Annotated in this window: 101 protein-coding genes, 1 tRNA gene and 4 pseudogenes (2 of these 106 cut by a window edge); 53 read left to right on the top strand and 53 right to left on the bottom strand. The window is 71.7% G+C overall.

Annotated elements, in window-relative coordinates; translation table 11 throughout:
• Positions 1–919: the 5' portion of an S-methyl-5-thioribose-1-phosphate isomerase gene (gene mtnA, locus OG622_RS39450; RefSeq protein WP_371581414.1), read on the bottom strand. Its footprint begins 113 nt before the window's first position; 919 of the gene's 1032 nt are visible here — the first part of the coding sequence; the start codon lies at positions 917–919; its stop codon lies beyond the left edge, outside the window.
• A gap of 358 nt (positions 920–1277) precedes the next feature.
• On the opposite strand from mtnA, the gene OG622_RS39445 reads away from it, so the two are divergent.
• From OG622_RS39445 to OG622_RS39410, 8 genes are all read left to right on the top strand, one after another.
• Complete coding sequence (locus OG622_RS39445) at positions 1278–2381, top strand: BMP family ABC transporter substrate-binding protein (RefSeq protein ID WP_371581413.1); 1104 nt, start codon at positions 1278–1280, stop codon at positions 2379–2381.
• Positions 2382–2400: 19 nt separating this feature from the next.
• The gene (locus OG622_RS39440; protein ID WP_371581412.1) at positions 2401–4020 is read left to right on the top strand and encodes an ABC transporter ATP-binding protein; all 1620 of its coding nucleotides are present in this window, start codon (positions 2401–2403) and stop codon (positions 4018–4020) included.
• A gap of 1 nt (position 4021) precedes the next feature.
• The gene (locus tag OG622_RS39435) at positions 4022–5119 is read left to right on the top strand and encodes an ABC transporter permease (RefSeq protein WP_371581411.1); all 1098 of its coding nucleotides are present in this window, start codon (positions 4022–4024) and stop codon (positions 5117–5119) included.
• Positions 5119–6018: an ABC transporter permease gene (locus OG622_RS39430; protein WP_371581410.1), complete on the top strand. Its 900-nt coding sequence runs from the start codon at positions 5119–5121 to the stop codon at positions 6016–6018. The genes OG622_RS39435 and OG622_RS39430 overlap by 1 nt, the downstream gene beginning before the upstream one ends.
• Positions 6015–6827, top strand: coding sequence for a nucleoside phosphorylase (locus tag OG622_RS39425; protein ID WP_371581409.1), 813 nt, complete (start codon positions 6015–6017; stop codon positions 6825–6827). Before OG622_RS39430 ends, OG622_RS39425 begins: the two co-directional genes overlap by 4 nt.
• Positions 6824–8122: an amidohydrolase gene (locus OG622_RS39420; RefSeq protein ID WP_371581408.1), complete on the top strand. Its 1299-nt coding sequence runs from the start codon at positions 6824–6826 to the stop codon at positions 8120–8122. The genes OG622_RS39425 and OG622_RS39420 overlap by 4 nt, the downstream gene beginning before the upstream one ends.
• 67 nt (positions 8123–8189) lie before the next feature.
• Positions 8190–8861: a FadR/GntR family transcriptional regulator gene (locus tag OG622_RS39415; RefSeq protein WP_371581407.1), complete on the top strand. Its 672-nt coding sequence runs from the start codon at positions 8190–8192 to the stop codon at positions 8859–8861.
• A gap of 159 nt (positions 8862–9020) precedes the next feature.
• Positions 9021–10058, top strand: a complete 1038-nt coding sequence (locus tag OG622_RS39410) for a PAC2 family protein (protein WP_371581406.1) — start codon at positions 9021–9023, stop codon at positions 10056–10058.
• Between the two features lie 193 nt (positions 10059–10251).
• Here OG622_RS39410 and OG622_RS39405 read toward each other — a convergent pair whose 3' ends face one another.
• On the bottom strand, positions 10252–11247 hold the full coding sequence (locus tag OG622_RS39405; protein ID WP_371581405.1) for an SMP-30/gluconolactonase/LRE family protein: 996 nt from the start codon (positions 11245–11247) through the stop codon (positions 10252–10254).
• A gap of 254 nt (positions 11248–11501) precedes the next feature.
• Here OG622_RS39405 and OG622_RS39400 point away from each other — a divergent pair, with 254 nt between their 5' ends.
• Positions 11502–13316, top strand: coding sequence for a S8 family peptidase (locus OG622_RS39400; protein WP_371581404.1), 1815 nt, complete (start codon positions 11502–11504; stop codon positions 13314–13316).
• Between the two features lie 157 nt (positions 13317–13473).
• Here OG622_RS39400 and mshC read toward each other — a convergent pair whose 3' ends face one another.
• From mshC to OG622_RS39380, 4 genes are all read right to left on the bottom strand, one after another.
• Complete coding sequence (gene mshC / locus OG622_RS39395) at positions 13474–14703, bottom strand: cysteine--1-D-myo-inosityl 2-amino-2-deoxy-alpha-D-glucopyranoside ligase (protein ID WP_371581403.1); 1230 nt, start codon at positions 14701–14703, stop codon at positions 13474–13476.
• A gap of 218 nt (positions 14704–14921) precedes the next feature.
• Entirely contained in the window at positions 14922–15812 is an 891-nt protein-coding gene (locus OG622_RS39390; RefSeq protein WP_371581402.1) for an SCO1664 family protein, read from the bottom strand.
• Entirely contained in the window at positions 15776–16366 is a 591-nt protein-coding gene (locus OG622_RS39385; RefSeq protein WP_371581401.1) for a DUF3090 domain-containing protein, read from the bottom strand. Before OG622_RS39385 ends, OG622_RS39390 begins: the two co-directional genes overlap by 37 nt.
• 97 nt (positions 16367–16463) lie before the next feature.
• Entirely contained in the window at positions 16464–17150 is a 687-nt protein-coding gene (locus OG622_RS39380) for a histidine phosphatase family protein (protein WP_371581400.1), read from the bottom strand.
• Between the two features lie 119 nt (positions 17151–17269).
• Between OG622_RS39380 and corA the strand changes: the two genes are divergently transcribed.
• The gene (corA, locus tag OG622_RS39375; protein ID WP_371581399.1) at positions 17270–18265 is read left to right on the top strand and encodes a magnesium/cobalt transporter CorA; all 996 of its coding nucleotides are present in this window, start codon (positions 17270–17272) and stop codon (positions 18263–18265) included.
• A 132-nt stretch (positions 18266–18397) separates the two neighbouring features.
• Here the strand turns inward: corA and OG622_RS39370 are convergent, their stop codons facing one another.
• Both OG622_RS39370 and OG622_RS39365 read right to left on the bottom strand, forming a co-directional pair.
• Positions 18398–19186: a ferritin-like domain-containing protein gene (locus tag OG622_RS39370; RefSeq protein WP_371581398.1), complete on the bottom strand. Its 789-nt coding sequence runs from the start codon at positions 19184–19186 to the stop codon at positions 18398–18400.
• Between the two features lie 280 nt (positions 19187–19466).
• The gene (locus OG622_RS39365; RefSeq protein WP_371581397.1) at positions 19467–20522 is read right to left on the bottom strand and encodes an LLM class F420-dependent oxidoreductase; all 1056 of its coding nucleotides are present in this window, start codon (positions 20520–20522) and stop codon (positions 19467–19469) included.
• 183 nt (positions 20523–20705) lie between these two features.
• Here OG622_RS39365 and OG622_RS39360 point away from each other — a divergent pair, with 183 nt between their 5' ends.
• Together OG622_RS39360 and OG622_RS39355 are read left to right on the top strand one after the other, a co-directional pair.
• On the top strand, positions 20706–21689 hold the full coding sequence (locus OG622_RS39360) for an aldo/keto reductase (protein ID WP_371581396.1): 984 nt from the start codon (positions 20706–20708) through the stop codon (positions 21687–21689).
• Positions 21686–24079 carry a helix-hairpin-helix domain-containing protein gene (locus OG622_RS39355; RefSeq protein ID WP_371581395.1) on the top strand — a complete coding sequence of 798 codons (2394 nt, stop codon included), beginning with the start codon at positions 21686–21688 and terminating at the stop codon, positions 24077–24079. Before OG622_RS39360 ends, OG622_RS39355 begins: the two co-directional genes overlap by 4 nt.
• Positions 24080–24300: 221 nt before the next feature.
• On the opposite strand, the gene OG622_RS39350 is transcribed toward OG622_RS39355, so the two are convergent.
• Complete coding sequence (locus OG622_RS39350) at positions 24301–24978, bottom strand: hypothetical protein (RefSeq protein WP_371581394.1); 678 nt, start codon at positions 24976–24978, stop codon at positions 24301–24303.
• 48 nt (positions 24979–25026) lie between these two features.
• Here OG622_RS39350 and OG622_RS39345 point away from each other — a divergent pair, with 48 nt between their 5' ends.
• The gene (locus tag OG622_RS39345; protein WP_005485166.1) at positions 25027–25215 is read left to right on the top strand and encodes a DUF5703 family protein; all 189 of its coding nucleotides are present in this window, start codon (positions 25027–25029) and stop codon (positions 25213–25215) included.
• Between the two features lie 69 nt (positions 25216–25284).
• On the opposite strand, the gene OG622_RS39340 is transcribed toward OG622_RS39345, so the two are convergent.
• From OG622_RS39340 to OG622_RS39330, 3 genes are all read right to left on the bottom strand, one after another.
• Positions 25285–26277: a chaplin gene (locus tag OG622_RS39340; RefSeq protein ID WP_371581393.1), complete on the bottom strand. Its 993-nt coding sequence runs from the start codon at positions 26275–26277 to the stop codon at positions 25285–25287.
• Positions 26278–26407: 130 nt separating this feature from the next.
• On the bottom strand, positions 26408–26641 hold the full coding sequence (chpH, locus tag OG622_RS39335; RefSeq protein WP_371581392.1) for a chaplin ChpH: 234 nt from the start codon (positions 26639–26641) through the stop codon (positions 26408–26410).
• A gap of 218 nt (positions 26642–26859) precedes the next feature.
• Positions 26860–28185: a M20/M25/M40 family metallo-hydrolase gene (locus OG622_RS39330; protein ID WP_371581391.1), complete on the bottom strand. Its 1326-nt coding sequence runs from the start codon at positions 28183–28185 to the stop codon at positions 26860–26862.
• 197 nt (positions 28186–28382) lie between these two features.
• Between OG622_RS39330 and OG622_RS39325 the strand changes: the two genes are divergently transcribed.
• From OG622_RS39325 to OG622_RS39310, 4 genes are all read left to right on the top strand, one after another.
• Positions 28383–28467 (top strand) — tRNA-Leu (locus tag OG622_RS39325).
• A 282-nt stretch (positions 28468–28749) separates the two neighbouring features.
• Complete coding sequence (locus tag OG622_RS39320) at positions 28750–32625, top strand: Pls/PosA family non-ribosomal peptide synthetase (protein WP_371581390.1); 3876 nt, start codon at positions 28750–28752, stop codon at positions 32623–32625.
• 77 nt (positions 32626–32702) lie between these two features.
• Entirely contained in the window at positions 32703–34085 is a 1383-nt protein-coding gene (locus OG622_RS39315; protein WP_371581389.1) for a M1 family metallopeptidase, read from the top strand.
• A 24-nt stretch (positions 34086–34109) separates the two neighbouring features.
• A complete protein-coding gene (locus OG622_RS39310) occupies positions 34110–34556 on the top strand; it encodes a YchJ family protein (protein ID WP_371581388.1) in 447 nt (148 codons plus the stop codon).
• Positions 34557–34566: 10 nt separating this feature from the next.
• Here the strand turns inward: OG622_RS39310 and OG622_RS39305 are convergent, their stop codons facing one another.
• Positions 34567–35292, bottom strand: coding sequence for a FadR/GntR family transcriptional regulator (locus tag OG622_RS39305; protein WP_371581387.1), 726 nt, complete (start codon positions 35290–35292; stop codon positions 34567–34569).
• 143 nt (positions 35293–35435) lie between these two features.
• On the opposite strand from OG622_RS39305, the gene OG622_RS39300 reads away from it, so the two are divergent.
• Positions 35436–35954 carry a gluconokinase gene (locus OG622_RS39300; protein WP_371581386.1) on the top strand — a complete coding sequence of 173 codons (519 nt, stop codon included), beginning with the start codon at positions 35436–35438 and terminating at the stop codon, positions 35952–35954.
• Between the two features lie 79 nt (positions 35955–36033).
• Positions 36034–37431: a GntP family permease gene (locus tag OG622_RS39295; RefSeq protein WP_371581385.1), complete on the top strand. Its 1398-nt coding sequence runs from the start codon at positions 36034–36036 to the stop codon at positions 37429–37431.
• A gap of 64 nt (positions 37432–37495) precedes the next feature.
• Here the strand turns inward: OG622_RS39295 and OG622_RS39290 are convergent, their stop codons facing one another.
• The 3 genes from OG622_RS39290 to OG622_RS39280 all read right to left on the bottom strand — a co-directional run bounded on the left by OG622_RS39290 (position 37496) and on the right by OG622_RS39280 (position 40628).
• Positions 37496–38119, bottom strand: a complete 624-nt coding sequence (locus tag OG622_RS39290) for a cytochrome b/b6 domain-containing protein (protein ID WP_371581384.1) — start codon at positions 38117–38119, stop codon at positions 37496–37498.
• Positions 38103–38888, bottom strand: a complete 786-nt coding sequence (locus OG622_RS39285) for a molybdopterin-dependent oxidoreductase (protein ID WP_371581383.1) — start codon at positions 38886–38888, stop codon at positions 38103–38105. The genes OG622_RS39290 and OG622_RS39285 overlap by 17 nt, the downstream gene beginning before the upstream one ends.
• An 84-nt stretch (positions 38889–38972) precedes the next feature.
• Entirely contained in the window at positions 38973–40628 is a 1656-nt protein-coding gene (locus OG622_RS39280; RefSeq protein ID WP_371581382.1) for an FAD-binding dehydrogenase, read from the bottom strand.
• Between the two features lie 307 nt (positions 40629–40935).
• Between OG622_RS39280 and OG622_RS39275 the strand changes: the two genes are divergently transcribed.
• The 8 genes from OG622_RS39275 to OG622_RS39240 all read left to right on the top strand — a co-directional run bounded on the left by OG622_RS39275 (position 40936) and on the right by OG622_RS39240 (position 47215).
• On the top strand, positions 40936–41832 hold the full coding sequence (locus OG622_RS39275; RefSeq protein ID WP_371581381.1) for a DMT family transporter: 897 nt from the start codon (positions 40936–40938) through the stop codon (positions 41830–41832).
• Between the two features lie 130 nt (positions 41833–41962).
• Positions 41963–42478, top strand: a complete 516-nt coding sequence (locus OG622_RS39270; protein ID WP_371581380.1) for an NUDIX hydrolase — start codon at positions 41963–41965, stop codon at positions 42476–42478.
• Positions 42479–42529: 51 nt separating this feature from the next.
• The gene (locus OG622_RS39265) at positions 42530–42922 is read left to right on the top strand and encodes a YidH family protein (RefSeq protein WP_371581379.1); all 393 of its coding nucleotides are present in this window, start codon (positions 42530–42532) and stop codon (positions 42920–42922) included.
• A complete protein-coding gene (locus OG622_RS39260) occupies positions 42919–43251 on the top strand; it encodes a DUF202 domain-containing protein (RefSeq protein WP_371581378.1) in 333 nt (110 codons plus the stop codon). Before OG622_RS39265 ends, OG622_RS39260 begins: the two co-directional genes overlap by 4 nt.
• Before the next feature lie 192 nt (positions 43252–43443).
• Entirely contained in the window at positions 43444–43740 is a 297-nt protein-coding gene (locus OG622_RS39255) for a hypothetical protein (protein ID WP_371581377.1), read from the top strand.
• 148 nt (positions 43741–43888) lie between these two features.
• Positions 43889–44800, top strand: coding sequence for an MBL fold metallo-hydrolase (locus OG622_RS39250; protein ID WP_371581376.1), 912 nt, complete (start codon positions 43889–43891; stop codon positions 44798–44800).
• 159 nt (positions 44801–44959) lie between these two features.
• Positions 44960–45994: a phosphotransferase family protein gene (locus OG622_RS39245; RefSeq protein WP_371581375.1), complete on the top strand. Its 1035-nt coding sequence runs from the start codon at positions 44960–44962 to the stop codon at positions 45992–45994.
• Positions 45995–46000: 6 nt separating this feature from the next.
• Positions 46001–47215, top strand: a complete 1215-nt coding sequence (locus OG622_RS39240; RefSeq protein WP_371581374.1) for an acyl-CoA dehydrogenase family protein — start codon at positions 46001–46003, stop codon at positions 47213–47215.
• A 207-nt stretch (positions 47216–47422) separates the two neighbouring features.
• Here the strand turns inward: OG622_RS39240 and OG622_RS39235 are convergent, their stop codons facing one another.
• Complete coding sequence (locus OG622_RS39235; protein WP_371581373.1) at positions 47423–48016, bottom strand: TetR/AcrR family transcriptional regulator; 594 nt, start codon at positions 48014–48016, stop codon at positions 47423–47425.
• Positions 48017–48159: 143 nt separating this feature from the next.
• Entirely contained in the window at positions 48160–48924 is a 765-nt protein-coding gene (locus tag OG622_RS39230) for an SDR family oxidoreductase (protein WP_371584361.1), read from the bottom strand.
• A 233-nt stretch (positions 48925–49157) separates the two neighbouring features.
• Between OG622_RS39230 and OG622_RS39225 the strand changes: the two genes are divergently transcribed.
• On the top strand, positions 49158–50411 hold the full coding sequence (locus tag OG622_RS39225; protein ID WP_371584360.1) for an exo-beta-N-acetylmuramidase NamZ domain-containing protein: 1254 nt from the start codon (positions 49158–49160) through the stop codon (positions 50409–50411).
• Between the two features lie 125 nt (positions 50412–50536).
• The gene (locus OG622_RS39220) at positions 50537–51856 is read left to right on the top strand and encodes a serine-threonine protein kinase (RefSeq protein WP_371581372.1); all 1320 of its coding nucleotides are present in this window, start codon (positions 50537–50539) and stop codon (positions 51854–51856) included.
• An 87-nt stretch (positions 51857–51943) separates the two neighbouring features.
• On the opposite strand, the gene OG622_RS39215 is transcribed toward OG622_RS39220, so the two are convergent.
• Positions 51944–54748, bottom strand: coding sequence for a penicillin acylase family protein (locus tag OG622_RS39215; protein ID WP_371581371.1), 2805 nt, complete (start codon positions 54746–54748; stop codon positions 51944–51946).
• A gap of 336 nt (positions 54749–55084) precedes the next feature.
• Between OG622_RS39215 and OG622_RS39210 the strand changes: the two genes are divergently transcribed.
• Entirely contained in the window at positions 55085–55687 is a 603-nt protein-coding gene (locus OG622_RS39210; protein ID WP_371581370.1) for a hypothetical protein, read from the top strand.
• Between the two features lie 115 nt (positions 55688–55802).
• Here the strand turns inward: OG622_RS39210 and OG622_RS39205 are convergent, their stop codons facing one another.
• Both OG622_RS39205 and OG622_RS39200 read right to left on the bottom strand, forming a co-directional pair.
• Positions 55803–56324, bottom strand: a complete 522-nt coding sequence (locus tag OG622_RS39205) for a hypothetical protein (protein WP_371581369.1) — start codon at positions 56322–56324, stop codon at positions 55803–55805.
• Positions 56325–56454: 130 nt separating this feature from the next.
• A complete protein-coding gene (locus OG622_RS39200; RefSeq protein WP_371581368.1) occupies positions 56455–57165 on the bottom strand; it encodes a hypothetical protein in 711 nt (236 codons plus the stop codon).
• Positions 57166–57335: 170 nt separating this feature from the next.
• On the opposite strand from OG622_RS39200, the gene OG622_RS39195 reads away from it, so the two are divergent.
• A complete protein-coding gene (locus OG622_RS39195; RefSeq protein ID WP_371581367.1) occupies positions 57336–58412 on the top strand; it encodes an RNA ligase (ATP) in 1077 nt (358 codons plus the stop codon).
• Positions 58413–58612: 200 nt separating this feature from the next.
• On the opposite strand, the gene soxR is transcribed toward OG622_RS39195, so the two are convergent.
• The gene (soxR, locus tag OG622_RS39190) at positions 58613–59056 is read right to left on the bottom strand and encodes a redox-sensitive transcriptional activator SoxR (protein WP_371581366.1); all 444 of its coding nucleotides are present in this window, start codon (positions 59054–59056) and stop codon (positions 58613–58615) included.
• 108 nt (positions 59057–59164) lie between these two features.
• Here soxR and OG622_RS39185 point away from each other — a divergent pair, with 108 nt between their 5' ends.
• Positions 59165–59626, top strand: coding sequence for a MaoC family dehydratase (locus tag OG622_RS39185; protein ID WP_371581365.1), 462 nt, complete (start codon positions 59165–59167; stop codon positions 59624–59626).
• A 104-nt stretch (positions 59627–59730) separates the two neighbouring features.
• Here OG622_RS39185 and OG622_RS39180 read toward each other — a convergent pair whose 3' ends face one another.
• The 5 genes from OG622_RS39180 to OG622_RS39160 all read right to left on the bottom strand — a co-directional run bounded on the left by OG622_RS39180 (position 59731) and on the right by OG622_RS39160 (position 63670).
• Positions 59731–60435, bottom strand: coding sequence for a polysaccharide deacetylase family protein (locus OG622_RS39180; RefSeq protein WP_371581364.1), 705 nt, complete (start codon positions 60433–60435; stop codon positions 59731–59733).
• Complete coding sequence (locus OG622_RS39175) at positions 60432–61142, bottom strand: glycoside hydrolase family 11 protein (protein ID WP_371581363.1); 711 nt, start codon at positions 61140–61142, stop codon at positions 60432–60434. Before OG622_RS39175 ends, OG622_RS39180 begins: the two co-directional genes overlap by 4 nt.
• Positions 61143–61377: 235 nt before the next feature.
• Positions 61378–62004 (bottom strand): TetR/AcrR family transcriptional regulator, encoded by a 627-nt coding sequence (locus tag OG622_RS39170; protein WP_371581362.1) that lies wholly within the window; start codon positions 62002–62004, stop codon positions 61378–61380.
• 136 nt (positions 62005–62140) lie between these two features.
• A complete protein-coding gene (locus OG622_RS39165; RefSeq protein ID WP_371581361.1) occupies positions 62141–62428 on the bottom strand; it encodes a YiaA/YiaB family inner membrane protein in 288 nt (95 codons plus the stop codon).
• A gap of 90 nt (positions 62429–62518) precedes the next feature.
• A complete protein-coding gene (locus OG622_RS39160) occupies positions 62519–63670 on the bottom strand; it encodes an acyl-CoA dehydrogenase family protein (RefSeq protein WP_371581360.1) in 1152 nt (383 codons plus the stop codon).
• Between the two features lie 95 nt (positions 63671–63765).
• Here OG622_RS39160 and OG622_RS39155 point away from each other — a divergent pair, with 95 nt between their 5' ends.
• Together OG622_RS39155 and OG622_RS39150 are read left to right on the top strand one after the other, a co-directional pair.
• Entirely contained in the window at positions 63766–64452 is a 687-nt protein-coding gene (locus OG622_RS39155) for a TetR/AcrR family transcriptional regulator (RefSeq protein ID WP_371581359.1), read from the top strand.
• 75 nt (positions 64453–64527) lie between these two features.
• A pseudogene (locus OG622_RS39150) lies at positions 64528–65536 on the top strand (DMT family transporter).
• Here OG622_RS39150 and OG622_RS39145 read toward each other — a convergent pair.
• From OG622_RS39145 to OG622_RS39105, 9 genes are all read right to left on the bottom strand, one after another.
• Positions 65533–66876: an MFS transporter gene (locus OG622_RS39145; protein WP_371581358.1), complete on the bottom strand. Its 1344-nt coding sequence runs from the start codon at positions 66874–66876 to the stop codon at positions 65533–65535. The pseudogene OG622_RS39150 and the gene OG622_RS39145 overlap by 4 nt on opposite strands.
• Before the next feature lie 275 nt (positions 66877–67151).
• The gene (locus tag OG622_RS39140) at positions 67152–68237 is read right to left on the bottom strand and encodes a Zn-dependent alcohol dehydrogenase (RefSeq protein WP_371581357.1); all 1086 of its coding nucleotides are present in this window, start codon (positions 68235–68237) and stop codon (positions 67152–67154) included.
• A 168-nt stretch (positions 68238–68405) separates the two neighbouring features.
• Entirely contained in the window at positions 68406–69794 is a 1389-nt protein-coding gene (locus tag OG622_RS39135; protein ID WP_371581356.1) for an aldehyde dehydrogenase family protein, read from the bottom strand.
• A gap of 664 nt (positions 69795–70458) precedes the next feature.
• Positions 70459–71367, bottom strand: coding sequence for a class F sortase (locus tag OG622_RS39130; protein ID WP_371581355.1), 909 nt, complete (start codon positions 71365–71367; stop codon positions 70459–70461).
• Positions 71368–71425: 58 nt separating this feature from the next.
• Entirely contained in the window at positions 71426–72157 is a 732-nt protein-coding gene (locus tag OG622_RS39125; protein WP_371581354.1) for a hypothetical protein, read from the bottom strand.
• A gap of 111 nt (positions 72158–72268) precedes the next feature.
• A complete protein-coding gene (locus OG622_RS39120; RefSeq protein WP_371581353.1) occupies positions 72269–73570 on the bottom strand; it encodes an MFS transporter in 1302 nt (433 codons plus the stop codon).
• A gap of 98 nt (positions 73571–73668) precedes the next feature.
• Entirely contained in the window at positions 73669–75126 is a 1458-nt protein-coding gene (locus tag OG622_RS39115; RefSeq protein ID WP_371581352.1) for a CitMHS family transporter, read from the bottom strand.
• Between the two features lie 121 nt (positions 75127–75247).
• Positions 75248–77503: a molybdopterin oxidoreductase family protein gene (locus tag OG622_RS39110; RefSeq protein ID WP_371581351.1), complete on the bottom strand. Its 2256-nt coding sequence runs from the start codon at positions 77501–77503 to the stop codon at positions 75248–75250.
• Between the two features lie 239 nt (positions 77504–77742).
• Entirely contained in the window at positions 77743–78360 is a 618-nt protein-coding gene (locus OG622_RS39105) for a TetR family transcriptional regulator (RefSeq protein ID WP_371581350.1), read from the bottom strand.
• Between the two features lie 296 nt (positions 78361–78656).
• Between OG622_RS39105 and hmgA the strand changes: the two genes are divergently transcribed.
• The 3 genes from hmgA to OG622_RS39090 are packed head-to-tail and all read left to right on the top strand — an operon-like array spanning position 78657 to position 81968.
• On the top strand, positions 78657–79982 hold the full coding sequence (gene hmgA / locus OG622_RS39100; RefSeq protein ID WP_371581349.1) for a homogentisate 1,2-dioxygenase: 1326 nt from the start codon (positions 78657–78659) through the stop codon (positions 79980–79982).
• A 27-nt stretch (positions 79983–80009) separates the two neighbouring features.
• Positions 80010–80759: a GntR family transcriptional regulator gene (locus tag OG622_RS39095; protein ID WP_371581348.1), complete on the top strand. Its 750-nt coding sequence runs from the start codon at positions 80010–80012 to the stop codon at positions 80757–80759.
• Positions 80760–80771: 12 nt separating this feature from the next.
• Positions 80772–81968 (top strand): type ISP restriction/modification enzyme, encoded by a 1197-nt coding sequence (locus tag OG622_RS39090; protein WP_371581347.1) that lies wholly within the window; start codon positions 80772–80774, stop codon positions 81966–81968.
• A 36-nt stretch (positions 81969–82004) separates the two neighbouring features.
• Here the strand turns inward: OG622_RS39090 and OG622_RS39085 are convergent, their stop codons facing one another.
• Positions 82005–82712: a TetR/AcrR family transcriptional regulator gene (locus OG622_RS39085; RefSeq protein ID WP_371581346.1), complete on the bottom strand. Its 708-nt coding sequence runs from the start codon at positions 82710–82712 to the stop codon at positions 82005–82007.
• Positions 82713–82776: 64 nt separating this feature from the next.
• Here OG622_RS39085 and OG622_RS39080 point away from each other — a divergent pair, with 64 nt between their 5' ends.
• From OG622_RS39080 to OG622_RS39070, 3 genes are all read left to right on the top strand, one after another.
• Positions 82777–83745, top strand: a complete 969-nt coding sequence (locus OG622_RS39080) for an ATP-binding cassette domain-containing protein (RefSeq protein WP_371581345.1) — start codon at positions 82777–82779, stop codon at positions 83743–83745.
• Complete coding sequence (locus tag OG622_RS39075; protein WP_371581344.1) at positions 83742–84524, top strand: ABC transporter permease; 783 nt, start codon at positions 83742–83744, stop codon at positions 84522–84524. Before OG622_RS39080 ends, OG622_RS39075 begins: the two co-directional genes overlap by 4 nt.
• A 120-nt stretch (positions 84525–84644) precedes the next feature.
• Positions 84645–85868 carry a CaiB/BaiF CoA transferase family protein gene (locus OG622_RS39070; protein ID WP_371581343.1) on the top strand — a complete coding sequence of 408 codons (1224 nt, stop codon included), beginning with the start codon at positions 84645–84647 and terminating at the stop codon, positions 85866–85868.
• A 39-nt stretch (positions 85869–85907) separates the two neighbouring features.
• Here the strand turns inward: OG622_RS39070 and OG622_RS39065 are convergent, their stop codons facing one another.
• The 3 genes from OG622_RS39065 to OG622_RS39055 all read right to left on the bottom strand — a co-directional run bounded on the left by OG622_RS39065 (position 85908) and on the right by OG622_RS39055 (position 87727).
• Positions 85908–86174 carry a hypothetical protein gene (locus tag OG622_RS39065; protein ID WP_371581342.1) on the bottom strand — a complete coding sequence of 89 codons (267 nt, stop codon included), beginning with the start codon at positions 86172–86174 and terminating at the stop codon, positions 85908–85910.
• Between the two features lie 115 nt (positions 86175–86289).
• On the bottom strand, positions 86290–87102 hold the full coding sequence (locus OG622_RS39060) for an anti-sigma factor domain-containing protein (protein WP_371581341.1): 813 nt from the start codon (positions 87100–87102) through the stop codon (positions 86290–86292).
• Between the two features lie 82 nt (positions 87103–87184).
• Positions 87185–87727 carry a sigma-70 family RNA polymerase sigma factor gene (locus tag OG622_RS39055; protein ID WP_371581340.1) on the bottom strand — a complete coding sequence of 181 codons (543 nt, stop codon included), beginning with the start codon at positions 87725–87727 and terminating at the stop codon, positions 87185–87187.
• A 265-nt stretch (positions 87728–87992) separates the two neighbouring features.
• Between OG622_RS39055 and OG622_RS39050 the strand changes: the two genes are divergently transcribed.
• From OG622_RS39050 to OG622_RS39035, 4 genes are all read left to right on the top strand, one after another.
• Complete coding sequence (locus OG622_RS39050) at positions 87993–89513, top strand: DUF4331 domain-containing protein (RefSeq protein ID WP_371581339.1); 1521 nt, start codon at positions 87993–87995, stop codon at positions 89511–89513.
• A 137-nt stretch (positions 89514–89650) separates the two neighbouring features.
• Positions 89651–91144, top strand: a complete 1494-nt coding sequence (locus tag OG622_RS39045) for a tetratricopeptide repeat protein (RefSeq protein WP_371581338.1) — start codon at positions 89651–89653, stop codon at positions 91142–91144.
• On the top strand, positions 91141–92949 hold the full coding sequence (locus OG622_RS39040; protein ID WP_371581337.1) for a nickel transporter: 1809 nt from the start codon (positions 91141–91143) through the stop codon (positions 92947–92949). The genes OG622_RS39045 and OG622_RS39040 overlap by 4 nt, the downstream gene beginning before the upstream one ends.
• A 60-nt stretch (positions 92950–93009) precedes the next feature.
• Complete coding sequence (locus tag OG622_RS39035; protein WP_371581336.1) at positions 93010–94770, top strand: serine/threonine-protein kinase; 1761 nt, start codon at positions 93010–93012, stop codon at positions 94768–94770.
• On the opposite strand, the gene OG622_RS39030 is transcribed toward OG622_RS39035, so the two are convergent.
• Complete coding sequence (locus OG622_RS39030; protein WP_371581335.1) at positions 94754–95560, bottom strand: SGNH/GDSL hydrolase family protein; 807 nt, start codon at positions 95558–95560, stop codon at positions 94754–94756. The two genes, OG622_RS39035 and OG622_RS39030, sit on opposite strands and share 17 nt — an antisense overlap.
• A 315-nt stretch (positions 95561–95875) precedes the next feature.
• Here OG622_RS39030 and OG622_RS39025 point away from each other — a divergent pair, with 315 nt between their 5' ends.
• The 3 genes from OG622_RS39025 (at position 95876) to OG622_RS39015 (ending at position 99161) form a co-directional block, all read left to right on the top strand.
• Positions 95876–97078 carry a S8 family peptidase gene (locus OG622_RS39025; protein ID WP_371581334.1) on the top strand — a complete coding sequence of 401 codons (1203 nt, stop codon included), beginning with the start codon at positions 95876–95878 and terminating at the stop codon, positions 97076–97078.
• A 188-nt stretch (positions 97079–97266) separates the two neighbouring features.
• Positions 97267–98361, top strand: a complete 1095-nt coding sequence (locus OG622_RS39020; protein WP_371581333.1) for a DUF5925 domain-containing protein — start codon at positions 97267–97269, stop codon at positions 98359–98361.
• Positions 98362–98390: 29 nt separating this feature from the next.
• Positions 98391–99161, top strand: coding sequence for a DUF72 domain-containing protein (locus OG622_RS39015; RefSeq protein ID WP_371581332.1), 771 nt, complete (start codon positions 98391–98393; stop codon positions 99159–99161).
• Between the two features lie 71 nt (positions 99162–99232).
• On the opposite strand, the gene OG622_RS39010 is transcribed toward OG622_RS39015, so the two are convergent.
• A complete protein-coding gene (locus tag OG622_RS39010; RefSeq protein ID WP_371581331.1) occupies positions 99233–99601 on the bottom strand; it encodes a GntR family transcriptional regulator in 369 nt (122 codons plus the stop codon).
• A 71-nt stretch (positions 99602–99672) separates the two neighbouring features.
• Here OG622_RS39010 and OG622_RS39005 point away from each other — a divergent pair, with 71 nt between their 5' ends.
• On the top strand, positions 99673–100602 hold the full coding sequence (locus OG622_RS39005) for a GNAT family N-acetyltransferase (protein ID WP_371581330.1): 930 nt from the start codon (positions 99673–99675) through the stop codon (positions 100600–100602).
• On the top strand, positions 100583–101095 hold the full coding sequence (locus OG622_RS39000; protein WP_371581329.1) for a DUF402 domain-containing protein: 513 nt from the start codon (positions 100583–100585) through the stop codon (positions 101093–101095). The genes OG622_RS39005 and OG622_RS39000 overlap by 20 nt, the downstream gene beginning before the upstream one ends.
• Positions 101096–101136: 41 nt before the next feature.
• Here OG622_RS39000 and OG622_RS38995 read toward each other — a convergent pair whose 3' ends face one another.
• Positions 101137–101796, bottom strand: coding sequence for a class I SAM-dependent methyltransferase (locus tag OG622_RS38995; protein ID WP_371581328.1), 660 nt, complete (start codon positions 101794–101796; stop codon positions 101137–101139).
• Between the two features lie 138 nt (positions 101797–101934).
• Between OG622_RS38995 and OG622_RS38990 the strand changes: the two genes are divergently transcribed.
• Entirely contained in the window at positions 101935–102069 is a 135-nt protein-coding gene (locus tag OG622_RS38990; RefSeq protein ID WP_267893159.1) for a hypothetical protein, read from the top strand.
• A gap of 110 nt (positions 102070–102179) precedes the next feature.
• Here OG622_RS38990 and OG622_RS38985 read toward each other — a convergent pair whose 3' ends face one another.
• Both OG622_RS38985 and OG622_RS38980 read right to left on the bottom strand, forming a co-directional pair.
• On the bottom strand, positions 102180–102641 hold the full coding sequence (locus tag OG622_RS38985; RefSeq protein WP_371581327.1) for a GNAT family N-acetyltransferase: 462 nt from the start codon (positions 102639–102641) through the stop codon (positions 102180–102182).
• Entirely contained in the window at positions 102638–103408 is a 771-nt protein-coding gene (locus OG622_RS38980) for a dienelactone hydrolase family protein (RefSeq protein ID WP_371581326.1), read from the bottom strand. Before OG622_RS38980 ends, OG622_RS38985 begins: the two co-directional genes overlap by 4 nt.
• A gap of 304 nt (positions 103409–103712) precedes the next feature.
• Between OG622_RS38980 and OG622_RS38975 the strand changes: the two are divergent.
• Positions 103713–104776 (top strand): annotated as a pseudogene (locus OG622_RS38975) (lytic polysaccharide monooxygenase).
• 121 nt (positions 104777–104897) lie between these two features.
• On the opposite strand, the gene OG622_RS38970 reads toward OG622_RS38975, so the two are convergent.
• The 3 genes and pseudogenes from OG622_RS38970 to tnpB form a co-directional block, all read right to left on the bottom strand.
• The gene (locus OG622_RS38970) at positions 104898–105767 is read right to left on the bottom strand and encodes an esterase/lipase family protein (RefSeq protein ID WP_371581325.1); all 870 of its coding nucleotides are present in this window, start codon (positions 105765–105767) and stop codon (positions 104898–104900) included.
• A gap of 173 nt (positions 105768–105940) precedes the next feature.
• A pseudogene (locus tag OG622_RS38965) lies at positions 105941–106153 on the bottom strand (MarR family transcriptional regulator); the annotation flags it as partial.
• 64 nt (positions 106154–106217) lie between these two features.
• The gene (tnpB, locus tag OG622_RS38960; RefSeq protein ID WP_371581324.1) at positions 106218–107675 is read right to left on the bottom strand and encodes an IS607 family element RNA-guided endonuclease TnpB; all 1458 of its coding nucleotides are present in this window, start codon (positions 107673–107675) and stop codon (positions 106218–106220) included.
• Positions 107676–107723: 48 nt separating this feature from the next.
• Here tnpB and OG622_RS38955 point away from each other — a divergent pair, with 48 nt between their 5' ends.
• Complete coding sequence (locus OG622_RS38955; protein WP_371581323.1) at positions 107724–107930, top strand: helix-turn-helix transcriptional regulator; 207 nt, start codon at positions 107724–107726, stop codon at positions 107928–107930.
• Between the two features lie 178 nt (positions 107931–108108).
• Positions 108109–108295, top strand: a pseudogene (locus OG622_RS38950) (DUF3533 domain-containing protein); the annotation flags it as partial.
• 110 nt (positions 108296–108405) lie between these two features.
• Here OG622_RS38950 and OG622_RS38945 read toward each other — a convergent pair.
• The 5 genes from OG622_RS38945 to OG622_RS38925 all read right to left on the bottom strand — a co-directional run.
• On the bottom strand, positions 108406–109485 hold the full coding sequence (locus OG622_RS38945; protein ID WP_371581322.1) for a S1 family peptidase: 1080 nt from the start codon (positions 109483–109485) through the stop codon (positions 108406–108408).
• A gap of 669 nt (positions 109486–110154) precedes the next feature.
• A complete protein-coding gene (locus OG622_RS38940) occupies positions 110155–110310 on the bottom strand; it encodes a hypothetical protein (protein ID WP_371581321.1) in 156 nt (51 codons plus the stop codon).
• Positions 110311–110557: 247 nt separating this feature from the next.
• Positions 110558–111460 carry a S1 family peptidase gene (locus tag OG622_RS38935; protein WP_371581320.1) on the bottom strand — a complete coding sequence of 301 codons (903 nt, stop codon included), beginning with the start codon at positions 111458–111460 and terminating at the stop codon, positions 110558–110560.
• A 479-nt stretch (positions 111461–111939) separates the two neighbouring features.
• Positions 111940–113064 (bottom strand): LLM class flavin-dependent oxidoreductase, encoded by a 1125-nt coding sequence (locus OG622_RS38930; protein WP_371581319.1) that lies wholly within the window; start codon positions 113062–113064, stop codon positions 111940–111942.
• 256 nt (positions 113065–113320) lie between these two features.
• A protein-coding gene (locus OG622_RS38925) for an FAD/NAD(P)-binding protein (RefSeq protein ID WP_371581318.1) crosses the window boundary here: on the bottom strand, positions 113321–113548 show its final stretch. 1629 nt of this gene lie beyond the right edge of the window; 228 of the gene's 1857 nt are visible here — the last part of the coding sequence; its start codon lies off the right edge, out of view; the stop codon is at positions 113321–113323.

Below are 113548 nucleotides of genomic sequence, written 5' to 3'. Positions count from 1 at the left end.
CCCGCGACTCGGCCGGCGCGGTCCGTATGCCGCCCCACTCCAACACCTCGTCCTCGCCTCGGAGTTCGATGTGGATGTCGGCGCCGGAGGCGGTGGCGAGGTCCACGGTGGTGGTGGGGGCCGCGACCAGGAAGGGGATGCCCGCGTCGGCGCAGGCGAGGGCGACGCCCACCGTGCCGACCTTGTTGGCGGTGTCGCCGTTGGCCGCGATGCGGTCCGCACCCACGATCGCCGCGTCGACCTCGCCCCGCAGGATCGTGCCGGCGGCGGCGCCGTCCGCCTGGACGAAGTGCGGTATGCCCTCCTGGACCAACTCCCAGGCGGTCAGACGGGATCCCTGGAGGAGGGGTCGCGTCTCGTCGGCGTACACGACTTCGAGTCGGCCGCGCGCGTGCAGTTCACGGATGACCCCAAGTGCCGTACCCCATCCGGCAGTCGCGAGCGCCCCCGTGTTGCAGTGCGTCAGTACCCGCAGCGGACGGTCGACGTCCACCCTCTTCAGCAGCCAGTCGGCGCCGTGCGCCCCCATCGCCCGGTTCGCCTCGACGTCCTCGCGCTGGACCGCGGCGGCCTCCTCCAGCACCGCCTCCAGCCCCTCGTCGAAGCGGGTCATGACGCGGTCCACGCACACCATCAGGTTCACGGCGGTCGGCCGGGCCTCCCGGACGCGGGCGACGGCGGCGCGCACCTCCTCGGCCGACCGGCCCGCGCGCTCGCCCTCCAGCAACGCGAGCGCCACGCCGTACGCGCCCGCCGCCCCGATCGCGGGCGCGCCCCGCACGACGAGGCGCTGGATGGCGGAGACCAGGGCGTCGACGTCGTGGATCTCGACCGTCTCGGTGCGGTGCGGCAGGACCGTCTGGTCGATGAGCGCAAGGCTGTTTCCGGTCCAGTCGACGGCGCGCAGTTCCTGGGGCATAGCGGGGCACTCCTGGTGTTCCGAAGGTGCCCGACACCGTACATGGCCTCGAAGAATCGACGGGAACCACAGTTCGAGACAGCGGGGCGTGCGTCCGGAAAGCGGTGTTACAGTCCAGCACCGCCCGCAGCCCGAAGGCCGATGTGAAGGAGGATCCGTGCTGCTCACCCTGCGCCGTTTCCTCGACCACGGTCGCTGCGCCGGCGACGGCTGTCGCCGCTGACTCCGGTCGCCAGACCGCTCAGCGCCCCGTCGCTCCTCCCCCACACCGCTCCACCTCTCCCTCATCACCTCCCTCTCCAGGGCTCGTCAACGGCGACGGTCCCGGCCCTTGCCGCACCCTCCGGAAGGTCCCCCGATGTCCCGCACCGCCGTCGTCACCGACGTCACCCGTTCCGCCCTCCCCACCCGCAGATCCCGCCGCCCGCTCCGGCTGGCCGCCCTCGCCACCGGCACCGTCCTGCTGGCCACGGCCTGCAACGCCGCCGCGAAGAAGGACGACTCCGCCGACAGCGCCGCCGCCGGTGGTGGCAGCGGGAAGAGCTTCACGCTCGTCACCCCCGACGCCGTCGGCCAGAACGAGTTCCTGAAGGCCGCCGTCACCGGCGTGAAGGCGGCGGCGAAGGCGCACGACGGTTCGCAGAAGGTCTACGAGTCCACGGACTCGGCCTCGCAGCAGCAGAACGTGCAGGCCGCCGTGGACGAGAAGCCGGACGTGATCGTGCTGGTCGGCTTCGAGTTCGCGGACCTCGTCGCCCAGCAGGCCGAGGCGCACCCGAAGCAGCGGTTCCTGCTCGTGGACGCGTGCACGCAGAAGACGGTCAAGAACGTGTCGTGCGCGGTGTTCCGTGAGCACGAGGGCGTCTTCCTCGCGGGCGCCGAGGCGGGCCTGCTGAGCGAGAGCGGCAAGGTGGGTGCCGTGGACGTGCTGGACACACCCCAGTTCCGCCGCTTCAGCGACCCGTTCGCGGCCGGGGCCAAGCAGGTCGCCGCCAAGACCGAGACCTCGACCCGGTTCGTCGGCGGCCAGTCCCCGTTCGACGACTCGGCCCGTGCCAAGGAGCAGGCGAACTCCCTGCTCGCCAAGGGCTACGACCAGATCATGGCGGCCGCGGCGGCCGGCAACTACGGCGTGTTCGAGGCGGCGAAGGCCAAGGGCGCGTTCGCGTACGGCGTCGACGTCAACCAGTGCCCCTCGGCGCCCGGCACGGTCGTCGACAACGTCGTCAAGCGGACGGACGTGGCGGTGGAGAAGGGCATCGAGCAGGTCCTCGACGGCAGGACCGGCACGGTGTCGTACGGCCTCAAGGAGGGCGGCATCACCCTCACCGGCCTGGAGGACGGCGTGGACTCGTCCCAGTGCGTCATCGCCGACCACAAGGACGTGCTGAAGAAGGTCGAGGCGCTGCGCGACCGGATCGTGTCGGGAGAGCTGACGGTCGATGACCCCGCGGCTGCCTGACGAACCGGCGGGAGCCGGGGTGCCCACGGGCGACGCCCCGGCGGCCTGTCCGCCCCCGGCCGACACCGCGGAGCACCCGGCCGCCGTCGAGCTCCTCGGCATCACCAAGCGCTACCCCGGCACCCTCGCCAACGACTCCGTCGACCTGACCATCCGCCCCGGTGAGATCCACGCCCTCATGGGCGAGAACGGCGCGGGCAAGTCGACGCTCATGTCGGTCCTGTACGGCATGGAGCGCCCCGACGCCGGCACGATCCGCATGGACGGGCGCGAGGTGACCTTCGCGGGGCCCGCCGACGCGATGGCCGCCGGGCTCGGCATGGTCCACCAGAGTTTCAAGCTGTTCGACTCGCTGACGGTCGCCGAGAACGTGGTGTACGCCGCCGAACCGCGCCGCTTCGGCCTGGTGGACCGGGCCGCGGCCCGCCGCCGGGTGCGTGAACTCGGCGCGGAGCACGGCCTGGTGGTCGATCCGGATGCCCGGGTCGGCGACCTGCCGGTCGGGCTGCGCCAGCGCGTGGAGATCCTCAAGCTCCTCCACCGCGGTGCCCGCACCCTCATCCTCGACGAGCCGACCGCCGTGCTGACGCCCGCCGAGGCCGACGCCCTGTTCGCGGTGCTCAAGTCGCTCGCGGCGCGGGGCCGTACGGTGATCCTTGTCACGCACAAGCTGCGCGAGGTCCTGGAGGGCAGCGACAACGTGACGGTCCTGCGGGACGGCCGGGTCGTGGCCCGGCTGCGCACCCCGGACACGACCGCCGCCGAGATCGCGGCGGCGATGACGGGCCGCGCGGTGGAGTTGGACCGGGTGCACGCGCCCGGCACTCCCGGCGCGGTCGTGCTGGATGTCGACGGCCTCACCACCGACGGCGTGCGCGAGGTCGCGCTCACCGTCCACGCCGGGGAGATCGTCGGCATCGCGGGCGTCGCGGGCAACGGCCAGAGCGAACTGGTCGAGGCCCTGGCCGGACTCCGCCCGGTCACCTCGGGCCGGGTCCGGCTGCGCGGCGAGGACGTCACCCGTGCCTCGGCGACCGAACGGCGTGCCCGGGGCCTCGCGTACGTGCCGGAGGACCGCCATGCCGTGGGCACGGCACCGGCGGCGTCCGTGGCGGAGAACCTCGCGATGGGTCATCACCGTACGTCGCTGTCGTCCGGGTCCCGGCTCGGTCTGCTCCCGCCCACGGGCGTCCGTGAACACGCGCGCCGCCTGATCGAGCGCTTCGGCATCAAGGCGTCGAGCCCCGACGTCCCCGCGTCGGCCCTTTCGGGCGGCAACCTGCAGAAGCTCCTCATCGGCCGTGAACTCGCCCACGAGGCACCGCTGTTGCTCGTCGAGCAGCCCACACGCGGTGTCGACATCGGCGCCATCCAGAACATCCACGACCAACTCGTCGCCCACCGCGACGCCGGCCACGCCGTCCTCCTCGTCTCCGCCGAACTGAGCGAGATCCGGGGCCTTTCGGACCGGGTGCTGGTCATGTACGAGGGCCGCGTGACCGCCGCGTACGACAGGGCCGACGCGGACGAGAGCGTGCTGGGGCTCGCGATGGCGGGCGGCGGCAGCGGCGCGAGTGGTGACACCGGCGCCACGAGCGCCGCAGGCAGCGGCACGGCACCGGTGGAGGCCGGGAACTGACATGAACCGCATACCCAGGGACCGCGTGACCGCGGCCCTCCGCTCCCCCGTCGCCTTCTCCGTCCTCGCCGGTGTCCTCATCGGCGCCCTCTTCCTCGTCGGTACGGGCGCCGACCCGCTGGCCGCGTACGGCGCCGTCCTGACCGGCTCCCTCGGCGCGGACGGCATCGGCGCCACGCTGAGCACCGGCACGAGTGTGCTCGGCCTGGCCCTGGCGCTCGCGATCCCCCTCCGCGCCGGGCTGATCAACCTCGGCGGGGACGGGCAGCTGGTCCTCGGTGGCATCACCGCCGCCGTCACCGGCCTGTACTCACCGTTCCCGGCGCCGCTCACGGTCGGCCTCGCCCTGCTGGCGGGCATGGCGGCCGGCGCCGCGTACGCCGCCCTGGCCGCGCTCTGCGAGAACCGCCTCGGCGTTCCGCTGCTGGTCAGCAGCCTCCTGCTCAGCTATCCGGCGGTGTCGCTCGCCTCCTACCTGGCCCGTTACCCGCTCAAGGAGCCCGGCTCCAGCCTTCCCCAGACCCGTCGGCTCCCGGAGGGCGTGGCGCTGCCCGCGTTCGGGGAATCGACAGTGACCGTGGGGCTGTTGCTGGTGGTCCTCGCGGCGGTCGCGTACTGGTTCACCGACAGGCGGACGGCCCTCGGCTACGAGATCCGGATGACCGGCCTCAATCCGCGCTTCGCCGCGTACGCCGGTGTGGAGCGTACGGGGCTGACGCTCCGGCTCATGGCGGTGTCGGGGGCGCTGGCCGGGCTGGTCGGCGCGATCGGGGTGCTGAGTTTCCCGTACCGCTTCCTGGACGGCTCGCTCACCGCCCCCGGCTACACCTGGACCGGTCTGACGGCCGCGCTCCTCGCGGCGGCGGCCCCGATCGGCACGCTCCTCGCCTCGTTCTTCTTCGCGGTCCTCCAGGTCGGCGGGCTGTCGATGGAGCGGACGACGGAGGTGCCGCGCGAGCTGACGCAGGTTCTCCAGGCCATCGTCATCGTGTTCCTGGCGGCCCGGCTGCGCTTCCCGACGCGGCGCCGGAAGCGCGCCCAGCGGCCCTCGCCGCGTAAGAACAACCAAGAGCCGTCATCCCAGGGGGAGTTCGTCTGATGTTCTTCGACTCCGATCTCCTCATGTCGGCGCTGCGCGCGCTCACCCCCATCCTGCTGGCCGCACTCGGCGGCGCCCTGTGCGAGCGCGCGGGCGTCTTCAACATCGGTCTGGAAGGCATGATGCTGCTGGGCTGCTTCACGGCGGTGACGACGAGCTGGTTCACCGGCAGCCCCTGGCTCGGCGTCCTGGCGGCGGCCCTCGCCGCCGCCGCGTACTCGCTGATCCTGGCCGTCGGCGCGGTGACCCTGCGCGGCGACGCGGTGGTCCTCGGCATCGCCATGAACCTCCTCGCCGTCGGCCTGACCAGCTTCCTGCTCCGTACGGTCTTCGGCGTCCAGGGCACCTTCGACGACCCGTCGCTTGCCGGGCTGCCGCTGATCGGCGGGCTGTCCCCGCTGGCGTATCTGGCGTGGGTCGCCGTCGGTGTGGCCGCGCTCGCCCTGTCCCGTCATGTATGGGGCCTGCGGCTGCGCGGGGTCGGCGAGGCGCCGGACGCGGCGGCCACACTCGGGGTGAGCCCGGCGAAGTACAGGTACGCGGCGGTGCTGGCCTCCGGCGTACTGTGCGGGCTCGCGGGCGCCCAACTCGCCCTGGGAAACGTCACGTTGTTCTCCGAGAACATGACGGCCGGCCGGGGCTGGATCGCCGTGGTCGCCGTGATGCTCGGCCGCGCGCTGCCGCTGGGCGTGCTGCTCGCCGCACTGCTCTTCGGTCTCGCCGAGGCCGCGGGCTTCCGCCTGCAGGGGCTCGGCCTGCCGCAGCAGGCGACGGACGCCGCGCCGTACGTCGTCACGCTCGGTGCCCTCTTCCTGACGACGGCCCGCCGCCGTCGCCGTACGGGTCGCAGAACCAGCACGAGCAGAACCAGCACCGACCGCTCCGGAGCCGCCGCATGACCCAGGATTTCCTGCCCATCACCCGGATACCCAGGACCGGGCTGCCGCCGCGCGCGGTCGTGGTCGGCGACCCGGCGCGCGCCGCGGCCGTCGCCGCGCTCCTCGACGGGGCCGAGGAGGTGTCGTACCACCGCGAGTACCGGGTGTTCAGCGGGAGTTGGAAGGGCGTGTCGGTCGTCGTCGCCTCGCACGGCGTGGGCGGGCCGGGCGCGATCCTGCTGTTCCAGGAGCTGGCGGACGCGGGGGTCCGCACCTTCCTGCGGTTCGGCACGGCGGGCGCGATGAAGCCGGGGATCGGCGACGGCGACCTCGTGATCGCCGAGGCCGCCGTACGGGACGACGGTGTCACCCAGCAGCTGCTGCCGCCCGAGTACCCCGCCGTCGCCGCCCCCGAGGCGGTCCTCGCACTCCAGCGCGCCGCCCGCGAGGTGGGAGCACCGCACCATCGGGGCATCGTATGGACGAGGGCGGCCTTCCAGCCCGGCCTCATCCCGCTCGACACGTACGACCGTGCCGGGCTCGCGGCCATCGAGATGGAGCTGTCCGCGCTGTATGTGACGGCTTCGCTGCGCGGTCTCGCCGCGGGCGGGGTCCTCGTCGTGGACGGCGCGAACGCCGACGAGTTGGTCGATGTCGAGACCACCGGCGGCTACGACCCGCACCGCGAGGTCGTCGCCCTGGGCGTGGAGCGCGGGGCGGTCGTGTCGCTGGAGGCACTGCGGCTGCTGGCCGAGGAGTACGGGTTCGAGGAGACCGGGTCCGAGGAGACAGGGTCCGAGGGAGACGGGTTCGAGGGGGATGCCGCGTGAGCGAGCACGTCGATCTGCTGGTCCACGGCGGTGACGTCCTGACCGTCGACGAGGCCGGAACCCTCCTGCGGGGCGGGGCGGTTGCCGTCCGAGAGGGGGAGATCATCGCCGTCGGCCGGGCGGAGGAACTCCGTACGGCCTACACGGCGGCGGAGACGATCGGCGCCGAGGGCTGTCTCGTGCTCCCCGGGCTCGTCAACGCCCACACCCACCTCGCGATGACGCTCCTGCGGGGGCGCGCGGACGACGTCACCCTCCAGGGGTTCCTGGAGCGGGTGCTGCGGTGGGAGGCGGAGCTGCTGTCGCCGAAGAACGTGGCGGCGGCGGTGCGGGTCGCGATCGCCGAGAGCCTGCGGGCGGGGGTGACGTCCGCGCTGGACATGTACTGGTTCCACGAGGCGGCCGAGCGGGTCGCGCGCGAGACGGGCTGGCGGCTGCACACGGGCCCGACCTTCATGGACGTACCCGATCCCGCCGACGGGCTGGCGTACGGGGAGCGGCTGGAGTGGGCCCGGCGGGACCTCGCCGACCGCTCCCGCCGACCGGGGACGCGCCCGGTCCTGTTCGCTCACTCGGCGTACACGCTCGACCCGGATCAGCTGCTCGACATAGCCGCCCTGGCACGGGAGTTCGGGGCGTTGCTGCACATCCACGCGGCCGAGAACGCCGCCGAGGTCGCCACGGTCGAGGTGCGGTACGGCAAGCGCCCGGTGGAGCTGCTGGACTCCCTCGGTCTGCTCGGCCCCGATCTGCTGCTCGCCCACGCGGTCGACCTCACCGGCCCGGAGATCGCGGCGCTGGCCCGCACCGGGACCTCGGTCGCGCACTGCCCGGTGTCGAACCTGAAACTGGGCTGCGGGATCGCCCCGGTGCCCCGGCTGCTGAGCGCGGGCGTCACCGTCGGACTGGGCACGGACGGGGCGGTCAGTTCCAACACCCTGGACGTGCTGGGTGCCGTACGGCAGGCCGCGCTGGTGCACAAGGCGGCCGGCGACCCCACGGCGGTCGGCGCCGAGCAGGCGGTGCGGATGGCGACCATCGAGGGCGCCCGGGCTCTGGGGCTCGGCGACCACCTGGGCTCCCTGGAACCGGGCAAGCGGGCCGACCTGATCGTGCTCGACCTGGGCGGACCTCATCTGCGACCGCGGCACGATCCTTGGTCCACGCTCGCCTACGCTGCACACTCGGCGGACGTACGCGACACGGTCGTGGAGGGGCGCGTGCTGATGCGTGAGCGTGTCCTCACCACTTTCGACGAGGCCGCGGCCCTGGCCGACCTGGAGGCTTTGGCCTGATAGGGCCGATGGAGCCCCCATAATGACCTGATACATCGGATGTCTGAACGACAGGGAGGGTTCGCCCATGGCGGTCACCGACGAGGCGATCGAGAAGATCAAGGGCATGATCGTCTCCGGCGCGCTGCGCCCCGGCGACCGGCTCCCGAAGGAGAGCGAGCTCGCCGCCGATCTCGGGCTGTCCCGCAACTCCCTGCGCGAGGCCGTGCGCGCCCTGTCGTTGATCCGCATTCTCGACGTGCGTCAGGGAGACGGCACCTATGTCACCAGCCTCGATCCCCAACTCCTCCTCGAAGCGCTGAGTTTCGTGGTCGACTTCCACCGGGACGACACGGTCCTGGAGTTCCTCGCCGTACGCCGCATACTGGAACCGGCGGCGACGGCGATGGCCGCCCTGAAGATCAGCGAGCAGCAGCTGGACGCGCTGACCTCCCAGCTGGACAGGCTCGGCACCGAGCCGTCGGTGGAGGAACTGGTCGCCTGCGACCTGGAGTTCCACCGGGGCATCGTGCAGAGTTCCGGCAACTCCGTGCTCTGTTCGCTTCTTGACGGCCTGTCAGGTCCGACCACCCGGGCCCGTATCTGGCGCGGCCTGACCCAGGAGGACGCCGTCAGCCGGACCCTGCACGAGCACCGCGCCATCCTGACCGCCCTCCGCGACCGTGACGCCGACGCCGCGCGCTCCTGGGCCACGGTGCACATCGCGAGCGTGGAACAGTGGCTGCGCTCGACGCTGTGAGAAGTTGATCACTTTTGGGCTCCGACGGCCGACGAGTGTTCGCGCCGTGCGAACGGGGCATTGATCCGTTCACTCCCCCGTGCAAGGGGGCTGCGGAGGTCCCCTCGGCACGCCGTAAGGTTGGGGCGTACGCGAGGGCACGTCGGAAGGAGGCGCTGGGTGATCGAGCTGGAGGGGGTTCCCGAGCTGATCGACCCAGTGATGGTGGCCGCGTTCGAAGGCTGGAACGACGCCGGCGACGCCGCCTCCACCGCGGTCGCGCATCTGGACAAGGAGTGGAAGGGCGAGGTGTTCGCGGCGCTGGACGCCGAGGACTACTACGACTTCCAGGTGAACCGTCCCACCGTGTGGCTGGACGGCGGTGTACGGAAGATCACCTGGCCGACGACAAGGTTGTCGGTGGTCCGGGTCGGCGGCGACAAACCCCGCGACCTCGTACTCGTCCGGGGCATCGAACCGTCGATGCGGTGGCGCTCGTTCTGCAACGAGCTGCTGGGCTTCGCCCACGAGCTGGGCGTGGAGCTGGTGGTCATCATGGGCGCGCTCCTCGGAGACACCCCGCACACCCGTCCGGTCCCGGTCAGCGGTGTCACGTCCGACCCGGACCTGGCGCAGCGGATGGACCTGGAGGAGACCAAGTACGAGGGCCCCACGGGCATCGTCGGCATCCTCCAGGAGGCGTGCACCCACGCGGGGGTCCCGGCGGTCTCGCTCTGGGCCGCGGTGCCGCACTACGTGTCGCAGCCGCCGAACCCGAAGGCGACGCTGGCCCTTCTGAACCGGCTGGAGGACCTCATCGACGTGCGCATCCCGCTGGGCGAACTGCCCGAGGACGCGCGCGCCTGGCAGGTGGGTGTGGACCAGCTGGCCGCGGAGGACAGCGAGGTCGCCGAGTACGTGCAGACGCTGGAGGAGGCCCGGGACACCGCAGAGCTGCCCGAGGCGACGGGCGAGGCGATCGCCCGCGAGTTCGAGCGGTACCTCAGGCGCCGCGACGGAGGTGGTCCGGCGCCGGGCGGTCACGCCACGGTGGACGGGGCCGACGGGACCACCGGGGCGTGGAATCCCAAGGACAACCCCAGCGGGCGTACCCGGCCACCGAAGCCGCCGCGGCCCGAGACCGAGGCTGAGGCTGAGCCCGAGACCGGGGCTGAGCCTGAGTTCGAGGCCGAGGACGAGGATTCGTCGGACGACTGAGACCCGGATTCCGGCGGGAGACGCTGCGCGGGATCTGGCGGGTTCATCGTGACCGGTCGCGCGGTTCGTTCGTCGTGACCGGTCGCGCGGTTCGTTCGTCGTGACCGGTCGCGCGGTTCGTTCGTCGTGACCGGTCGCGCGGTTCCCCGCGCCCCTGAAAGCAGGACGGAGCGCGGGAGACGGCATCCGGTGTCTAGATGACACTCCTCTTCACTGCCACCACCGCGTACGTCGTGTCCGGGGTCGGGGTCGTCGTGAAGCGGGCGTTGGGCAGGTAGAGGCGGTTCGCGTAGGCCGCGACCGTCGTAGGGACGTCGAAGTCGGAGTCCGTGAGGCGGCCTTCGAAGGTGCCGCCGCGGCCGTCCGCGGAGAGATTGAACACGTCGATCGCGTTCTGGCGGTTCTGGACGACGTAGAGCCGCCGGCCGATGAGCAGCAGGCCGTCGCCGTTGGTGAGGGGTGCCGCGTCGCCGAGGTCGACGAGTTCGGTGACGCCGGTTTTCGGGTTCACCCGGTGGAGACCGCCCGCGCCGGACTGGACGACCAGGAGTGCCTTGCCGTCCGGGGTGCCGGTGATGCCGTTGGCGTTGACGACCTCGCCGGGGGCCTGCCTCCAGGCGCCGCTCAGCGTGACCGTGGCGACCTCGTCGGGGCCCGGCAGCCGACCGTGGCCGCCGAGCGGGAGGGCGTACAGGACGGGCTGGAACGAGTCGGTGAACCAGGCGGCCCGCGAGGTGAGGAAGACGTCGTTGGCGAAGGTCGGCGTCTTCGTGGTGAGCGTGTACGACGCGATGATCTCGCCGGTGCGGACGTCCACCACCCGGGCGCCCTGCCGCCCGGCGACGAACAGCCGCCCCCGGCCGTCGAGTTTGAGCCCGACCGAGGGCGTACCGGGGCCCGCGGAGATGATGCGGCCCTTGCCGGTGCGCAGGTCGGCGCGGTAGATCGAGCCGTCGCCGAGGGAGCCCAGGTAGGCGTAGGGGCCGTCACCGATGGTGATGCCCTCGGGGCGGAAGCCGTTCGGCAGGGGGATGAGGTCGGGCCAGGTGTGCTCGGTGGCCGAGGCGGAGGCGGTCGCGGCCGAGGACCCGACGAGCAGGGCGCCCGCGGTGGCGGCTGACGTCGTGAGCAGTCTTCGTCGACTGATGTGACGGGCGGTGGGGGATTGTGGGGGTTGCGGGGGTGCCACTGTTCGTCCCTTCCACGAAAGGCACCGGCAGCTGGCCGGTCCGGCTTTCAACTGACGTCTGTCACCCCATCACATGCCGACCGGCCCCGCAGCCCTTCGACGGTCGACCGACAGCGCCTTGACAGCCCCAGAACGGCTTCCCGGCCGGATTGTGACGGTCTGGACGACTCGCCGCTCGCGTGCTTGGTTGTGCCCCGGGCCCAGGAGTTCCACGCGCCACCCAGCACCCGCAGGACCGAAGGGAGCGGTACGCGATGAACGACGAGGTACAGCCGGCCGAGGGCCCGGGGGCGTCCGGGCCGGGGCCCGACGGAACGGGGTTCGCCCATCGGGGAGCCGAACAGGAACTGATCGTCGTCGCCCGCCCCGAGGCCCGGCTGCGGGCCGGAGCCGAGGGCGTCCGTTCGGCGGCCGACGCGGACGTGGCGGCGCTGAACCTGTTCCTCGACGACGAGCAGCTCGTCCTGGAGCCCCTGTTCGGCGGCGAGGAACGGCTCCGGGCCACCGTCTCCGACGACGACGGGGTACCCGACCTCACCCTCTTCTACCGGGTGCGTGGCGGCACCGGCCGCGCCCAGGAGCTGCGCTCACGGATCGCGGCACTGCCCGGCATCGACACCGCGTACGTCAAGCCTGGCGCCGTACCGGCCTCCGTCGGATCGGGATGGGTCGGGTCCGTCGGATCCGGCTCGGCCGGGTCCCGCGGTTCCGGCGGTCCACGTTCCGGCGGTCCACGTTCCGGCGGTCCACGTTCCGGCAACAGTCGGCAGGTGGAGGAGGGCGCGCCCGTGGCGCCCGACCGCACGGGCCGCCAGGGCTGTCCGGGCCCGGCGCCCGAGGGCATCGACGCGCACTGGGCCTGGCAGCGGCCCGGTGGCAGCGGCCGGGGCGTGACGGTCGTCGATGTGGAGGGCGCCTGGCAGTTCGGCCACGAGGACCTGGCCGCGCGGCTCGCGGGCGTCGCCGTCAACACCCCGTCGGCCGACCTCGCCCGGCGCAACCACGGCACCGCCGTCGCCGGGGTGCTTGACGGCGACCGGGACGAGCACGGGATCACCGGCATCGTGCCGGACGCGGTGACGGCCGCCGCGTCCGTCCAGGGCATCGGCACCGCCGCCGCGATCCGGGCGTCCGCCGACCGGCTCGGCCCCGGCGACCTCATCCTCGTCGAACTGCACCGCCCGGGCCCCGGGTTCGCGTACGAGCCGCGCGACGACCAGCGGGGCTACATCCCGCTGGAGTGGTGGCCGGACGACTTCGCGGCGATCCGGTACGCCACCGCGCGCGGTGTCCTGGTCGTCGCGGCGGCCGGCAACGGCGCCGAGTCCCTGGACGACGCGGTCTACGAGCGCCGCCCCGACGAGTTCCCGGCGTGGTGGCGCAACCCGTTCAACCCGTCCCACCCCTCCTCCGGCGCGATCGTGGTCGGCGCGGGCGCCCCGCCGCCCGGCACCCACGGCCGCGACCACGGTCCCGACCGCTCCCGCCTCGCGTTCTCCGGCCACGGCGCCCGTGTGGACGCCCAGGGCTGGGGCCGCGAGGTGACGGCCACCGGCGGCTCCTGGGACCGGCCGGGCGACCTCCAGGGCGAGGCCGAGGAGGTCGCCCGGTACACGGACACGTTCTCCGGGACCTCCTCCGCCGTCCGGGTCGTGGCCGGCGCGCTGGCCGCGCTGCAGGGCATGCTCAAGGCCGCCGGCCGACCGCCGCTGTCGCCCGAACGAGCCCGCGAGGTCCTGCGGGCCACCGGGTCCCCGCAGCAGGACGCCCCCGGCCGGCCCGCCTCACAGCACATCGGCAACCGCCCCGACATCAGGGCGGCCGTCGCCCACCTCCTCCCGGAGGCCGCCGGCTCCGGCACGGCCGAACGCTACTGGGACGAACTGCTCCCCTATCCCCGTGAACTCCCGCCCAGACTCCGCCTCTTCGTGTCCGGCGCGTGGCGGAACCTGACCGACCCGTCCCCCGAGATCCGCCAGGCGGTCCACGCCGCCTTCGCCGGGGGACGGCCCGACGTCCGTGTGTGGTTCTCCGACGACGAGGTCGTCGGCCTGGTGATCACCGGCTGACGACCACGGGTCCTCTGTCCGAGTGAAGACGAAGGGGCGCCTCCTCCGGCCGGAGGAGGCGCCCCTCTGTTCTCATCCCGTATGACCCGCGTGACACGTGTGACGTCTCCGACACCTGTGCAGAGTCGTTACTTCAGGTGTCGCGCCTTCAGGTGTTTCACAGGGCCACGCCGAGGAGCGCGTCCACGGCACGCGACACGACACCGGGTGCGCCCTCGTCCGTGCCGCCCCGCTCCTCCTGGAGCGCGGCCCAGCGGTCGACCGCGGCGAGCGCGGTCGGCGCGTCCAGGTCGTGCGCGAGCGCCTCGCGGATCTCTTCGACGAGGGCCTCGGCGGACGGCCCGTCGGGCCGGGAGACGGCGGCGCGCCACCGGTCGAGGCGGGCGACGGCGTCCTGGAGCACCTGGTCGGTCCACTCCCAGTCGGCCCGGTAGTGGTGTGCGAGGAGCGCGAGCCGTATCGCGGCCGGGTCGACCCCGTCGCGGCGCAGCTTGGAGACGAAGACCAGGTTGCCCTTGGACTTCGACATCTTCTCGCCGTGCAGGGCGACCATGCCGGCGTGGACGTACGCCTTGGCCATGGGGAACTCGCCGGTCAGCGCCTGCGCGTGCGAGGCGCCCATCTCGTGGTGCGGGAAGGCGAGGTCGGAGCCGCCGCCCTGGACGTCGAAGCCCATGCCCAGGTGGTCGAGGGCGATGGCGACGCACTCGATGTGCCAGCCGGGCCGGCCGCGTCCGAGGGAGCCGCCGTCCCAGCTGGGCTCGCCCTCACGCGCGGCCATCCAGAGCATCGGGTCGAGTGGGTTCTTCTTCCCGGCCCGGTCCGGGTCCCCGCCGCGCTCGGCGGAGAGCAGCCGCATCGTGGCGGCGTCGAGGCGCGAGACCTTGCCGAAGTCGGGGTCGGCCTCGACGGAGAAGTAGATGTCCCCTTCGAGCTCGTAGGCGGCGCCGGAGGCGAGGAGCCGCTCGACCAGCGGAACGATTCCGGGGATGGCCTCGACCGCGCCGATGTAGTGGCGCGGCGGGAGCATCCGCAGGGCGGTCATGTCCTCACGGAAGAGGGCGGTCTCCTTCTCGGCGAGGGCGACCCAGTCGATGTCGTCGCGCGCGGCCCGCTCCAGCAGGGGGTCGTCGACGTCCGTGACGTTCTGGACGTAGTGAACCTGCCGCTTGGTGTCGAGCCACACGCGCTGTACGAGGTCGAACGCGTTGTAGGTCGCCGCGTGACCGATGTGGGTGGCGTCGTACGGGGTGATACCGCAGACGTAGATACGGGCGACGGGACCGGGGTCAAGGGTGATGAGCCCATCGGTCGCGGTGTCGTGGATCCGAAGGTCGCGGCCCTTGCCGGGCAGGGCGGGGACCTCAGAAGCGGGCCAGGCATGCATGCCACGAGCCTAACCCGATCGCCGCGCGGCCATGCCGGGCGCCTGGGCACTCGGGGGTACGCGCTGATTTCGCGACTGCGGCCGGTACGTGGACGGACCGCCACAACCGCCCCGGTCGCGGGCAGTCGTGCCGCCAGTGGGCACGGATGGGCGCGGCGGCACCCCGTGACCGCCGAGCTGCGGGACCCGCCCCCGGTCGGCCCCGGCAGGCGGGGCCGTCAGACCGGTGGCCAGGGGATCGCCGGCCACTCCCCGCTCGGCTCCGGGTGCCGGCCGCTCGTCAGCAACGCGGCCACCCGCTCCCGCGTGGCGTCCAGCTCCGCCGGGGTGATCAACGAGGCCAGCCTCGCGGCCAGCGGTCCGCCCTCGCCCAGCGCGTCCCGCAGCCGCCGCAGCACCTCCACGGCCTCCTCCGTGAGCGGCTCCCCCGCCCACCCCCACAACAGCGTCCGCAGCTTGTTCTCGACGTTGAAGGTGACCCCGTGGTCGATGGCGTACAGCCGCCCCTCGGCGGCCGGCAGCAGGTGCCCGCCCTTGCGGTCGGCGTTGTTGACGACCGCGTCGAGCACGGCGAGCCGCCGCAGCCGCTGGTCGTCGGCGTGTACGAGGAGCGCGGTCTCCCCGTCCCCGACCTCCGCGAACCCGACGGCCTTCCAGCCCTCCGCGGCCTCCTCGCCCGCCACAAGGGCCAGCAGTTCGGACCCGGGCTCACCCTCGATCCACAGCTGGCACATGCCCTCCCCGTACGGCCCGTCCCGCAGCACGGTGGGCGGGACGAGCCCCCAGCCGGTCGCCTCGGACACCTCGTACGCGGCGACCTCCCGCTGCGCGAGCGTCCCGTCGGGGAAGTCCCACAGGGGCCGCTCCCCGGCGACGGGCTTGTAGACGCAGGCGGCCTCCCGCCCCTCGTACGAGACCGTGCAGTACAGCACCGCGTTGGACGCCTCCCGCACCCGCCCGCGCACGGTCAACTCGCCCTCGGCCAGCAGCTCGACCGGCCGCTCGGCGGACGGTTGGGCGGGCCGCTCGGCGGACGGCTGGGCGGGCGGCGACGAGCCGGCGGAGGCGGAGGTCACGCTCCGCGCCGGTATCCGTTCTGGCGCGGACATACGTGTCCCTCCGGATCGAGCGGCAGACTGCACAGCGGGCACGGCGGCCGTCCCGCGTTGACGACGTCGAGGGCGCGCTTGGCGAAGGCACGGGCCTGAGAGCCGGTCAGGCGGACGCGGAGCATCGGCGGGCCGTTCTCCTCGTCCTGGAGCATCCGCTCCTCCGCCTCGGCCAGGTCCTCCTCGGAGTCGGCGTCCAGCTCGACCAGGGCCTGGGCCTCGACGATCATCCGCTCCTCGTCGCCGTCCCAGGCCAGCGCCATGGTGCCGACCCTGAACTCCTCCTCGACGGGGGCCTCCAGCGGCGCCGTGTCCGACACCTCGGTGGGCACGACGGCCGGCACCGCGGCGCTTCCGCCGCTGCGCCGCACGACCTCGTCGAGCAGCTCGTCCATGCGCTCGGCGAGCGCGGCCACCTGGGTCTTCTCGAGAGAGACACTGGTGACACGCTGCCCGGAGGAGGCTTGCAGGAAGAAGGTCCGGCGCCCGGGCAGCCCGACCGTACCGGCCACGAAGCGGTCCGGGGGGTCGTAGAGGAACACCTGACGGGACACGTCCTGTCTCCATTGGAATCGACGTCGGGAGCGGCCGCGTCGGCTGCTGACTTGGTTCAGCGCCGCCGCGACCGCTTCACCCTACTGCGGTTGACGATCACGGTGCCCCCGCCCCGCCCCCGACGGTCGCGTCACCGCTCGGGGGCTGCTCGCGCGGCGCCAGGGACGCGAAGTCCCCGGTGTCGCCGAGGCGGACGAGAAACGGCCTGAGTCGGGTGTAACGGATCGCTGTGATGGAACACGGTTCAACAGAGATCCGCTGGAAGAGGTCCAGATGAAGTCCGAGTGCGTCCGCGACGAGCGACTTGATGATGTCGCCGTGCGAGCACATCAGATACACCGCGTCGGCCCCGTGCTCGCGCTCCACGCGCGCGTTCCACTCCCGCACCGCCTCCGCGGCGCGGTGCTGCATGGCCCGCATCGACTCGCCACCCGGGAACTCGACCGCCGTCGGATAGGTCTGTACGACCTCCATCAGCGGCTCGTCCATCAGTTCGGCGAGCTTGCGGCCGGACCAGTCGCCGTAGTGGCACTCGCCGATGCGCTCGTCGGTGTGCGGGCTGAGGCCGGGCCGGGCGTCGAGGAGCGGGCGGACCGTCTCCTGGCAGCGCTGGAGCGGGCTGGTGACGACCTCGGCGATCGGCAGCCCGGCGAGGCGGCCGGGCAGCGCCGCGGCCTGCGCGGCACCCCGCTCGTCGAGCGCTATCCCGGGCGTCCACCCGGCGAGCACGCCCTCGGTGTTGGCGGTGGAACGTCCGTGCCGGACAAGGATCAACGTGGGCATGCGCCCCAGCCTAGACGCCCGCCCGACGGCCCCCTTCGGCCCTGTGGACAACGCCTCCGCGGACAAGGGCTCCGCGGACGCGGGCTCTGTGGACAAGGCCCCCTGGAAAGGAACTCCCTGTGATCGTCGACTGCGCCGTCTATCACGACGGGCACCGCACCGAGGGCCCCGACGACCTCTCCGACGCCCTGGCCGCCGCCCGCGCCTCCGGCGGCTTCGTGTGGATCGGGCTGCACGAGCCGTCGGAGAAGGAGTTCGCCCTGGTCACGGAGGAGTTCGCGCTGCACCCGCTGGCCGTGGAGGACGCCCTGAAGGCGCACCAGCGGCCCAAGCTGGAGGTGTACGACGACTCGCTGTTCATGGTCCTCAAGCCGGTCGTGTACGAGCCGTCCAGTGACACCGTGACCACCGGCGAGGTGATGGTCTTCCTCGGTCACGCCTTCGTCGTGACCGTCCGCCACGGCGAGGGCTCGCCCCTGGGCGTCGTACGCAGCCGGCTGGAGCGGGAGCCCGAACTGCTCGGCAAAGGCCCCACGTCCGTGCTGTACGCGATCACGGACGCCACCGTCGACCACTATCTGGACGTGGCGACCGAACTCCAGACCGACCTGGAGGAACTGGAGGCGGAGGTCTTCTCCCCCGACATCGGCGGCTCACGGAACACGGCGTCCCGGATCTACACCTTCAAACGCCAGGTCCTGGAGTTCCGCCGGGCCACCGGCCCCCTCGCCGCGCCGCTCGGCCGACTCTCCGGCACGGGCAACGCCGCCACCGCGGTGCCCTTCGTCGAGGAGAAGGCCCAGCCCTTCTTCCGTGACGTCAACGACCACCTCACCCGCGTCAACGAGTCCGTGGAGGGCCTGGACCGGCTGGTCTCCGACATCCTCTCCGCGCACCTGGCGCAGATGAGCGTCCGCCAGAACGACGACATGCGGAAGATCTCCGCCTGGGCGGCCATGGCCGCGATCCCGACCATGGCCGCCGGCGTCTACGGCATGAACTTCGAGCACATGCCCGAACTGCGGTGGGTGTGGTCGTATCCGGCTCTGATGGCGCTGATGGTCGTGACGGAGGTGCTGGTGTACCGGCTCTTCAAGCGCCGGGGCTGGCTGTAGCCCCTCGTCCCATGCCGTCATGCGGCTCGTGCCGCCCTGCCGTCATGCGATGCGTCATTCCGTACGCGCGGGTGGACGAAGGTGGACGAAGATCGCCGCCCCACACGCGCGTGCGGTCAGCTACACGGGGCCTCAGGCGAACTCGGGGGCCGCAGTCGCCGGTCCGCCCAGGGCGTCGCGGCGTTCCGGCATCTCCAGGGTGACCATGCGGCGCCAGCCGAGGGCCCGCTCGTACGCGTACACGGCGTGGATGCCCGCGGCGAGGACGGCCGCCTTGGCCTTCGGCCAGCCGAGGATGCGCCCCATGTGGTCCATCACGGCGAGGCTGACGTCCCGGTAGACGCCGATCTCCGCGAGGGCGCACTCGCGCAGGGTCCGCTGGATGAGAGGGCCGTGTCCGGCGGCCGCGAACCGCAGCAGTTCCTCGTGGGTGTAGGCGAGGTGGTTGTCCTCGTCGTCGGAGATCATCCGAATGGCCTTGCCGATCTCGGGGTGGCCCTCGAAGTGCTTGCGGAGCATCGCCATCTGGTCGGCGGCACGCTGCTCGGTGACCCGGCTGTGGGACAGGTAGACGATGATGTCCCGCACCGAAAGGGCCTCGTCGGCCTTGAGCTTCTCGTGCGCGAGGCCGATGCCGTCGCGCTCCAGGAGCATGGTGTAGTCGGTCTCCGGCGGCACTTCCACGGGTTGGAGGCCACGCTTCTTCATGAGGGCGTTGAAGATCCGCCCGTGCTTGTCCTCGTCCGCGCCGTGACGGGTGATCCTGGGGGCGAGTGCGCGCTCGCTCCGCGGGACGAGCGCGGCGATGCGCGCGTTCTCCCAGCCGCCCTGCGTCTCCCCGCTGGCCGCGATGGAACAGAACAGTCGGAACGACTCGTCGTTGTCGACGATCTCCTGGAACAGTTTCTTGGCCGAAAGCATCGGAGGCACCTCTCTGCAGGGGTCCTGGCAGGGTCCTGCAGAAAACGAGTCAAATGGGGTACCAGGAGCCGGGCAACAGCTGTGTCGGACAAATCCGCCGAACGAAGGATGCCGGGCGGGCGGAGGGGCGTAACCGGTTGGGCCGTGCCGCGTCGCCCCGCCTGGCGGCCGTGGCGGGGAAGGCCTCCGAGCCCCCAACACGGCCGCAGCGCTTCCGGAGGCCGATGCGCGGCCGATTCCCGCCGGATCCCGGCTGTCGTCGGCCGCTGCGCCGTTCGGGCTACGCGAGCCCGGCCAGCTCCATGGCCTCCGAACCGGCCCGCAGCGAGGCGACCCGCTCGTCCAGGGTGAAGCCCGCCGGGGCGAGTGTGAGGGTGGTGACCCCGGCCTCGGCGTAGGCCTTCATCCGGTCGGCGATGCGCTCCACGGAACCGAGCAGCGTCGTCTGGTCGATCAGCTCGTGCGGGATGGCGGCCGCGGCCCCGGCCTTGTCGCCGGCCAGGTACTTGTCCTGGATCTCGGCGGCCTCCTTCTCGTAGCCCATGCGCTGGGCGAGCTGGTTGTAGAAGTTCTGCTTGCGGCTGCCCATGCCGCCGACGTACAGCGCGGTGTACGGGCGGAAGGTGTCGGCGAGCGTCGTCACGTCCTTGTCGTCGCCGACGGCGAGAGGCAGGGTCGGGCAGATGTCGAACCCGTCGAGGGTCTTGCCGGCCTTCTCCCGTCCCGCCCGCAGGTACTTGACGGCGGTGTCCTCCAGGTGCGCGGCCGACGGGAAGATCAGCAGGGCGCCGTCGGCGATCTCGCCGGTCTGCTCCAGGTTCTTCGGGCCGATCGCGGCGATGTACAGCGGGATGTGCTCACGGGTGGGGTGCACGGTCAGCCTCAGCGGCTTGCCGGGGCCGCCGGGCAGCGGCAGCGTCCAGTGCTCGCCGTCGTGCGACAGACGCTCGCGGGTCATCGCCTTGCGGACGATCTCCACATACTCGCGGGTGCGGGCGAGCGGCTTGTCGAACTTGACCCCGTACCAGCCCTCGGAGACCTGCGGTCCGGAGACGCCGAGACCCAGCCGGAAGCGTCCGCCGGAGAGCGAGTCCAGCGTCGCGGCGGTCATCGCGGTCATCGCGGGCTGGCGGGCCGGGATCTGGAAGATGGCCGAGCCCACATCGATACGTTCGGTCTTGGCGGCGACCCAGCTGAGCACGGTGGCGGCGTCCGAGCCGTACGCCTCCGCCGCCCAGCACACCGCGTAGCCCAGCCGGTCGGCCTCCTGGGCCACGGCCAGGTTGTCCGCGTCCATTCCGGCGCCCCAGTAGCCGAGGTTGATCCCGAGCTTCATATAGACCAGCCTTCCCCTTACCCATCAGTAACGTCCCTTGTGCTGCTGACCCTACCGGGGGGACGGGGCCGTAGGGCGAGTGCGGGTGGCGTGTGGCTGGTCGCGGACAACGAACACGCCCCGGGGAAATCGGTTGTCCACAGGCCCCCACGTGGCGAACTCCGGCCAGTAATGTCGCCGTTCATGGAGCAGAGGCATCTCGGCCGTACCGGCCTGCGTGTGTCCCGGATCGGGCTCGGCACCCTGACGTGGGGCCGCGACACGGACGAGCATGACGCCGCGGACATGTTGAAGCTGTTCTGGGAGGCGGGCGGCAGCCTCGTCGACACGGCGGACGTGTACGGGGACGGCGAGGCGGAGTACCTGCTCGGGCAGTTGATGGACGGGCTCGTGCCCCGCCGCGACCTGGTCATCTCCACGAAGGCCGGCAGTGTCCCGGACCCCGACCGCCGTTTCGACGGCTCCCGCGGCCATCTCCTCGCCGCCCTGGACGCCTCCCTCGCCCGCCTCGGCACGGACTACGTCGACGTCTGGCACATCCACGCGTACGACCCCGAAACCCCCCTGGACGAAACGCTCCAGGCCCTCGACCTGGCCGTCAGCAGCGGCCGGGCCCGTTACGCCGGGGTCTCCAACTTCTGCGGCTGGCAGCTCGCGAAGGCGGCCACCTGGCAGCTCGCGGCCCCCGGCATACGCACCCGCCTGGCCAGTACGCAGATGGAGTACTCCCTGCTGCAACGCGGCATCGAACGCGAGGTGCTGCCCGCCGCGCTGGACCTGGGCATCGGCCTGCTCCCGTCCTCGCCGCTGGGCCGCGGGGTGCTGACCGCCAAGTACCGCCACATCACGCCCCCGGACTCGCGGGGCGGCTCGGAGCACATGGCGCCGTTCGTCGCGCCGTACCTCGACGAAGCGGCGACCAGCATCGTGGACGCGGTACAGACCGCCGCGGACGGCCTCGCCGTGACCCCGATCCAGGTGGCCCTCGCCTGGGTCCGCGACCGGCCCGGCGTGGCCGCGCCCATCATCGGCGCGCGCAACGCGCTGCAGCTCACGGGGGCATTGTCAGTGGAGACCCTTAGTCTTCCTGACGAGATCTGCCGGGCTCTCGACGACGTGTCGGCGCCCGTGCACCGCTATCCCGATCACGACTGGAGCACGCTGTGAGCACGGAGCCCGCGACCACGGAGACGGACGAGCCGGGGGGACGGGGCGACGGGACGCCCGCCGACGGCGCCGACACGCCCGGCGGCACGCCCGACGACCGGGAGGCCGCGCTCGCGGCGACGCCGGAGGGCGGGGCCACGGCCGGGGGCGAGGCCGCTGCGGCAGCCGGTGAGCCCGGCGGGCCGGGAAGCGGAGGCGACAGGGACGAAGCCGCCGGGAGCGACACGGAAGCTTCCGCCGGTGCCGTCGTCGGCGACGGTGGTGATTCCGGCGCGGGCGAGGACGAGTCGGCGGCGGACGGCCGGTCGGCGGGGACCGCCGGAGCCGGCGGCGAGGCTGCTCCCGAAACCTCCGAGGCGCAGGCCGAGTTGGCGGCTCAGCGGCTGGAGCGGGAGCGGATCGAGCGACGCAAGGCCGAGAAGGCGCCGATCACGAGCGGGGCCAAGCTCAGCGGGACGGCCGCCGAGCTGATGGCCGCCGTACGGGCCGTGGAGGGCGGCCAGAAGCCCATGGCCGGCGCCTTCGACGAGACCGCTCCGCGTCGGCCCGCGCCGGAGCCGGTGCGGCGACCGGAGCCCATGGCGACCGCGGCCGGTGCGACGGCTCCCTCGGGCGAGACCGTCGAGGCGGTGCGCGCGGTGCTGGCCGAGGGCGGCGCACCCGAGGCGCTGGTGCCGCAGATCGCCGAGGCGCTCGGCGAGGGCGCCGACGCTCGACTGCGCGAGGATCCCTGGCAGTTGCTGCGGGTTCCGGGCGTCCGGCCGGAGCAGGCGGACGGCTTCGCGCGGGCACTGCTCGGCGCGGAGTGCGGCCCGGACGACGAGCGGCGCGGCCGGGCGGTCACCGTGTGGCTGCTGGAGCAGGCGGCCGTCGCCGGGCACACGGCGCTGGAGGTCCCGGCTCTGGCCGCCGCGCTCGCCCAGCGTTCCGTGCCCGACCCCGACGAGGCCGTCCAGAGCACCGTCGCCGAGGGCGAGGCCCTGGTCTTCCAGGACTCGCTCGACGACACCCCGACCGCGACACTGCCCGCGCCCGCGCCCTCGCCCCCGCCCGCCACGGAGGCCGGCGACGCCGAGGACGACGAGACGGAGGAGGAGCGCCCGGTCCGCGTCCTCATCGGCCTGGAGCGTTACGCCCTCGCCGAGGAGAGCCTCGCCGACGGACTCGGCCGTGTCATGAACTCCCTGCCCAAGGAGGACACGACCGACTGGGCCCCGGCCGCCGCGTCGGCACCGCGTTCCGCCGCGGAGCTGATCCGCGCCGTCGCCGGACACGGGCTCGTGCTGCACACCGGCGGCGAGGCGGCCCGAGCGGAACCGGCGGCGCTGGTCACGGCCGCCCGGACGCTCGGACTGCGGGCCTACGCGGCGACGCACAGCGCGGACGGGAGGCGGCGGTTCGCCTCCCGGTCGGACACCGCAGAGGGCGGGGACGCCCCCGTGACGACTCTTGCCGGACTGCTGTCCGGTGCCGAGGGGCCCGGCCGGGATGTGGACGGCGCCCTCGACCTCGACCTGCTCGTGGTGCTGGACGCGCCACAGCTGGACGTCGAGACCGCCGCTCTGCTCGCCGAGTCGCTGCCCGACGGAGCCCGGCTGGTGCTCAGCGGCGACCCGGGGGTGCTGTGGTCCGCCGGGCCGGGCCGGGTCTTCGCGGATCTGCTCGCCGCCCGTGCCTGCCCGCAGGTCGCCTCGCGGACGCCCGACCCCGGGCCCATCGGCGAGCTGGTCTCCGGGATCGGGATCGGGGAGCTGAACCAGGTCGACGCGCCCGGCAAGGAGGTCGTCATCGTCCCGGTACGGGACGCGGGCGAGGCGGTGCACCGGACCGCGCAGCTCGTCGTGGACTCGGTGCCGAGGGCGTTCGGGATCCCCGCCGAGCAGGTGCAGGTGATCACCCCCGGGCATGGTGGCGCGGCCGGCACACGTGCGTTGAACACCGCGCTCAAGGAACGGCTGAACCCCGGTCCGGGCCGCTTCGGCGGGTTCGATCCGGGCGACCGGGTGGCCTACTCGCCCGCCCCGGGCCGTTCGACGCCCGGCCGTGTGGTGAAGGCCGACGCCGAGGGACTGCACCTGGAGTGCGCGGGCACGGCCGTCGTCGTACCGAAGGAGCGGGTCGAGCAGACCGTGCGGCACGGGTGGGCGCTGACCGCGCACCAGGCCGTGGGACACCGGTGGCCGGCCGCGGTCGTGGTACTGCCGGGGGACGCGGCGCAGGCGCTGAGCCGGCCCTGGGTCTACACGGCCTTCGGGCGCGCCGAGCAGCATCTGTCCGTGGTGCACGGTGTGGAACAGGCCCTGCCGCGGGCTGTCGCCGAGGTTCCGGCGAAGCCTCGCACCACACGGCTGCCGGCGCTGCTGAGGGCCCAGATGCCGTCGGCTGATTGACAGGCCGCAGGGGGCTGGGCGCGGGGGCGTGCGACGCGGCCCGGTGCTTGCGGGGCGCGGCCAGGACAACGGCAGTGCGCCCCTGGGGCGGCTCCCAGGGGCGCGGGGAACCCCGCGAGCAACCACGAACAACCCCGCGGCCGCCGGAGCGGCGGCCGCCCCGAGCCACTGGGCGGCCTGAGCTGCTGGGCGCCCTCAGCCGCTGGGCGCCCTGAGATCGGCTACCGGTCCGCGTCCGATGGTTCCGGCTCCTCGTCCTCGAGCGTGAGGTCGTCGTCGAGGTCGTCGTCCTCCGCGTCGTCGTCGAAGACCGCGCTGACGTCGAAGCGGCAGACGACCCGCTGCGGATCGACCCCTTCGAAGGGTGCCTCCAGCCACTCACCCGGCTCGGCGGTGTCGTCCGCGGCGGTCACCCAGAGCGTGGAGTCCCCCTCCTCCAGACCGAACTCCTTGTGCCGGGAGGCGATCTCGTCCGGCTCGAACTCCCCGAACAGCAGACCCAGCGCACCGTGCACCGTGCCCGCCGCCCCGTCGGAGCCGACCGGCTCCTCCGCGGCCTCCACCCGCTGGGCCTGTGCCAGCAGTCGCTGCGGCTCGGCCACCGTGTAGTCCCGGCGGATCAGCACGCTGAGCGCGTTGGGTTCCTCGGGGCCGGTGTACGGCGGCATGTCCTCGGTGCCGCCCGGGATCTCGAAGGGAGTGACCTCGTCGTAGCGGTCGTAGAGCAGTTCGTCGTACTCCTCGGCGGCCGCGGCCAGCTCGTTGAACGCCTCGTAGACGGCCGGGTCGTCCTCCCCCGACCGGCGTTCGACCGCCGCCAGGTGGCGGTCGAGCGCGGTCTTGACCGCCTCGGCGGCGGCGCGTACCTCGGCAGCGGTGGGCTGCGCAGCATCAGACATAGGGCAGACGCTATCCGTACCGGGCCCCAGCCCGCACAATAGATACCGATGCCGGAATACGAATTTGTCGACGTGTACGTACCGCGCGGAGTTTCCCGCAAGGACGCCACACGTCTGCTGACGGACCATGCCGAGTACGGACACTGGGAGTTGGACCGACTGAGCCTGCTGCGGGATGGCAGCCGAAGGGTGCGGTTGCGCCGACGGATCATCCGCCAGGTACGCGCCACCTGGTGAGTGGGCGGCGTGAAACGGAGCGGGCCCCGCTGGTGCGGGGCCCGCTCCGTTCGTGCGTGCCGGGTCCGGCTACAGAGCGGCGGCCCGTGCCTTGCGGTAGATCAGGGCGCCCCCGATCAGTGCGCCCGCGCCCACCGGGAGCATGAGCCCCAGCGGCAGGTCACCGCCGGTCTGGGCGAGCTGCGCGGCGTCGTCGGGCTGGGTGACGGTCTGCGTGCCCGGGGTGTTGGTGTCACCGCCGGGGACCTCACCACCGGGTTTGCCCGGCTCGCCCGGCTGTCCGGGCTTGTTCGGTACCTGCGGGGACGTCTCCTCGGAGTCGCCCGGCGGGTTCTGGTGGCCACCACCCGGATTCTCGTGCGCCCCTCCGCCGCCCGAGTTCCCGCAGTCGTTACCCGTGACCCCGTTGCCGATACCGATCACGCCGATGTTGTTGCCGCACAGATTGACCGGCACATCGACCGGAACCTGCACGGTGTTGCCGGAGGCCACACCCGGCGAGCCGCTGGTGTGACCGTCCGCGTGGGAGCCACCGTGCGACGAACCGTGACCGCCTTCGCCGTAGCCGCCGCCCCCGCCGTTGTGGCAGTCGTTGTCGGTGGCCGGGTTGCCGATACCGATCACGTCGACGCTGTTGCCGCACACGTTGACCGGCACATGCACCGGAACCTGCACGGTGTTGCCGGAGGCCACACCCGGCGAGCCACTGGTGTGACCGTCCGCGCGGGAGCCACCGTGCGACGAACCGTGACCGCCTTCGCCGTAACCGCCGTCGCCGTAACCGCCGCCGCCATGGCCGTCGGGTGCGTGCTTGCCGCCTCCGCCGTTGGAACACTTGTTGCCCGCCGCCGGGTTGAGCAGTCCGACCACGTTCACCGTGTTGCCGCAGACGTTGACCTCGGCCTCCACCGGCGCCTGCACGGTGTTGCCGGAGAGCACGCCGGGCGAGTTGGTGGCGGAGCCCTGCGCACCGGAGTCGGCGTGCGCGTAACCTCCCGCCGCGGCGATGACGCCGGACGCGGCCGCCATCGTCATGAGGCCTTTGCGGGTGACCTGTCGCATTGCTGAATTACCTGCCTTAGCCCATGTTCTGATCTTTTACACCTTGCCGGGATACCGGTCGGCCCCGGAGTGCATGGCGCGCACTCCGGGGCCGACGGTTATTCAGACCCTCACCGAGTGAGGCGCAACGTCACTTGTTGATGCAGGTGTTGCCGAAGGCAGGGTTCAGCAGCCCGATCACCGAGACCGTGTTGCCGCACACGTTCACGGGGACGTGAACCGGCACCTGGACGACGTTTCCGGACGCGACACCCGGGGAACCGATGGCGGCACCGTGGGCCCCGGCGTCGGCGACAGCCAGACCCGCGCCCGCGAGAACCAGACCACCGGTGACAGTCGCGACGGCGACGACCTTCTTGAGCATTATTCCTCCTTGTTGGCAAAGCGACCCCGAGTAGCGAGTCACACCACCTGTAACGAGGAAGGAGTAATGGAGCTACGAGCTTATGGTCCGATTCACTCGACCCGGTCGATCTTCGTACAAGCTGCCGAATATTGAAGTCTCGTTTCAGCACCCCATTCCGGACAGAACAAAGCCGGTTCAGGACCGGTCAGGGACCAGAAAGGTCCCGTCGCGGAACATCAGGACGCGTCGATGAAACGGTCGAGCACGCGCACGCCGAACTTCAAACCCTCCACCGGCACCCTTTCGTCGACACCGTGGAACATGCCCGCGAAGTCCAGCTCCGGCGGCAGCTTGAGCGGCGCGAAGCCGAAGCCCCGGATGCCCAGGTCGTCGAAGGACTTGGCGTCCGTACCGCCGGAGAGCATGTACGGGACCGCCTTCGCGGCCGGGTCCTCGGCGAGCAGCGCCGACTGCATGGCGTCGACGATCGCCCCGTCGAAGGAGGTCTCCAGCGCCTTGTCGGAGTGCACGTCCTCGCGCCGCACCTTCGGGCCGAGGATCTTGTCGAGGTCGGCGAGGAACTCCTCCTCGAACCCGGGCAGGAACCGCCCGTCGACATGCGCGGTGGCCTCGCCCGGGATGACGTTGACCTTGTAGCCGGCGCCGAGCTGTGTCGGGTTGGCGGTGTTCCGCAGGGTCGCGCCGATGAGCTTGGCGATACCGCCGAGCCTGGCGAGGGTCCCCTCCATGTCCTCCGGGTCGAGCTCGGTGCCGAGCGCGTCGCCGAGTTCGTCGAGGAAGGCCCGGGTGGTCTTGGTGACCCGCACCGGGAACTGGTGGCGGCCCAGGCGTGCGACGGCCTCCGACAGCTCGGTGATGGCGTTGTCCCGGTGGATCATCGACCCGTGCCCGGCCGTTCCGGCCACGGTCAGCTTCATCCAGTGCATGCCCTTCTCGGCCGTCTGGATCAGATAGAGCCGCCGCTGCTCGCTCACGGTGAACGAGAACCCGCCGACCTCGCTGATCGCCTCGGTGACGCCCTCGAAGAGATCTGCGTGATTCTTGACGAGGTGCTTCGCCCCGTACGTGCCGCCGGCCTCCTCGTCCGCGAGGAAAGCGAGCACGATGTCGCGCGGGGGCTTGCGGCCGCTGCGCATCCGGTCGCGGACGACCGCCAGCGTCATCGCGTCCATGTCCTTCATGTCGACCGCGCCCCGGCCCCACACACAGCCGTCCGCGACCTCACCGGAGAACGGGTGGTGGGTCCAGTCCACCGCGTTGGCCGGCACGACGTCGGTGTGGCCGTGGATGAGGAGCGCGGGCCGCGACCGGTCCTCGCCCTCGATGCGGGCCACCGTCGAGGCGCGGCCCGGGTGCGACTCGAAGATCTTCGGCTCCAGCCCCACCTCGGCCAGCTTCTCGGCGACGTACTCGGCGGCCTTGCGCTCCCCCGGTCCCGAGTGGTCGCCGAAGTTGCTGGTGTCGATCCGGATCAGCTCGCGGCAGAGGTCCACGACCTCGTCCTCACCGGTCACGCGCCTGCCCGTGTCCGTCTCGCTCACGCTGGTTCCTCCCGCTGTCGCTGCTGGTGGTTCCCCCTCATCCTCCTCCTGCCCCACCGCTCGCCCCAAGACCGGGACCGGCCCGTCACAGGCCGTTCACGCCCCGGCCGCCCCCGTGACGGGGTGATCGGGGGCCCTGGAAGACCTGGTAATGTTTCCTTCGTCGCCGCAGGGGAAACCCGCGCGACAGACACCTTGTCCGGGTGGCGGAATGGCAGACGCGCTAGCTTGAGGTGCTAGTGCCCTTTATCGGGCGTGGGGGTTCAAGTCCCCCCTCGGACACATAGTGGCGAAGGCCGCGACCATCAGGTCGCGGCCTTCGCGCGTTAGACTGACGAAATGTGGGCGACGTCTCTCCCCACCAGGAAAACCCCAGGTCACAGCCCGGCCCCGCACCCTTCCGGGTCGCCTGGTGGTCGCCCCCTCTTGGCCGACACGACAGGCCGTAGTCACCCGAGCACTAGAGTATTGGGCTTGTTCGGTACCGATACGGAAATATCCCCAGGCAGACCTGCGGGCCCATCGGTGCCCCCGGATGGTCCGGGTTCGAGAGGCGAGGATCCGATGGCCGCCGTGTACGAGAGTCCTGACCTGACGCTGCTCGACGGAGAGCTGGCGGAGGGAGCCGGGGGGTTCGGCGGGGCGGCGCGATTCTCGGCCGGTCCGGCGGCGTCCCCGCGCACGCTCGTCGATGTCTTCGAGGCGTCCGTGCGGTCGTACCCGGACGAGCCCGCGCTGGACGACGGGAAGCGGCGGCTGACCTATCGCGCGCTGGCGGTCGAGGTGGAGAACCTGCGGCGGCGGCTGGGGGCTGCGGGGGTCGGGCTCGGGGACCGGGTCGGCGTGCGGGTGCCGTCGGGCACGAACGAGCTGTATGTCGCCGTCCTCGCGGTGCTCGCCGCCGGGGCCGCCTATGTGCCCGTCGACGCCGAGGACCCCGATGAGCGGGCCGAGCTGGTGTTCGGGGAGGCGGAGGTGCGGGCGGTCGTCGGGGCCGGACACCGACTGACCGTGAACGGCGCGTCCGACTTCCCCGCCGCGCGTCCCGGGGTCGAGCACGACGCGTGGATCATCTTCACCTCCGGGTCGACCGGGAAGCCCAAGGGTGTGGCCGTGAGCCACCGCAGCGCGGCCGCGTTCGTGGACGCCGAGGCGGAGCTGTTCCTGACGGAGGAGCCGATCGGGCCCGGGGACCGGGTGATGGCCGGCCTCTCGGTGGCCTTCGACGCGTCCTGCGAGGAGATGTGGCTGGCCTGGCGGTACGGGGCCTGTCTGGTGCCGGTACCGCGCTCGCAGGTCAGGAGCGGCGCCGATCTGGGGCCCTGGCTGGTCGAGCAGGAGATCACGGTCGTGTCGACCGTGCCGACGCTGGCCGCGCTCTGGGAGTCCGAGACCCTGAGCGACGTACGGCTGCTGATCTTCGGCGGTGAGGCCTGTCCGCCGGAGCTGGCGCAGCGGCTGGTGACGGAGGGCCGCGAGGTCTGGAACACGTACGGGCCGACCGAGGCCACCGTCGTCGCCTGCGCCTCGCTGATGTCCGGCGAGGAGCCGATCCGGATCGGGCTGCCGCTCGACGGGTGGGAGCTGGCCGTCGTCGACGAGGCCGGGGAGCCCGTGGCGATGGGTGACAGCGGGCAGCTCGTGATCGGTGGCGTGGGGCTCGCGCGGTATCTCGACGCCGAGAAGGACGCGGAGAAGTACGCGCCGTTGGAGTCGCTGGGCTGGGAGCGCGCCTATCGCAGCGGTGACCTGGTGAAGGCCGAGCCCGAGGGGCTGGTCTTTCTCGGGCGGGCCGACGAGCAGATCAAGCTCGGCGGGCGGCGGATCGAGCTGGGCGAGGTCGACGCCGCGCTGCAGGGGCTGCCCGGGGTCGCGGGCGCCGCGGCCGCCGTACGGACCGCGCGGAGCGGGAACCAGCTGCTCGTGGGCTATGTGGTCACCCAGGACGGGTGGGACCGGGCGGCGGCCGTCGAGAGGTTGCGGGCGGAGCTGCCGGCCGCGTTGGTGCCGCTGCTGGCGCCGGTGGTGGAGCTGCCGACGCGGACGTCGGGGAAGGTCGACCGCAACGCCCTGCCGTGGCCGTTGGCGGAGCTGGAGGCCGCCGGGCCGACCGAGGAGCTGTACGGGACCGAGGCGTGGCTCGCCGAGCAGTGGGCCGCGGTGCTGGGCATCCCGGTCGGCGGCGCGGGCGACGACTTCTTCGCGATCGGCGGCGGCAGCCTGGCCGCCGCGCAGCTGACGACCCGGCTGCGGACCCGGTATCCGAGAGTCGCGGTGGTGGACGTCTACCAGCGGCCCACGCTCAGGAAGCTGGCCCGGTATCTGGAGGCGTCCGGCGAGGGGGACGGGCCCCGCCGGGCGGTGGAACCCGTGCCCGTGCGGGCGCGCCTCGTCCAGCTGCTGCTGCTCGTGCCGCTGTTCACACTGCTCGGCCTGCGGTGGATCGTCCCGTTGGCCGCGCTCGGGAACCTTCTCGGACCCTACGCCTGGCTGCCGACGGCGCCCTGGTGGGCCGTGGCGGCCGGGGCGGCGCTGTTCTACACCCCGCCGGGCCGGCTGGCGATCGCGGCGGGCGGGGCGCGGCTGCTGCTGCGCGGGGTCGAGCCGGGGCGGTACGCGCGCGGCGGGAGCGTGCACCTGCGGCTGTGGGCGGCCGAGCGGCTGGCCGAGTTCAGCGGGGCGACCTCGCTGACCGGGGTGTGGCTGGAGCGGTACGCACGGGCGCTGGGCGCCAGGATCGGGGCCGATGTCGACCTGCACTCGCTGCCGCCGGTGACCGGGATGCTCAAGCTCGGGCGGGGTGCGGCCGTGGAGTCCGAGGTGGACCTCTCCGGGTACTGGCTGGACGGGGACCGGCTGGAGGTCGGGCCCGTCAAGGTGGGCGCCGACGCGGTCGTCGGGACGCGGAGCATGCTGCTGCCGGGGGCCAGGGTCGGCAAGCGGGCCGAGGTGGCGCCCGGGTCGGCCGTGGTCGGTCAGGTTCCCACCGGGCAGCGCTGGGCCGGGGCGCCGGCGGTCAAGCTGGGCAAGGCGAAGCGGAACTGGCCCAAGGAGCGGCCGCGGCGGGGCCTGTTCTGGCGGGTGTCGTACGGCGTGACGGGGGTCGGGCTGACCGCGCTGCCGCTGCTCGCCGGGGTCGCCGCGCTGGCCGTGCTGAGCCTGTTCGCGGCCCCGGACGCCGGGCTCGGTGAGGCCCTGCGGGGTGCGGCGCCGGGGCTGGTGCCGGCCACGCTCGCGTTCGGGGCGGCGTACGCGCTGCTGCTCCTCCTCGCCGTACGGCTGCTGAGTCTGGGGCTGCGGGAGGGCACGCATCCGACGCACAGCCGGGTCGGGTGGCAGGCGTGGACGGTCACGCAGTTGATGGACCGGTCTCGGCAGACGCTGTTCCCGCTGTACGCCGGGCTGGTGACGCCGGTGTGGCTGCGGCTGCTCGGGATGCGGATCGGGCGGGGCGCCGAGGTGTCGACCGTGCTCGCGCTGCCGAGTCTGACGACGGTCGGCGACGGGGCGTTCCTCGCGGACGACACGCTGACCGCGCCGTACGTGCTGGGTGGTGGCTGGCTGCGGATCGGGCGGGCGGAGATCGGGCGGCGGGCGTTCCTCGGGAACTCCGGGATGACCGCGCCGGGCCGGTCCGTGCCGGAAGGCGGCCTGGTGGGTGTGTTGTCCGCGACGCCGAAGAAGGCCAAGAAGGGCAGCTCGTACCTGGGACTGCCGCCGGTGAGGCTGCCCCGGTCGGCCGCGGACGGGGACCAGAGCCTGACGTACGAGCCGCCCGCGCGGCTGCTGTGGGCGCGGGCCCTGGTGGAGCTGTGCCGGATCGTGCCGGTGTTCTGCTCGGCGGGCCTCGCGCTGCTGACGGTGGCGGCGCTGAGCGTGCTGGGCGGCTGGGCCTGGCTGCTGGGCGGGGTCGTGCTGCTCGGGGTGGGTGTGCTGGCGTGTGCGGTGTCCGTCGTCGCGAAGTGGCTGCTCGTGGGGCGGCACCGGAGTGGTGAGCATCCGCTGTGGAGCGGTTTCGTGTGGCGCAACGAGCTGGCGGACACCTTCGTGGAGGTGCTGGCCGTGCCGTGGCTGGCCGGGTCGGTGCCGGGTACGCCGGTGCTGAACGTGTGGCTGCGCGGGCTCGGGGCGAACATCGGCAGAGGGGTGTGGGTCGAGAGTTACTGGCTGCCCGAGACCGACCTCGTCACGCTCGGCGACGGGGCGACGGTGAACCGGGGATGCGTGCTCCAGACCCACCTCTTCCACGACCGGATCTTGCGGACGGATACTGTTGAGCTCCGTGAGGGCGCCACCCTGGGCCCGGGCGGAATCGTCCTGCCCGGCAGCGTGGTCGGGGCCCGCACCACACTGGGTCCGGCGTCGCTGGTCATGGCCTCGGAGTCCGTTCCCGACGACACCCGGTGGCTGGGCAACCCGATCGAAGCATGGCGCCGCTGAGTGCGGCTCGTGCGGCGTCGGGTGATTCGGGGGACGATGGACGTCGTACGAGAGCGGAGCGGGGAGCAGAAGCGGCAGTGGCGGTTCAGCAGTCAGTGGGTCCGGACCCGTACTTCCCGGCGAACGGTGATTCCCGTTACCGGGTGCATCGGTACGAGCTGGCTGTGGACTACCGACCAGGGCCGAACCGGCTGTCGGGCACCGCGCGGCTCAACGCCATAGCGGGCCGGGCCGCGCTCGCCGAGTTCCAGCTCAACCTCGCCGACTTCAAGATCGGCCGGGTACGGGTCGACGGCCGGGCGCCGCACTACTCGCACCGGGGCGGCAGGCTGCGTATCCGGCCCGCGAAGCCGATCCGGCCCGGGGCCGCGTTCACGGTCGAGGTCCACTGGTCGGGCAATCCCAAGCCGGTGAACAGCCCCTGGGGCGGGCTCGGTTGGGAGGAGCTGACCGACGGGGCGCTGGTGGCGAGCCAGCCGGTCGGGGCGCCGTCCTGGTATCCGTGCAACGACCGGCCCGCCGACAAGGCCTCGTACCAGATCTCGGTCACGACGCCGTCCTCGTACCAGGTGGTGGCGGGCGGGCGGCTGCTCACCCGTACGGCGAAGGCGTCCACGACGACGTGGGTGTACGAGCAGTCGGCGCCGACGTCGAGCTATCTGGTCGGGCTGGCGATCGGCAAGTACCAGACGGTGCTGCTGGGCGACCCGAGGCCGGGCGGGGTGCCGCAGCACGGGCACATCCCGGCCGACCTGCTCACCGAGTTCTCGCGGGACTTCGCGCGGCAGCCGGCCATGATGGAGCTGTTCGAGGAGCTCTTCGGGCCGTATCCGTTCGGGGAGTACGCGGTGGTGGTGACCGAGGAGGAGCTCGATGTCCCGGTCGAGGCACAGGGGTTGTCGCTGTTCGGCGCCAACCATGTGGACGGGGCGCGGGGTTCGGAGCGGCTGGTCGCGCACGAGCTGGCGCACCAGTGGTTCGGCAACAGTGTGTCCATCGCCGACTGGCGGCACATCTGGCTGAACGAGGGGTTCGCCAAGTACGCCGAGTGGCTGTGGTCGGAGCGCTCCGGCGGGCGTACGGCGCACCAACTGGCCGCCGGCGCGCACCAGAAGCTCTCCGCACTCCCCCAGGACCTGCGGCTGGCCGACCCGGGCCGGAAGCTGATGTTCGACGACCGGCTCTACGAGCGCGGCGGTCTCACCGTCCACGCGGTCCGCTGCGCGCTCGGCGACGAGGCGTTCTTCCGGATGCTGCGCGGCTGGGCGACCGTCCATCGCGGCGGCGCCGTCACGACGGCCGGTTTCACCGCCCACGCCGGGCGCTACGCGGACGGGCCGCTGGACGCCCTGTTCAGGGCGTGGCTGCGGGAGCCCGCTGTGCCACCGCTGCCCTCGCCGAAGGGCCCTGTGGTCCCGGCGCGACCACCGTACCCACCGACGAACTCGGGCTCGGCGTAGGGCACGGCCCGCGGGGCGTGCACAATGGCGGGCATGTCGTCGCGCCGCAGCAGTTCCAGGGCCAGGTCGAAGAGTGCCTCGCGGGTCTCTCCGCCGGCTCCCGGTAGCTGTCCCTGCGGGCTGCCCCGGACCTACGAGGAGTGCTGCGGACGCTACCTCCCCGTCGGCGCCGCCGCCGCGCCGACCGCCGAGGCGCTGATGCGGTCGCGCTACAGCGCTTTCGTCGTGCGCGACGAGGCGTACCTGCTGCGCAGCTGGCATCCCCGGACGCGGCCCGCCACCGTCGACTTCGACACGACCATGCGCTGGACCGGCCTCGAAATCCTCGACACCCACGACGGTTCGGCCTTCCACAGCACCGGCACGGTCACCTTCCGCGCCTCGTTCCGGGGCGGCTCGATGCACGAGCGGAGCCGGTTCGAGCGGGTCGACGGGGCCTGGGTCTATGTGGACGGGGAGTTCCTGGACTAGGGCCTGTCGGTCAACCGGCGGCCGGGGAGTGGCCGTTGGGCGCCAGGATGTCGAGTTCCTGGAGGGCGCCCGTGGTGATCTCCCTGGTGAGTTCTTCGGCTCTGGGGGCGTCGTGCTCCCGGATGGCTGCGGCCACCTGGACGTGCAGGGTGACGGCGACCGGGTCGGGGTCGTCGAACATGACGGCGTGGTGGGTGCGGCCGGCGAGTACTTCCTCGACGACGTCGCCGAGGCGGGCGAACATCTCGTTGCCGGAGGCGGTGAGGATCAGGCGGTGGAAGGCGACGTCGTGGTGGAGGTATCCGTCCAGCTTGTGGCCACGTGAGTGGGCGACCATGCCGATGGCGCACGCGGTGATCGCGGCGCACTGCTCGGCCGTGGCGTAGCGCGCGGCGAGGCCCGCGGCGATCGGTTCGACGGCACTGCGGAGAACGGTCAGCGAGCGCAGCTGGCGGGGACGGTCCGCGCCGGCCAGGCGCCAGCGGATGACCTGGGGGTCGTAGACGTTCCACTCGACGGACGGGCGGACGGTCACACCGACCCGGCGGCGTGACTCCACCAGGTGCATGGACTCCAGTACCCGGACCGCCTCGCGCATCACCGAGCGGGACACCTCGAAGGTCTGGGCGAGTTCGTCCGTGCGCAGCACGCTTCCCGCCGGGTACTCGCCCGCGGTGATCGCCGGTCCGAGGGATTCCAGTACTCGGCCGTGCAGCCCCCGGCCCGGTGTGCTCATGGGGATCAGGGTACGAGGAGGGAAGGGCGAAGAAAAAGTCAGACTTATTTGGGTCGAGGGCTTGAATTAGTCGTACCTAATGGGTTTCAGTGTCGTCGACGTCGGGTGACGTCCCAGGTGTCGACGAAGACAGCGAGGTAGTGATGCGTACCCCTCATGTCGTCGTGGTGATGGGCGTGGCAGGAACCGGGAAGACCACGATCGGTCCCCTGCTCGCGGCCCGGCTCGGCGTTCCGTACGCCGAGGGCGACGACTTCCACCCCGAGGCCAACATCGCCAAGATGTCGGCCGGGACACCGCTGGACGACGCGGACCGGGAGCCATGGCTGGACGCCATCGGCGCGTGGGCCCACGGCCGGGACGGGCTCGGCGGGGTGGTCAGCTGTTCCGCGTTGAAGCGCGCGTACCGGGACCGGCTGCGGGCCGCGGCGCCCGGAGTCGTCTTCGTGCACCTCGCCGGTGACCGTGCGCTCATCGAGGGCCGGATGTCCCACCGGCAGGGCCACTTCATGCCCACGGCGCTGCTCGACTCGCAGTTCGCCACGTTGCAGCCGCTGGAGGCGGACGAGGCGGGCGTCACGGTCGACGTGTCGGGCGCGCCCGAGGAGATCGCCGAGCGGGCGGTCGCCGCGCTGCGGGGACGCGACCCGGCGACGTCGTAGGCCCTGTCTTCCTGGGCGTCCCTTCTTCGTCCTCTTTCTGCATCCCCTTCAACTTCCCCCACCCCAAGGATTCTTCACCGTGACCAGACTCAACGTCGAGCTGCTGGCAGCGGACCCCGTCGAGCCGATCACCTCGGCGGGACACGCGCAGCTGGGCATCGCCGTACTGGCGGGCATCGCCGTCATCGTCGTGCTCATCACCAGGTTCAAGGTGCACGCCTTCCTGGCGCTGACCATCGGCTCGCTCGCGCTCGGCGCGTTCGCCGGGGCGCCGCTGGACAAGGCGATCCTGAGCTTCACCACCGGGCTCGGGTCGACCGTGGCCGGGGTGGGCGTACTCATCGCGCTGGGCGCGATCCTCGGCAAGCTGCTGGCGGACTCCGGGGGCGCCGACCAGATCGTCGACACGATCCTCGCGAAGGCCGGCGGGCGGGCCATGCCGTGGGCGATGGTGCTGATCGCCTCCGTGATCGGGCTGCCGCTGTTCTTCGAGGTCGGGATCGTGCTGCTCATCCCGGTCGTGCTGATGGTCGCCAAGCGCGGCAACTACTCGCTGATGCGTATCGGCATTCCGGCCCTCGCCGGTCTGTCCGTGATGCACGGGCTGATCCCGCCGCACCCCGGCCCGCTGGTCGCGATCGACGCGGTGCAGGCCAACCTGGGCGTCACGCTGGCGCTGGGGCTGCTCGTGGCGATACCGACCGTGATCATCGCCGGGCCGCTGTTCTCGAAGTACGCGGCGCGCTGGGTGGACGTGCCCGTCCCCGAGCGCATGATTCCCGCGCGTGCCTCGGAGGAGCTGGAGAAGCGGCCCGGGTTCGGCGCGACCATCGCGACCATGCTGCTGCCGGTGGTGCTGATGCTGGCCAAGGCGCTGGTGGACATCATCGTGGACGATCCCGAGCAGATGGTGCAGCGGGTCTTCGACGTGGCGGGCTCGCCGCTGATCGCGCTGCTCGCGTCGGTGATCGTGGGCATGTTCACGCTGGGGCGGGCGGCCGGGTTCACCAAGGAGCGGCTGGGGTCGACCGTCGAGAAGTCCCTCGCGCCCATCGCGGGCATCCTGCTGATCGTCGGCGCCGGCGGCGGCTTCAAGCAGACGCTCATCGACTCCGGGGTCGGCCGGATGATCCTGGAGATCTCCGAGGACTGGTCGATCCCCGCGCTCGTCCTGGCCTGGCTGATCGCGGTGGCGATCCGGCTGGCGACCGGTTCGGCGACGGTCGCCACGATCTCGGCGGCAGGGCTGGTGGCCCCCCTCGCCGCGGACATGTCGACCACCCACACGGCCCTGCTGGTCCTCGCGATCGGCGCGGGCTCGCTCTTCTTCAGCCACGTCAACGACGCCGGGTTCTGGATGGTGAAGGAGTACTTCGGGATGACCGTCGGCCAGACCATCAAGACCTGGTCGGTGATGGAGACGATCATCTCGGTGGTGGCGGGGGCGCTCGTGATGCTGTTGTCACTGGTGATCTAGGGCGTACGGGTGTCCCTGGTGATCCGGGGAGTACGGGACCGGGGACTCCCGGCCGTGGCCGGTGCTAAGGCCGCCACAGCGGGTGTTCCCGGTCCGCCCACTCCCTGCTCACCGAGCCCGTCCGCAGGCCCCGGCGGGCCTCCGGGTCGCCCAGGGCCATGCCGATGTGGCCCGCCAGGACGATGCCGATCGTCAGGGCCAGCCAGTCGTGGACGAAGGTCGCGCTGGTGCGCCACATCAGCGGGGTGAGGTGGGTGAACCACATCATCAGGCCCGTGGCGAGCATGACGAGGGTGGCGCCGGCGATCCAGGCGGCGTAGAGCTTCTGGCCGGCGTTGAACTTGGCGGCGGGGCGTGCGCCCGGGACGCGGCGGCGGGCGGCGCGGAGCCAGACGCGGTCGTGCGGGCCCCAGCGGTTCAGCCGGCCGAGGTCCGCACGGAACGCGCGGGAGGCCAGGCCCGCCAGGACCGGGAGGGGCAGGAGCAGGCCCGTCCACTTGTGGACCGTGACCACCAGGGCCCGGCGGCCGACCAGTTCGGCGAGGGCGGGGACGTAGAGACAGGCCGCCGTCACCACGCAGATGCCCATCAGGGCGGCCGTCGTGCGGTGGATCCAGCGTTCGGCGGCCGTGAAGCGCCGGACGCGTGTCTCCGCCCGAACGGGTGCCACCTCAAGTCGTCGGTTCATCGTCCCGCCCGTTCGATCGGCCGACCCACGCGTCGATGTCGTAGCCCCGCTCCTCCCAGTAGCCGGGCTCCACCTTCTCCGTGACCTCGATGCCGGAGAGCCACTTGGCCGACTTGTAGAAGTACATGGGGGCGACATAGAGACGTACCGGGCCGCCGTGGTTGTGGCTGATGTCCTTGTCCTGCATACGCAGGGCCACCAGGACGTCGGCGCGGCGGGCCTGTTCCAGGGTGAGGCTCTCGGTGTACGCCCCGTCGAAGCAGGTGAAGCGGATCGCGCCCGCCGAGGAGCGCACGCCGGCCGCGTCCAGCAGCGCGGAGAGCCGTACGCCCTCGAACGGGGTGTCCGGCACGCGCCAGCCCGTGACGCACTGGACGTCCTCGACCATCCGGGTCTGCGGGAGGGCCCGCAGGTCGGCGAGGGTGTACGAGGCGGGCTTGTCGACCAGGCCGCCGACGGTCAGACGGTAGTTCCTCGCGGTCCTGCGGGGGACGGACGACGTCACGGAGTAGTAGCGGAAGCCGCCGCCGTTGGGGAGCAGGCCGGTCAGGCCGGTGGGGTCCTTCTGGGCCGCCTCGCCGAGGAACGCCTCCATGCCGCGCTGGAGAACGGGCGCGGAGACGACGCCGAGGGCACCGAGTCCGAGGGTGCCGAGAAGGACACGGCGGCCGATGGGTCTGCCCCGCTCGGATTCCTGACCGGCGTGGCCTTCCTGCTCTTCGGGGTGCTCCGTCGGCGCTTGCCGCGCTTCGGGATGTTCAGGGTTCACCCATCGATTCGACCATCCGCCGCCCCGGTCGGGCCAGTGGCGGCGGATATTCGTCAGGATTCGGTAAGCCTTCGCGGCCCCGGATCAGCCCGTCGCCTTCGCCGCCGCGCGGCCCGCCGTGCGGCCGGAGAACAGGCAGCCGCCGAGGAAGGTGCCCTCCAGGGAGCGGTAGCCGTGGACTCCGCCGCCGCCGAAGCCGGCGGCCTCGCCCGCCGCGTACACGCCCTCCAGCGGGTCGCCGCCCTCGGTGAGGACGCGGGAGGAGAGGTCGGTCTCCAGGCCGCCGAGGGTCTTGCGGGTCAGGATGTTCAGGCGGACGGCGATCAGCGGACCCGCCTTCGGGTCGAGGATGCGGTGCGGGGTGGCGGTGCGGATGAGCTTGTCGCCGAGGTAGTTGCGGGCCCCCCGGACCGCCATGATCTGCAGGTCCTTGGTGAAGGGGTTGGCGACCTCGCGGTCCCGGGAGACGATCTCGCGGCGCAGCTCGGCCTCGTCGATCAGCGGTTCCTTCGTGAGCGCGTTCATGCCGCGGACCAGGGAGCCGAGGTCCTTCTCGACGACGAAGTCGACGCCGTGGTCCATGAAGGCCTTCACCGGGCCGGGGACGTCCGCGCGGGCCCGGATGAAGACGTCCTTGATGGACTTGCCGGTCAGGTCGGGGTTCTGCTCGGAGCCGGAGAGCGCGAACTCCTTGCCGATGATCTTCTGGTCGAGGACGAACCACGTGTAGTCGTAGCCGGTCTTCATGATGTGTTCGAGCGTGCCGAGGGTGTCGAAGCCGGGGAACAGCGGGACCGGGAGCCGCTTGCCGCGGGCGTCCAGCCAGAGCGAGGACGGGCCGGGGAGGACTCGGATGCCGTGGTTCTCCCAGATGGGGTTCCAGTTCTGGATGCCCTCGGTGTAGTGCCACATGCGGTCGCGGTTGATGAGGTTGGCGCCCGCCTCCTCGGCGATGCCGAGCATCCGGCCGTCGACGTGCGCGGGCACGCCGGAGATCATCTTCTCCGGGGGGTTGCCGAGGCGCTCCGGCCAGTTGGCGCGGACGAGGTCGTGGTTGCCGCCGATGCCGCCGGAGGTGACGATCACGGCCTGGGCCTTCAGTTCGAAGGCGCCGGTGACGTCGCGGCTGCTGGCCTGGCCGCGCTCGATGGTCGACGGCTCCAGGATCTCGCCGGTGACGGTGTCGACGGCGCCCGCGCTGCGTGACAGGCCGGTCACCCGGTGCCGGAACTTCAGCTGGACCAGTCCCCGGGCCACGCCCTCCCGCACCCGCCGCTCGAAGGGCTCGACGAGGCCGGGGCCGGTGCCCCAGGTGATGTGGAAGCGGGGGACGGAGTTGCCGTGACCGTTGGCGTCGTAGCCACCGCGCTCGGCCCAGCCGACCACCGGGAAGAACCGGACACCCTGCTGGTGGAGCCAGGACCGCTTCTCACCGGCCGCGAAGTCGACGTACGCCTCGGCCCACTTGCGCGGCCAGCGGTCCTCCTCGCGGTCGAAGGCGGCCGTGCCCATCCAGTCCTGGAGGGCGAGCGCGTGGCTGTCCTTGATGCGCAGGCGGCGCTGCTCGGGCGAGTCGACGAAGAAGAGTCCGCCGAACGACCAGTGCGCCTGGCCGCCGATCGACTGCTCCGGCTCCTGGTCGAGGAGGATCACCTTGCGGCCCGCGTCGACGAGCTCCGCGGTCGCCGCGAGCCCTGCGAGGCCCGCCCCGATCACGATCACATCTGCGTCGTACGACATTGGAGGACGTCCTCTCGGGGGAACGGGTCAGGCAAGCGGGGGCAGGCCGAAGCAGGCCAGGCACGGCCCCACGCTTTGTTACCGGCCGGTCAGCAGGTTTGGACCAGATCCTTCGGCAGAAGGAGTGACCTAGTCAACTGCCGAGATGTGTCTCCTCTTACGGACAGCCTCCGGCGGGGCGGCTACAGTCGTCCGAATACGTATCGGGTCACCCGTCGAGGCACAAATCGCCTCCCTGGCGGGGTACCGAGCGGGACGTCCGGTGGGACGGTCACCGCGGCCCGTCCGACGACCCGAGGTATTCCGCGTGTCGGTTCTCGTTCTTCTTCTCGCCGTGGGCGCCGCCTGCTGTCTGGGCTTCGGCTTCGTTCTCCAGCAGCAGGCGGCCGCCCACGCCCCGCTGGGCGACTTCCTCTCGCCCCGGCTGCTGCTCGACCTGATCCGGGTGCCGCGCTGGCTCGGCGGCATCGGGCTGATGGTGTGCGGCATGGCTCTGGGCGCGATCGCGCTCAGCCAGGGTGAGATCACCCTCGTGGAGCCGCTCCTCGCCACGAACCTGCTCTTCGCGCTCGCCCTGTCCCGCCGGCAGACCCGTCAGCCGCTGGGCCGCCAGGGCTGGGCGGGGCTGGTGCTGCTCGCGGGCGGCGTCACCGCGTTCATCGTCGCCGGGCGGCCGGAGGGCGGGGCGGCGGTCGGCGGCCCCTTCCGGCAGTGGCTGATCATCGGCGTCATGCTGGGGCTCGCGCTGCTGCTCACGGCGTACGCGAAGCGGTCGCGGCTCAGTGCGGCCCCGGTGCTGCTCGCGGTCGCGGCCGGGCTCCTCTACGGCATCCAGGACGCGCTCACCCGGATCAGCGGGCAGCTGTTCGCCGGAGCCGGCTGGGGCGGGCTCTTCACCTCGTGGCAGCCGTACGGGGTCGTGCTGCTCGGCGTGACCGGGCTCGTGCTCGTACAGAGCGCCTTCGAGGCGGCGCCGCTGCGGATGTCCCTGCCGGCGCTCACCGCCGCGCAGCCGCTGGCGGGAATCGCGTGCGGAGTGGGGTTCCTGGGGGATCGACTCCGGATGGACGCGGGGGCGCTGGCGTGGGAGGCGGCCGGGTTGACGGGGATCGTTGTCGGGGTGGTGCTGCTCGGGATGCATCCGGCGATGCCGTGCGGCTCCGCCGGGGGTTCGCGGGAGAGCTCGGGAGTGCGGGTCGCGTAGCGAGTGCGGCTGAGTGGGGCTTCTCGCGCAGTTCCCCGCGCCCCTGAGAAGCAGGGGCTGCGCCCCGTGCTTCTCCCATCCGCAGCCGACCCGCACCCTCGCTCCACCCGCCCCCTGCTTGGATGGGGACATGAGTGCCGCCGACGAGATCCTCGACATCGTGGACGAGAGCGACCAGGTCATCGGGCAGGCCCCACGGGGGGAGGTGTATGCGCGGGGGATGCGTCATCGGGCCGTGTTCGTGCTGGTCAAGGATGCCGAAGGGCGGGTGTTCGTGCATCGCCGGACGGGCACGAAACTGATCTTTCCGTCGCTGTACGACATGTTCGTGGGCGGAGTCGTCGGGGCGGGCGAGTCCTACGACGACGCGGCGCTCCGCGAGGCCGAGGAGGAGCTGGGTGTCTCCGGGCTGCCCCGGCCGGACCCGCTGTTCAAGTTCTTGTACGACGACGGGGCCGGGCGGACCTGGTGGTCGGCGGTGTACGAGGTCCGCTGCGCGCTGCCGGTGGACCCGCAGACGGAGGAGGTCGCCTGGCACGGGTTCCTCGCGGAGGCCGAGGTGGAGCGGCGGCTGGGCGAGTGGGAGTGGGTGCCGGACGGGGTGGCGGCGTACGAGCGGCTGAGGGCGCGCGGGGCCGCGGGGTGAAGCGCGGGGAGGCGGACCTGCGCTCCGAGGCCGACCGGTAATGTCCTGCGAGTGATCGAATTTATACAGAACGTCCGGCTCTGGTTCGCCCCGGGTGAGATCCGGGAGGAAGGCCGGACCCCGGACTACCGGTTCTCCCTGGCCAACGAGCGGACCTTCCTGGCCTGGCTGCGCACCTCGCTCGCCCTCATCGGCGGCGGCTTCGCGGTGGACCAGTTCCTGCCGGACCTGCGCTGGGGCTGGCGCGTCGGGCTGGCGCTCGCCCTGCTGGCCGCCGGGGTGCTGTGCGCGTTGCGCGCGGTCAACCACTGGGTGCGCTGCGAGCGGGCGATGCGGCGCGGGGAGGATCTGCCGGTGTCCCGCTTCCCGGCGTTGCTCGGCCTCGTCGTCGCCGTGGTCGCCGTCGGCATGGTCGCTGTCGTGCTGCTCGGGTGGGAGGGGTGAGCCCGCCGTCCGCTCCCCCCGGGTCTTCCGACCGCGACCCGGGCCTCCAGCCCGAGCGCACCCGGCTCGCCTGGCGGCGTACGACCCTCGCGGGCGCCGTGATCACCGTGCTCGCCGCGAAGTCCGCGCTGCACGGTGGGCCGTCCGCGGCCGGAGTGGTGGCCGCGGCCCTGTGCGTGGTGCTGTGGCTGGGCTTCCTGGCGCTCGCCCATCGTCGCATCGACACCCTGACGGCCTCCCGCCCGCCCGTACTGGTGCCCAGGACGGCCGCGGCGGCCGTCCTGTGCGTGATCGCCCTCGCGGTGTGTGGCGCGGCCCTGGTGTCCTGACATCTGACCCTGCGGCCACCGCACCACCGGACGGCCGGACCCGGCGGAGGGCGACGATGGCGACGAGGAGCGATCGAGCGAACCGAAGCGGGGGGCAGGTTCTGGTGCGTGCGGGGAGTTTCAAAAAGGTCGAAGTGGGACTTCTGTGACTAGCCTGGATATGTCACCCCCGTACCACCGAAGGTGAGCGCGATGACCACCCTGCACCAGGAACACCCCGTCCACGACCACGCCCACAGCCCCACCTGCGGGCACACCGCCGTGTCGCACGGTGACCACACCGACTACGCGCACGACGGGCATCTGCACCGCGAGCACTCCGGCCACTGGGACGAATGCGAGCCGAGCGGGCACACCACGCACGACGGGCACGCCCATGAGCACGGGGAGGACTGCGGGCACCAGGCGGTCTCGCACGGGGACCACGTGGACTATGAGCACGACGGACACCGGCACGCCGCCCACGACGGGCACTGGGACGACCACTGACGGCGGCGACGGCCGACGGCTGGTGCCGGCACCAGCGGTAGCGCCATCACCCGCGCCGTTTCCGTGCACCCCGGATTCCACCGGATCATCGCCGACTGGCAGGCTCGGACCACCAGTTGGCGACGATCCGGGGGATGAAGGGGTCACTATGACCGCGGAAGAGCCGTACACCGTCGAACTCGCGAGCGACGTGTACGCGTATGTACAGCCGGACGGCGGATGGTGTCTGAACAACTCCGGTTTCGTGAGTGACGGCACCACCACCTTGCTCGTGGACACGGCGGCGACGGAGCGCAGGACCCGCGCCCTGGGCGCCGCGCTCGACGCGACCGGCGTCCCGAAGCCCCGCCTCCTGGTCAACACCCACCACCACGGGGACCACACCTACGGCAACGGCTTCTTCACGCCGTCCGCCACCCTCGTCTCACACTCGGCCTGCCGCCGCGAGGCCCTCGCCAGCGGGCTCCACCTCCACCTGCTGTGGCCGCAGACCGACTTCGGCGATGTCGACATCCAGGGCGCGGACCTGACGTACGACGACCGCGTGACGCTCCACGTCGGCGACATCGAGGCCCAGGTCATCCACCCGGGTGTCTCGCACACGGTCGGCGACTCCGTCGTGTGGCTGCCGCACCGGCGGGTGCTGTTCGCGGGGGACCTGGTCTTCGAGGGCGGGACGCCGTTCTTCCTGATGGGCTCGCTGAGCGGTTCACTGCGGGCGCTGGCGCTGCTGCGCGAGCTGGGCGCCGAGACCGTCGTACCGGGGCACGGGCCGGTCACCGACCCGTCCGCGTTCGACAAGGCCGAGCGGTACATGCGCTTCGTGGGCGAGGTGGCCGAGAAGTCGCACGCGGCGGGCCTGACGCCACTGGAGGCGGCCCGGAGCACGGATCTCGGCGAGTACGCGGCGCTGCCGGAGAGCGAGCGGCTGGTGGCGAACCTGCGCCGGGCGTACGCCGAGCTGGACGGGGAGCCGGAGGGCGAGGGCGTCGACCCGTTCGCCGGGTTCATCGACATGGCGACCGTCAACGGCGGGGAGATGATGACCTGCCACGCGTGACGGACCGTCCCGGGACCCGAGCCGTACCCCGGCGGGGTACGGCCGGATTCCGGCGGGATCCCGTCGAGACTCCGATCACTTTCGTGTCGCCCCCTGGACGGCATACCGACCGGTCGGCATCATGAGACAGGTCACGGTAAACCGCGTGTAGGAGCGATGATGCACCCAGACCACCCGCCAGGTCTCGATCCCGACCGGCTCCGCGCCCTGCTCGACGCCGAGCGGCCCGGACTCGTGGGCGGCCCGCTCACCGGCCGGCTGATCGAGGGCGGACGGTCGAACCTGACGTACGAGGTCACGGACGGCTCCGCGAAGTGGGTCGTACGGCGGCCTCCGCTGGGCCATGTGCTGGCGACCGCGCACGACATGAAGCGTGAACACCGGGTGATCAGCGCGCTGCACGCGACGGACGTTCCGGTGCCGCGTCCCGTGCTGTTCTGCGGTGACGAGGACGTGCTCGGCGCGCCCTTCTACGTCATGGACTTCGTGGAGGGCACCCCCTACCGCACCGCCGAGCAGCTGGCCCCGCTGGGCCCGGAGCGCACCCGGGCAGCCGTGCTGAGCCTGGTCGACACCCTCGTCGAGCTGCACGCGGTGGACCCCGCCGAGGTGGGCCTCGCCGACTTCGGACGCCCGGAGGGCTTCCTGGACCGGCAACTGCGGCGCTGGGGCAAGCAGTTGGACGCGTCCCGCAACCGCGAGCTGGCCGGCATCGACGAACTGCACGCGGCCCTGGGGCGCCAACTGCCCCACTCCCCCGCCCCGACCGTCGTGCACGGCGACTACCGGCTCGACAACGTCCTGCTGGGTGACGACGACCGGATCAGGGCGATCCTCGACTGGGAGATGTCCACGCTCGGTGACCCGCTCACCGACCTGGGCCTGCTGGTGATGTACAGCGTGCCGCTCGCAACGCCCGAATCCCCCGTCTCCACGACCGCGGCGGCGGCCGGGCACCCGGATCCCGCAGAGATCGTCGAGCGGTACGCGGCACGCTCGGGCCGCGACGTCGCCTCGGTGTCCTGGTACACGGCGTTCGCGTGGTTCAAGCTCGCCGTGATCCTGGAGGGCATCCACTACCGGTACACACTCGGCCAGACGGTCGGCCGCGGCTTCGACCGCATCGGCGACCTGGTCCCCGTCTTCATCGAACACGGCCTGACGACTCTTCGCGCCGGCTCCCAGGAGGCCTGACCCACCATGGACTTCGCATTCGACGCCCGTACGGAGGAGCTGCGCGCCAAGCTCCTCGCCTTCATGGACGAGTACGTGTACCCGGCGGAAGCCGTGGCCGAGGAGCAGCGTGCCGAGCTGGCCTCGCCGTGGGACACACCCGCCGTGGTGGAGGAGCTGAAGGCCGAGGCCCGCAGGCAGGGCCTGTGGAACCTCTTCCTGCCCGACTCCGAGTACGGGGCCGGGCTCACCAACCTCCAGTACGCACCGCTCGCCGAGATCACGGGCCGGTCCCCGCAGTTGGCGCCGACCGCGCTGAACTGCGCCGCGCCCGACACGGGCAACATGGAGGTGCTGAGCCAGTTCGGCGACGAGGCGCAGAAGAAGCAGTGGCTGGAGCCGCTGCTCGCCGGTGAGATCCGTTCGGCCTTCGCGATGACCGAGCCGGAGGTGGCCTCCTCGGACGCCACGAACATCACCACACTGATCGAGCGGGACGGTGACGACTATGTCGTCAACGGGCGCAAGTGGTACATCTCCGGGGCGATGAACCCGGACTGTCAGATCTTCATCGTGATGGGCAAGACGGACCCGAACGGGGCCGACATCCGCCGTCAGCAGTCGATGATCCTGGTCCCGCGTGACACTCCCGGTGTCACGGTGAAGCGCGCGATGCGGGTGTTCGGCTACGAGGACCACTCCCACGGCGGTCACGCCGAGGTGATCTTCGAGGGCGCGCGGGTGCCGGCCGCCAACCTGATCGGCGAGGAGGGCGGCGGTTTCGCCATCGCGCAGGCGCGGCTCGGACCGGGGCGTATCCACCACTGCATGCGGCTCATCGGGATGGCCGAGCGGGCGATCGAGCTGATGTGCCGGCGGGCGGTGGCGCGGGAGGCCTTCGGCAAGGCGCTGGCGCAGCAGGGGGTCGTGCACAACTGGATCGCCGACGCGCGGGTGGCGGTGGAGCAGTTGCGGCTGCTGGTGCTGAAGACGGCGTGGATGATGGACACGGTGGGCAACAAGGGGGCCCACGCGGAGATCCAGGCCATCAAGATCGCTACGCCGCGGACGGTCGTGGACATCATCGACCGGGCCATTCAGCTGCACGGCGCGGGGGGTGTCAGCCAGGACTTCCCGCTGGCCGAGCTGTACGCGGGGGCGCGGACGCTGATGATCGCGGACGGGCCCGATGAGGTGCACCAGCGGTCGTTGGCGCGACGGGAGCTGAAGCGGTACGTGTAGCGGCGGGGGGTTCGTTGTCGGCTGCGGGTCCGGTGGGGGCTGGTCGCGCAGTTCCCCGCGCCCCTAAAAGATCAGGCCCCTGCGGGCCTGAAAAGCACGGGGCGCAGCCCCTGCTTTTCAGGGGCGCGGGGAACTGCGCGAGCAACCACGAACCACCCGCACCCGCCGACGCACCCGCACCCCCGAGCTGTCAGGCGCCCAGGCCCCCTACGGCCGCAGCGCGCGCAGCAGCAGGTCCGCCAAGTGGTCCGCCACCTCCTGGGGGGCCATCGGGCCATCCGGGCGGTACCACGTCGACAGGTGGTGGACCGAGCCGAAGTGGTAGTCGACCACCAGGTCGGCCGGGGTGGCCCTGGAGAAGACGCCCGCCTCCTGCCCCTCCTCCACGAGCGCGCGGAAGCGTTCGTGGTAGCGGCGGCGTTCGGCGCGGACCTGCTTGTTCTTCTCGGGGCTCAGGTGGTGCATGGACCGGAAGAAGATCATCGCGTCGTCGAGGTTGTCGATGGTGGTGACGACGACATCGGCGGCGGCACCCCGCAGCCGCTCCTCGACGGGCGCGTCGGCCCCCGCGAACGCGTCGAGCCGCTCCTGCTGGATGCGCAGCACGCGCGCGTACACCTCGTGCAGCAGGTCGTCCTTGGAGCCGAAGTAGTGGTAAAGCGCGCCCTTGGTGACGCCGGCCGCCTCGACGATCTCCTGTACGGAGGTGCGGTCGTAGCCACGCTCGGCGAAGAGCCGGGTGGCGGCGGCCAGCAGCCGCTGAGGGACGGGAGTACCGTCACCGTCCGTCGTCCTGGGCACTGCCGCCACCTGCCTTCCGAGGTTCTGTTGTCGCCTGCCGGTGGTCGCCCGTCGGCCCCCGGCCGGTTCCCTACCGGCCGGAATCGGGCGCTCCCGCCGGAGGATCATCCCACTCTCCGGCACCCGTGCGCCGGGCAGGGCCGTCAGCCCGTCGTCTCCCACTTCCGCTGGATGTGGTTCATGTTCGTCAGCCAGCGCTCCGGGTCGGCCGCCCTGGCCTGGTAGAAACCGGCCACCTCGGGGTGCGGCAGGATCAGGAAGCGGTCCTTGTCGATGCCCTCGAAGAGCGCGTCGGCCACGTCCTCCGGCTCGATCGCGGTGGGCGCGAGCACCAGGTCGCCGGCGCTGCCGGAGGCCGTCAGCATGTCGGTTCGCACTCCCTGCGGGCAGATCGCGTGGACCTTGATGCCCCGGTGCCGGTAGGTGAGGGACAGCCATTCGGCGAAGGCGTACGCGCCGTGCTTGGTGACGCTGTAGGGCGCCGCGCCGATCATCGTGAGCAGCCCCGCCGCCGAGACCGTCGAGACGAAACGTCCGCTGCCCCGTTCCAGCCACGCCGGAAGCAGTTCGTGGGCCGCCCGGACGTGCGCCATCACATTGACGTCCCAGGCGAGCGCCCACACCTTTTCGTCGGCCGTTTCCGTCCCGCCGGAGGCGGCTCCGGCATTGGCGCAGTACACGTCCACGGTGCCGCCGAGGGCGTCGCGCGCCTCGCCGATGATCGTGGACGCGTCCCCGGCCACCGCGATCCCCCCGATCTCGTCGGCCACGGCCTTCGCCCGGTCGCCGTCCAGGTCGTTCACCACGACCCGGGCACCCTCGGCCGCGAACCGCCGCGCCAGAGCGGCCCCGATCCCGCCACCGGCCCCTGTGACGACCACACCCGCACCCCGCACGACATCCACGATCGTTCTCCCTCGACACGACGCACACGAACGGCTCAAGCCAGACAGTCAGACTAACCAGTCGGTATGTCAACGAGAAGGGGCGCCACCCGCTTTTCGGGGGCGCGGGGCCGTGACAGGTGCGGCTCCGCCGCGTGGGCGCGATCGGCCACCTGCGGCCCGCGGACTACAAACCACCCGGGGAAGCGCTTAGCTTGCACATAACACCGCTTCCCGCGATGACGGAGGTCACCCCCATGCACCTCTCCCGCCGCGCCTTCCTCGCCGCCGCCACGGCAGCCACCGCCTCCACGGCCGCCACCGCGAGCCGCACCACCGCTCCCCCGGCCGAGGCGGCCCGCCAAGGCCTTCGCACCGGCTTCGAGCGACTGGCCGCCGACGGTTACCGGACCCTCGGCGGTCAGAAGGTCGGCATCGTCACCAACCCCACCGGCATCACCCGGGACGCCCGCCACATCGTCGACGTGATGCACGCCGACGACCGCGTGGACCTCGGAGCCGTCTTCGGCCCGGAGCACGGCTTCCGGGGCACCGCCCAGGCCGGCGGCTCCGAGGGCCGCCACGACGACCCGGCGACCGGGCTGCCGGTCTACGACACCTACCTGAAGAGCGGCCGTCCGCTCGCGGACATCTTCACCGCCTCCGGCGTGGACACGGTCGTCTTCGACATCCAGGACGTGGGCGCCCGCTTCTACACGTACATCTGGACGCTGTACGACTGCATGGAGGCGGCCCAGCTCGCCGGGAAGCGATTCGTCGTACTGGACCGGCCGAACCCGGTGACCGGGCGGAGCGCCCAAGGGCCCGTGCTGCACAAGGAGTTCGCGACGTTCGTCGGGCGGCAGCCCATCTCGCAGGCGCACGGGATGACGGTGGCGGAGCTGGCACGGCTGTTCAACGAGGAGTTCCTCACCACGCCCGTGCCGCTGGAGACCGTACTGATGTCGGGGTGGAAGCGGTCGCGGTTCTTCGACGACTCCGGGCTGCCCTGGGTGCCGCCGAGCCCGAACATGCCGACACCGGACACCGCGCTCGTGTACGCGGGGACGTGTCTCTTCGAGGGGACGAACCTGTCGGAGGGGCGCGGCACCACGCGGCCGTTCGAACTGCTCGGCGCGGAGGGCGTCGACCGGCGGTGGGCCGCCGCCGTGAGCGAACTCGGCCTGCCCGGCGCGCACTTCAGGGAGGCGTACTTCGCCCCGACGTTCTCCAAGTTCCAGGGGAAGACCATCGGGGGCGTACAGATCCATCTCCACGACCGGGCCGCCTACGACCCGGTGCGCACCGGGATCGGCCTCCTCGTGACCGCCAGGAGGGTGTGGAGCGGTTTCGCCTGGCGTCCGGACAACTGGATCGACAAGCTGACCGGTTCGGCGCGGGTGCGGACGATGATCGACGCGGGGGCCGACACGGACGAGGTCGTGGCGGGCTGGCAGGCGGAGCTGACGGCGTTCCGCAAGGTGCGCAAGGAGTACCTGTTGTACCGGTAGCGGGCGTATCCACCGCGCACCCGAGAGTCGGTGCCAAGGGCCCTACGTGACGTATGGCCATCCTTCGCCGTTCGCAGGACCATGCGCCTGAGCGCACCACCAACGGGGGCCGAAGGGGGCTCGTCATGGCGGATCCGGAAATGAGCGTGACTCCCTACTGGGAACTGACCTTCGACGCGGACGGGGACGTGGATACCGGTCAGCGGGACCGGCTGCTCGGCGGGGTCCGGCGGCGCGGGGTGGTGGACCTGGTCGTCTTCGCGCACGGCTGGAACAGCGACCGGTCCGGCGCGACCCGGCTGTACAGCCGCTTCCTCGCCCCGTTCCCGGCACTCGCGCCGCACGCGAAGCTGGGGTATGTGGGCGTGCTGTGGCCCTCGATGCGGTTCTCGGACGAGCCGATCCCGGACCTCAAGCCGGTCCCGGCGGTGGCGCCCGGCCGCCCCACGCTCGACAAGAACACCCGGCACGCACTGCTGGAGGTCTTCCCCGGGCGGGCCACCGTCGTCGAGGAGCTCGCACGGCTGCTGGACCAACGGCCGGACGAGGGCGCTTCGTTGGAGGAGTTCGGCAGGCTCGTACGGCTGCTGGTGGAGGTGCCCCCGCAGGGGCCGCAGGGCGCGTTCACGGCGGACACCATCACGGAGGGGGTCCCGGAGGGTACGCCCGGGATGCTGTGCGGAGACGCGGCGGCGGTGTGCGCGGACTTCGCGCTGGCGCTGGCGGAGGTCGAGGCCTCGGGGGTGATGACCGGGGCGGTGCCCACTCCTCCGCAGGCCTGGGACGGCGCCCATGAACTCCTTCGTCAGGCCACGTACTTCGCGATGAAGCGCCGGGCGGGGACGGTCGGCGAGCGTGGGCTGGGGCGGCTGCTCGGGCAGCTCGCGGGGACGGCACCGAACGTGCGGGTGCACCTCGTCGGGCACAGCTTCGGCGCGCGTCTCGTGTCGTTCGCGCTGCGCGGGCTCCCTGAAGGGGTGCACACCGTGAAATCGGTGACGCTCCTTCAGGCGGCCTTTTCCCACTACGCGTTCGCCGCGCGCCTGCCCCACGACCCCCGCGCGAGCGGTGTACTGAACGGCCGGCACAAACGCATCGACGGACCGTTGGTGTGCTGCCACTCCAGGCACGACACGGCGCTCGGCACGATCTACCCGCTAGCCTCCCGGATGGCGGGAGACGCACGGACGGTGCTGGGCCTGAGCGTGAACAGTCTCCTCGGCACCAAGTGGGGAGCCCTCGGCTACGGCGGGGTGCGGGCGGTCAAGGGCACCCGGTCGTTCGAACTGGCCGACGCCCTCAGGACCCAGCTGCCGACATCGGGCTGCGTGAACATCGACGCGGCGGCGGTGGTGAGACGCGGCGGCGCGCCCTCGGGCGCGCACAGCGACATCTGTCACCGGGAGTTGGCGAGGGTGGTGCTGGCGGCGGGCCGTATCGCCTGATCCCGGGCCCGCCGCCGTCACGCTCTCACCGGCACGCACCGGCGCACGCACCGGCTCTCACCGGCTCCTACCGGTGCTGCCCGGCGCTCACCTGTGCGAGGTGAACTCCACGACCTGCTGGTAGGTGGGCCGGTTCTGCCAGCTGATCTTGTTGTGCTTGATGCCTCCCAGGGGCTGCTGGATGATCGAGTCGGCGCACCACTGGTCGCCCGCCGAGCAGTACGCGTCTCCGGGGTAGACCTGTGCGGCGGTCTTGCCGGCGGCCTCCTTGAGGGAGTTGATCAGGAGGGTGCGGCAGGCGCTGAGGCTGCCGCCGCCGCAGTACTGGTTCGCCAGCGGACCCCGCACCGTCTCGCCCAGCACCGAGCGGATGTCCTTGTCGACGTAGCTCCACCAGCCGTACTGGAAGGAGCTGCCGGCGTGGGAGCCGGTCGGGCCGTGCGCGGCCGACGGGGACTCGTCGATGGGAAGGTTGGCGGCCATGGCGGTGTACAGGTCGGTGCCGAGGCCGGGTTCGAACTCGGCCTTCACCAGCAGCGGCCACCAGGCGTCCAGGATGCGGATCGCCTCGGCGTTGGCGTAGGTCTTGGAGCCGGCCGCGGTCTCCGTGCGTTTGGAGCCGGAGGTGACCCAGGTCTGCAGCTTGGTGACCGCCGCGGCGGCCGTGGAGTCCGTGACCGTGCTGCTGTTGATGACTTTGAGCAGGTCCGGGACGACGTCCTCGGCGCGCAGGTCGGCGAGGCCGGCCTCGGCCATGGCCTTCGTCAGCGAGGCCCGGGTGACGCCGCCCGCGGCGACCAGCCGTTTCACCCGGTCGTCGAGGAGGTTGCCGCGATGGACGGAACCGTTGCCCCAGGAGGCGGTGGTGTAGTCCGCGGCCTGCTTGTTGTTCCAGGAGATGTAGTAGTCCTGGTCCATGGAGTTGGGGTGGGCGGAGGGCGCGGTGTAGTCGGCGGTGTTGGTGGTGGGGTTCCAGTTCCGCCATTCGTACGCCGGCTGCGCCCAGGCCGGGAACTCGGGGTCGACGGTCGCGGCGCGCACCGGGTTGTCGCCGCTGTTGTAGTACGCGGTGCGGGTGGAGTCGGCGTAGAACCAGTTGAAGGTGTAGTTGATGTTCTGGACGGCCTTCTGGAAGGTCTCCGGGCCCTTGACGAAGTCCGGGTCGTTCAGCATCTGGAAGCCGATGATCGACTCGGCCTCGTTCAGGTACGAGGAGCGCAGGGTGGTGTAGGCGACCTTCTTGCCGCCGACCGTCGCACGGTGCGTCACGGGGCCGTACTTGGTGCGCCAGACCTGCATGCGGTAGGAGCCGGCCGGGGTGGAGTCGGCGGTGGTGGGCTTCCAGGAGTTGGTCTGTTCGATCTTCTCCATGGCCGTGCAGGTGCCGTGGTACAGGTAGTGGACGTCGTCCTGGCACAGCTCGACGGCGTACGCGTCGATGATGTCCTGGCCGGAGGTGGTGGCGCTCCAGGCGTAGTCCTGGCCCCGGCCGAGTTCGATGTACATGCTCAGGCCGGCGAAGGAGGCGCCGCGGGCGCTGATGCCCGGGCCCTGGATCTCCTGGAGCATGAGCAACTGCGGGGCGAAGTAACCGGTCTGTGGGCCGAAGACGGCGATGGGGCGCCCGCTCGCGGTGTGCTCACCGCTGACGACGAGGGCGTTGGACATGCCGCGCCGGGCGGAGCTGAGGGCCGTGTCGGTGGCCTTGGTGGAAACGGTCGCGGAGGCTGCCGTGGCCGCGCTGCCGGTGCGGTCGTGGACGAGCGGCTCCTCGGTCACCGTGCCTTCGTCGGGCAGGGCCATCCCCTGGGGGTCGGTGGGCTTGGTGGCGTACGGGAAGCTGCCGTCGTGGACGGTGAGGGCGGCCTCGGGGTCGTTGCGCTCGCGGAAGGACTCCCAGACCTTGGCGCCCTCGGTGACGCCGTACTTCTCCTGGGCGGCCAGCAGGGACAAGGCGTTGTTGACCTCGCCGCCGCCGCCCGAGCCGAAGAGGGCTCCGATGACGGAGGCCAGGGCGACCAGGTCGGTGGGCTTGAAGCGCTCGATGGTGCCGGCGTTGGTGACGGAGTCCTTGTAGCCGGTCAGGACGTACTCGCCGGGGTAGTAGCGGCCACTGTCGGAGGCGTCGATGTAGGCGTTGATGCCGGCGACGTAGGCGTTGACGTCGGCGAGGGCCAGTTGCCCGCGCTCGCCGTTGGTGGCCACCGCCTTGTCGATCTGGGCCTGGAGGTCGGCCTCGGTGTAGGGGGCGTGGCGCCAGAACTCCTGTTCCAGGCCCTGGTTGGACGCGGCGCCGCCCGCGAAGGGGGTCAGCCGGCCGCGGCCGACGTGCCGGAAGACGTCCATCAGCCACAGCCGGTCCTGGGCGGCCGCGTAGCCCGCGCCGAACTCGGTGCCGTAGCGGGTGGTGCCCGTGATGTGCGGCACACCGGTCTTCTTGTCACGGACGATCGTGACGTCGGTGCGGCCGGCCGGGTTCAGGGTGGAGGCGACCTGGCCGGAGGGGACGCCGAAGGAGGCGTCGTTGAAGAAGGTGTTGATCGTGGAGTTGGTGAGGCCCGAGTAGCCGGTGGCCAGGTTGTTGTAGGGGCCGAGCTGGTTGCTCGCGTTCTCCGGCATGGAGCCGAAGGCCTGGTTGGCGAGGATCTGGGCGAGCGTCGCGTTGCCGTTCTGACCGGGCGGCAGGATGTCGGAACACTGTCCGCCGCAGTGGTCGGTCACCGCCGCGGCCGCGACGGCCTCGGTGTCGGCGGCCGCCGCGGGGGAAGCCGGGGAAAGAGGCGACAAAAGACCGGCAACGAGTGCGCATATCGAAGCGGCCTTGAGGAACTCCGTGAATCTACGGGGAGTTCTCAGTCTGTCGAGTGTGGTGCGTGGGGTGCGCCAGGGCATGGCAGTTCCTCCCGACGGGGGTGGGGCCGGATGTTACCGCCGGTATCCCCGCGTTTGAAGATGAACATGCGTCACGTTTTGGAGATCACCGTTCCCGGACAGGTGACTGACAGCGTGAACAGGTACTCAGAAGTAGTCGTAAAGCAGACGAGAAGAAGTCAGAGGCGGTCAGGCGTAGGCAGGAATGGTCCGTGAACGGCTCAGTTGACGACTTATGGAGGTCATCGGAAATCGGATGGAGCCGAATCGCGTGTCGATACGTCTATTCGGCGACGTCCCGACGACGACGCCGAAGTGACCGAAGTACAGGTGCAGGTGTGACGGAGGTGCAGGGCGATGGCCGGTTTCCGGAGTCTGGCAAGACAGGTGCGGGATCCCAGGTGCGACCTGGCACTGCGGCGCTATTCGCTGCGCAAGTGCCTTGAGCGGTTCGCCCCCTACGGGCATCGGGCGACCTGGGACCACCTGTGCTCCAGGGCCGGGTTCGGCCCCGAGGACCGCAACCCCGACCCGGCGCGGCTCGTGGCCGCACTGGAGGAGTTGGAGGAGGCCCGTTCCGTCTGGCTCGACTACGAGCTGCAGTTCGCGCAGCGCCGCAAGAAGGAGAAGCACGACGGGCTGCGCAGGCCGGGCACGGTCGACGACTGGCACCGGCTGACCTGGGGCGGGTTCGGAGTCGCCTGGTGCGACGACCCGAAGGTCCATCCCCGTGGACCGATGGCGGAGGTGCTGCGCCGGCTCATCGCCGCGCTGGAGCGCGAACCGGGCTCGACCTGCCCGGTGTGCGACGGCGATCGCCTCGTCTGGATGTACGACCTGGCCCACGAACCGTCCTCGGGCCCGGTGTGCACGGAGTGCGGAATCGTGGTGCCACGTCCGGTGCTCACGGCCGAGGCCCTGGCGGAGTCCCGGCGCGGACGGCTGCTGATCTCGGCGTAGCCCGGCGGGGGTGCGCCGGGGATGCCGCACCCCCGTGTATGAGCACGTACGGCGCGCGGGTTCGACGCGGAGAGACAACACAGCGCGGAGACAACACACAGGTACGGCGTGACGACTACGGCTTCTTGACGTCCGTGTGGATGGCGAGCTTGAACTCGGCGAGGGTGAGCGTCGTGGCCCGCCTGGTGTCCCCCGACCCACGCGCGGATATCTTCAGCCCGAGCGGTATGCCCTTGTGCACGAACATCTGCCAGGTGTAGGTGCGGAACTGGCCGCCCCGCGTGGACGCGCTGTCCGTGGTGCCCGTCGAGTCGTACTTCTTCTTCGTCAGGTTCAGGGGATCGCGCACGAAGCGGGCCCGGTGCTCCAGCGTCCTGGGGTCCGCCTCCCAGAACACCATCGCCGACAGCACACCCCAGCCGTTGTGGCTGGGCCAGATCAGTCCGGAGCGCGGGTCGGGGAACTTCGACGCGGTGTCGCCGCCGTTCGCCGGGTCGTGCATCTTCCAGGGGTCGTACGACTCCTCGCTCTGCGCGTACGGGAAGCGCACCAGGTGGTAGCCGTCCGGGTCGTAGGCGATCCTCTGCACCCCCGAGTGCGCCTTCTCCCACTTCAGCGAACAGATGACGACGCTCACCAGCGCCCCTTTCCTTGCCCGAGGGCGTGCCGTGCCGCCCCCCTCCGTGTCCATGACACAGTCTCGGCGAAAGCGGTTGCACCGCGGAGGCGGAACGCGCCGGGGTGCGTCGATTCACAGGTTCACGGGTTCACGGCAGGCGGTCCCAGCGCTCCGGCGCGGGCAGCCCGAGTACGCCGACGCGCACGGCGAGGCCGTAGTCCAGGGGCTCGATGCGAGCGGGTGCCTCGGCGGCGAGCCAGGTCCGCAGGTCGCGTACGACGGCGCTCTCGATGTCGGGGGCGAGCCGGGAGAACGGCGGAGCGTCGAGCAGCAGGTCGTGGATCCAGGAGTCGACGCAGCGCGCGAGATGCGCGTCGGCCTCCGGGCCCGCGGGCCAGCGGTCGAGCAGCGGCACGGCGGTGCCGAGAAGCCCGGCGCAGGCCTCGAAGACGTCACCGACCGGCTGCGGCGGCCGGGCCCTCGCCAGGTTGCCCTCCCACCAGGCGTGGACGAACGCCTCGACGGCGGCGGCCTGTTCGGCGGGCCACCGGCGCCGGTCGACCTCGCTCAGCCCGAGGGGCTTCCACCCCCCGGCGAGGTGGAGCGTGCCGTCCGCCAGTGCCCGCGCGGCCTGCGGCAGCAGTCGGCGCATCGAGGCGGCGTGGTCGTCGAAGTGGTTCGAGACCTCGAACATGTACTGCTTCAGCACGTCCGGCGGCACGCGCGTGTACGGCGTGCGGAGGTACGCGGTCTCCTCGGGCAGGTGGCAGCGGCCGCACCCGGTCTCGTTCGGGCTGGAGAAGCCGTCGAAGATCGTGTCGATGTCCGCGAGTGCGGCCTCAAGGGCGGCTGAGAACAAGGGAATCGGTCCCGTCGGTACTCCGTGCCGCGCCCGTCCGCTCCCGGGTCCGCCGACCGAAGATCGCGACCCTACCAGCCGCAAATCCCCTCGCTCCACCCCTTTCCCGTACGGACAGTTGGGGGCGATGAAACAGCCCTGAGCGACCCAGGAACCGAGGGAGAGCCCCCATGTCGACGCTGCGTGTCACCGCCGAAGTGCTGACGATCCACGAACACCCGAACGCCGACGCACTCGAACTGGCCCAGGTCGGCCTGTACCGAGCCGTCGTGGCGAAGGGCGTGTACCGCACCGGTGACACCGCCGTCTACGTCCCCGAGCAGTCCGTGCTCCCGGCCGCGCTGATCGAGGAGCTGGGGCTGACCGGACGGCTCGCGGGGAGCAGGTCGGACCGGGTGAAGGCGGTACGGCTGCGGGGCGAGCTGTCGCAGGGCATCGTCTGCCGTCCGCGGGCGCTCGCGGACGTGGACCTGACGGCGGCCGTCACGGACGGCACGGACTTCGCGGAGCGGCTCGGCATCGTCAAATGGGCGCCGCCGATCCCGCCCACCATGAACGGCGAGGTCGAGTCGGCGCCGGATCTGCTGCCCTGGGTCGACATCGAGAACATCCAGCGCTATCCCGACATCTTCACGCCCGGCGAGCGGATCGTCCTGACGGAGAAGCTGCACGGCACGGCCTGCCTGGTGACGTACTTCACCGAGGACGGCCGCGTCCAGGTGTCCTCGAAGGGCTTCGGCTCGAAGTCCCTCGCGCTGAAGGAGGACCCGCGCAACCTGTACTGGCGTGCCGTCCACGGCCACCGGGTCACCGAAGCCGCGGCCCGGCTCGCCGAGCGGCTGGGGGCGCGCCGGGTCGGCGTCTTCGGTGAGGTGTACGGCGCCGGGGTGCAGGACCTGTCGTACGGCGCCGACGGCCGTCGCGACACGCTCGGTTACGCCGTGTTCGACGTCTCCGCCGACATCGACGGCCAGGTCCGCTGGCTGGACTCGGCCGAGCTGTCCGAGCTGCTCGACGGCGAACTGCCGCTGGTGCCGAGGCTGTACGAGGGCCCGTACGCCATCGAGCGGGTGCTGGAGGTGGCCGACGGCCGGGAGACGGTCTCCGGGCACGATCTGCATCTGCGTGAGGGGGTCGTGATCCGGTCGGCCACCGAGCGGTACAGCCCGGTGACCGGCGGGCGGGCCGTCGCGAAGGCGGTCAGCCCCGCGTATCTGACCCGCAAGGGCGGCACCGAGTACGAGTGAGTGCCGAGGCAGGGTGAGAACCGGGGCCGAGTGCGAACAGGCCCCCCACGGGATCTTCGGGGGACTCGTGGGGCCGGGGAGCCCGGGAGTTGCTCAGCGGCAACCCTGGGCTCCTTCTCTCGCTCCTCCTGCTTCTCCTGTTCCTCCTACTTCTCCCGCTTCTCCCGCTTCTCCTGTTCGACCACCCTCCGGCGCTCCACCTAGAGGCGGGAGCCGCTCTGCCGTTCGCCGAAGACGTCGTCGGGGTTGGACAGCACGCAAGTGGCCAGGGACAGGCAGCCACAGCCGATGCAGTCGGTCAGGTGGTCGCGCAGCCGGTTGAGCTGCTTGATCCGCTCGTCCAGCTCGGACCGCCAGACCTCGGAGAGGTGGGCCCAGTCCTCGCGGGTCGGCGTCCGCTCCTCGGGCAGCTCGGCGAGCGCCTCGCGGATCGTGGCGAGCGGGATGCCGACGCGCTGCGCGGCCCGGACGAAGGCGACGCGGCGCAGGGCGTCACGGCTGTAGCGGCGCTGGTTGCCCGTGGTGCGGCGGCTGCTGATCAGCCCCTTGGACTCGTAGAAGTGCAGCGCGGAGACGGCGGCACCGCTACGGGCCGACAGCTGGCCGACGGTCAACTCGTGGATCTTCTCAGGGATCTGGGGCACCCCTCCGACCCTACCCATACCCGATAGGGTCACGGTCCGTTGACAGGGACCGCGCGGCCGACCATGCTAAGCAGTTGCTTAGACATTTGGGATCAGGGAGGCCGGGACATGGCAGAGCCGAGGATCTTCACATCCGCCGAGGAACTGAAGGCGGCGGTGGGTGAGCAGCTGGGGTACAGCGACTGGCTGGAGGTCGACCAGAAGCGGATCGATCTGTTCGCCGAGGCCACCGGTGACCACCAGTGGATCCACGTGGACCCGGAGAAGGCGGCGACAGGACCCTTCGGGACGACCATCGCCCACGGCTATCTGACCCTGTCGTTGCTGCCGTTGCTCGTTCCTCAGGTGCTCAAGGTCGACAACGTGAGGATGGGCGTCAACTACGGCACCAACAAGGTCCGCTTTCCGGCGCCGGTGCCGGTCGGTTCTCGGCTGCGCGCCACGGCGGCCCTCCAGGAGGTCACGGAGGTCGGCGGCGGCGTGCAGGTCACGGCCGCGGTCCTCGTGGAGCGCGAGGGCGGGGACAAGCCGGTGTGTGTGGCGGAGTCGGTGTCCCGGTACTACTTCTGAGCCGATGGGTCGATAACCGACGGGTCGACGAGCCGACGGTGAAGTGGCGCGGCGGTCGCGACCGCCGCGCCACGGGTGTTCCGGTACCCGGGAGCGGTGCTCGGCTACCCGGGTGCCACGGCGCGGCCGGTCTGCGGCGAGATCGTCCCGGCGCACAGGCCTCGGCCTGCCAGCCCCTGCGCGATGCGCGGGATCGCCGCGAGTGTGTTCGCGGACCAGTCGTGCATGAGGATGACCTGGCCGTTGGTGAGCCGGGCGGCGGCCTGCACGATCGACTCCGCACTGGCGCCGTTCCAGTCCTGTGAGTCGACGTTCCAGATGATCTCGGTCAGGCCGTACCTGGCCGCGACCGACCTCACCGTCGCGTTGGTCTCGCCGTACGGCGGCCGGAACAGCCTGGGGGTGCCGCCGCCCGCGCCGGCGATGGCCTGCTGGGTCCGGGAGATCTCCGAGTCGATCTGCGCCTGGCTCAGCTGGGTCAGGTGCGGGTGGGTGTAGCTGTGGTTGGCCACCCACATGCCGGCGGCGACCTGGGCCCGGACCTGGGCGGGGTTGGCGGCGGCGTACTGGCCCTGGTTGAACATCGTGGCCCGCAGCCCGTTCCGCTGCAGCGCGCCGAGCAGGGCCGACGTGTTGCCGGACGGGCCGTCGTCGAAGGTGAGGCCGACGTACCCGTTGCAGGCGGCGGCCGGCGCCGGGGCTGCCGCGGCGGCCGTGAGTGTGAGGGGGACGGTGGTCGCGAAGGCCGCCCCGACGACGGCCAGCCGCTTGCCCAGGAGACGGAACGAGCGGCGCGGTCCGGTGTTCACGGGGCCACCGTGAGGTTGGAGCTGCCACTGCTCCGGTATCCCTCGGTGGCCATGATCATGTAGTACCTGAAGCTGCCGAGGGGCATCCCGGCGCGGGCCCAGGCGTCGAAGTGATTGCCGGTGGTGATGTTCCCGCCCGTCCGCTTCGCCTGACGGACGCTCCAGTACTGGTCGAAGGTCCGGTTGCCCTCGACGGACGGGGCGTTGTACCGCGTCGTCCTGTAGATGTCGTACGTGCCGCCGTCGCTGGTGACCGTGCCCTTGTACGTTCCCGTGGGCCGGTAGGTGCCCCAGTTGTCGACGATGTAGTACTCGACGAGCGGACTGGCCGTCCAGCCGTAGAGGGTCAGGTAGGCGTTGCCGGAGGGGCTGAACGTGCCCGAGTAGGTCACGGTCCTGCGGGAGCCGTTGCTCCAGCCCTTGCCGGCGACGAAGTTCCCGGTGTTGCTCCAGGAGGTCCGGTAACCGCCCCCGGAGGCCAGGGTCATGGAGACCGTGCCCGGGGCGTCGGTCCAGAACGAGTAGTAGAAGCCGTTGTTGCTGCCGGTCTGGTTGGTGGTGACGACCGTGTCCGCGTGGGCGGTGCCGGGCAGGGCCACCGCGGTCGCGGCGGCCAGCGCGGTCGTACAGAGACCGGTCATGAAGAGCCTGCGGCTCGGGGGCGGGGCGGGAGTGGGTGCCGGTGCGGGTGCGGGTGCGTCGTTCATACGCGCGCGTCCTCCTCGGGCTGATGGGGGTTCGCCCTGTCACCCACGGAGTGTTGGCCTGCCCCTGTCAACTGTCAATAGTTTCGGCACCGGGAACGAAACATTCGACCCTGCCCGCGTGCGCGTATTGCAGGGACCCGCATCAGGCTGGACGACAGGGCCGACGCCTCCCACTCACAGGATCGCCCGGCGATTATTCGAATGTTTCGAAGAATTATCCGATCGCCGTGTCAGGTCACTTCGTCGCGCCCACCATGCGCAGGACGAGGTCCGCGTAGAGGCTGCCGACCTCGTCAGGGGTGCGCGGGCCGTTGGCGTTGAACCAGCGGGCGACGTCGATGCACAGGGACAGGACGGCGATGGTGGTGCCGCGGACGTCGGGGACGTCGAAGTCGCCGGCGGCGACGCCGTCCTCGATGATGCCGCGCACGGCCGCGTCGTTCTCCCGGCGGAGGGTGACGATCTCGGCGCGGGCGTCGGGGCCGAGCGCGTCCAGTTCGTACTGGACGACGCGGGCCACGGTGTGCTGCCCGGCGTGCCAGCGGACGAAGGAGCGCACGGCCTCGGCGAGGCGGTCGGCCGGGCTCCCCTCGGACTCCGCCGCGTTACGCAGCACGTCGAGGGCCTTCTCGTGCCCGATGCGGCTGATCCGGTGGAGCAGCTCTTCCTTCGTCTTGTAGTGGATGTACAGCGCGGCGGGGCTCATGCCCGCGCGGCCCGCGATGTCACGGGTCGTCGTCGCGTGGTACCCACGCTCGGCGAAGGCCTCCACGGCGGCCACCAGCAGCCGCCGGGCCGCGTCCGGGTTGACCTCGCCCCACGGTTGCGGCTCGCCGCCCGCCGGGTCCTCCGCCGTACTCATCGCTCGTTCGCCCCTTCCGATGGCTGGGCACCACCATACCGCCGAAAGGTGAGCGAGCGCTTAGAAGGCCCGCTCAGGGCCGTGCCGGACGGGCCGCACGGGCCGCAAGGGCCGAGCCCTGCCGGGCCGGGGCTCCTCAGAGCTTTTCGAAGGGGTCGTGCTCCGCCAGGAGCTTCTCCAGTCTGGCCTGGTCGACCCGGCTGACGAGCCGCCCGGCCTCCTGCCGGTCACGGATCACCTTGGCCAGGGTGAAGCACGAGGTCACGAGGTAGAGGACCGCGACGGCCAGGAAGGCGCGGACCCAGGTGTCGGCGTCGAGGTTGTAGATGCCGACGGTGGTGGCCGCCATGGCGACGGCGAAGGAGGCGACGGCCTGGCCGTAGAAGGCCGCCGTGTTCTGCTGCTTGCCCGGTGTCTCACTCATGGGGACATGGTTCGCCGGCGGCGGCCCGGACCGCATCCGTCGGGATACTCAGTCGGCGGTCCCAGGTACTCAGACCGGCTCGCATGCGGCTCAGAACGCCGAAACCCCTGTCAGCGCCCGCCCGATGAGCAGTTTCTGTATCTGGCTGGTGCCCTCGTAGAGGGTCATCACGCGGGCGTCGCGCAGGAGCTTTCCGGCCGGGTACTCGTCGATGTAGCCATAACCGCCGAACACCTGCAGGGCGTTGTTCGCGGCGCGGACGGCGGCCTCGGAGGCGAAGAGCTTGGCCTTGCTGGCCTCGGTGGCGAAGGGCTGCCCCCGGTCGACGAGATCGGCGACGCGCCAGGTGAGAAGCCGGGCGGCGTCGACGTCGACCGCGATGTCGCTGATGAGTTCCTGGACGAGCTGGTGGTGGGCGATGGACTTGCCGAACTGCTCGCGCTCGGTGGCGTAGCGGACCGCGACGTCCAGTGCGGCCTGGGCGATACCGACACAGCCGGCCGCGACCGACATCCGGCCCTTGGCGAGCGCGGACATGGCGACGGTGAAGCCCTTGCCCTCCGGGCCGAGCATGGCGGAGGCGGGGACGCGGACCTCCTCCAGGACCAGTTCGGCGGTGGCCTGGCCGCGCAGGCCGAGCTTGCCGTGGATGGCGCGGCGGGTCAGGCCGGGGGCGTCGGTGGGGACGAGGAAGGCGGAGATGCCCTTGTGGCCGGGGGCGTCGGTGGAGCGGGCGAAGAGAAGGACGACGTCGGCCCAGGTGCCGTTCGTGATGAACATCTTGGTGCCGCTGATGACGTACTCGTCGCCGTCCCGGACCGCGCGGGTGGTGAGGTTGCCCGCGTCGGAGCCCGTGCCGGGTTCGGTGAGGCCGAAGCAGCCGACGTACTGCCCCGCCGTGAGCCCCGGCAGCCAGCGGCGTTTCTGCTCCTCGTCGCCCCAGGCGGCGATGGTCTTCGCGACCAGGCCGAGGGAGACGGAGACGATGCCGCGCACGGAGGAGTCGCCCCGGCCGAGCTCCTCGGTGACCAGGCAGTACGTGAGGTGGTCACCGCCGGAGCCGCCGTACTCCTCGTCGACGGTGAGCCCCAGGAAGCCGACTTCGCCCAGCTTCTTCACGAGGGCCCGGTCGACCTCCTCCGCCCGGTCCCAGGCGATGACGTGCGGGGCGATCTCGCGCTCCACGAAGTCTCCCGCGAGCCGGCGTACGGCGGTCTGTTCCTCGCTGAGCTCCAGGTTCACGTCGGATCACCCCATCCACAGATCACGCTCGGGCATGGCCATTCACGCTTAAATTATCACTGCTAGTTTTATGGTGCAGCCCTACTATGTGCGCCATGGCCCGACCGCGCAAGCCCTTGCTGAGCACCGACCGCATCGTGGAGACGGCGCGGGCGCTGGTGGACGCGGAGGGGCTGGCGGCGGTCTCCACGCGACGGCTCGCCGCCGAGCTGGGAGTGAGCGGACCCTCCCTCTACAACCACTTCCGCACCATGGACCAGATCCTGGAGGCCGTCGCCGACTCGGTGAGCGCGCAGGTCGACCTGTCGATGTTCGAGGACGGGCGCGACTGGCGGACCGCTCTGCACGACTGGGCGGTCTCCTACCGGGCCGCCCTGCGCGACCATCCGAACATCGTGCCCGTCCTCGCCCGGGGGCCCGGGCGGCGGCCCGCGGGGCTGAAGGTCGCCGACGTCGTGTTCGGGGCCATGGTCGAGGCGGGGTGGCCGGCCGCGCAGGCCACGTCCGTCGGGGCGTTGATGCGGTACTTCATCATGGGGTCCGCGATCGGGTCGTTCGCCGGGGGGTTCGTGGACGACAAGAGCGCGTACGACCCGTCCGACTATCCCCATCTCGGGCAGGCCCATCTGCTGGCGGAACAGCAGGAGAAGGTGGACGAGCGGGCGTTCGAGGTGGGGCTGCGGGCGTTGCTGGACGGCTTGGAGCAGCAGTACGAGCAGGTCGGGCCCCGTCAGGGGCGCGGGGAACCGCGCGACCCGGCCACGAACCACCCGCAGCCGTGATGCCACGTACCCTCCCGAGCTGGGCGTCCGAAATCCGCGAGCCTCCCACCGGCCTCCTCACCTAGCCTCGACCCCATGACGAACGACTCCCGGTCCACGCCCACCCGTAAGGTCGAACTGCTCGCGGCGGGGGCGGCGGTCGTCACCGTCGTGCTGTGGGCGTCGGCGTTCGTGTCGATCCGGAGCGCCGGGGAGGCGTACTCGCCGGGGGCGCTGGCGCTCGGGCGGTTGCTGGCCGGGGTGGTGGCGCTGGGGGCGATCTGGCTGGTGCGCCGCGAGGGGTTGCCGCCGCGGGCCGCGTGGCGGGGCATCGCGGTGTCCGGGGTGCTGTGGTTCGGGTTCTACATGGTCGCCCTGAACTGGGGCGAGCAGCAGGTCGACGCGGGCACGGCGGCGCTGGTCGTGAACATCGGACCGATCCTCATCGCCCTGCTCGGCGCCCGGCTGCTGGGCGACCCGATGCCGCCGCGGCTGCTCGCCGGCATGGCGGTGTCGTTCGCGGGCGCGGTCGCCGTCGGGCTGTCGATGTCCGGCGAGGGCGGGGGCTCGGTGCTGGGTGTCGTCCTCTGTGTGCTCGCGGCCGTCGGGTACGCGGCGGGGGTCGTCGCGCAGAAGCCCGCGCTGGGCTCGGCGAGCCCGCTGCAGGTGACCACGTTCGGCTGTCTCGTCGGTGCGGATGGGGGCCCCTCCCGCTCGAGCGCAGCCGAGAGTGGGGGACTGTCTGCCGTTCGCCGGGCAGCTGGTGCGGGAGGTGGCTGACGCGCCGATCTCGGCGACGCTCAACATGGTGTACCTGGGCGTGTTCCCGACCGCCCTCGCCTTCACCACCTGGGCATACGCCCTCGCCCGTACGACCGCGAGCCGGATGGGCGCGACCACGTACGCCGTGCCCGCGCTGGTCGTGCTGATGTCGTGGCTGGCCCTCGGCGAGGTTCCGGGGCTGCTCACACTGGCCGGTGGCGCGCTGTGTCTGGCGGGAGTGGCGGTGTCGCGGTCCCGGGCGCGTACGCGGGCGGCGGCGCCCGGCGCGGAGGCCGCGGCCCCGGATGTCGTTCCGGAACCGCGACCCGGGCCGCGAGGCTAGCCGTCCGCTCGTGAACTCGCCCTCCCCGCAAGGATCTTGATCGACACGAGGGCGATCACCGAGAGCCCGATGATGTACGCGGACACCGCCATGGACGTGCCGGTGGCCTCCAGGAGGAGGACCATCAGGAACGGGGCGAGGCCGCCGCCGAGGACCGCCGCGATCTGGTAGCCGAGCGAGGCGCCCGTGTAGCGCATCTCGGGGGTGAACAGCTCGGCGAACAGGGCGGCTTGGGGCCCGTACATGATGCTGAGGAAGCAGCTGGCGACGAAGGTGCCGACGGCGAGCCACAGCAGGGAGCCGGTGTCGATGAGCAGGAACAGCGGGACGGCCCACAGGGCGATGCCGACCGCGCCGAACGCGTAGACGCGGATACGGCCGACACGGTCGGAGAGGGCCGCGGCGGCGGGGATCAGCACCAGCTGGGTGAGGCTGACGCAGAGGGAGACGGCGAGGACCGCACCGCGTTTCATGTCGAGTTCGCGGGTGGTGTAGTCGAGGACGCCGGTGATGAGGATGTAGAAGGTCGCGGTGTTCACGGCGAAGGAGCCGCCGGCCAGGAAGACCGTGCCGAGGTGACCGCGGAGGATCGTTTTGAGCGGGGAGCTCTGCTCGCCCTTCTCCTTCTCCGCCAACTCCCGCTCCGCCGCCCGGAATTCCGGGGTCTCCTCCACGTGCCGGTGGATGTACCAGGCGAGGCCGAGGACGAACAGGCCGACCAGGAAGGGCACGCGCCAGCCCCAGGCGGTGAACGCGGAGTCGTCGGTGGTCGCGCCCACGACGAGGAACATCGTGTTGGCGCTCACCACGCCGATGGGCACGCCGAGTTGGACGAAGCTGCCGTACACCCCGCGCTTGCCCTCGGGGGCGTACTCGGTGGCCAGCAGCATCGCGCCGCCCCACTGGGCGCCGACGGCGACGCCCTGGGCGACCCGGAGGAGGACGAGCAGGATCGGAGCGGCGATCCCGATCGTCTCGTACGTGGGGAGGAGGCCGATGGCGGTGGTGGCGAGGCCCATCAGGGTGAGGGCCAGGACCAGCATGGGTTTGCGGCCCCGCTTGTCGCCGAGGTGACCGGCGACGATGCCGCCGAGGGGTCGGGCGAGGAAACCGACGGCGAAGGCCGCGAACGCGGCGAGCACTCCGGCGGAGGAGCTGCCGGCCGGGAAGTAGAGGTCGCCCAGGACCAGGGCGGCGGCTATGCCGAAGACGAAGTAGTCGTACCACTCCACGGCCGAGGCGAGGGCCGCGGCGGTGGCGACCTTGCGGTGGCTCTGGGGGCGGGGGGTGGTGGGTGCGGGCGGCTGGGGGACGGACGGGGTGGAAGGAGCGGTGTCCATACGAGCACACTCCGGTGGGTGCGGGGACGTTCCGGGGAACGTACTGACCGGACGGTATGGAGGTCAACGGGCATGCAGGGACGGGTTCGCGTGAGGGGTGAATTGTGCGGCCGCGGGTAGGCGGCGGTTGCTCACGCAGCTCCCCACGCCTTCGAAGCGCTCAGGGCGCGCCCTGCGCCGTCACGGGCGCGCGCCCTCGATGCACGCCGGGCGCGCCCCGCGCCGTCACGGGCGTGGGGAACTGCGCGAGCGGCCACGCATCACCCTCGGACGGGTCAGAACGTCACCAGAGCCCGGCCGCCCTTGCCCGCTCGCATGTTGTCGAAGGCCGTCGGGATGTCGTCCAGGGAGATGCGGTCGGTCACCAGGGTGCCCAGGTCCAGACGGCCGGCCCTGACATGGTCCGCGAGGACCGGGACGTCGCGTGCCGGGTCGGAGTTGCCGTAGACGCAGCCGGAGAGGGTGCGGCCCCAGTGGAAGAGTTCCAGTGCGTTGAAGGTGACCTGCTGGTCCTTGCCGCCGATGCCGACGACCGTGGTGCGGCCGCCGCGCCGGGTCGACTCCCAGGCCGCCCGGATGGTGACCGCGCGGCCGACGCACTCCACGGCGACGTCCACACCCTGTTTGCCGGTCAGGGCACGGATCTCGCGGGCGGTCTGCTCGGAGGCGACGACGTACTCCGTGGCTCCCGCCGCACGGGCCAGCTCCTCCTTCGCCGGGGAGACGTCCACCGCGACGATCCGGGAGGCGCCCGCGATCCGCGCGGCCTGCAGCGCGGCCAGCCCGACCCCGCCCACCCCGAACACGGCGACGGTCTCGCCCTCCCGGACCCGCGCCGAGTGGTGGACCGCGCCGTAGCCGGTGAGGACGGCGCAGCCGAGCAGGGCCGCGTCGGTGAGCGGGACGCCGTCCGGGGCGGGAAGCACGCACCCGGAGGCCACAACCGTCTCCTCCGCGAAGGCGGCCACGTTCAGACCGGGGTAAAGGTCGGCGCCGTCGGAGGCCCGCCGGGCGTACACGTTCCCGGAGCCGAGCAGCGCGTTCGCGCACAGCCACACCTCGCCGAGCGAGCAGGTGTGGCAACTCCCGCATGAGGGAGCCCAGTTGAGGATGACGCCGTCGCCGGGCGAGACATGGGTGACCCCGTCGCCGACCGCGAGGACCGTGCCCGCGCCCTCATGGCCGAGCACGGCGGGCACCGGTACCCGCATGGTGCCGTCGGACAGCGACAGATCCGAGTGGCAGACCCCGGCGGCTGCCAGCCGCACCCGGACCTGGCCGGGCCCGGGGTCCGGCAGCTCGATCCCGGTGATCTCCAACGGGGCACCGACGGCGGGCAGTACGGCGGCACGAACGGCCATGGGGACGACTCTCCTACGCTCGCTGGAAACGACTCGCTCGGTCCGGCAGACGGCAACGTCCGGCAGGCGGGAACGGTTCGTCCGACGGCTCCGGCTCTCGGTCGGCACCCGTCTCGGCCTCCGCGTGATCGCGATGCGGCACCGTCCCCGCCGTCGGCCCGAACCCGCTCAGAACTGAAGGGACTTGGTCTGCAGGTACTCGCTCAGACCGTGCGCGCCGAGTTCGCGGCCCACTCCCGACTGCTTGTAACCGCCGAAGGGGGCCAGCGGGTTGAAGCGCCCGCCGTTGATGTCCACCTGGCCGGTGTCCATGCGGCGCGCGAAGGCCACGGCCTCGGTGTCGTCGCCGGCCCAGACGGCACCGGCCAGCCCGTAGACCGTGCCGTTGGCGATCCGCAGGGCATCGTCCTCGTCCTCGTAGCGGAGGATCGACAGGACCGGACCGAAGATCTCCTCCTGGGCGACGGTCATCTCCGGGGTCACGTCGGCGAAGACGGTGGGGCTGACGAAATAGCCCTGCTCGCGCGGGGGTTCAACGCCGCCGGCGACCAGACGGGCGCCCTCGGCGACGCCCTTCTCGATGTAACCCCGCACCCGCTCCCGCTGCTTGGCGTTGACCAGCGGGCCGATGCGGTCGCCGTACTTCGCGACGGCCTCGGCGGCCAGCTCGACGGCCTCGTCGTACTGGGAGGAGTGGACGAGCATGCGGGTCCAGGCGCTGCACGTCTGGCCGGAGTTGGACATGACGTTGGCGACGCCGACGCCGACCGCCCTGGTCAGGTCGGCGCTCGGGAGGATCACGTTGGCGGACTTGCCGCCGAGTTCCAGGGCCACCTTCTTGATGGCGGCCCCGGCGGTCGCGGCGATGCGCCGGCCCACCGCCGTGGACCCGGTGAAGGAGACCAGGTCGACGCCGTCGTGCTCGGCGAGCGCCTGCCCGGCGACCGGGCCGAGACCGGTGACCAGATTGAACACGCCGGCGGGTACGCCCGCCTCGTGGACGGCCTCAGCGAAGAGCTGGGCGCTCAGCGGGGTGTCCTCGGCGGGCTTCAGGACGACCGTGCAGCCCGCGGCGAGGGCAGGGGCGACCTTGGCGACGATCTGGTGGAGCGGGTAGTTCCAGGGGGTGATCGCGCCGACGACGCCGATGGGCTCGTGGTGGACGGTCGAGTTGCCGACCTTCTCCTCGAAAGCGTGCCGAGCGGCCAGGTCGGCGTACGAACCGGCGACCGCGACCGGAAGGTCCGCGTGCACCCGCTGGGAGAACGGCAGCGGCGAGCCGAGCTCCGCCGTCACCGTCTCGGCGATCTCCTCCCGGCGCGCGGCGAGCGCGTCGCGCAGCGCGCCGATGATCGCGCCCCGTTCGGCGGGTGGGGTGGCGGCCCAACCGGGGAGGGCGGCACGCGCGGCTCGTACGGCGGCGTCGACGTCCTCGGCCGTTCCCGCCGGGACCCGGTCGATCACCTGCTCGTCGGCCGGGTTCACGACCTCGATCGTGTCGGTCCCCGCGGCGGGCCGCCAGGTACCACCGATGTACATGCCGTCGTGTGCCTTCATCGTGCTGCCTCCCGGGCGGGCGTGGTCGTCCGCCCCAAAAACTAGCTCTGATAGTTTTCCGGCACCAGAGCCGCGGGGAGTGAGGCAGGACTCGTCGGCGGCCCGGCGTACGGAGAAGTGCCCCGGGCGCGCCAGGCGCGGAGGAGCCACTCCGGGTGCGGAGGACGGGGACGGGGTGCCCGTGCGGATGGTGGGAGTGCGTGGGGGTTGGTAGCTGCTCGCCAAGGAGTGCGCGTGAGGTCGAGTTAGCTCGATCGTGTGATGTCCTGTTTCCGGGCTTGCGGTGTCCTGGGCCGTTCGGGTCAGCGTGGTCGTGCGATCTGGGACGCCCGGGTACGGCGTCGGCGTACGGGGCCCTGTTCCACCGGTGTGAGTCGCCTCTGGCCGTACCCAATTGGCCAGGTCGCGCAGGGCTGTGTCCATCAGCGGCCTCCGGCCGCGGGGGCCTCCCGGACCGGACCAGCTCGCCCAGGACCGTTCGGGGCGCGCGGCTGAACGGACCAACCCCCGCTCAGTCCACAGGAACGGTGGAGTGCGCGGTCATGTGTCCTCTTGGCGGGATCACCGGTTCCGGATCCCTCGCCGCGCCGGAGCCGGGCCGCGCGTGGGCCAGTACGCCCTCACGGGCTCGCCGAGGCGCACGAAACGCGCCCTGCGCGCCTGCTCACGGCTTGCGCGCGGGTTCCCGGGTCCCGGTCAGGTGGGCGAAGACGACGACGTTGCTCGCGTAACCCTTCCACCGGTCGTACGTCCCGCCGCAGGTGATCAGGCGCAGTTCGGGGCGGCCGCGGTGGCCGTACACCTCCTTGTCGGGGAAGCGGCTCTTCTCGTACGTCTTCACGGCGTCAACGGTGTAGACGGCGGTGCGTCCGTCCGCCCGCAGGACCTCCACGATGCGGCCCGGCTTGATGACGTCCAGCGAGGCGAAGACGGCGGGGCCCGTCCGGGTGTCCCGGTGGCCGACGACGACCGCGGTGCCGGGCCCGCCGGGCGCGGGCCCCTCCGCGTACCAGCCGACCAGCTCGGGCCTGTCGTCCGGCGGCGCGGGAAGCCGCCGCCTGCTGTCGAGGCGGAGCCCGGTCACCGGTGCCTCGATGCCGAGGTACTGGATGGTGACGGTCTTCGCCGGGGAGGGTGGGAGCGTACGGGGAAGGGCGGGCCTCTTCGCTTCGGCCGGGGTGGTGGTGGGGGCGGGCCGCGGAGGCTCGGCGGGGGCCGGGTCCGTGAGTCGGGTGGGGGTCGCTCCGGTGGGCGCGGCGGGAGTGGGCTCCTCCGGCTCGGCGGGGCTCGGACCCACCCGCTCGACCGGCTCAGTGTGCTCGGCCGGCTCAGTGTGCTCGGTCGGCCGTGTGCGCTCGGTCGGCTTGGCGTCTTGCTCGGGTGCCGTGTGTGCGGACGTGGCGCGTGCGGGCTCGTCGGGTGGTGAGGGCGTGAAGGACAGGGACGCCTGGCCGCGCGGCGCCCCCGCATCGCGCGCCCCGGTGTCGGCCCAGGCGGAGCGGTCCTCGGCGGATGCGGTCCGCTCCCTGTCCTCCGCCAGGTGGACGCCGCCCACCACCAGCGCGACGGTCATCACGACCGTCCGCGTCAGGCGGTAGGCGCGCGTCCGGTACCAGGGCCTCGGCCGGCGTCTACGCGGCGCCATCGGCGTGGCGACGGCGCAGCCGCAGGTAGGCCACCCCGCCGACCGCGGCAAGGCCCACGGCGGCCGCGCCGGCGACCGGCGCGAAGTTCTGGGTCATGGCGAGACCGCCGGCACCGGCCGGGACGGCGCCTTCAGGACGGGCGCCCCCGACACGGGAACCTTCAGGACGGGCGCCCTCGACACGGGAACCTTCAGGACGGGCGCCCTCGACACGGGAACCTTCGGGACGGGTGCCTTCGGGACCGGCGAGAGCGGTGAGCGGGCAGTCGACGGTGATCTCCCTGCGCCCTTCCTCGAGCGTGCCCCCGACGGTCCTCCAGGTCAGCACGTACTCCCCGTCGGGGAGCCGTGCCGCGTTCTCGGGCGCCACGGGCGTGCTGTGTCCGGTGCCGTCGGTCGCGAGGGGCATCTCGCCCGTGGCGACGGGGTCGGTACGCGGTGCGGGCGGCTCCCGGTCGATCGTCCAGCTGATGCGCTGCGACGGCGTGGAGTCCTTGGGGAAGTTGAAGGCGGAGAGATAGAAGTCGCAGACCAGCGGCTGGTTGCGCTGGTTGTCGAACGGGAAGCCCACCTTGTGGATCACGACGTCGGGGTCACCCGGGGCGGCGACGGCGGCCGGTGCCGTGATGAGGCCGGCTCCCGTGACGGTGAGTGCCGCGAGGACGGCGGCGGCACTCGCGCGCACTCCGGCGGGGCGGGGGCGGGACGAGGTGGACATACAGAACCTCCGAGTCAGACGATTTTCATACAAATCGCTCTTTCGCCTGACTCTCTGCCACATCACACGGGGCCGAGAGGGAGCCACGCCCGACGACCCGTCGGACAACCCTCAGATATCCCTCTTCCGGCCCAGGGGCACACCGGGCCGAGGGCGGCCCTTCCCGTCCCCCTTCCCCTCGTCCCCGTCCTCGCCCCCATCCTTGCCCTTGCCCTTGCCCTTGCCAGGCCTGCCGCTCCGCTGCCCGGGCTGTGCCGGTGAGCGCAGGGCGATGCCCGACGACACCAGCAGCAGTGCGCCGAGCATCACGAACGGCGCGGCCACGCCCGCGACACCGGCGATCAGGCCGGCGGCGGCGGGTGCCCCGGCCTGCCCGAGCCGGTTTCCCGTCAGCCTCAGCGCGAGGGCGGTGGACCGGGCCTCGTCCGGCGCGGCCTGCACCACCGTCGTCATGGACAGCGGCTGTCCCACCCCGAGGCAGAACCCGAGGGCGGCGAGTATCAGGGCCAGCGCCCACACCGGCACGGGCAGCGCGATCCCGGCGCACAGCACGGCGCCAAGCACACAGGTGACGGTGAGCAGCGCGGTCCGGCCCAGCAGTCGCAGCATGGGCGTCATCACCAGACGGCACGCGATGGTCGCCGCCGCGCGCAGACTCAGCAGGGCGCCGATCACCGCGGGCGCGATGCCCCGGTGCTCCCCGACCACCGGCAGATAGGCGGTGAGGATGTCCGTGGCCGACAGTACGGCGAGGCTGATGAAGATGCCGCCCGGCACTCCCCGGGTGCGCAGGATGCGGTGCACGGGCACCCGCTCGCCCTGTGCCGTACGGGACTTGGGCTCGACCGGGCGCTCTATCCGCCACAGCGAGGTGAACGAGACCGCCGCCCCGGCGCCCGCCACCACCAGGGCCAGGCCGCTCGTGCGGACCATGTCCGAGCCGCCGATCAGGGCGCCCGCGGCGATCGGGCCGACGAGTTGGCCGAGGGAGGCGCCGATGGTGAAGTGGCCGAAGTTGCGGTCGTGTTCGTGCGGCGCGGACTGGCGGGCCACCAGCGACTGGGCGCCGATCACGAAGGAGAGGTGCCCGAGGCCCATCACCCCGCTCCACACGGCCATCGCCACCAGCGAGTTCGCCAGGCCGCTCATGACGCAGCCGCCGGATATGAGGACGACGCCCACGGGCAGCAGGGGCGCGCACCGGCCCCGGTCGGTCCTGCGGCCGAGCGGGACGGCGGCGAACAGCGGGAGCAGGGCGTAGACCCCCGCGATCACCCCGATCGCGCGCTCGTCGGCACCCAGCGCGAGGGCCCGGTAGGACACGGCGGGCCGGGCCATCGACACCGCCCCCTGCGCGAAGCTGAAGGCGATGACGAGGCGGAGCAGCCAGCCGCGGTTCCTGCCGGGCCTCACGATGCGGGTCCTCCTGGGGGAAGTTCACGCCGATTCGAGGGAAGTTCACGCGGTTCCCGGGAGCTTCGCTCCGGTTCGAGGGAGTCGGGTTCCACGGTTCAGATGATGCCGAACAGCACGCCGGCGCCGAGGACGATCAGCGAGGTCGCCGCCGCCCACTTCACCACGAACTTCGTGTGGTCGCCGAACTCGACCTTCGCCATACCCACGAGGACGTACACGGCGGGCACCAGCGGGCTGGACATGTGCAGCGGCTGGCCGACCAGGGAGGCGCGGGCGATCTCCAGCGGCGAGACCCCGTGGGCGGCGCCGGCCTCGGCGAGGACCGGGAGGACGCCGAAGTAGAAGCCGTCGTTGGACATGAAGTAGGTGAGCGGCAGGCTCAGGAAGCCGGTGACGAGGGCCATGTGCGGGCCCATGCCGGCCGGGATGCCGTCGACGATCCACTTGGCCATCGAGTCGACCATGCCGGTGCCCTGGAGGACGCCGGTGAAGACGGCGGCGGCGAAGACCATGCCGGAGACGTTGAGGACATTGTCGGCGTGGGCGGCGAGCCGGGCCTTCTGGTCGGGAATATGGGGGAAGTTGACGGTCAGGGCGAGCGCGGCGCCGAGGATGAACAGCACCGGGATCGGCAGCAACTCCATGATCATGGCGGTGAGCAGCGTGACCGTGAGCAGCGCGTTGAACCAGTACAGCTTGGGGCGCAGCGTCGGGCGGTTGGGGTCGAGGCCCTGGAGGCGGGCGTCGTCCTCGTCGTCGTCCTCGGAGTCGGTGCCGGAGCCCGCTCCGCCGGTGGTCTTCGTCGTACGGCCCTTGTCGTCGCCGGAGCCGGCGGCGGAGGACGCGGCGCCCGCGCCGACGAGCACGGTCTCCTCGGACTCGGACTCCTCCTCGTCCTTGACGATCTTCTCCTGCTCCAGGACCTCGTCGAGGCTCAGGACGCCGAGGCGCTTGCGCTCCCGCAGGCCGAGGACGTAGGCCAGGACGAAGACGAAGAGCAGGCCGACGAGGAGCGCCGGGATCATCGGGACGAAGATGTCGGCGGCGTCGAGCTTGAGCGCGGTGGCGGCGCGGGCGGTCGGGCCGCCCCAGGGCAGCGTGTTCATCACGCCGTTGGCGGTGGCGGCGACACCGGTCATCACGACCAGGCTCATCTTCAGGCGCTTGTACAGCGGGTACATCGCCGAGACGGTGATCATGAAGGTGGTCGAGCCGTCGCCGTCCAGGGAGACGATCGCGGCGAGCAGGGCCGTGCCGACGACGATGCGCAGCGGGTCGGCCTTGCAGAACTTCAGGATGCCTCGGACGATCGGGTCGAAGAGACCGACGTCGATCATGAGGCCGAAGTAGACGATGGCGAACATCAGCATCGCGGCGGTGGGCGCGAGGTTGCCCACCCCCTCGATGACGTAGTCGCCGAGATGGGCTCCCTTTCCGACGAACACGCAGAAGAGCGCGGGGATCAGTACGAGTGCCGCGATCGGCGACATCTTCTTCATCATGATCAGGACCAGGAAGGTCGCGATCATGGCGAAGCCGAGGATGGTCAACATGTGGATACCTAACGTTCGCCCTTGAACTCCCACCAGGGCACCGGCGGTGCGACGACGTTAGGGCGGCCCCGCAAGTCTTAACAAGACGTTGACATGCGAGCAATAAGAGCAGAACTCCAGGTCACAGCGTTGCGCCTGTTGGGACGAGGTCGACGGGGATGCCGTTGAGGACCGCGTTGCCGGAAAGCGGGTCGAGCAGCGAGCCGTCGAGGAGCTGGTTGACGTTCACGCCGGGGTCGATCGCCGCGTGGCTCATGCGGGTGCCCGGACGGTCGTGTCCCCAGCCGTGCGGAAGGCTGACGACGCCGGGTCGTACGACGTCGGTGACCTCGACGGGAGCGGTGACCTCTCCCCCGGCGCCCTTGATCCGTACGGCGTCGCCGTCGGCCAGTCCGAGACGGCCGGCGTCGTCGGGGTGGATGTGCAGGGTGCAGCGGTTGGTGCCGCCGGTGAGGGCGGGGATGTTGTGCAGCCAGCTGTTGTTGGACCGCAGATGGCGGCGGCCGATGAGGACGAGGCCGTCGGGGCGCTCCCGCAGGGCGGTGCGGAGCCTCGGCAGATCGTCGACGATCGGCTGCGGCAGCAGTTCGATGCTGCCGCTCACCGTCTTCAGCGGCTGCGGCAGACGCGGCTTCAGCGGCCCGAGGTCGATGCCGTGCGGGTGGGCGAGCAGCTTCGCGAGGGTCAGCCCGTCCGGGTCGGCGCCGAAGCCGTCGCCGTACGGGCCGAGGCGCAGCATCATGTCGAGCCGGCGCTCGGGGCCGCCCGTGCCCGTCAACTGTGCGGCGAGCTCCTTGGGGTCGCGACCGTGGACGGGTGAGTGGGCCTCCTTCACGGACTTGCCCAGGGTCTGGCCGATGACCAGGTCGTCGACGGCGGAGGGGTCGGCGCCGTGCATGCCGGTGGCGGCGAGGACGAGCCGCGCGAGGATCTCCGTCTCGGACATGCGGCCGTCCTCCAGGGGGACGGCGGCACGGTTGTAGCGGACCTGGTTGCGTACGGCCAGGGTGTTGAGCGCGAAGTCGTAGTGCGGGGCCTGGGAGGGCGGGGGCGGCGGCAGGACGACGTCGGCGTGGCGGGCGGTCTCGCCCAGGTAGGGGTCGACGCTGACCATGAAGTCCAGGGAGCCGAGCGCCTTGTCGAGGCGGTCGCCGTCGGGTGCGGAGAGCACGGGGTTGGCGGCGATCGTGATGAGGGCGCGGATCGGGCTGCCCTCGGCGGTGGCGGTGTCGATCTCCTCGGCGAGCGCGGACAGCGGCAGTTCGCCCTTGGCCTCGGGGTGGCCGCTGACCCGGCTGTGCCAGCGGCCGAGCGCGAAGCCGTGGCCGGGCCCGGCGGGCCGGGGTGTCCTGTCGGTCGCGGACTGCGGGAAGAGGGCACCGCCGGGCCGGTCGAGGTTGCCGGTGAGGATGTTGAGCACGTCGACCAGCCAGCTGGCGAGGGTACCGTGCGGGACGGTGCAGCTGCCTATGCGGCCGTATACGGCGGCGGTGGGCGCGGCGGCCAGTTCGCGGGCGAGCGCGCGGATGGTCCCGGCGTCGACGTCACAGGCCCCGGCGACCGCTTCGGGTGTGAACTCCTTTACGGTGGCGCCGAGTTCCTCGACCCCTCGCACATGCGGGGCGAGGTCCCCGAGGTCGACGAGGTTCTCCTCGAAGAGGACGTACGCCATCGCCGCGAGCAGCAGCGCGTCCGTGCCGGGGCGGATCGCCACGTGCCGGTCGGCGAGCTTGGCCGTGCGGGTCAGGCGCGGGTCGACGACGGTGAGGGTGCCGCCGCGCGCCTTGAGGGCCTTGAGCTTGCCGGGGAAGTCGGGCGCGGTGCACAGACTGCCGTTGGACTCCAGGGGGTTGGCGCCGAGGAGCAGCAGGTGGTCGGTGCGGTCGAGGTCGGGCACGGGGATGGCGTTGGCGTCGCCGAAGAGCAGTCCGCTGGAGACGTGCTTGGGCATCTGGTCGACCGTGGAGGCGCTGAACATGCTGCGGGTGCCGAGGCCGCCGACGAGGAGCGGCGGGTAGAGGCCGCCGGCCACGGTGTGCACGTTCGGGTTGCCGAAGACGAGACCGACGGCGTTCGGTCCATGGGCCTCGACGACGGGCCGGATCCCGGCGGCGACGGCGTCGAAGGCCTCCTGCCAGGTGGCCTCCCGCAGTTCGCCGTCCCTGCGGACCAGCGGGGTGCGCAGCCGGTCCGGGTCCCCGTCGGCCGCGCCCAGGGAGGCGCCCTTCGGGCAGATGAAGCCCTTGCTGAACACATCGTCCCGGTCACCGCGCGCCTTGGTCACCCGGGTGCCCTCGATGGTGAGGGTGAGTCCGCAGGTGGCCTCGCAGAGGGGGCAGATACGCAGGGCGGTGCGGGAGTCGGTGGTGGTGGACACGGGTCCTCCGGAAGGGCGGCGGCGACGGTGACGCTCGGACGGGGGCCGCGCCTGTGGAGGCGCACGGCACCGACGCTGAGCATACCGACCGGTATGCATCGCGGGGAGGGGCGGCCCGGGATCTTCTCGGAAATTCGCGTGACCGTAGCCGGGTCGCGTTGCCGGTCGCCCCGGCCGGGGGCGGGGCCGGACGGCCCTCGCCCCGGCTCGGACAGTTGGCTCCCTGACCGGCCCCGGCGTCAGTCCAGCACGCGCGCGAGGTAGGCCCGCAGCAGCTCCCGCATCTCCTGGATGATCCGCGCGTCACCCTCCGGGGAGACCCGGAAGGCCAGGTGGACGAGGGTGTCGGCGGTCTCCACGGCGATGAGGAAGGTGCGGCGGAGGTCCTCGTCGGGGGTGCGGTCGATGAACACGGAGAGCAGTTCGGACAGCCGGTCGGCGACGCGGTGGTTGGGTTCCTGACGGTTGCCGCCGACCGGGATCTGGTTACCGAAGTCGATGAGGGCGAAGCCGGGGGTGTTGCGCTTCATGTCGAGGTACTCGTCGAGGACGGCGTCCATGGTGGTACGCCAGTCCCGGCCGCCCGTCGCCTGGAGGCGGCGGGTGACACGGTCGGTGAAGCGGTTCAGGTTGCGCTCGGCGAGCGCGTCGGCCATCGCGCGCTTGTTGCCGAAGAAGCGGTAGACGGAACCGATGGGCACACCCGCCCGCAACGCCACGGAGCGGGTGCTCAGCGCGTCGTAGCCCACCTCGTCGAGGAGGTCGGCGCAGGCGTCGAGGATCCTGGTCAGTCGTTCGGCACTGCGCCGCTGCACGGGTGCGCGGCGCAGGGAGGTCGCCTGGGACACGGGCTTCATGATGCCTTTCCGCCGAGGTCCGATGAGCCTTCCGAATATCAGTACGGCCGGTGCCGCCGCTCCCGCTCAGCCGCCGAGCACGACGGACGGCGAACATCCGCACGTCCACGGCCTGCCGGGAGACTAAAGCACCGCACTGACAGGACGGATCCCCTCCCGTTCCGGTTCTCCCTCTCCGCCCGATGCACCCGATCTGCCGACGTCCCGTCGCGTCCGGTTGTCGTCCTGTCCCCTTGCGCCCGCCCCGGCCGAATCCTACGGTTAAGCATAGGAATTAGGAGCGCGAGGGAGCGGGCATGAGCGGGGACGCGAGGAAGACGGCCGAGGGGTTGGACTACCTCTCCGGTTTCGGCAACGAACACGCCTCGGAGGCGGTCCCGGGCGCACTGCCGCACGGCCGCAACTCCCCGCAGCGCGCCCCGCTCGGCCTGTACGCGGAGCAGCTCAGCGGCACCGCGTTCACCGAACCGAGGTCCCACAACCGCCGCTCATGGCTCTACCGGATCCGCCCCTCGGCCGCCCACCCCGCCTTCACGCGCACGGACAGCGGGACTCTGCGCACGGCCCCCTTCACCGAGACGGTTCCCGACCCCAACCGCCTCCGCTGGGACCCCCTTCCGGAGCCCCCGGCGGGCACCGACTTCCTCGGCGGCCTGTGGACGCTCGGCGGCAACGGCGACGCGGCCCAGCGCACGGGCATGGCCGTGCACCTGTATCACGCCAATTCCGCCATGGAGCGGGTCTTCAGTGACGCGGACGGCGAACTCCTGATCGTCCCGGAGCGCGGCGGCCTCCTCCTGCGCACGGAGTTCGGCCGGCTCCACGTCGAGCCCGGCGAGGTCGCCCTGATCCCCCGGGGCGTCCGCTTCCGCGTCGACCTGCTGGACGGCCCCGCCCGCGGCTACGTCTGCGAGAACCTCGGCGCCCCCTTCCGCCTCCCCGACCTCGGCCCGATCGGCGCCAACGGCCTCGCGAACGCCCGTGACTTCCGGGCGCCGGTGGCCGCGTACGAGGACGTCGAGGGCCCGTTGGAGGTGGTGAACAAGTTCTGCGGCAACCTCTGGACGGCCGTCTACGACCACTCCCCCCTCGACGTGGTCGCCTGGCACGGCAACTACACGCCGTACGTCTACGACCTGCGCCGTTTCAACGTCATCGGGACGATCTCGTACGACCATCCGGACCCGTCGATCTTCACGGTGCTGACGTCGCCGAGCGACACCCCCGGCCTGGCCGGGGTGGACTTCGTCGTCTTCGCGCCGCGCTGGCTGGTCGGCGAGGACACGTTCCGGCCGCCGTACTTCCACCGGAACGTGATGAGCGAGTACATGGGCCTGATCGAGGGCGCGTACGACGCGAAGACCGCTGGAAAAGGGGGGTTCGTGCCCGGTGGCGGTTCGCTGCACAACATGATGTCGGCGCACGGCCCGGACCGGGAGACCTTCGACCGGGCGAGCGCGGCGGAACCGAAGCCGCAGCGGGTCGACGACGGGCTCGCCTTCATGTTCGAGACGCGCTGGCCGATCCTCACGACCGCGCAGGCAGCCCGCGCGGAGCACCTGCAGCAGGGGTACGACGACGTGTGGTCCGGGCTCCAGCGCCACTTCGGCCCGTTGCACTGAACACGCGACGCCGGGTACGGATACGTCGTGACCTCTTTCGCTCCGGACTCGATCGTCCTGAACCGCAAACTGCCGCTCTGGTATCAGGTGTCGCAGTCCCTGCGCGCCTCGATACTGGGCCGAACGCCCCGGGATCCCCTGCGGCTGCCCACCGAGGAGCAGTTGGCCGGGCACTACGGGGTGAGTGTGCTGACCATGCGGCAGGCGCTGAAGGAGCTGGAGGTCGAGGGGCTGATCAGCCGGCACCGCCGGCGCGGCACCTTCATCGAGCCGAGCGCGCAGCGGGGCTCTCCGGTGCGGCTGCTCGGCTCGGTGGACGCGATCGTGGCCCAGCAGTCGGGCATGACGACCGAGCTGCTGGACCAGGGCAGCACCCCCCTGTCGGGTGAACTCTCGGAGTACTTCCCCGACTTGACCGAGGTGGCCACGTACCACCGGCTGCGCGGTGACGAGCGGACGGGCGAGCCCACCAACCACGCCCGCAACTACGTCCGCCCCGAGCTGGCCGAACGCATCGACCGCGACGACCTGCTCCGCTGGCCCATGACCAAGGTTCTCCGTGATGTCGTAGGCGTGGCCATCGGTCGGATCACCGACACCGTCGAGGCCCGCATCGCCGACCCGGAGACGGCCCGGCTCCTCCAGGTCCCCCTGCTCAGCCCGATCCTTCACTACACGGGCGTCACCTACGACGACTCCGGCCGCGTCCTCGACGTGGCGGTCATCCACTACCGCGGCGACCGCTTCTCGTTCACCGTGACCCTCGACGCCCACTGACGAGGCCTTACGATGCCCGACGTGACGCCCGACGACGCTCCGCTGCTCGCGGACCTCATGCCGTGGTCCGTCGCACCGCCACGGCTGGGCCGGGGGTGGCCGGCGGCCCCCGACGCGGCCGCCCTGAAGGCCCGCTGGGACGCCCTGGTGAAGGCCGAGGGCCCGGACCGCGAAGCCCTCTTCGCCCCCACCCGCTCCCGCACCCTGGCCTCGGCGGTGACCCAGCTGCCGGGCCAGTCCAGCGGCACCGGCCGGCTGGCCCGTGAGTCGGGCCCCTGCCCCGAGCCGGTACGGATCCTGGCCGCCCCGTTCGACGAGCAGTGGCTCATCCCCGACCACCGCCTGATCGATGCCGCCCGCCCCGAGCTGTGGCGCGTGGCGGACGAGCGGCAGATCTTCGTCGTCGAGCAGACGGCGGCCCCGGAGGCGTCGTCGGGCCCCGTCCTCCTCGCCTCCCCCGTCCTGCCCCTGTCCCCGCCCCACGGCCCGCGCGTCGGCCGCGTCCGCCCCCTGTACCGACGGCCGGGCGGACGGGAGCCGAACCTCGCACCCGGTCTGCCGGAGTACGTCGGCGAACGCCTCGGCACCGCCCCCGTCGATCCCGTGGACGTCCTCGGCTGGATCCTGGTGGCCGCGCGCCCCGGCCCGAACCGCGTCGAGGTCCCGCTGCCCACCGACCCCGAAGCCTGGTCCCACGGTGTCGAGCTGGGCCGCCGCACCCTCTGGCTCATGCGCCGCGACGGCGACCGCCCCAAACTCCCCGGCGGCCGCCGCCCCTACGTCCGCTCCCCGCTCCCCTCCCGCCCCGTCGAGGTCGTCTACGACCGCGACGAGGAGACCCTGCTCGTCGACGAGGGCCGCATCTCCCCCGTACCGTCCGAGGCCTGGGACTTCCGCGTCGGGGGCGTCCGCGTCCTGGAGGAGTGGTTCGGCCGCAGAACGGAACAGGCGGAGCCGGGCACGCTGGAGGCCGTCCGCCCGACGACCTGGCCGCAGACCTGGACGTCGGAGTTGCTGGAACTGATCACCGTGCTGGCACTGCTGGCGGAACTGGGGCCGGGCCGGGCCGAGTTGACGGTCGACCGGCCGATCACGGCGGCCGACCTGCGCGAGGCGGGCGTACTCCCGGTCCCGGAGTCGGCGCGCCGGCCCGCCTCGGTACTGGACCACCACGAGGAGGGCCCGGAGGGCCAGTTCACGCTGCTGTGAGAGGGCCGGGCACAAGGCTTCCCCGTCTTCGGGGCCCTACGGCGCGAACGAGTCCAGCACCCTGCCGAGCATCCACTCGAACACCTGCTCAAGATCGATCGGCCCCGAATCCTCCATGAACGCCGCGGCCAGCCTGGGAAACTCCCCGGACGCGATCCGACTGCCCAGGTAGGCGATCCGCACCGCGTTCTCCTGCTCCTCCGACCACGGCAATGAGCGCACGCGCTCAGCGGCCGCCAGCTCATTCGCGACGTACGTCGTCACACACCCGTTCAGCATCCCCAGGAGCTGCATCTTCGCCCCGTACGGCGCGTCGAGCGGATCCATGCAGGCCATGCAGTGCTCCAGGTACCGCATCGCGTTGGGGCTGAACCCGTAGACCGGCGACATCAGCCGCGGCATCCAGGGGTGCCGGCGCAGCAGGTCCCGCGTCTGGTGGGCCACCCGCCGCATGTCGGCGCGCCAGTCCCCGCTCGGCTCCCACAGCTCGTGCTCACCGCCGACCGCGTCGACCATCAGCTCGTACAGGTCCTCCTTGCGCGGCACGTAGTTGTACAGCGACATCGTGCCGCAGCCCAGCTCGGCCGCGACGTGCCGCATGGACACGGCGTCGAGACCGCCCGCGTCGGCGAGCCGCACGGCCGCCGCCGCGATGTCCGCGCGACTGAACGCGGGCCTCGGGCCTCGGCCGGTGCGCTCGGCGCGCGCCCAGATCACTTCGGGTTCGGCCGCTCGGCCAGCCATCGATCATCACCTCTGGCCACCATCCTAGTTACGTACAGCGTACGTAATGCGCTATGGTCGACCCATGACTACTACGTACGCTGTACTTAGTGAGGGTCTGGAGAAGAGTTTCGGAGACGTCCACGCCGTGCGCGGCCTCGATCTGGCCGTGGCGGAGGGCACGGTGGTCGGGATGCTCGGCCCGAACGGGGCGGGCAAGACGACGGCCGTACGGCTGCTGGCGACGCTGCTGCGGCCGGACGCGGGCTCCGCTCGGGTGGCGGGCCACGACCTCGTGCGGGAGCCGGACGCGGTCCGGCGGGCGATCGGAGTGACCGGGCAGTACGCGTCGGTCGACGGCGACCTCACCGGGCGGCAGAACCTGCGGCTGTTCGCACGGCTGCACCGCGTCCGCGACACGGCGGCCCGCGCGGGCGAGCTCCTCGACCGTTTCGGCCTGACCGGGGCCGCCGACCGGCCGGCCTCCACCTACTCGGGCGGTATGCGCCGCCGCCTCGACCTGGCGGCCAGTCTCATCCGGCACCCGGCGGTGCTCTTCCTCGACGAACCCACCACCGGGCTCGACCCGGTCAGCCGCAACCAGATCTGGGACGCCGTGCGCGCTCTGAAAGCGGAGGGGACGACCGTGCTGCTGACCACGCAGTATCTGGAGGAGGCCGATCAACTCGCCGACCGGATCGTCCTGATGGACCGGGGCCGGATCGCGCACAGCGGCTCGCCGCCCCAACTCAAGGCGCTGGTCGGCTCGTACGCGGAGGTCGTCGTCGCCCACGCGGACGCGATGACCGGGGCGGCCGGCGTTCTCGACCAACTCACCGGAGCGCAGCCCTCGTTCGACCACGAGCGGCACGCGGTCGGCGCGGTCACGCTCGACCCGACGCTCACGCTCCCCCGGCTGGTGCGTGAACTCGACGCGGCGGGCGTGCCGTTGCTCGACGCGAGTCTGCGTCCGCCGACCCTCGACGACGTGTTCCTCCGCCTCACCCAGGGCACCGTCGCCGACCGGACCGACCTCAAGGAGCGTGCGGCATGAACGCGTTGGCGTACGACGGCACGGCGATGCTGGGCCGGCAGCTGCGGCGGGTCCGCAACAACCCGGGGCTGCTGATCCTCACCCAGACCATGCCCATCTCGATGCTGCTGTTCTTCGGGTACGTCTTCGGCAGCGCCCTGGCCGTACCGGGCGAGGAGTACCGGCGGTTCCTGGTGCCCGGTCTGCTGGTGGCGACCGCGGCCGGCGGGATCATGACCGGCATGTTCCAGGCCGCGGGGGACACACACCGGGGCGTGATGGACCGCTTCCGCACCCTGCCGATGAGCCGGGCGGCCGTGCCCCTGGGTCAGGCGCTGGCGGACGTGGTCGTCACGGCAGCCGGGACGGTGCCGTTCCTGCTGGTCGGGCTCGCGGTGGGCTGGCGGATCGAGGGGGGCGCGCTCGCGGCGGCCGGCGCGTTCGGGCTGTTGCTGCTGTTCCGGTTCGCGGCCGTGTGGATCGGCATCTTCCTGGGCCTCCTGACCCGCAACGAGGAGGCGGCCGGTCAGCTGGGCGGTGCGACCTTCCTGCTGCCGCTGCTGTCCAGCGCCTACATCCCGACCGAGGGTCTGCCGGGCTGGCTGCGCACGGTCGCCGAGTGGAACCCGATCAGCGCGGTCGCCACGGCCCTGCGCGACCTCTTCGGGAACGCGCCCGTGCCGGAGGGAGGCACCTGGCCGGTCACCCATCCCGTCGCCGGGTCGCTGCTCTGGTGCGCCGTCCTGCTCGCGGTGTTCGTGCCGCTCGCGGTCCGCACGTACGCCGCCGGGCCCAAGTGACCTCCGGCCCGTTCGGGGGACGGGCCGGAACCAGGTGAGCCGGGGGCACGTGAGCCGGGGCGGGGCCGGGGGCACGTGACGCTCGGCACGCCCCGGTGACAACGGCGCCCCGGCGGGGACATGATCCACGGCATGCGTCCACTCCCCCGCACCGGTGATCCCCTGCCCCTCGACGGCATCACCGTCGTCGCCGTCGAGCAGGCCGTCGCGGCACCCTTCGCCACCCGGCAGCTCGCCGACCTCGGCGCGCGGGTCATCAAGGTCGAGCGGGTGGACGGCGGCGACTTCGCCCGCGGCTACGACACCGCCGCCCGGGGCCTGGCCTCGCACTTCGTATGGTGCAACCGGGGCAAGGAGTCCCTGGCCCTGGATCTGAAGGACCCGCGCGGCCTGGCCGTCGTACGGCGGCTGGTGGCGGACGCGGACGTGTTCGTGCAGAACCTCGCGCACGGCGCGGCGGCCCGCCTTGGCCTGGACTCTGCCACGCTGTGCGCCGCGCACCCCCGGCTCGTCGCGGTGGACATCTCGGGCTACGGGGCGTCGGGGCCGTACGCGGACAAGCGGGCCTACGACATGCTCGTGCAGTGCGAGGCCGGTCTGGTGTCGGTGACGGGGACGCCGGAGCAGCCGGTGAAGGCGGGCATCCCGGCGGCGGACATCGCCGCCGGGATGTACGCGTTCTCGGGGGTGCTCGCGGCGCTGGTCCGGCGGGGAACGACCGGGCGGGGCGGGCCGGTGGAGGTGTCGATGCTGGAGGCGCTGGCCGAGTGGATGGGGCATCCGCTGCACCACACGATGCACGGCGGGAGCGCGCCGGCGCGGACGGGGCTCGGGCACGCGGTGATCGCGCCGTACGACGCCTATCCGACGGCGGACGGCGGGCGGGTGCTGCTGTCGGTGCAGAACGACCGGGAGTGGCGGCGGCTCGCCGAACAGGTGCTGGGGCGGCCGGAGTTGGCGAACGATCCGGAGTTCGCGACAAATCCGGCGCGGGTGGAGCGCCGGGAGCGTACGGACGAGCTGGTCGCGAAGGCGCTCGGGGTGCTGGACACCGACGCGGCGCTGGCGCGGCTGGAGGCGGCGGGGATCGCCTGCGCGCGGCTGCGGGACGTCACGGAGGTGGCGGAGCATCCGCAACTGGCGGCCCGGGACCGGTGGCGGGAAGTGGACTCGCCGGTGGGGCCGCTCAGGTCACTGCTGCCGCCCATCACGCTGCCGGGCGGGGACGAGGCGCGGATGGGTGCGGTGCCCGCGCTCGGGGAGCACACCGGGTCGCTGCTCCGTGCCGCGGGGATGACGGACGAAGAGATCGCAGCGCTGCGCCGGGACGGTGTGGTCGCCTGAACGCGGGCCTCCTGCGGGAAAGCCCTTGGTGCTGTGGTGCTAGCGGCTGCCGAACAGCGAGCGGCGCAGCCTCTTCAGGGGTGCGAACAGCGAGACCCGGCCGAGGCGCGTGTCCTTGCGGCTGCTGCGCTCCTGCGGGGTACGTGACGTTATCTCGAGCATCAGCGAAGTCGCCTCGGCCGCCTCGCGCTGCGGGACGGCGGGGCCGCCCAGCACCGAGAGATGGCGGTCGAGCCGCGAACTGGTCGCGCTGCTCCCGCACGTGATCGCAGGGACTCGTGCCCTGCGCACTGTTATCTGTTCCATGTCACTCCCCACCCGTACGAGTCCACCCGGCCCGGGCAGCGTAACCATATCGCTCCGTTGGAGCACTCGGGAATCACGGTCCCGGTATTCATCTACCCCGTCACGGGGTTGTTGACTACTCTCCGAATCCAACCGATTCCAGGGCGAGTTGGACAACTGGCTGGCTGGTGGGTTGCGCTGATCCACCGTCGGGTTCGACGGTCACCGCGAGTGACGTCGCGTCGGTGTTCATTCCACTGGTGACCAAGGGCGTGTCGCCGTCGAAGAGACCCAGGGAGCGTGGCTGCACGTCGGGGCGCATGAGCCAGAGCTGGTGCACCCGGTTCTTCGGGAGGTTCTCGAATCCGCTGAGGGTCACGATCGCGCTCCCCTCCTCGGCGGAAGCGATCACTCCGATTGCCTGGCCCTCCGTGTCCCTGTCACTGCTCGCGCGGGCGTCCGGCGCGGCGAGAACGTGGGCGATCTCACTGGCCCGTGCGCGCTCGGCGGCCAGTTGGTCGCGGGTGCGGTCGGCCTGGACGGCGAAGAGGGACGCCACGACGAGTGCGGCGGCGGCCGTGACCGTGGCCAGCGGGACGAGCAGAGAGCGCAGACGGGGCGCACGGGCGCGCGACTTCGGCGGCGGCTCCGTGCCCCACACATGCCGCGGCAGATGCTGCTGCCGCGACGGCTGGGCACTCCAGGACCGGTTCTCCTGGGGGGTGCTGCGTACGGCGGCGAAGACGCGGTCGCGCATCGCCTCGGGCGCCGGAGCGGCCGTCGACCAGGCCAGGCGGACCGCGTCCTCGGACAGGGCGCGCACCTCGGCGGGACAGCGGTCGCAGCCCTCCAGGTGCTTCTCGAAGCGGCGCCGCTCGTCGGGTTCCAGGGCGTCGAGCGCGTAGGGAGCGGCGAGCGAGTGGAGGTCCTCTCGGCGGAACAGGCTCATGCCACGCCTCCCCTCGGTACACACGCCCCACGGGCCGCGCGGCCGAACGGGGCCTCAGGTTCCACGAGGCCGATCAGGGCGCTCATGCGACTCCTCCCAGGCATTCGCGCAGCCGTGTGAGTCCGTCGCGCATACGGGTCTTGACCGTGCCGAGCGGCAGCGAGAGCCGTTCGGCCACTTCACGGTAGGTGTAGCCGTCGTAGTAGGCGAGGGTGACGGACTCGCGCTGGATGGTGGTGAGCTTCTCCAGGCAGTGGCGCACCCACTGGCGTTCGAGTCCGGCCTCGACCTCCTCGGCGACCTGGTCGAAGGCGGGGTGGTGGTTGCGCCGTCCCTCGCGCTGCTCGCGCTCGGTGGCGGCGCGGGCGCTGCGCACCCGGTCCACCGCCCGCCGGTGGGCGAGGGTGAGTATCCAGGACAGGGCGCTGCCGCGGGCGGGGTCGAACCGGCCCGCGGAACGCCAGAGTTCGAGCAGCACCTCCTGAGTCACCTCCTCCGACTGCGCGGGGTCGCGCACGACCCGGCGGACCAGCCCGAACACCGGGCCGGACACCACTGCGTACAGCTCCTCGAACGCCCGTTGGTCGCCTCCGGCCACCCGGACCAGAAGCTTGTCCGCCTCCACACGCTCTCCCTCACCTCCGGCCGAACACGGCCATCCCCGCGCGTAGGGCATTCGCAACCAACCCACCTCCGGATGGGGTTACGGATCAGGCTGCCCAAAACGCGGGTCTCCGGTCGACCGATCCGAACATCGGATCAACGAATCGTGCTCTCCGGTGAAACAACCTTTCAAACGCGCCGTAAGAACGTTTGGGATTCGACCAATCCACCCTGCCGACCGCTCCGAATGGCGTTCGTCAGGCAAGTTGGGACAGAGGACGGACGGCATGACACCTACTTCCAGGAGCGGCTCGGGACGCAGGAGCGTCGCGTCCCTCATCTGTGCTTCGTTGGCCGCCGGTGGGCTCGCAGCCGCCGGCGTGACCGTGCTGGAGCCGGGGGCGGCCTCCGCCTCCAGCCACCGGGAGGCCCCGCTGATCTCGGGGGAGCCCCAGTTCGACAACACCGATGTGTACGCGTTCGTCAGCCCGGACCACCCGGACACGACGACGGTCATCGCGAACTGGATCCCCTTCGAGGAGCCGGCGGGCGGACCGAACTTCTTCACCTTCTCCGAGGACGCGCAGTACGACATCCGCGTCGACCAGGACGGCGACGCGCAGGAAGACCTGATCTTCCGGTACTCGTTCAAGACGAAGACGAAGAACGACAAGACCTTCCTGTACAACACGGGCGTCGTGGAGAGCCTCGACGACCCGGACCTGAACATCACGCAGACGTACGACATCGAGCTCATCAAGCTGAAGAACCGCCGCGAGGTCTCCAAGACGCAGCTCGCGGACGATGTGTGGGTGGCGCCGTCGAACGTCGGCAAGGCGTCGATGCCGAACTTCAAGAAGCTGCGCGACGAGGCGGTCTACAAGACGGCGAGCGGAGTGACGACGTACGCCGGTCAGGCCGACGACCCGTTCTTCCTGGACCTGCGCGTCTTCGACCTGCTGTACGGCGGTGACCTCTCCGAGGTCGGGCGGGACACGCTCAAGGGCTACAACGTCAACTCGATCGCCCTGCAGATCCCGAGCGACGCGCTCGTGGAGTCCAAGGACCAGCCGATCGTCGGCATCTGGTCGACGACCCAGCGCGCGGGCGCCGACGGCCAGTACCACCAGGTGTCACGCCTCGGCATGCCGCTGGTGAACGAGGTCGTCAACCCCATCGGGGACAAGGACAAGTTCAACGCTTCCTCGCCGGTGGACGACGGCCAGTTCCTGAAGAACGTCACCGAGCCCGAGCTGCCCAAGCTCATCGAGGCGATCTACCAGATCCCGGCGCCCAAGGAGCCGCGCAACGACCTCGTCGACGTCTTCCTCAAGGGCGTCGAGGGCCTCAACCAGCCGCCGCACGTGACCCCGTCGGAGCAGCTGCGCCTCAACACCTCCATCGAGCCCACCAAGAAGCCGAAGCGGCTCGGTGTGCTGGACGGCGACAACCAGGGCTTCCCGAACGGACGCCGGCTCACCGACGACGTGATCGACATCGCGCTGCAGGTCGTCGAGGGCGAACTCGTCGACGCACCCAACGACCTGGGTGACGCGGTGAACAAGAACGACAAGAAGTTCGGCAAGAGCTTCCCGTACGTCGGTCTGCCGACGGCCGGTTCGCGTGGCAAGACCGTCCAGGGCAACAGCACGAACAGCGTCCGCAGCGCGATCGGCACCGGCGTCGAGAGCGGCACCGACGACACCACGCTGATCGCCGCCTCGGCCGGCGCCGGCGCTGCCGGTGTCCTGCTCATCGGCTCGGGCCTGCTGTGGTGGCGCCGTCGGAACGACCGCGCGTACTACTAGCCCGCCCCGACCGGGCCCTCCCCCATAGGGCCCGGTTCACCGAGACCGGCGCGGCCCGCTCGTATCCATCCCCCACGATGCGGGCCGCGCCCCACTCTCACGACCACCACGCTCGGCAAGGATGTTGAGGAGAGGGCATGTCCCCGCGTACGAACGAGAACGCGTCGGAGGACGGGCGTCCGCGCCCCGGCGAGGGGACTCCCGAGGACGAGCGGCGCGACATCGCCGAGTCCGGCCCTTCGTCCGATGCCGAGCCCGGCCCGGAGCCCGCTCCCGAACCCGACCGCGGGCCCGCGCCCGAGCCCGCCCGGCGACGCCTGCTGCGGCTCACCGCGTGCGCGGCCGCGCTGGCCGTCGCGTTCACCGGGTTCGCCGTGGCGCTGGGGGCCAGGGACGACGACAACCGGACGGTGGCCGTCTCGACCTTGCCGGGCGTCTCGGCGGCCCAGCTGGCCGGTGGCGACCTCGACACGGCGGTCGAGCGGCTCCAGGCCCATCTCAAGGAACAGCCCAAGGACTTCGGCTCCTGGTCCACGCTCGGCCTCGCCTACGTCGAGCAGGCCCGCGTCAAGGGTGACTCCACCCGCTACCCGCAGGCCGAGAAGGCCCTGCGGCGTTCGCTGAAGCTGCGGCCGGAGAACGACCCGGCGCTCGCGGGTCTCGCCGCGCTCGCCGCCGCCCGCCACGAGTTCGGCGACGCGCTGCGGTTCGCGGACCGGGCGCTCAAGGAGAACCCGTACAGCGAACGGGCGTTGTGCAGCCGCGTCGACGCCCTCGTCGAACTCGGCCGCTACGACGACGCGTTGAAGGCGGTGAAGCTCGCCGACACCCGCCGCCCCGGCATCCCCGTGTTCACGCGGTACGCCTACGTGTACGAGCTGCGCGGCGACGTGAAGACCGCCCGGCGCGTCCTGGAGCAGGCCCTGCGCTCGGCGGCCACAAGGGGCGACATCGCCTACGTGGCCACCCAGCTCGGCCAACTCGCCTGGCGGCAGGGCGACTACAAGACTTCGCTCGACCATTACGCGCGCGCACTCGGCGCCGACGACACCTATCTCCCCGCGCTGGAGGGCCGCGCCCGCGCCCAGGCCGCGAGCGGCGACAGCGCGGCGGCGATCCGCGGCCTCGAGCAGGTCGTGTCCACCTATCCGCTGCCGGGACCGCTCGTCGTGCTCGGCGAGCTGTACGAGGCGAAGGGCGACAGGACCGCGGCGGGCGACCAGTACGCGCTGGTGGACGCCTACACGGCCATCGCCCGGTCCAACGGCGTCAACGCCGACCTCGACACCGCGCTCGCCGCCGCGGACCACGGCGACAAGAAGGCCGCGCTGCGGGCCGCCGAGGCCGAGTGGAAACGCCGGGAGACGGTCCACACGGCGGACGCCCTCGCCTGGGCCCTGCACGTCAACGGCCGCGACGACGAGGCCCTGCCGTACGCCCGCCGCGCCACCGCCACCGGCTACCAGGACGCGACGTTCCTGTACCACCGGGGCATGGTCGAGAGCGCGGCCGGCGACCAGAAGAAGGCCAGGGCCTCACTGAAGGAGGCGCTCGGTCTCAACGCCGGCTTCTCGCCGCTCGGCGCGGCACAGGCCCGCAAGACCCTGAAGGCTCTGGAGACCGCCAAGTGACCTCTCCCCGGCGCGCGTTCGCCTCCGGCACGGCGGTCTTCCTGGCCGCCTGCGCACTCGTCCTCGTCCCCACCGGGACGGCGAGCGCGCACCCGCTCGGCAACTTCACCGTCAACCGGTACGACGGCCTGGTCGCCGCTCCCGGGCAACTGAGGATCCGCCATGTCGAGGACCTGGCGGAGATCCCGGCGACCCAGGCCGCGCCCGCCATCGAGCGGCAGGGCGTGGACGACTGGGCCCGGGAGCGGTGCGAGAAGGCCGCCGAGGGCAGCGAGGTCACCGTCGACGGGAGTGCCGTCGAGGTGGCGCTCAGGTCGAGCCGGGCCGAGGAACGGCCGGGCCAGGCGGGGCTGAAGACGCTCCGCGTGGAGTGCCGGATGACGGCTCCGCTGCCGGACCGCGCCGCCGACGTACGCTTCCACGCGGCCGTCGACTCCGGACCGGGCTGGCGCGAGGTCACCGCTCAGGGCGACCGGATGACCCTGACCGGGTCGGACGTGCCCGAGGAGTCGGTCTCGAAGCGGCTCACCAACTACCCCGAGGAACTGCTGCAGTCGCCGGAGGACACCGCGACGGCCTCCCTCCAGGTGAAGCCCGGCGGCCCCGCGCTGGCCGAGCGGCGGAGCGACGCGCCCGGCGCCTCGATCCTCCCGCGTGGCGCGGACCGCTGGACCAGGGCCCTCGACGACCTGGTCTCCAGCCAGGACCTCACGCTCGGCTTCGGCACCCTGGCCTTCGGCATCGCCATGTTCCTGGGCGCCATGCACGCGCTCGGCCCGGGGCACGGCAAGACCCTGATGGCCGCGACGGCCGCCGCCCGTGACCGGGCCCGGATGCGTGACGTCCTGCCCATGGCCGCGTCCGTGACGGTCACGCACACCCTGGGCGTCGTCGCCCTCGGCCTCCTCGTGCTCGCCGGCTCCGCCGCCGCCCCGTCCGTGATCACCTGGCTGGGCATCGCGAGCGGCCTGTTCGTGATGGGCGCGGGGGTGACGCTCGCCCGGCGCGCGTGGCTGAACCGCAAGCTGACGCTCACTCACGCGAAGGCCCAGGGGCCCGGGCACACGCACGAGCACGGTCATGACCACGAGCACGACCACCAGCATGGGGACGGGCACTCCCACGGACATGAGCACGACCACAGCCACGGGGACGGGCACTCCCACACGCACGACCACGCGCCCGAGCCCGGCCGGGAGCTCGTACTCGCCCAGGCCGCCCCTTCGCACACCCACGCGCACGGCGAAACCCACACACACACCCACGCGTCGGTCGCGAGCCACACCCACGACCACGCACCGGCCAAGGCTCACACCCACGACCACAGCGACGGTCACTCCCACGACCACGACGCCCCGCACAGCCACGACCACGACCACGCTCCCGCCCAGAAGCGCTCCCTCTTCGGCGGTGGTGTCACGCACACCCACGGGGGCTTCACCCACACCCACCCCACCGCGCCCACCCTGCGCGGCACGATCCTGCTCGGCTTCGCGGGCGGCATGGTGCCGAGCCCGTCGGCCGTGGTCGTGCTGGTCGGGGCGGCGGCGCTGGGCAAGGCGTGGTTCGGACTGCTGCTCGTGGTGGCGTACGGCATCGGGCTGGCGCTCACGCTGACGGCGGCCGGGTACGCCGTGGTGAAGGCGGGCGGCTGGGTGACGCGGGTGATGGACAAGGGCGAGGGTCGGCTCGGTGGGCCGACGGCCGCGCTGGTGCGCAGCACCGTGCCGCTGGCGTCGGCCCTGCTCGTCGTCGCCCTGGGGGCCGGTTTGGTGTTCAGGGGGGCAACATCCGCACTCGGCTGAGCTACTTTTGCGGAGAAATCGCACGGAGTGGAGATTTCAGGCGGATGCGAGTGACGGGGGATGGCCGTGTCCGAAGAACCACGCAGTGAACGAGTGATCGCGGGCCGCTACCGGCTGCTGACCCCGCTGGGCGAGGGCGGCATGGGAACCGTGTGGCGGGCCCGCGACGAGGTGCTGCACCGCGAGGTCGCCGTCAAGGAGGTGCGGGCGCCGGGCGGTGTCGCGGTGTCCGACGTCGAGCGGATGTACGCCCGGCTGGAGCGGGAGGCCTGGGCGGCGGCGCGGATCGCGAACCGCAATGTCGTCACGGTGTACGACGTGGCCATGGAGGACGGCCGCCCGTGGATCGTGATGGAGCTGGTGCGCGGGCTGTCGCTCGCCGATCTCCTGGACGCCGAGGGCCCGCTCGACCCGCAGCGCGCCGCGCACATCGGCGCCGAGGTGCTGTCCGCGCTGCGCGCCGCGCACGAGGCCGGGGTGCTGCACCGGGACGTGAAACCGGCCAACGTGCTCATGTCCAACGAGGGCCGGGTCGTCCTCACCGACTTCGGCATCGCCACGGTCGAGGGCAGCTCGGCGCTGACCATGACCGGCGAGGTCATCGGCTCCCCCGAGTTCCTCGCCCCCGAGCGGGCACTCGGCCGTGCGTTCGGCCCCGAGTCGGACCTGTGGTCGCTCGGTGTGCTGCTGTACGCGGCGGTCGAGGGCAACTCCCCGTTCCGGCAGAACACCCCGCTGAGCACCCTGCGCGCGGTCGTCGACGAGGAGCTTCCGCCGCCGCACCGGGCCGGTCCGCTGGCCCCGGTGATCGAGGGGCTGCTGCGCAAGGATCCGGCCGGCCGGATCTCCGCCGACCAGGCCGAGCGGGACCTGCGGATCATCGGCGCCGGGGGTACCCCCTCCGGGGGAGGCACCCCGGGCTCCGACACGGTCGCGTCGGCCCCGTACAACCCGACGGTCGCCGCCTTTCCCGGTCCGGGCGCGAGCCGGGGGGCGGGCACGAACGAGTTCGGGCCGCCGACCCCGCCTCATCCGGTCCCGGCCGCCGCGACCCGCCCCTCCCCGGTGCCGACCCGCGAGCCGGACCGCAACCGCCGGGCCCTCGTCTTCCTCGTCGCCGGCATCGCGGCGATCGCCTTCGCCATCGCCGGCCTGACGTACGCCCTGGTCAACCGCGACAACGGCGGGCAGGACGGCAACCCCACCAACGGGGCGGGCACGGTGGGCGGCGCCAATGGCCAGACGGACGACGGTGGTACGGGCGAGGAGCCCGGCGGCGGCACCACGAGCGACGAGGGCGACACCCCCTCCGGAACACCGGAGGAGAAGCCGACCAGCAAGCCGCCCGCGCAGTCGGTCGAGGTGAGGGTCGAGGGCGCGAACACCGACTACTCCGGCACCTGCCCGCCGACGGACGCCGAGGTGCCCACCTTCACCGCGACGTTCACCGTGGGCAGCGTCCCCGTGGACGTCGACTACCGCTGGGTGGCGAAGAACGGCGAGGTCGATGACACCGGCTGGAAGACCCTGTCGTTCGCGTCCGGCGACGACAGGACCAAGCAGGACCAGGTCGTCGTCTCGACGAACGGGAGCCACGCGGACGAGATCAGCGTCGAGGTCCGCGGCCCGGTGAAAGTCACGTCCAACGCCGTCGCGTTCTCGGTGACGTGCGAGACGGAGGCCCCGACCACGGGCGGGACCTCCCCCTCCGACGACTCGGAGAACCCTGACGAATACAGCGACTCCGAATCCGACTACGACGACGAGGCCGGAGCCCTCGACGAGGCAGCCCTGAACGGGGCCGTCAGGCCACGTTCCTGAACACCGGCAGATAACCGCCCGACTGCCCCGCGGCCTTCGGGTGGTACGACTCACCCACGTTCAGCAGGCTGAGGCCGTGCAGCCACGCGCTGCCCGAGCACAGTTCGTGCCCGGTGAACGCGGAGCGGACGTCGCCGAACGTGAAGCCGTGGTCGGCGGCGCGTTTGGCGATCGCGGTGTTCAGGTAGTCGGCCGCGTTGTTGATGGCGGACCGCTTGGCCTGGGAGAGGCCGGGGCAGGTGCCCCCCAGCCGGTAGAAGCGGGGATAGCCGAGCACCACCACATGGGCGGCCGGTGCCTTCGCGCTGATCGCCGAGTAGACCTTGTCGAGCTGGCCGGGGAGCGTCGAGTCGACGTACGCCTTCGCCGTGTTGATGCGCGAGAGGCAGTTGCTGTCGGACTGGAGCACGCAGGTGGTCATGACGTCGGCGAAGCCGGCGTCGTTGCCGCCGACGCTGACGGAGACGAGCCCCGTGCCCGCGCCGAGCGGTCCCATCTGACTCGCCAGAACATCACCCGTTCGGGCGCCCGAGCAAGCCGTGAAGTTGAAGGACGAGGGTGAGTTGGCGGCCGCCCAGAGGTACGGGTAGGCCTTCGTGCTGCGCTTGCAGTCGCCGCTGGAGGAGATGTAGCTGCCCGCGCCGACGCCCGAGGAGTAGGAGTCGCCGAGCGCCACATAGCCGGTGGCGGCGGCCTGTTGGGACGCCTGCGCCGTCGCGGCCCCGGTGAGGGCGACGCCGACGGCGAGGAGGAGTGAGGTCATGTATGCCGTAAGTCGGGAACGTCTCATGGAACCTCCCTTTAGCAGGATCTCTGCCTCAACCGTCGTAGCAACTACGCGTGTTGATCGGAAGTGTTCATGTCAATACTTTCCCTCTCGCAACAGAACGTACCCACCGCGTTCCATGCCCGTTCGATTTCGCGCGCGTGACAGAAACATGACAACAGCTCAACTCCCTTGAGCTGCACCCTTTGATCACCCAGTCTGCTTATCAGCCGCGAGCGGAACGCGACGCTCCTGGCCGTGAGTGCGCGCTCGCACACACACCCCCACAGGCGCGCGCCCACCCGGGCGTGCGCCGCCTATGAGGAGGAATCCCTCGTAATGGCACACCTGCGTATCAGCAACATCCGTGTCGCCGCCGTCACCATGGCGACCGCCGCCCTGCTCGGCGGCCTCACCGCGCTCCCCGCCCAGGCCGCCCCGGCCGAGGGCAAGGTGCTCGCGGCCGGCTCCCCCACCGCGATCAAGGGCAGTTACATCGTCACGCTCAAGAAGAGCGCGGGCCTCAAGTCCGCGTCGAGCGCGGGCAAGGACCTGGTCGAGGAGTACGGCGGCTCGGTGAAGCGGACCTTCAAGTCCGCGCTCAACGGCTACTCGGCCAGTCTCTCCGCGGCCGAGGCGAAGAGACTCGCCGCCGACCCGGCGATCGCCTCCGTGGAGCAGAACCAGGTCTTCACCGCCGACGCCACGCAGTCCAACGCCCCGTGGGGCCTGGACCGCTCCGACCAGGCGTCGCTGCCGCTCTCCGGCACGTACACCTACCCGGACACCGCGGGCAGCGGCGTGACCGCGTACGTCATCGACACCGGTGTGCGCATCTCGCACTCCCAGTTCGGCGGCCGGGCGTTCAACGGCTACGACGCGGTCTCCGGCGACAACGTGGCGCAGGACGGCAACGGCCACGGCACGCACGTGGCGTCCACCATCGCGGGCTCGACCTACGGCATCGCCAAGCAGGCGAAGATCGTGGCGGTGCGCGTGCTGGACAACGCCGGCTCGGGCACCACGGCGGGTGTCGTCGCAGGCATCGACTGGGTGACCGCGAACCACAGCGGCCCCTCGGTCGCCAACATGTCGCTCGGCGGCGGCGCCTCCACCGCGCTCGACACGGCCGTGGCGAACTCCATAGCCAGTGGAGTGACGTACGCGGTCGCGGCGGGCAACAGCAGCGCCAACGCCTCCTCGTACTCCCCGGCCCGCGTCGCCTCGGCGATCACGGTCGGCGCCACCACCAACACGGACGCCCGGGCGAGCTACTCCAACTACGGCGCAGTCCTGGACATCTTCGCCCCGGGTTCGTCGATCACGGCCGGCTGGTACACCAGCGACACCGCGACCAACACCATCTCGGGCACCTCGATGGCCACCCCGCACGTCGCGGGCGCGGCCGCCGTCTACCTGGCCGGCCACACCTCGGCCACCCCGGCCCAGGTCGCCTCGGCCCTGACCGCCGGCGCCGTCACCGGCAAGGTCACCGGCCCCGGCACCGGTTCCCCGAACCGTCTGCTGCAGATCGTCCCGTAACGGCGACAGCCCGACTCCGAACGGAGGTTTCCCTGGAGGCGCTCCTCGCCTCCAGGGAAACCCCGTGTGCGGCCGGCGCGTTCTTCGCCGGTGCATCGCGAATGGTCATATCGTCGCGTGGCGCGTCCCGACGTATGGACTACGGAAAGCGGATGCACGGGAAGCCCGCGGTGACAGATCATGGCGACATGTCTGCCAACCCACACGACGCACTGCCGATCCGGCTCAACGTCGACGACAGCGACTCACCGTCCGATGTCGTCGACGCGCTGTTCCTCGGCCGTTTCGCGACGGGCGAGCAGCCGTACGCGCACGCCGCGAACATCGACCGGGTACGGTCCGGCGCCACCCTGCTGCCGCCGGGCGCCCAGGTGCTGCGGGCAGCGCGGGACGACGACCGCAGCGCCACCCTCGCCGAGGGCGACGGCTGGACCGTGCTGATCTCCCGCTGGAACCGGGGCGCCGACGTCACGGTCACCGCGACCACCGCCGAGCTCGCGGAAAAGGTGCTCGGCCAGGCCACCGACGGCGCGGCCGACGAGCCCGAGCCGCAGCCGGAGAACGTGACGATGGGCTTCTGGTACGTCTCGCCGCGCCGGGGTCCGCACCGCACGACCCGGCAGATCTCGGCGGGCACATGGGAAGAGGTACGGCCGAACTACACCGCGCCGGTGGCGGACGCGATGGACCACCTGATGAAGACGACCCCCGAGAACATCGCGGGCCGCCTCCTGCTGCTGCACGGCCCGCCCGGCACCGGCAAGACCTCCGCCCTGCGCACGCTGGCCCGTTCCTGGCGGGACTGGTGTCAGGTCGACTGTGTCCTGGACCCGGAGCGGCTCTTCTCCGACGTCGGCTATCTGATGGACATCGCGATCGGCGAGGAGGACTCCGCAGGCAAGGGCCGCTGGCGTCTGCTGCTCCTGGAGGACTGCGACGAACTGATCCGTGGCGAGGCCAAGCACACGGCGGGCCAGGCGCTCTCCCGACTGCTGAACCTCACGGACGGCCTGCTCGGCCAGGGCCGCAACGTCCTGGTGGGCGTCACCACCAACGAGGACCTGGAGCGCCTCCACCCCGCCGTGGTCCGCCCCGGCCGCTGTCTCGCCCGGATCGAAGTGGGCGCGCTGACCCGCGCGGAATCGGTGGGCTGGCTCGGCACGGACGAGGGCGTCGGCCGCGAGGGCGCGACCCTGGCCGAGCTGTACGCACTGCGTCGCGGCACCTCACCCACGTCGGTGCCGGAGCCTAGGGGCGGGGCGGACGCGGGCCTGTACCTGTAGCGGTTTCGCTTCGGTGCTTTCCTGGATGTATGACCCTGTTCGTCGGCACGTCGGGATGGCAGTACAAGGACTGGCGGGGCGCCCTCTACCCGGAGGGCTGCCCGACCCGGCTGTGGCTGGAGGAGTACGCGGCGCGCTTCGCCACGGTCGAGATCAACAACGCGTTCTACCGGCTGCCGACGCGGGAGAACTTCGAGGCGTGGCGGGACAGGGTGCCGGGGGACTTCGTGGTCGCGGTGAAGGCGAGCCGGTACCTGACGCACATCAAGCGGCTGCGGGACCCCGAGGAGCCGGTACACCGCCTGATGAGCCACGCGGAGGGCCTGGGTGACCGCCTGGGCCCGATCCTGCTCCAGCTGCCGCCGACGCTACGGGTCGACGCCGACCTCTTGAACACCTGCCTGGGCTGCTTCCCGTCCGGCACCCGGATCGCGGTCGAGCCCCGCCACGACTCCTGGTGGACCCCCGCGGTCCGCGAGGTCCTGGAATCCCACGGCGCGGCCCTCTGCTGGGCGGACGCCCACTCCCGCCCGGCCACGCCCCTCTGGCGCACCACCGACTGGTCCTACCTCCGCCTCCACCAGGGCCGAGCCCACCCCTGGCCCCACTACGGGCACCGAGCCCTGACGACCTGGGCCACCCGCATCGCCGACACCTGGCCCTCCACCGCCGACGCACACGTCTACTTCAACAACGACCCCCACGCGGCGGCGGTACAGGACGCGACGACCTTCGCGGGGGCGGCGCGAAGGGCAGGCCTGCGGCCGACCCGGACACCGGAACGGCCGACGCGGACCTGAACAACGCCTCAGCCACCGTGGCGCGTTCCTGCGGTGCAGGACCCGCGCGCACCCCGGCGGCCCGGGACGCCCTACTCCGCGTACGCGGCCCGCAGGGCGTCCCGGGCCGCCGCCAGCGCCTCCGCCTCGCTCAACCCGAGTCGGCGCACCCGCTCCGCGTACGCCGCGGCGGCGCCCGCGGCCTCGCGCTCCGCGGCCGAGCCGGCGGCAGCCACGAACGTTCCGTTGCGCCCCCGTGTCTCGATCACCCCGTCCGTCTCCAGCGCGCGGTACGCCTTGGCGACGGTGTTGGCCGCGAGCCCGAGCCGCTCGGCGAGCCCCCGTACCGTCGGCAGCCGATACCCCACGGGCAGCGCGCCGGAGCGGGCCTGTTCCGAGATCTGGGCGCGCACCTGCTCGTAGGGCGCGCCCCCCTCCACGATGCGAATCTTCAAGGTCACGCGGCGATTGTCCCGTACCCACCGGAAATTCGGAGGCAGCCCCCCGTGCGCCCCCCGTACCGTGCGCACACATGACACTGATCGTGCGCGACCTCCGCGCCGCCGACCCCGCGGACGCCGAGGCCTTCGTCGAGGTACGACGCCTGGCCCTGCCCTTCATGGTCAGCACCACCGCGTCCCTGCTCCACGACGCCACGCACGCGACTCCCGAGGCCCACTACCAGCGGCTGGTCGCCGAGGCGGACGGCGAAGTGATCGGCACGGTGCAGATGGGCATCGCCGACGACAGCCCCGTACCGGGCCAGGGCTACCTGAACGTGTACGTGCACCCGGACCATCCGCGCCGGGGCGCCGGCGGCCTGCTGGTGCGTACCGCCGAGGAGCGGCTGACGGCGGTGGGGGCGCGGCGGCTGCTGTCGTGGGTGCTGGACACCCCGGAGGACCGCGCGTTCGCCGAACGGCGTGGCTACACGCCCAGCCGCTCCGCCCACTTCCTCCGCCTGGACCTGGCCCACGGCACCCTGCCCCCGCTCCAGGCCCCGCCCACGGGGGTGGAGCTGCGCACGGTCGCCGACTTCGCCGACGACCCCCGCCCGCTGTTCGACCTGGACGCGGAGGCCTCGGCGGATGAACCCGGCGACCTCGACGCGGAGTTCGACGACTACGAGCGGTGGCTCGGGGAGACCTATGGCCACCCTCTGCTGGACCACGCCCTGAGCACGGTGGTCGTCGCGGACGGCACACCCGTCGCGTTCACCGTGGTCCGCACGGACGGCCGGGACCGCTATTTCACGGGTATGACGGGCACCGCGCGCGCCTTCCGTGGCCGGGGCCTCGCCAGGCTCGCCAAGAACGACTCCCTGCACCGTGCCCGCGCAGCCGGCTACACGGAGGCGTTCACGGGCAACGACGCCGGCAACGGCCCGATGCTCGCGGTCAACAAGTGGTTCGGGTACGAGGTCTGCGCGACGGAGGTGCGGTATGTCCGTGAACTCGACTGAGCCCGGGGGCGAGTCGTGCGAGGTGCGGGTCGTCCTGCGCAAGGCGGGCCGTACGAAGATCCGTTACCCCGCACGGCTGCTGAGCGACGACGGCACCCGGATCGTGGTCCACGCCGCCTGGGCGGGTGACGGCGTACGGGACTTCGGGTTCGTGCGGTTCGAGCCGGGCGATGTGTTCACCGAGTACTACTGGCGCGACCGGTGGTACGCCGTGAAGGAGGTCCGGGACGCGCGGGGCGGGCTGAAGGGCTGGTACTGCGACATCACCAGGCCCGCCACGCTCGACGGCGGGGAGCTCGTCGTCGTGGACCTCGACCTGGACCTGTGGTGCTCCGCCGACGGCACGGCCGTACTGCGGCTGGACGAGGACGAGTTCGAGGAGAGCGGGCTCGCGGAGAGCGACCCGGCGGCCGCGACGGCCGCCGTGGCCGCCCTGGACGAACTGGAGGTGCTCGCCACCGTCGGGGGCGGCCTGGAGTCGCTGCTGACGTAGCCGGTGCCGACGGGGGACGGCTCCGGCGTGGGCGCGGCCGGTCAGAGGCGGGCCACCACCGCGTACCGCTCGTCCTCGACCGTCCTGCCCCACAGCAGCGAGTCGCTCTCCAGCGGCACCACCGCCGCGTCGGACACGAGCGGCGCGACCAGCCCGTACAGCCGCTCGGCGGCTATGCCGACCGGGCTGACCGTGCCCCACACCCCCTCGACCAGCACGAGCCGCCCGCCGGGCCGCAGCAGTCCGCACCAGTCGCGGACGGCGCGGCCCGGGTCGGGCAGGGTCCACAGCACATGGCGGACGAGGATCACGTCGAACCGCTCCTCCCCCACGGGCGGGGCCGCCGCGTCGCCGACGAGGAACACGGCGGGGCGCCCGGCGAGTTTGGCGCGGGCGAGGGCGACCATGGCCGGGGAGGCGTCGATCCCGGTCACCCGGTGCCCCTGTTCGGTCGCGAGGAGTGACAGGCTGCCGGTGCCGCAGCCGAGGTCGAGCACGTCGGAGGCGCGGCGCGGCAGCCAGTCCCGCAGCCGGGCCGCCCACGCCTCCCGGACGACGGGTTCCCGCAGGCCATGATCGGGTTCGTCGTCGAAAACGGGCGCTTCCGCGTCCCAGTCGATGGCCTCCGAAGAGGCATCTGCCGCCGGGTTCTTCGGTGTTCGCAGGGCTGGGGAGGTTTCACCGTCGTCGATGTTGGTCATGCCGCCAGAGTGACACCTGCCACTGACAGTCCAGATGGTGACAGCCGCCACTGACAGAGCACGAACGATGAGTAAAGCTCCCGGAAAAGGTCTACCTCCGTGAATACGCGGAACCCGGTGGATCGCAAGGAGGCAGCCATGCGCCGTACGACCGTGCAGAAGCCCCTGAGGAAGTCCACGTCCCGCCAGGTGCGGGACGAGGCCGACGAACGCCCCGTCGAGCGCCGGGAAGTGCGAAAGGACATCGCGCGCACCTGGTGGCCGGACGGCTGAGCGCCCACGCCCCGGCCCACCCGACCACGAGAACCGACGTCAGCCCCTCCCCATGAGTCCCCATGGCCCCGATGATTCCCATGAGTCCCGATGGGGCCCGATGATTCCCGTCAGGCGAGTCTCTTGCGGTAGTGGATCCGGTCGTAGGGCCCGTCCACCCGGCGCTCCACGACCTCGTACCCGAACTTCGGGTAGATCTCCTGGTTCTCCCACATCATCACGTTCGTGCAGAGCCTGACCTCTGGCAGACCGAGGGCACGCGCGCGTGTGTCCACGAACTCCAGCAGCCGCCGCCCGACGCCCCGACCGTGGGCGTCGGGACGGACGGCGATGTTGTCGAGGAAGAGATGGTCCTCGTACGGCTCGACGACCACGAGGCCGATCACCGGGTCCCCGGTCACGAAGACCCGCCCCGCGGCCACGTTCGCCGCGTGGTCCGCCTCCATGGGCTGCGGCACCCGTCCGATCCGCTCGATGTAGTGGCGGTAGGCGGCGTCCGTCACGGCCTTCACAGCGGCCACGTCGGCGGGGCTCGCCGCCCTGACGGCCTGCTCGTCCCGGGCCTCCGTCACGGCCGGGGCTGTGCGAGGTTGCGGCCCAGCAGGTCCAGCAGCGCGGTCCAGTGGCGTGCCGTCGCCTCGGCGTCGTACGCGGCGGTGTCGGCCTGGGTGTAGCCGTGCGAGGCGCCCGTGTAGACCTCGGTGCGGTGGCGGACCCCCGCCTCGGTGAGCGTCTTGTCGAGCAGGTCGATCTGCTCCGGCAGCAGGGACGGGTCCTCGTCGGCGTGGCCGAGGTACACCTCGCCGGTGATCCGGGCCGCCGCCAGGTGCGGGCTGTCCGGGGCGTCGGTCGCCAGGCGCCCGCCGTGGAACCCGGCCGCGGCGGCGACCCGCTCCGGGAAGGCGCCGGCGGTGTACAGGGACAGCCGGGCGCCCATGCAGTACCCGGTGATCCCGACGGGCCCGGCGGCGGCCCGCGGGCTGTCGGCCAGCCAGTCCAGGTAGGCCGCCGCGTCCCGCAGCGCGAGCTCCGGTGTCAGCGCCTGCATGGCCGGGAGGATCTGGCCCCATATCTCCGGACGCGCGGACGGGTCGATGAACCCGGGCAGGTCGAACACCGGGGTCCGGCCCGACCGGTAGAAGACATTGGGCACGAGGACCGTGTACCCGGCAACGGCCAGCCGGTCGGCCATCTCCCTGAGATGCGGCCGCAGCCCGAACGCGTCCATGTAGAACAGGACCGCCGGATGCGCGGCGTCGTCGTCGGGGTGGACGAGGTAGGCGTCGGCGGTGCCGTCCTGGGTGGCGATGTCCACGGTGGTTCCGCGTACGGCGGTCATGGGCGGTCCTCTTCTTTCTTCGGCTGGTCCTCAACCGGTCGTCAACTGACGCGACCAGCCGCATTGTTCCGCGCCCGGGTAAGAAACGGATCACCGGCCGGCACAGGAACCCCCGCACCGGCCGGTGCGCGGACCCCCGTTCCTGAGCCCTCGGTTAGCCCATCCTTAACGCCACCATAAGGATCTCCCGCACCCACCCCCAGCAGGCGATTTCGCGGTTTCTTGGGGCTAGCTTGCTGATCGCCCCCGCCGCCCGGGACCGACCCCCGGAGCCGTCCAGGACCGTTTCGAGGAGTGCCCCGCCATGCCCGCTGCCCGTCGCAAGGCCGCCGCGTTCACCACCGCAGGTGTCGTCGGTGTCGTCGGTGTCGCCCCCTCGCCCTGACCGCGTTGGCCGCCGGGCCGGCCGTGGCGCACGGTTCGATGGGCGACCCGGTGAGCCGGGTGGCGCAGTGCTACGCGGAGGGCCCCGAGAACCCCAGGTCCGCGGCCTGCGCGGCGGCGGTCACGGCCGGCGGCACCCAGGCGCTCTACGACTGGAACGGCATACGGATCGGCGACGCGGCCGGCCGCCACCGTGAGCTGATCCCGGACGGCGAGCTGTGCAGCGCGGGCAACGAGGCGTTCAAGGGCCTCGACCTGGCCCGCGCCGACTGGCCGGCGACGAGCGTGCGCGCCGGCTCGTCCACCTTCGGGTACCGGGTGACGGCCCCGCACAAGGGCACCTTCGAGGTGTACGTCACCAAGGCCGGCTACGACCCGTCCCAGCCGCTCGCCTGGGACGACCTCGACCTCGCGCACCCGGTCGCGACGGCCACCGACCCGGCCGCGTCGGGCGGCTTCCACACGTTCCCCGGCACCCTCCCGCAGCGCACGGGCAAGCATCTGCTGTACGCGGTCTGGCAGCGCTCGGACAGCCCGGAGGCGTTCTACTCCTGCTCGGACGTCACCTTCGGCGGCACCTCGGCCCCGCCGAGCGCGTCCGCGCCCTCCGAGGAACAGATCGAGGACGGTACCGACGAGTCGACCGTCGAGCACGGCGGCCACGGTGACGAGGACGCGAGCACGACGACGGACCCGACACCGAAGGCGTCGGCCGAGGAGTCGGCGAAGGGTGCCACGCGGACCGCCTCCGGCGACACGTCGCCGACCGCGAGGTCGACGACGAACGACGGGTCGGCCACAGGAGCCGTCACCGCCGGCCTCGCGGAGCCCGCCGGAGGCAAGGAGGGTCTCGCCGACACCGGCGGCGAGGGCATGACCCCGTACGTCGCCCTCGGTGGCGCGGCCGTCCTGGCCCTCGGCTCCTCCCTCCTCTTCGCCGCGGCCCGCCGCCGCGCGACGACCGGCGGCCGGCACGGCCGCTGACGACTTCCGGGGCCTGTCGGGCGGCTCAGGCCGGACAGGCCCCGGCAGCATGCGTCGGCGCCGCCGGGCGGAGCGTGCGTACGCACCGCCGGGCGACCCCGGCGGTGCGTACCCACACGTGTCAGCCGACGGCCGAGAGGCAGGTCGTGGGGGTGGCGTGGGCCGGGTCGAGGGCGTTGACGACCTCGTGGAACGCGATGCGGTCGAGGAGTCCGATCGCCGCGTGCTCGGAGAGGTCGAGCGCGCAGAGGTCCTGGATGACGATGTTGCGTACGTTCGGCCCGTCGAGGAACTGGGACCGGTACGGCGTGACCACCTCGTCGTACTTGGTGGCGAGGACCGTGTACGTGACGCCGGGGACGGTGTCGCCGCCCGCGTTGAGCCTGGTCATGAAGGGGGATCCGGCCGCCTGGTCGGCGAGGGCCGGGGTCGCGGAGGACAGCAGGTCGCCGGCGCCCGGGAAGTACGTGAGGAGTTCGGTGAGCCCGTTCAGGGTGGTGCCGTGGTTGGAGGGGGCGATGCCGACGAGGGCGTTCACCTCCGCGGCTCCGCCGAGGAACTTGAGGTAGTAGCGGGGCATCATGCCGCCCTGCGAGTGACCGACGAGGTCGGCCTCGGCGGCGCCGGTCGCGGCGAGCACCCGGTCGACGAAGGCGTCGAGCTGCTCCGCCGACCTGTCGATGGGGCCGAGCCCGTTGAAGAAGGCGACGCCGGGGAGTTGGCCGTAGTCGAGGGAGTAGACGCAGTAGCCCCGGTTCACGAGGTACGGCGCGAGGCCCAGCCAGTTGTCGACGGAGTTCGCGAAGGTTCCGTGGACGAGGACGACGGGGCGGGGGTGGGCGCTGGAGGGTTTGCAGGAGTAGTCGTTCCAGCCATGGCTGGGTGCGGCGGCCGTGTCGGCGGCTTCGGCGGCGGTGGCGGGGACGGCGGTCGCCGCGGCGGCCAGGCACAGGGCGGCCAACGGTCTGATCAGGCGCTTCCAGGGCAGCATCGGGTGATCTCCTTGCGGCTCAAGGGACGTGCGACGACGTTCGCCCTGTGATCCGGATCACGAGGATGCTGTTCTAGTTCGCCAAGTTACGGGCGAGTAGAAAAAGTGGGAAGTTATGCGTCAGTAAAAACTTCAAGTGATGGTCGGGGACACTGACACGTGACGTCGAACCGTCACCAGGCGGGCCTGATGGGGCCGTAGGGCGCGATGCGCAGCAATTGATCACTCAACACCCGCACTTCCCCCTCCCCGCCGAGCAGTTCGGCCCACCCCGCGACGACCTCGGCCGCCGCCTCTTCCGCCGCCCGGGTGCAGGCCCACCCCCGCTCGGTCAGCACCACCAGCCGGGCCCGGGCATCACCGGGATGCGGCCGACGCTCGACGTACCGTTGCTCAGAGCCTCAGCGGCTCTCAGCATTCCAGGCATTTCAACCTGGAAGGTCCGTCTCGTCACCAGAGCGTGAGCGCTTCGGTTTGAGTACGGTCTCTCGTTTCCGTCTGCCGCTGGTGCGGCAGGGTTGCGCCACCTGCCCGCCCCGCACCCGTCTTGCGGCGGGGGCGGATGGCGCGGGTCTTCTGGTCGGCTCCACGAGGCTTCGACACCGCCGGGGCGGTGTCCTGGTCTCCGGCCACTCTGGTACCAGTCGTGCAGGCTGCCGCGAGGGCGGCGAGGTTGAGTGCGGCGTTGTCGTCCCGGTCGAGGACCAGGCCGCAGGCGTCGCATGCGTAGGTCCGGACGTGCAGCGGCAGCTTGGCTTTCACCGCGCCGCACCCGGAACAGGTCTTGGAGGAGGGGTACCAGCGGTCGGCCACGATGGTGCGGGTGGCGTGGCGCCGGCGGGTCTTGTAGGCGAGCTGGCGGCGGATCTCGCCGAATCCGGCGTCCGCGATGCGGCGGGCCAGGCGCCGGTTGCGGAGCATCCCGGCGACGTTGAGGTCTTCGACGACGACGGTGCCGTACTCGGCGGCCACGCTCGTGGTGAGCTTGTGCAGGGCGTCTTCGCGGAGGTTCGCCACGCGGTGGTGGACCTTGTTCCGCTGGGCGTTGGCCTTCTCCCACCGCTTCGACGGCTTCTGTCCGGTGCGCCGGTCGGGGCCCTGGCGTCGGGAGACGACGCGGGAGGCGCGGCGCAGTTGCTTGCGTGCCCGGTCGTAGTGCCCGGGGTTGGCGACGGTGCGGATCTCACCCGTGCTGTCGGCCATCACCGCGAGAGTCTTCACGCCCAGGTCGATACCGACCGCCGCGTCCGGCCGGGCAACGCGGGCGATCTCCCGCTTCACCTCGACCTGGAACGAGACGAACCAGCGTCCGCGTTCGTGCCGGACGGTCGCCGACAGGATGCGGGCCGTCCCGGCCCGGACGCGGGCGAGGAGGCCGCCGGTGGGCTCGTGAGCGCGGAGTGTGCCGAGCCGGGGCAGCGTGACGTGCCGCCCGTCAGCGTCGACGCGGATCGTGCCGGTGGTGAACCGGCAGGACAGACGCGCCTTCCGCTTCGACTTGAACCGGGGCGCGCCCATCCGCTTGCCGCGCCGCTTGCCGTTCTTCGACTTCGCGTAGTTGTCGAACGCGGCCGACGCGTTCGCCAGCCCGGTGGAGTACGCCTCCTTGGAGTTCTCCTCCCACCAGGTGGACAAACGCGGATCGGTGCGCTTGGCCTCGTTGAACGCCTTCCGCAGCGACGGCAACGACCACCGCCGCCACTGCGTCAGCTCCGACTCCGCAACGCCGTAGGTCTCCTCGGCCTTGCGCTGCCACCAGGAGGCGGTCACCCAGCCGACAGCCCAGTTGTACGCCGCGCGGGCCGCACCGCAGTGCGAACGCAACGCCCGCTCCTGGGCGGCGTTCGGATCGAGCGCGTACCGGAACGCCTGCACCACGAACCCGGGCTGCGGCTGGAATCTCTTCACGCTCAACACCCCCTACCATTTAGTCAGTGAGTGACTAAAGTCTAGCGCATGGACCCCCTCGACAACTGGATCACCAGCGATCAGGCATGCGCACGGCTCGGCATCGCCTGGCGCACCCTCTACAACCACCACCGCAACACCCCAGACTTCCCCCGCCCCCGCCACATCGGCCGCACCCTCCTATGGCCCGCCGACAAGCTCGACGAATGGCGCACCAAGCACCCGCCACGCAAGAAAAGAGACGATGAAAGATGAGATTCACTGATGAATTCCGCAGCAGTTGACAATCCCCTCCCTCCGGCTCATCACGAACTCGGTTGCCAGTACCGATCATGCGTTCCCGGCACGCGCGGAATCCCGGTAACCGTCCCCGTTCACCCTGACGAGGGACAGACCTGGCCGGCCATGGCCAACAACCGAAGCAGCAGTTATCGACCCGATCACGGGCGGCGCGCTGCCACCGCCGATGCTGCCGCCGTTCTGGGCGGCGATCGGCCCGGCGCTGCCACCGGGTGCGGGGCGTCTGGGTGGCCCGCTCGATCGCGTACTTCGAGGGCAACGTCATCACCGGGCCACCACTAGTGCTCGCGACCTGGGCAGGGCCGCCATCACCGTGGTGATGGCGGCCCCTGAAGAAGAAGCCGGAGCGCCGGCCTTCCGAAGCGTTGAGCCCTGGCCTTCACGACTCTTCGGATCCCCGGCTCATCGAACCTCAGCCGATCCCCGAACCTCAGCCGATCTGCGTACCGGTCGCCGACAGCGCCTCGGTGACGGGCTGGAAGAAGGTCTCGCCGCCCGCGGTGCAGTCGCCGCTGCCTCCGGAGGTGAGGCCGATGGCCTTGTCGCCGGAGAAGAGCGAGCCGCCGCTGTCGCCGGGTTCGGCGCAGACGTCGGTCTGGACGAGGCCGTTGACGATGTCGCCGCTGCCGTAGTTCACGGTGGCGTCGAGGCCGGTGACCGTGCCGCTGTGGACCTGGGTGGTCGAGCCGCTGCGGGTGACCTTCATACCGACGGTCGCCTCGGCGGCCCCGGAGATGGCCTGGGTCGAGCCGTCGTAGAGGTTGACCTCGCTGGGGTGGTCGACGTCCGCGGTGTACTTGACCAGGCCGTAGTCGTCGCCCGGGAAGCTGGAGTCCTCGTTCTCGCCGATGACCCGGCCGCCGGCCGACCACGTGGAGATGCCCTCGGTGCAGTGACCGGCCGTCAGGAAGAACGGCTCGCCGCCCTTGACCACGTTGAAGCCGAGGGAGCAGCGGCCGCTGCCGCCGGTGATGGCGTCGCCGCCCGCGACGAAGGGCTTGTACTCGCCCTTGGTGCGCTTGAGTTCGGCCTTGGCACCGAGGCCGTCCACGACCTTCGTCAATCTCGCCAGCTCGGCCTTCGAGACCGTGCGGTCCGCGGTGACGACGACCTTGTTGGTGGTCGGGTCGGTGGCCCAGGCGGTACCGGGGATGGTGGCGTCCGACTTGAGGGTCGTCCGGGCGCCCTTCAGCTCGGCGAGGGAGTTCTCGACGATGCGGGCCTTGGCGCCGGCCGCCTCGACGGTCTCGGCGGCGGTCTCGTCGAGCACGTTCACGACGAGGAGCTTGCTCTTCGCGTCGTAGTACGTTCCCGCGGCGTCGGCTCCGAGGTCCGTGTCGAGGGTCAGGGCGAGCTTTCCGGCCGCCGTGATGGAGAGCGCTTTCGGCGTGGGGGCCGGCGCGGTCTCACTCGCGTTCGCAGTCTGGAAGGTCACTCCCGCGGCGACCAGTGCGGCGATGCCCGCACCCGTCACGACGGCACGGCGCCTGGGTATGCGTCGGTGCTTCAACTCTCGTCCTCCTGTGGGGGGTTGACCAAGAAGGGCGTGGGGGCCCGTCCCGGCCGGAAGTCGTACGGGCAAGGAGGCGACAGACGGTAAAAAGCGCCGCGTCCATGCCAACTGTGCGGCGCCAACTATTCCTAGGCGCGCAGGGGGCACACAAGGTCGACTTCAGGCCGAGCGCACCACGAGGGCGCACGCCCCCTATGTCATTACCGTCCGGTAACGCCCCACCTCCCGGTCGCGGGAATTCACACTGCAAACACAGGAGGCAACGACCTCCTACGCAACGGGTGAGGTCTAGTCCTGTCTGAAATTCGACCTACTGAGGTCCGGATTCAAACGGAGCTCATGGGACACGAGTTGCTTCCGCACCGATTTCCGGGGCACGGCGGCGGCAACCGCGGGGCCACGGCCGACGGCTACGACTCCCGCTCGGAAGCCTGCCGCTGAGCCGACTCGGCGATCTCCGGCGGCTGCGGCTGCGGCCGCGGCCGCGGTGCACCCTGCGGTGGCCGCTGGGCCTCCGGAGCCGGCGGCGCCCCCTGCCGAGCCCGCTCCAGGAACCGCAGCAGCTCCACCGGGAACGGCAGGACGAGCGTGGAAATCCCAGGTCCCACGATCACGTCAACCCGATCAGCCCAGGGCACCGCAAGCCCGCAAGCCCGCAACAGACGATCACACGATCGAGCAAATGCGGCCTCGTGCGCACTCCTTGGTGAGCAGTACCAACCCCCGCTCGTACTGCCTCACGACCCGTGCCGCCGACATCACGTACACCGCGCCGACGGACGCGAGGGCCACCCCCGCCGTCACCAGCTCCTCGGCCATCACGGCCCCAGGGTCCGAAGTGGGCGTACAGAGGGAGTACTCACGGGCGGCGCACGCGCCTCGGCGCGCACCCGCACGCATCTCGAAGGTGACTGCGCCGACCGAACGAGGGCGAGCCCCCGCACACCATGTGTGCGGGGGCTCGCCTGCTGCCTACTGCGGCTGCGTGGGGGGCCGGCGCCGGGGGGAAGTGCGCCGGTTCCCGTTCGGCCCAGTACCCAGGCGCCTGGGTACCTGAGTGCCCAAGTGCCTAGTAGACGCTGACTCCGTACGCGCTCAGGGCCTCGGTGACCGGCTGGAAGAAGGTCGTTCCGCCGGAGGTGCAGTTGCCGCTGCCGCCGGAGGTCAGACCGTACGCCACGCCGTTGCTGCCGTAGAGCGGGCCGCCGGAGTCGCCGGGTTCGGCACAGACCGTGGTCTGGATCATGCCGTAGACGATGTCGCCGCCACCGTAGTTCACGGTCGCGTTGAGGGCGGTCACTCGTCCGGTACGGGTACCGGTGGTGGAGCCGGTGCGGATGACGTTGGTGCCCACGCTCGGCGTGGCCGCGCTGGTGATGTCCACACTGCCCGCGGTGCCGTCCTTGGCGATGGACGTGTTGCTGTAGCGCACGAGGCCGTAGTCGTTGGTCGGGAAGCTCGACCCGGCGGTCGGTCCGAGGACCGTGGTGCGGCCGGAGTTGGAGTACCAGGTGCCCGCGCCGTCGGTGCAGTGCCCGGCGGTCACGAAGTAGTAGGTGCTCCCGCTGCGGACGTTGAAGCCGAGGGAGCAGCGCCAGCTACTCGCATAGATGGCGTCGCCGCCCTTGATCAACTTGTTGAACTTGCCCGGGGTCCGCTTGATCGTCAGGGCGTCGGCGTTCTCGCCCGCCGCCTCCTTGATCTGCGCGAGCTCGCCCTGGGAGACGGTGCTGTCGACGGTGACGACGACCTTGTCCGTCGCCGGGTCGATGGCCCAGGCGGTACCCGGGATGTCGGCCTTGAGCACCGATGAGCTGGCGCTCTTGAGCTCGGATGTGCTGAACGTCTGGGTGCCTGCCGCGTTGGCGGTGGGAACCGTGACGGCGGCCGCGGCCGCGAGTCCGGCGGTCACGGCGATCAGCCGGGTCCGTCTCGCTATACCGCTGCGGGGGGTGGTGCGCTTGATCCTCACTAGTCGTTCCCTCCAAAGGGAAGTCGGGGGCCCGCGTGGGGTCGGGGCCCGTGAGGCGCAGATCGGGGGCATCGGTCCGGATTCCGGACACGCCGTGCCCCTGACAAGGCGCTGGGGGGAAGTATTCGGCCGTACCGCCACCCACGCAAGGGTGCCTTTCGGCCTCCCGAGTTCCAACCGGCGCGCCCTCCAGTCCAGTTGATTCCACCAGGCCATATGTAAGGGTTCTGTGTGCATGCTGAGCCGCTCCCGGCGGGACCGGCTGACGGGTCGTCGGAGCAGGGCCCGGGAGCGTCGAGCACCACTATCGTCGGCCGCGGCGGAGGACACCCTCCGAGGCGCCCGGTCGGAGTACGCGGGTCCACCGCCCGGGGGTGTCCGGAAGCAATGCGTTGGGCCGTTCAGCCGTTCGGTGCCGCCATCCCGGGCTCGGGCGTCCGAGGCGCGCGCACGGCGTCGTGCCCCGGTACTCCGTTCGGTCAGGACGCTCCCCCTGCGGCTCTCCCCGCCTCTCGCCCTGTCACGGCGGGCCGGGCGGCGGGGCGGGCGAGGCCCAGGTGCTCGCGGAGCGTGCTGCCCGGGTAGAAGGTGCGGAACAGCCCGCGGTGCTGGAGCAGCGCCACCGTCCCGTTGACGAGTCGCTCCAGATCACGGCGCGGCTCGACGGGGACGAGGTGGAAGCCGTCGGCGGCCCCGGCCCGGTGCCAGGCGGTGATCAGCTCGGCGAGGTCGACGGGCCCACCCCGGTACAGCGGACCCTCCGCGGTCTGCCGTGGGCCTCCCCCGCCGTGGCCCGGCTCGGCCGCGTGCTCACCACCGCCGAGATCCACTTTGAGGCTCACCAGAACCCGCAGCTCATCGGGGTCCCGCCCGAACCCGGCCGCCGCGTCCCGCAGTTCCGTCCGTACGGCGTCGGCGTGGACGGGGTCGGTGACCCGCAGCAGTGCCACATCCGCATACCGGGCGGTGGTCCCACTGCTCTCCCCCTCGGTCGCGTCGACGACCCGCACGGGACGCCCCTGCGGCGACCGGGGCACGATCGGGGGCTCCCGGCCAGAGAACCCGGCGACCTCGACACCCTCGCGGTCGACGTGGGGCCCCTTCTCCCGGTCGATGAACCGTCCGGCCCCGACAGCACGGATCCCGGTGCCGTCCTCCCAGCCGTCCCGCGACCGGGTGGCCACGTCGGCCACTTCCCCGGCCTCCCACCACAGCTCGTCGCCGGACGCGGCATGCCGCCGTCCCGGCAGCCAAGCCTCCTCCTCCTCCTCCTCCTCCGGGCCCGGCACCTCGATCCACCACCCGGCCCGCCCCCGACTGACCCAGTCGAGCGTCGCCACGGCCGCCCGCACATGAGACGGCTCGGTACGCGTCGTCGTCACAGCCGGCACCAGCCCGATCCGCCCCGTCTCCGGCGCCACCCGCGCCAACACCGCCGACGCGTCCAGCCCCGGCCGCCCGAACGAGTCCCCGAGCGTCACAAAATCCAAGGCCCCCCGCTCCGCGAGCCGGGCGAGCTCGACACACACCCTCGCGTCACACACCGCACGCTGATCAATGGCTGCGGCCAGGTGCAACCGCCCCCGACCGTACGACGACCCCATAAGACCGACCTCTCTCCACTCCGACCACGCGCCCCAGGGACGCCTCTCCGCACGACGACACAAGCCACCCGCCCTTCTCGAACGAGCCCTCCTCACCCGCCCCCTCTCATCACCGCCCCTGACCGCACCACCGCCCCCGTTCCACCACGCCGCCCTGTTCCACCACCCCGCCCTCCACCTCCACCGCAACGGCGACCCGCCGCGGCATCGCTGCCCGGCGGTCACCGGTGGCCGCACTCCTCGTCGGCCGACCCCCTCACGCGGCCACGCGGCACCCCAGGTCACGCAGGAACGCGAGTACGGCCCGAGCCGTCGCGTCGTTCTGCCGGAAGGCGGGCCCACCCGTGCGCGGCCGGGTGAAGGCCCCCGGCGTACGGCTGTTCGTGTAAGGCCCGAGGGCGAAGCGCCGAGGGTGGGGGCGCCCTGTCCGGTCCAGCACGCGTCCGTCCTCGGGGTCGACGGCGACCAGCCCCTCCGCCGTCTC

It is taken from the genome of Streptomyces sp. NBC_01314, assembly GCF_041435215.1.
GTDB lineage: Bacteria > Actinomycetota > Actinomycetes > Streptomycetales > Streptomycetaceae > Streptomyces.
The sequence above is the reverse complement of the archived record's forward strand: the minus strand, read 5'-3'. Positions and strand labels throughout refer to the sequence as shown.

Bases quoted from the DNA above. Each gene is read 5' to 3' on its own strand.
- OG622_RS39445 (WP_371581413.1), top strand. From the start codon at position 1,278: ATGTCCCGCACCGCCGTCGTCACCGACGTCACCCGTTCCGCCCTCCCC.
- OG622_RS39435 (WP_371581411.1), top strand. From the start codon at position 4,022: ATGAACCGCATACCCAGGGACCGCGTGACCGCGGCCCTCCGCTCCCCC.
- OG622_RS39430 (WP_371581410.1), top strand. From the start codon at position 5,119: ATGTTCTTCGACTCCGATCTCCTCATGTCGGCGCTGCGCGCGCTCACC.
- OG622_RS39425 (WP_371581409.1), top strand. From the start codon at position 6,015: ATGACCCAGGATTTCCTGCCCATCACCCGGATACCCAGGACCGGGCTG.
- OG622_RS39415 (WP_371581407.1), top strand. From the start codon at position 8,190: ATGGCGGTCACCGACGAGGCGATCGAGAAGATCAAGGGCATGATCGTC.
- OG622_RS39400 (WP_371581404.1), top strand. From the start codon at position 11,502: ATGAACGACGAGGTACAGCCGGCCGAGGGCCCGGGGGCGTCCGGGCCG.
- mshC (WP_371581403.1), bottom strand. From the start codon at position 14,703: ATGCATGCCTGGCCCGCTTCTGAGGTCCCCGCCCTGCCCGGCAAGGGC.
- OG622_RS39390 (WP_371581402.1), bottom strand. From the start codon at position 15,812: ATGTCCGCGCCAGAACGGATACCGGCGCGGAGCGTGACCTCCGCCTCC.
- OG622_RS39380 (WP_371581400.1), bottom strand. From the start codon at position 17,150: ATGCCCACGTTGATCCTTGTCCGGCACGGACGTTCCACCGCCAACACC.
- OG622_RS39370 (WP_371581398.1), bottom strand. From the start codon at position 19,186: ATGCTTTCGGCCAAGAAACTGTTCCAGGAGATCGTCGACAACGACGAG.
- OG622_RS39365 (WP_371581397.1), bottom strand. From the start codon at position 20,522: ATGAAGCTCGGGATCAACCTCGGCTACTGGGGCGCCGGAATGGACGCG.
- OG622_RS39360 (WP_371581396.1), top strand. From the start codon at position 20,706: ATGGAGCAGAGGCATCTCGGCCGTACCGGCCTGCGTGTGTCCCGGATC.
- OG622_RS39350 (WP_371581394.1), bottom strand. From the start codon at position 24,978: ATGTCTGATGCTGCGCAGCCCACCGCTGCCGAGGTACGCGCCGCCGCC.
- OG622_RS39345 (WP_005485166.1), top strand. From the start codon at position 25,027: ATGCCGGAATACGAATTTGTCGACGTGTACGTACCGCGCGGAGTTTCC.
- OG622_RS39340 (WP_371581393.1), bottom strand. From the start codon at position 26,277: ATGCGACAGGTCACCCGCAAAGGCCTCATGACGATGGCGGCCGCGTCC.
- chpH (WP_371581392.1), bottom strand. From the start codon at position 26,641: ATGCTCAAGAAGGTCGTCGCCGTCGCGACTGTCACCGGTGGTCTGGTT.
- OG622_RS39320 (WP_371581390.1), top strand. From the start codon at position 28,750: ATGGCCGCCGTGTACGAGAGTCCTGACCTGACGCTGCTCGACGGAGAG.
- OG622_RS39310 (WP_371581388.1), top strand. From the start codon at position 34,110: ATGGCGGGCATGTCGTCGCGCCGCAGCAGTTCCAGGGCCAGGTCGAAG.
- OG622_RS39305 (WP_371581387.1), bottom strand. From the start codon at position 35,292: ATGAGCACACCGGGCCGGGGGCTGCACGGCCGAGTACTGGAATCCCTC.
- OG622_RS39300 (WP_371581386.1), top strand. From the start codon at position 35,436: ATGCGTACCCCTCATGTCGTCGTGGTGATGGGCGTGGCAGGAACCGGG.
- OG622_RS39290 (WP_371581384.1), bottom strand. From the start codon at position 38,119: ATGAACCGACGACTTGAGGTGGCACCCGTTCGGGCGGAGACACGCGTC.
- OG622_RS39280 (WP_371581382.1), bottom strand. From the start codon at position 40,628: ATGTCGTACGACGCAGATGTGATCGTGATCGGGGCGGGCCTCGCAGGG.
- OG622_RS39270 (WP_371581380.1), top strand. From the start codon at position 41,963: ATGAGTGCCGCCGACGAGATCCTCGACATCGTGGACGAGAGCGACCAG.
- OG622_RS39255 (WP_371581377.1), top strand. From the start codon at position 43,444: ATGACCACCCTGCACCAGGAACACCCCGTCCACGACCACGCCCACAGC.
- OG622_RS39250 (WP_371581376.1), top strand. From the start codon at position 43,889: ATGACCGCGGAAGAGCCGTACACCGTCGAACTCGCGAGCGACGTGTAC.
- OG622_RS39245 (WP_371581375.1), top strand. From the start codon at position 44,960: ATGCACCCAGACCACCCGCCAGGTCTCGATCCCGACCGGCTCCGCGCC.
- OG622_RS39240 (WP_371581374.1), top strand. From the start codon at position 46,001: ATGGACTTCGCATTCGACGCCCGTACGGAGGAGCTGCGCGCCAAGCTC.
- OG622_RS39225 (WP_371584360.1), top strand. From the start codon at position 49,158: ATGCACCTCTCCCGCCGCGCCTTCCTCGCCGCCGCCACGGCAGCCACC.
- OG622_RS39220 (WP_371581372.1), top strand. From the start codon at position 50,537: ATGGCGGATCCGGAAATGAGCGTGACTCCCTACTGGGAACTGACCTTC.
- OG622_RS39215 (WP_371581371.1), bottom strand. From the start codon at position 54,748: ATGCCCTGGCGCACCCCACGCACCACACTCGACAGACTGAGAACTCCC.
- OG622_RS39210 (WP_371581370.1), top strand. From the start codon at position 55,085: ATGGCCGGTTTCCGGAGTCTGGCAAGACAGGTGCGGGATCCCAGGTGC.
- OG622_RS39195 (WP_371581367.1), top strand. From the start codon at position 57,336: ATGTCGACGCTGCGTGTCACCGCCGAAGTGCTGACGATCCACGAACAC.
- OG622_RS39185 (WP_371581365.1), top strand. From the start codon at position 59,165: ATGGCAGAGCCGAGGATCTTCACATCCGCCGAGGAACTGAAGGCGGCG.
- OG622_RS39175 (WP_371581363.1), bottom strand. From the start codon at position 61,142: ATGAACGACGCACCCGCACCCGCACCGGCACCCACTCCCGCCCCGCCC.
- OG622_RS39170 (WP_371581362.1), bottom strand. From the start codon at position 62,004: ATGAGTACGGCGGAGGACCCGGCGGGCGGCGAGCCGCAACCGTGGGGC.
- OG622_RS39165 (WP_371581361.1), bottom strand. From the start codon at position 62,428: ATGAGTGAGACACCGGGCAAGCAGCAGAACACGGCGGCCTTCTACGGC.
- OG622_RS39155 (WP_371581359.1), top strand. From the start codon at position 63,766: ATGGCCCGACCGCGCAAGCCCTTGCTGAGCACCGACCGCATCGTGGAG.
- OG622_RS39145 (WP_371581358.1), bottom strand. From the start codon at position 66,876: ATGGACACCGCTCCTTCCACCCCGTCCGTCCCCCAGCCGCCCGCACCC.
- OG622_RS39140 (WP_371581357.1), bottom strand. From the start codon at position 68,237: ATGGCCGTTCGTGCCGCCGTACTGCCCGCCGTCGGTGCCCCGTTGGAG.
- OG622_RS39135 (WP_371581356.1), bottom strand. From the start codon at position 69,794: ATGAAGGCACACGACGGCATGTACATCGGTGGTACCTGGCGGCCCGCC.
- OG622_RS39130 (WP_371581355.1), bottom strand. From the start codon at position 71,367: ATGACCGTCGCGCTGGTGGTGGGCGGCGTCCACCTGGCGGAGGACAGG.
- OG622_RS39125 (WP_371581354.1), bottom strand. From the start codon at position 72,157: ATGTCCACCTCGTCCCGCCCCCGCCCCGCCGGAGTGCGCGCGAGTGCC.
- OG622_RS39115 (WP_371581352.1), bottom strand. From the start codon at position 75,126: ATGTTGACCATCCTCGGCTTCGCCATGATCGCGACCTTCCTGGTCCTG.
- OG622_RS39105 (WP_371581350.1), bottom strand. From the start codon at position 78,360: ATGAAGCCCGTGTCCCAGGCGACCTCCCTGCGCCGCGCACCCGTGCAG.
- hmgA (WP_371581349.1), top strand. From the start codon at position 78,657: ATGAGCGGGGACGCGAGGAAGACGGCCGAGGGGTTGGACTACCTCTCC.
- OG622_RS39090 (WP_371581347.1), top strand. From the start codon at position 80,772: ATGCCCGACGTGACGCCCGACGACGCTCCGCTGCTCGCGGACCTCATG.
- OG622_RS39085 (WP_371581346.1), bottom strand. From the start codon at position 82,712: ATGGCTGGCCGAGCGGCCGAACCCGAAGTGATCTGGGCGCGCGCCGAG.
- OG622_RS39080 (WP_371581345.1), top strand. From the start codon at position 82,777: ATGACTACTACGTACGCTGTACTTAGTGAGGGTCTGGAGAAGAGTTTC.
- OG622_RS39075 (WP_371581344.1), top strand. From the start codon at position 83,742: ATGAACGCGTTGGCGTACGACGGCACGGCGATGCTGGGCCGGCAGCTG.
- OG622_RS39070 (WP_371581343.1), top strand. From the start codon at position 84,645: ATGATCCACGGCATGCGTCCACTCCCCCGCACCGGTGATCCCCTGCCC.
- OG622_RS39065 (WP_371581342.1), bottom strand. From the start codon at position 86,174: ATGGAACAGATAACAGTGCGCAGGGCACGAGTCCCTGCGATCACGTGC.
- OG622_RS39060 (WP_371581341.1), bottom strand. From the start codon at position 87,102: ATGAGCCTGTTCCGCCGAGAGGACCTCCACTCGCTCGCCGCTCCCTAC.
- OG622_RS39050 (WP_371581339.1), top strand. From the start codon at position 87,993: ATGACACCTACTTCCAGGAGCGGCTCGGGACGCAGGAGCGTCGCGTCC.
- OG622_RS39045 (WP_371581338.1), top strand. From the start codon at position 89,651: ATGTCCCCGCGTACGAACGAGAACGCGTCGGAGGACGGGCGTCCGCGC.
- OG622_RS39035 (WP_371581336.1), top strand. From the start codon at position 93,010: ATGGCCGTGTCCGAAGAACCACGCAGTGAACGAGTGATCGCGGGCCGC.
- OG622_RS39030 (WP_371581335.1), bottom strand. From the start codon at position 95,560: ATGAGACGTTCCCGACTTACGGCATACATGACCTCACTCCTCCTCGCC.
- OG622_RS39025 (WP_371581334.1), top strand. From the start codon at position 95,876: ATGGCACACCTGCGTATCAGCAACATCCGTGTCGCCGCCGTCACCATG.
- OG622_RS39020 (WP_371581333.1), top strand. From the start codon at position 97,267: ATGTCTGCCAACCCACACGACGCACTGCCGATCCGGCTCAACGTCGAC.
- OG622_RS39015 (WP_371581332.1), top strand. From the start codon at position 98,391: ATGACCCTGTTCGTCGGCACGTCGGGATGGCAGTACAAGGACTGGCGG.
- OG622_RS39005 (WP_371581330.1), top strand. From the start codon at position 99,673: ATGACACTGATCGTGCGCGACCTCCGCGCCGCCGACCCCGCGGACGCC.
- OG622_RS39000 (WP_371581329.1), top strand. From the start codon at position 100,583: ATGTCCGTGAACTCGACTGAGCCCGGGGGCGAGTCGTGCGAGGTGCGG.
- OG622_RS38995 (WP_371581328.1), bottom strand. From the start codon at position 101,796: ATGACCAACATCGACGACGGTGAAACCTCCCCAGCCCTGCGAACACCG.
- OG622_RS38990 (WP_267893159.1), top strand. From the start codon at position 101,935: ATGCGCCGTACGACCGTGCAGAAGCCCCTGAGGAAGTCCACGTCCCGC.
- OG622_RS38980 (WP_371581326.1), bottom strand. From the start codon at position 103,408: ATGACCGCCGTACGCGGAACCACCGTGGACATCGCCACCCAGGACGGC.
- OG622_RS38970 (WP_371581325.1), bottom strand. From the start codon at position 105,767: ATGCTGCCCTGGAAGCGCCTGATCAGACCGTTGGCCGCCCTGTGCCTG.
- OG622_RS38955 (WP_371581323.1), top strand. From the start codon at position 107,724: ATGGACCCCCTCGACAACTGGATCACCAGCGATCAGGCATGCGCACGG.
- OG622_RS38930 (WP_371581319.1), bottom strand. From the start codon at position 113,064: ATGGGGTCGTCGTACGGTCGGGGGCGGTTGCACCTGGCCGCAGCCATT.